Annotated in this window: 85 protein-coding genes, 4 tRNA genes and 1 other annotated feature (1 of these 90 running past the window's edge); of the genes, 15 read left to right on the top strand and 74 right to left on the bottom strand. The window is 39.2% G+C overall.

All coding sequences use genetic code 11. From position 1 onward, the window contains the following. Positions 1–140 precede the first annotated feature (140 nt). Together EFT72_RS10235 and EFT72_RS10230 are read right to left on the bottom strand one after the other, a co-directional pair. Positions 141–1,187 (bottom strand): bifunctional glycosyltransferase family 2/GtrA family protein, encoded by a 1,047-nt coding sequence (locus EFT72_RS10235; RefSeq protein WP_124066824.1) that lies wholly within the window; start codon positions 1,185–1,187, stop codon positions 141–143. A gap of 110 nt (positions 1,188–1,297) precedes the next feature. Continuing rightward, the gene (locus EFT72_RS10230) at positions 1,298–3,376 is read right to left on the bottom strand and encodes a methyl-accepting chemotaxis protein (RefSeq protein ID WP_124066823.1); all 2,079 of its coding nucleotides are present in this window, start codon (positions 3,374–3,376) and stop codon (positions 1,298–1,300) included. Positions 3,377–3,690: 314 nt separating this feature from the next. On the opposite strand from EFT72_RS10230, the gene EFT72_RS10225 reads away from it, so the two are divergent. Then, on the top strand, positions 3,691–4,002 hold the full coding sequence (locus EFT72_RS10225; RefSeq protein WP_124066822.1) for a helix-turn-helix transcriptional regulator: 312 nt from the start codon (positions 3,691–3,693) through the stop codon (positions 4,000–4,002). Between the two features lie 57 nt (positions 4,003–4,059). Here the strand turns inward: EFT72_RS10225 and EFT72_RS19270 are convergent, their stop codons facing one another. The 10 genes from EFT72_RS19270 to EFT72_RS10180 form a co-directional block, all read right to left on the bottom strand. Beyond that, on the bottom strand, positions 4,060–4,230 hold the full coding sequence (locus EFT72_RS19270; RefSeq protein ID WP_164473130.1) for a hypothetical protein: 171 nt from the start codon (positions 4,228–4,230) through the stop codon (positions 4,060–4,062). 70 nt (positions 4,231–4,300) lie between these two features. Continuing rightward, positions 4,301–4,867, bottom strand: a complete 567-nt coding sequence (locus EFT72_RS10220) for a hypothetical protein (protein ID WP_124066821.1) — start codon at positions 4,865–4,867, stop codon at positions 4,301–4,303. 27 nt (positions 4,868–4,894) lie between these two features. Next, positions 4,895–5,359: a hypothetical protein gene (locus EFT72_RS10215; protein ID WP_124066820.1), complete on the bottom strand. Its 465-nt coding sequence runs from the start codon at positions 5,357–5,359 to the stop codon at positions 4,895–4,897. 239 nt (positions 5,360–5,598) lie between these two features. Next, positions 5,599–6,174 (bottom strand): accessory gene regulator B family protein, encoded by a 576-nt coding sequence (locus tag EFT72_RS10210; protein WP_124066819.1) that lies wholly within the window; start codon positions 6,172–6,174, stop codon positions 5,599–5,601. Continuing rightward, positions 6,174–6,335: a cyclic lactone autoinducer peptide gene (locus EFT72_RS10205; RefSeq protein ID WP_243109990.1), complete on the bottom strand. Its 162-nt coding sequence runs from the start codon at positions 6,333–6,335 to the stop codon at positions 6,174–6,176. Before EFT72_RS10205 ends, EFT72_RS10210 begins: the two co-directional genes overlap by 1 nt. Positions 6,336–6,403: 68 nt before the next feature. Beyond that, positions 6,404–7,699, bottom strand: coding sequence for a sensor histidine kinase (locus EFT72_RS10200; RefSeq protein ID WP_164473129.1), 1,296 nt, complete (start codon positions 7,697–7,699; stop codon positions 6,404–6,406). 46 nt (positions 7,700–7,745) lie between these two features. Then, positions 7,746–8,534: a LytTR family DNA-binding domain-containing protein gene (locus EFT72_RS10195; RefSeq protein WP_124066817.1), complete on the bottom strand. Its 789-nt coding sequence runs from the start codon at positions 8,532–8,534 to the stop codon at positions 7,746–7,748. 131 nt (positions 8,535–8,665) lie between these two features. Beyond that, on the bottom strand, positions 8,666–10,411 hold the full coding sequence (locus tag EFT72_RS10190) for an ABC transporter ATP-binding protein (protein WP_124066816.1): 1,746 nt from the start codon (positions 10,409–10,411) through the stop codon (positions 8,666–8,668). After that, complete coding sequence (locus tag EFT72_RS10185; protein ID WP_124066815.1) at positions 10,408–12,141, bottom strand: ABC transporter ATP-binding protein; 1,734 nt, start codon at positions 12,139–12,141, stop codon at positions 10,408–10,410. The genes EFT72_RS10190 and EFT72_RS10185 overlap by 4 nt, the downstream gene beginning before the upstream one ends. Before the next feature lie 45 nt (positions 12,142–12,186). Continuing rightward, positions 12,187–13,077, bottom strand: coding sequence for a radical SAM protein (locus tag EFT72_RS10180; RefSeq protein WP_124066814.1), 891 nt, complete (start codon positions 13,075–13,077; stop codon positions 12,187–12,189). Between the two features lie 139 nt (positions 13,078–13,216). Here EFT72_RS10180 and EFT72_RS10175 point away from each other — a divergent pair, with 139 nt between their 5' ends. Then, entirely contained in the window at positions 13,217–14,041 is an 825-nt protein-coding gene (locus tag EFT72_RS10175; protein ID WP_124066813.1) for a YihY/virulence factor BrkB family protein, read from the top strand. 43 nt (positions 14,042–14,084) lie between these two features. Here the strand turns inward: EFT72_RS10175 and EFT72_RS10170 are convergent, their stop codons facing one another. The 4 genes from EFT72_RS10170 to EFT72_RS10155 all read right to left on the bottom strand — a co-directional run bounded on the left by EFT72_RS10170 (position 14,085) and on the right by EFT72_RS10155 (position 17,541). After that, the gene (locus tag EFT72_RS10170; protein ID WP_124066812.1) at positions 14,085–15,581 is read right to left on the bottom strand and encodes a carboxypeptidase M32; all 1,497 of its coding nucleotides are present in this window, start codon (positions 15,579–15,581) and stop codon (positions 14,085–14,087) included. 74 nt (positions 15,582–15,655) lie between these two features. Continuing rightward, a complete protein-coding gene (locus EFT72_RS10165) occupies positions 15,656–16,735 on the bottom strand; it encodes a 5'-3' exonuclease H3TH domain-containing protein (RefSeq protein WP_124066811.1) in 1,080 nt (359 codons plus the stop codon). A 27-nt stretch (positions 16,736–16,762) separates the two neighbouring features. After that, the gene (locus tag EFT72_RS10160) at positions 16,763–16,996 is read right to left on the bottom strand and encodes a hypothetical protein (protein WP_124066810.1); all 234 of its coding nucleotides are present in this window, start codon (positions 16,994–16,996) and stop codon (positions 16,763–16,765) included. 44 nt (positions 16,997–17,040) lie between these two features. Beyond that, positions 17,041–17,541 carry a macro domain-containing protein gene (locus tag EFT72_RS10155; protein ID WP_124066809.1) on the bottom strand — a complete coding sequence of 167 codons (501 nt, stop codon included), beginning with the start codon at positions 17,539–17,541 and terminating at the stop codon, positions 17,041–17,043. A 176-nt stretch (positions 17,542–17,717) separates the two neighbouring features. Here EFT72_RS10155 and EFT72_RS10150 point away from each other — a divergent pair, with 176 nt between their 5' ends. Beyond that, positions 17,718–18,539: a chemotaxis protein CheW gene (locus EFT72_RS10150; protein WP_124066808.1), complete on the top strand. Its 822-nt coding sequence runs from the start codon at positions 17,718–17,720 to the stop codon at positions 18,537–18,539. 90 nt (positions 18,540–18,629) lie between these two features. Here the strand turns inward: EFT72_RS10150 and EFT72_RS10145 are convergent, their stop codons facing one another. From EFT72_RS10145 to ruvA, 7 genes are all read right to left on the bottom strand, one after another. Then, positions 18,630–19,082 carry an NUDIX hydrolase gene (locus EFT72_RS10145; protein WP_124066807.1) on the bottom strand — a complete coding sequence of 151 codons (453 nt, stop codon included), beginning with the start codon at positions 19,080–19,082 and terminating at the stop codon, positions 18,630–18,632. A gap of 133 nt (positions 19,083–19,215) precedes the next feature. After that, positions 19,216–20,655, bottom strand: a complete 1,440-nt coding sequence (locus EFT72_RS10140) for a penicillin-binding transpeptidase domain-containing protein (protein WP_124066806.1) — start codon at positions 20,653–20,655, stop codon at positions 19,216–19,218. Further along, entirely contained in the window at positions 20,642–21,970 is a 1,329-nt protein-coding gene (locus EFT72_RS10135; RefSeq protein WP_124066805.1) for an FtsW/RodA/SpoVE family cell cycle protein, read from the bottom strand. The genes EFT72_RS10140 and EFT72_RS10135 overlap by 14 nt, the downstream gene beginning before the upstream one ends. Positions 21,971–21,977: 7 nt before the next feature. Beyond that, a complete protein-coding gene (locus tag EFT72_RS10130; RefSeq protein ID WP_124066804.1) occupies positions 21,978–24,158 on the bottom strand; it encodes a U32 family peptidase in 2,181 nt (726 codons plus the stop codon). A gap of 62 nt (positions 24,159–24,220) precedes the next feature. Next, positions 24,221–24,589: a cell division protein ZapA gene (locus EFT72_RS10125; RefSeq protein WP_124066803.1), complete on the bottom strand. Its 369-nt coding sequence runs from the start codon at positions 24,587–24,589 to the stop codon at positions 24,221–24,223. 82 nt (positions 24,590–24,671) lie between these two features. Then, positions 24,672–25,670 (bottom strand): Holliday junction branch migration DNA helicase RuvB, encoded by a 999-nt coding sequence (ruvB, locus tag EFT72_RS10120; RefSeq protein WP_124066802.1) that lies wholly within the window; start codon positions 25,668–25,670, stop codon positions 24,672–24,674. Positions 25,671–25,690: 20 nt separating this feature from the next. Then, positions 25,691–26,299 (bottom strand): Holliday junction branch migration protein RuvA, encoded by a 609-nt coding sequence (gene ruvA / locus EFT72_RS10115; protein WP_124066801.1) that lies wholly within the window; start codon positions 26,297–26,299, stop codon positions 25,691–25,693. 163 nt (positions 26,300–26,462) lie between these two features. Between ruvA and EFT72_RS10110 the strand changes: the two genes are divergently transcribed. Beyond that, on the top strand, positions 26,463–27,557 hold the full coding sequence (locus EFT72_RS10110; protein WP_124066800.1) for a ribonuclease H-like domain-containing protein: 1,095 nt from the start codon (positions 26,463–26,465) through the stop codon (positions 27,555–27,557). A gap of 14 nt (positions 27,558–27,571) precedes the next feature. Here EFT72_RS10110 and EFT72_RS10105 read toward each other — a convergent pair whose 3' ends face one another. Together EFT72_RS10105 and EFT72_RS10100 are read right to left on the bottom strand one after the other, a co-directional pair. Then, on the bottom strand, positions 27,572–28,411 hold the full coding sequence (locus EFT72_RS10105; RefSeq protein ID WP_243109989.1) for an AraC family transcriptional regulator: 840 nt from the start codon (positions 28,409–28,411) through the stop codon (positions 27,572–27,574). A 33-nt stretch (positions 28,412–28,444) separates the two neighbouring features. After that, the gene (locus tag EFT72_RS10100; protein WP_124066799.1) at positions 28,445–28,993 is read right to left on the bottom strand and encodes a DUF5662 family protein; all 549 of its coding nucleotides are present in this window, start codon (positions 28,991–28,993) and stop codon (positions 28,445–28,447) included. A gap of 212 nt (positions 28,994–29,205) precedes the next feature. Between EFT72_RS10100 and EFT72_RS10095 the strand changes: the two genes are divergently transcribed. After that, positions 29,206–29,403, top strand: coding sequence for a cold shock domain-containing protein (locus EFT72_RS10095; RefSeq protein WP_124066798.1), 198 nt, complete (start codon positions 29,206–29,208; stop codon positions 29,401–29,403). A gap of 140 nt (positions 29,404–29,543) precedes the next feature. Here EFT72_RS10095 and hslO read toward each other — a convergent pair whose 3' ends face one another. The 9 genes from hslO to EFT72_RS10050 all read right to left on the bottom strand — a co-directional run bounded on the left by hslO (position 29,544) and on the right by EFT72_RS10050 (position 39,250). After that, a complete protein-coding gene (gene hslO, locus EFT72_RS10090; RefSeq protein WP_124066797.1) occupies positions 29,544–30,425 on the bottom strand; it encodes an Hsp33 family molecular chaperone HslO in 882 nt (293 codons plus the stop codon). After that, positions 30,418–31,185, bottom strand: coding sequence for a class I SAM-dependent methyltransferase (locus EFT72_RS10085; protein WP_124066796.1), 768 nt, complete (start codon positions 31,183–31,185; stop codon positions 30,418–30,420). Before EFT72_RS10085 ends, hslO begins: the two co-directional genes overlap by 8 nt. Positions 31,186–31,287: 102 nt before the next feature. Next, complete coding sequence (locus EFT72_RS10080; RefSeq protein ID WP_124066795.1) at positions 31,288–31,797, bottom strand: SEC-C metal-binding domain-containing protein; 510 nt, start codon at positions 31,795–31,797, stop codon at positions 31,288–31,290. 160 nt (positions 31,798–31,957) lie between these two features. Continuing rightward, a complete protein-coding gene (locus EFT72_RS10075; RefSeq protein WP_124066794.1) occupies positions 31,958–33,265 on the bottom strand; it encodes a TRAP transporter large permease in 1,308 nt (435 codons plus the stop codon). Then, positions 33,262–33,765 (bottom strand): TRAP transporter small permease, encoded by a 504-nt coding sequence (locus EFT72_RS10070; RefSeq protein WP_124066793.1) that lies wholly within the window; start codon positions 33,763–33,765, stop codon positions 33,262–33,264. Before EFT72_RS10070 ends, EFT72_RS10075 begins: the two co-directional genes overlap by 4 nt. A 1-nt stretch (position 33,766) precedes the next feature. After that, positions 33,767–34,789: a TRAP transporter substrate-binding protein gene (locus EFT72_RS10065; RefSeq protein ID WP_124066792.1), complete on the bottom strand. Its 1,023-nt coding sequence runs from the start codon at positions 34,787–34,789 to the stop codon at positions 33,767–33,769. A gap of 213 nt (positions 34,790–35,002) precedes the next feature. Then, positions 35,003–35,803 (bottom strand): response regulator, encoded by an 801-nt coding sequence (locus EFT72_RS10060; RefSeq protein WP_124066791.1) that lies wholly within the window; start codon positions 35,801–35,803, stop codon positions 35,003–35,005. Positions 35,804–35,816: 13 nt separating this feature from the next. Further along, the gene (locus EFT72_RS10055) at positions 35,817–37,283 is read right to left on the bottom strand and encodes a histidine kinase (RefSeq protein ID WP_124066790.1); all 1,467 of its coding nucleotides are present in this window, start codon (positions 37,281–37,283) and stop codon (positions 35,817–35,819) included. Positions 37,284–37,570: 287 nt separating this feature from the next. After that, positions 37,571–39,250: a S8 family peptidase gene (locus tag EFT72_RS10050; RefSeq protein WP_124066789.1), complete on the bottom strand. Its 1,680-nt coding sequence runs from the start codon at positions 39,248–39,250 to the stop codon at positions 37,571–37,573. A gap of 165 nt (positions 39,251–39,415) precedes the next feature. Between EFT72_RS10050 and EFT72_RS10045 the strand changes: the two genes are divergently transcribed. Further along, the gene (locus tag EFT72_RS10045) at positions 39,416–41,110 is read left to right on the top strand and encodes a S8 family peptidase (RefSeq protein ID WP_124066788.1); all 1,695 of its coding nucleotides are present in this window, start codon (positions 39,416–39,418) and stop codon (positions 41,108–41,110) included. Positions 41,111–41,120: 10 nt separating this feature from the next. Here the strand turns inward: EFT72_RS10045 and mscL are convergent, their stop codons facing one another. Then, on the bottom strand, positions 41,121–41,588 hold the full coding sequence (mscL, locus tag EFT72_RS10040) for a large conductance mechanosensitive channel protein MscL (RefSeq protein WP_243109991.1): 468 nt from the start codon (positions 41,586–41,588) through the stop codon (positions 41,121–41,123). Between the two features lie 109 nt (positions 41,589–41,697). After that, the gene (locus EFT72_RS10035; protein WP_124066786.1) at positions 41,698–42,279 is read right to left on the bottom strand and encodes a thymidine kinase; all 582 of its coding nucleotides are present in this window, start codon (positions 42,277–42,279) and stop codon (positions 41,698–41,700) included. A 452-nt stretch (positions 42,280–42,731) separates the two neighbouring features. On the opposite strand from EFT72_RS10035, the gene EFT72_RS10030 reads away from it, so the two are divergent. Continuing rightward, positions 42,732–43,955 (top strand): 6-phosphofructokinase, encoded by a 1,224-nt coding sequence (locus EFT72_RS10030; RefSeq protein ID WP_124066785.1) that lies wholly within the window; start codon positions 42,732–42,734, stop codon positions 43,953–43,955. Between the two features lie 172 nt (positions 43,956–44,127). Next, positions 44,128–45,789, top strand: coding sequence for a diguanylate cyclase (locus EFT72_RS10025; protein ID WP_124066784.1), 1,662 nt, complete (start codon positions 44,128–44,130; stop codon positions 45,787–45,789). 49 nt (positions 45,790–45,838) lie between these two features. Here EFT72_RS10025 and EFT72_RS10020 read toward each other — a convergent pair. Continuing rightward, positions 45,839–45,922: transfer RNA gene (locus EFT72_RS10020), tRNA-Leu, on the bottom strand. 47 nt (positions 45,923–45,969) lie between these two features. Then, positions 45,970–46,053: transfer RNA gene (locus EFT72_RS10015), tRNA-Leu, on the bottom strand. A 158-nt stretch (positions 46,054–46,211) separates the two neighbouring features. Here EFT72_RS10015 and EFT72_RS10010 point away from each other — a divergent pair. Beyond that, positions 46,212–46,295 (top strand) — tRNA-Leu (locus tag EFT72_RS10010). A 60-nt stretch (positions 46,296–46,355) separates the two neighbouring features. Continuing rightward, positions 46,356–46,428 (top strand) — tRNA-Asn (locus EFT72_RS10005). A 238-nt stretch (positions 46,429–46,666) separates the two neighbouring features. Here the strand turns inward: EFT72_RS10005 and EFT72_RS10000 are convergent. Further along, the gene (locus EFT72_RS10000; RefSeq protein ID WP_124066783.1) at positions 46,667–46,852 is read right to left on the bottom strand and encodes a hypothetical protein; all 186 of its coding nucleotides are present in this window, start codon (positions 46,850–46,852) and stop codon (positions 46,667–46,669) included. A gap of 597 nt (positions 46,853–47,449) precedes the next feature. Here EFT72_RS10000 and EFT72_RS09995 point away from each other — a divergent pair. Both EFT72_RS09995 and EFT72_RS09990 read left to right on the top strand, forming a co-directional pair. Then, positions 47,450–47,680: a hypothetical protein gene (locus EFT72_RS09995; RefSeq protein ID WP_124066782.1), complete on the top strand. Its 231-nt coding sequence runs from the start codon at positions 47,450–47,452 to the stop codon at positions 47,678–47,680. Further along, positions 47,661–47,972, top strand: a complete 312-nt coding sequence (locus tag EFT72_RS09990; RefSeq protein WP_124066781.1) for a YbjQ family protein — start codon at positions 47,661–47,663, stop codon at positions 47,970–47,972. The genes EFT72_RS09995 and EFT72_RS09990 overlap by 20 nt, the downstream gene beginning before the upstream one ends. 100 nt (positions 47,973–48,072) lie before the next feature. Here EFT72_RS09990 and rplT read toward each other — a convergent pair whose 3' ends face one another. The 10 genes from rplT to EFT72_RS09940 form a co-directional block, all read right to left on the bottom strand. Further along, positions 48,073–48,429 (bottom strand): 50S ribosomal protein L20, encoded by a 357-nt coding sequence (gene rplT, locus EFT72_RS09985; RefSeq protein WP_124066780.1) that lies wholly within the window; start codon positions 48,427–48,429, stop codon positions 48,073–48,075. Between the two features lie 29 nt (positions 48,430–48,458). Then, positions 48,459–48,656 carry a 50S ribosomal protein L35 gene (gene rpmI / locus EFT72_RS09980; protein ID WP_124066779.1) on the bottom strand — a complete coding sequence of 66 codons (198 nt, stop codon included), beginning with the start codon at positions 48,654–48,656 and terminating at the stop codon, positions 48,459–48,461. Between the two features lie 27 nt (positions 48,657–48,683). Further along, positions 48,684–49,178: a translation initiation factor IF-3 gene (gene infC / locus EFT72_RS09975; RefSeq protein ID WP_124066778.1), complete on the bottom strand. Its 495-nt coding sequence runs from the start codon at positions 49,176–49,178 to the stop codon at positions 48,684–48,686. A gap of 330 nt (positions 49,179–49,508) precedes the next feature. Then, positions 49,509–49,823, bottom strand: a complete 315-nt coding sequence (locus EFT72_RS09970; RefSeq protein ID WP_124066777.1) for a DUF1540 domain-containing protein — start codon at positions 49,821–49,823, stop codon at positions 49,509–49,511. Between the two features lie 107 nt (positions 49,824–49,930). Beyond that, positions 49,931–51,892, bottom strand: a complete 1,962-nt coding sequence (gene thrS / locus EFT72_RS09965; RefSeq protein WP_124066776.1) for a threonine--tRNA ligase — start codon at positions 51,890–51,892, stop codon at positions 49,931–49,933. Positions 51,893–52,231: 339 nt separating this feature from the next. Then, entirely contained in the window at positions 52,232–53,140 is a 909-nt protein-coding gene (locus EFT72_RS09960; RefSeq protein ID WP_124066775.1) for an AEC family transporter, read from the bottom strand. Positions 53,141–53,213: 73 nt separating this feature from the next. Next, positions 53,214–54,284 (bottom strand): branched-chain amino acid aminotransferase, encoded by a 1,071-nt coding sequence (locus EFT72_RS09955; RefSeq protein WP_124066774.1) that lies wholly within the window; start codon positions 54,282–54,284, stop codon positions 53,214–53,216. Between the two features lie 138 nt (positions 54,285–54,422). Beyond that, complete coding sequence (locus EFT72_RS09950; protein ID WP_124066773.1) at positions 54,423–55,790, bottom strand: MATE family efflux transporter; 1,368 nt, start codon at positions 55,788–55,790, stop codon at positions 54,423–54,425. Positions 55,791–55,865: 75 nt separating this feature from the next. Beyond that, positions 55,866–56,297, bottom strand: a complete 432-nt coding sequence (locus tag EFT72_RS09945) for a PPC domain-containing DNA-binding protein (protein ID WP_124066772.1) — start codon at positions 56,295–56,297, stop codon at positions 55,866–55,868. 44 nt (positions 56,298–56,341) lie between these two features. Beyond that, the gene (locus EFT72_RS09940) at positions 56,342–57,010 is read right to left on the bottom strand and encodes a YoaK family protein (RefSeq protein ID WP_124066771.1); all 669 of its coding nucleotides are present in this window, start codon (positions 57,008–57,010) and stop codon (positions 56,342–56,344) included. Between the two features lie 214 nt (positions 57,011–57,224). Here EFT72_RS09940 and EFT72_RS09935 point away from each other — a divergent pair, with 214 nt between their 5' ends. After that, the gene (locus EFT72_RS09935; RefSeq protein ID WP_124066770.1) at positions 57,225–58,601 is read left to right on the top strand and encodes an MATE family efflux transporter; all 1,377 of its coding nucleotides are present in this window, start codon (positions 57,225–57,227) and stop codon (positions 58,599–58,601) included. A 49-nt stretch (positions 58,602–58,650) separates the two neighbouring features. Here EFT72_RS09935 and nrdG read toward each other — a convergent pair whose 3' ends face one another. From nrdG to coaBC, 18 genes are all read right to left on the bottom strand, one after another. After that, a complete protein-coding gene (nrdG, locus tag EFT72_RS09930) occupies positions 58,651–59,169 on the bottom strand; it encodes an anaerobic ribonucleoside-triphosphate reductase activating protein (RefSeq protein ID WP_124066769.1) in 519 nt (172 codons plus the stop codon). Between the two features lie 11 nt (positions 59,170–59,180). Further along, positions 59,181–61,307 carry an anaerobic ribonucleoside-triphosphate reductase gene (gene nrdD / locus EFT72_RS09925; protein ID WP_347561871.1) on the bottom strand — a complete coding sequence of 709 codons (2,127 nt, stop codon included), beginning with the start codon at positions 61,305–61,307 and terminating at the stop codon, positions 59,181–59,183. A 117-nt stretch (positions 61,308–61,424) separates the two neighbouring features. Then, positions 61,425–64,583: an SNF2 helicase associated domain-containing protein gene (locus EFT72_RS09920; RefSeq protein ID WP_124066767.1), complete on the bottom strand. Its 3,159-nt coding sequence runs from the start codon at positions 64,581–64,583 to the stop codon at positions 61,425–61,427. Between the two features lie 23 nt (positions 64,584–64,606). Further along, positions 64,607–66,376 (bottom strand): arginine--tRNA ligase, encoded by a 1,770-nt coding sequence (gene argS / locus EFT72_RS09915; RefSeq protein WP_124066766.1) that lies wholly within the window; start codon positions 66,374–66,376, stop codon positions 64,607–64,609. A gap of 130 nt (positions 66,377–66,506) precedes the next feature. Next, positions 66,507–67,064: an elongation factor P gene (efp, locus tag EFT72_RS09910; RefSeq protein WP_124066765.1), complete on the bottom strand. Its 558-nt coding sequence runs from the start codon at positions 67,062–67,064 to the stop codon at positions 66,507–66,509. Between the two features lie 108 nt (positions 67,065–67,172). After that, positions 67,173–67,601, bottom strand: coding sequence for a type II 3-dehydroquinate dehydratase (gene aroQ, locus EFT72_RS09905; RefSeq protein WP_124066764.1), 429 nt, complete (start codon positions 67,599–67,601; stop codon positions 67,173–67,175). A 122-nt stretch (positions 67,602–67,723) separates the two neighbouring features. Continuing rightward, positions 67,724–68,224: a YqeG family HAD IIIA-type phosphatase gene (locus tag EFT72_RS09900; protein ID WP_124066763.1), complete on the bottom strand. Its 501-nt coding sequence runs from the start codon at positions 68,222–68,224 to the stop codon at positions 67,724–67,726. 7 nt (positions 68,225–68,231) lie between these two features. Continuing rightward, positions 68,232–68,684, bottom strand: coding sequence for a transcriptional regulator NrdR (gene nrdR / locus EFT72_RS09895; protein WP_124066762.1), 453 nt, complete (start codon positions 68,682–68,684; stop codon positions 68,232–68,234). An 86-nt stretch (positions 68,685–68,770) separates the two neighbouring features. Then, complete coding sequence (locus tag EFT72_RS09890) at positions 68,771–69,031, bottom strand: YlmC/YmxH family sporulation protein (RefSeq protein WP_124066761.1); 261 nt, start codon at positions 69,029–69,031, stop codon at positions 68,771–68,773. Positions 69,032–69,079: 48 nt separating this feature from the next. After that, on the bottom strand, positions 69,080–69,907 hold the full coding sequence (locus tag EFT72_RS09885) for a DUF975 family protein (RefSeq protein WP_124066760.1): 828 nt from the start codon (positions 69,905–69,907) through the stop codon (positions 69,080–69,082). Beyond that, positions 69,904–70,287, bottom strand: coding sequence for a DUF4190 domain-containing protein (locus EFT72_RS09880; RefSeq protein ID WP_124066759.1), 384 nt, complete (start codon positions 70,285–70,287; stop codon positions 69,904–69,906). The genes EFT72_RS09885 and EFT72_RS09880 overlap by 4 nt, the downstream gene beginning before the upstream one ends. Positions 70,288–70,416: 129 nt before the next feature. Next, entirely contained in the window at positions 70,417–71,313 is an 897-nt protein-coding gene (locus EFT72_RS09875; RefSeq protein ID WP_124066758.1) for a MetQ/NlpA family ABC transporter substrate-binding protein, read from the bottom strand. 45 nt (positions 71,314–71,358) lie between these two features. Beyond that, positions 71,359–72,024, bottom strand: a complete 666-nt coding sequence (locus EFT72_RS09870; protein WP_124066757.1) for a methionine ABC transporter permease — start codon at positions 72,022–72,024, stop codon at positions 71,359–71,361. After that, positions 72,014–73,036 carry an ATP-binding cassette domain-containing protein gene (locus EFT72_RS09865; RefSeq protein ID WP_124066756.1) on the bottom strand — a complete coding sequence of 341 codons (1,023 nt, stop codon included), beginning with the start codon at positions 73,034–73,036 and terminating at the stop codon, positions 72,014–72,016. The genes EFT72_RS09870 and EFT72_RS09865 overlap by 11 nt, the downstream gene beginning before the upstream one ends. 386 nt (positions 73,037–73,422) lie before the next feature. Further along, entirely contained in the window at positions 73,423–74,826 is a 1,404-nt protein-coding gene (pepV, locus tag EFT72_RS09860) for a dipeptidase PepV (RefSeq protein ID WP_124066755.1), read from the bottom strand. Between the two features lie 15 nt (positions 74,827–74,841). Continuing rightward, positions 74,842–75,294, bottom strand: coding sequence for a GatB/YqeY domain-containing protein (locus EFT72_RS09855; protein ID WP_124066754.1), 453 nt, complete (start codon positions 75,292–75,294; stop codon positions 74,842–74,844). Positions 75,295–75,344: 50 nt separating this feature from the next. After that, positions 75,345–76,934, bottom strand: coding sequence for a peptide chain release factor 3 (locus EFT72_RS09850; RefSeq protein WP_124066753.1), 1,590 nt, complete (start codon positions 76,932–76,934; stop codon positions 75,345–75,347). A gap of 87 nt (positions 76,935–77,021) precedes the next feature. Beyond that, positions 77,022–78,227 carry a bifunctional phosphopantothenoylcysteine decarboxylase/phosphopantothenate--cysteine ligase CoaBC gene (gene coaBC / locus EFT72_RS09845; RefSeq protein ID WP_124066752.1) on the bottom strand — a complete coding sequence of 402 codons (1,206 nt, stop codon included), beginning with the start codon at positions 78,225–78,227 and terminating at the stop codon, positions 77,022–77,024. Positions 78,228–78,311: 84 nt separating this feature from the next. On the opposite strand from coaBC, the gene EFT72_RS09840 reads away from it, so the two are divergent. Together EFT72_RS09840 and sigG are read left to right on the top strand one after the other, a co-directional pair. Beyond that, positions 78,312–79,082: a type III pantothenate kinase gene (locus EFT72_RS09840; protein WP_124066751.1), complete on the top strand. Its 771-nt coding sequence runs from the start codon at positions 78,312–78,314 to the stop codon at positions 79,080–79,082. Positions 79,083–79,188: 106 nt separating this feature from the next. Continuing rightward, positions 79,189–79,965, top strand: a complete 777-nt coding sequence (gene sigG, locus EFT72_RS09835; protein WP_124066750.1) for an RNA polymerase sporulation sigma factor SigG — start codon at positions 79,189–79,191, stop codon at positions 79,963–79,965. Between the two features lie 67 nt (positions 79,966–80,032). Here sigG and EFT72_RS09830 read toward each other — a convergent pair whose 3' ends face one another. The 7 genes from EFT72_RS09830 to EFT72_RS09800 all read right to left on the bottom strand — a co-directional run. Beyond that, positions 80,033–80,113, bottom strand: a complete 81-nt coding sequence (locus EFT72_RS09830) for a DUF3298 domain-containing protein (RefSeq protein WP_347561870.1) — start codon at positions 80,111–80,113, stop codon at positions 80,033–80,035. 19 nt (positions 80,114–80,132) lie between these two features. After that, positions 80,133–80,873: an RNA polymerase sporulation sigma factor SigE gene (gene sigE, locus EFT72_RS09825; RefSeq protein ID WP_124066749.1), complete on the bottom strand. Its 741-nt coding sequence runs from the start codon at positions 80,871–80,873 to the stop codon at positions 80,133–80,135. Positions 80,874–80,902: 29 nt separating this feature from the next. Then, complete coding sequence (locus tag EFT72_RS09820) at positions 80,903–81,796, bottom strand: sigma-E processing peptidase SpoIIGA (RefSeq protein ID WP_124066748.1); 894 nt, start codon at positions 81,794–81,796, stop codon at positions 80,903–80,905. Positions 81,797–82,032: 236 nt separating this feature from the next. Then, complete coding sequence (locus EFT72_RS09815) at positions 82,033–84,672, bottom strand: valine--tRNA ligase (protein WP_124066747.1); 2,640 nt, start codon at positions 84,670–84,672, stop codon at positions 82,033–82,035. Positions 84,673–84,772: 100 nt separating this feature from the next. Continuing rightward, positions 84,773–84,990: a binding site (T-box leader), on the bottom strand. A gap of 38 nt (positions 84,991–85,028) precedes the next feature. Next, the gene (locus tag EFT72_RS09810; RefSeq protein WP_124066746.1) at positions 85,029–85,844 is read right to left on the bottom strand and encodes a hypothetical protein; all 816 of its coding nucleotides are present in this window, start codon (positions 85,842–85,844) and stop codon (positions 85,029–85,031) included. Beyond that, positions 85,841–87,064, bottom strand: coding sequence for a DUF5716 family protein (locus tag EFT72_RS09805; RefSeq protein ID WP_124066745.1), 1,224 nt, complete (start codon positions 87,062–87,064; stop codon positions 85,841–85,843). Before EFT72_RS09805 ends, EFT72_RS09810 begins: the two co-directional genes overlap by 4 nt. 16 nt (positions 87,065–87,080) lie before the next feature. Continuing rightward, positions 87,081–88,888 carry the 3' portion of a DUF5717 family protein gene (locus tag EFT72_RS09800; protein WP_124066744.1) on the bottom strand. Its footprint extends 1,765 nt past the window's final position, so only the last 1,808 of its 3,573 coding nucleotides appear in the window; its start codon lies beyond the right edge, outside the window; the stop codon is at positions 87,081–87,083.

Raw genomic sequence — 88,888 nt, 5'->3', positions numbered from 1 at the left:
TTTACAAGCAGGTAACTGTAGTTTTATTAAAGTTACCCAAAAACTAATAGTACCTAGTTAAATCAAGCACCAGAAAACTGGTGCTTATGTTAAAACTTTTTCGGGACATTTTCAAAAACGGTTGACAGGAATATTTTTATTTAATGCTTTTTCTTAAAAACCATCCGCTTCTGAAGTAGAAAGCTCAAAAAAAACAAAAACAGTTCCACCATCGCTTTTGCAGTCATGCCATGGAAGCCTTTTTCTTCCACCAACCAGACTAAAATCACCGTGTTGACACACAAAAGTGAAAGGGCCAATATTGCATAACGGAATCCCGTCTGGAACAATCCTCCCTGATGGCGAAATACAAAACGCTTATTTAAATAAAAATTCATAGAGGCACTGACGACCCGAGCGGTAATATTACTAACTATTTCTGCAGATGGAATCCCTTGCAGCGTGGTTACAGAAAGCACAATTCCATAAAGAATATAGTCCAGACAGAAACTTATTAAAGATGAGGAAGCAAATCGAAACATATTTCTGTATATACGAATCGAATCCTGAATGATCCGAAAATGAGAGGAGGCATTTCCATCTAGATATATCGTCTGAATGGGAACTTCCACTATCTCAACCCCCTCTTCCACGCACTGAAACAGAACATTTGTTTCATATTCGTACCGATCTCCTGGTACTGAAAGCAAAACAGGAATCAAACTGGTATGAAACGCCCGCAAACCCGTCTGGGTATCTTTTAATCCCTTTCCCGAAATCAAACGGAATGTTACTTTTGTAAATTGATTGCCAATCCTGCTTCTTAATGGGAGCTTACCTGTAAAATTGCGAATTCCTAATAAAAGTGCCGATTTATTTTCAAATATTTTATCCAAAAGTAGTAAAATATCCTCCGCAACATGTTGTCCATCTGCATCCGCTAGGACAATTCCACCTTCTTCCCCATCTTTCTGGATAAAATTCAGTGCAGTTTTAATCGCTTTTCCTTTTCCATAATTCTTATCATGAGTTAAAATCCGCGCATAATCCTCTGCTTTTCTAAATACGGAATCCGATTCTTTGCTGCTTCCGTCATTTACTACAATAAGCCTTGCCGCAGACTTCTCATTCAGTTCCTGAAGCAAGGCTATCATCCGATCATCTGGTTCATACGCAGGTATCACAATTGTATGGTTCCTTGCCGTCATTATACACTCTCCCAGTCTTTTGTGTTCCCACTCTATACCTTGAGTTTTGACGGCAATTTACAAACCTATACTGCGTATGCTTTTAATCTGTTAAAATAAGAGTCCTGTTGTCATTCCTTAAGTTTAAATCCAGATACAACTGATTTCAACTCTTCTGCAATGCATTCCTGCTTTTCAGACATTTTAGACATGTCCTGAACAACAACGTAAGCTTCTTCTATGGTTGAAAGCACCATATTGCTATTGCCCGCTGTTGTCTGTACGGATTCGGAGACGTTTTGAATCGCGTCACGAACCTCCTGCATAATCTGACTGATGTTCCCTGCCATCTCGGCTACCTCATTGGATATCCCCTCGATATTTACCGCATCTTTTCCATATTGCTGACTCACATCCACAAACTTATTATAATCAGGTGTAACCGTATCCTTCAAGAAATGAACCATGGATTTGGATCCATTCATCATCATAGCAAATGCCGTCTGGACTTGTGTAATCGTGTCTTCTATCTGTTTAACGATTTCAGAAGTATCTTTTGCAAGTCTCCCGATTTCTCTTGCAACCACAGCAAACCCTCTGCCCTGCTCTCCAGCCCTGACCGCTTCAATCGACGCGTTTAGTGAAAGCAAATTAATTTGAGATGCCATATTAGATATAAGCTTTGCCATATCCCCAATTCTTTCCACTACCTTGGCATTCTCCACTGCTAATTCTAATTCTCGCTCCCTTTCCCCTGAAATCGACAAGGCATTTTCATAGGCCTCTCTGCTGTCCTTTTCAATGATGGTGGCCCGTTGCATAATCTCTCCTGCCATTTTACTGCTTTTATCCGTCTCTCCTGCTAATACACTTACCGAACTGTTGACTTCCGTCATAGAAGCATTTAATTCCTCGGAGGCTGCGCTGGAAGACATCATTGCTTTATCTACATCAGACATGTACTGTTTTACTTCACGAAACTGCTTTAATAAATCACTGGATATGGTATTCACATGTTCACTCGCGTCGTTAATGCCAACCGCATGATCCGAAATCTGTTCAATGACTTCTTTATTACTCTCAAACATATGATTTAGGGAGCCACTCATCTGCCCTAATTCGTCTTTTCCTTTGGAGTTTAAAGGACTGATTGTAAAATCGCCCTCTGCTAAGGCCCCAGCAAACCGTCCAACTTTCTTAAGTCCAGAAACGATATACGCCACTTGCAGCAATACAGATAAGATACATAAGACCAAAGCAATCGCACTTACCATTATTAACTTATTATTCAATTCCATGATGGGTTTATCTAGTTCTGACTGAGGCATCTGGATCATAATAATCCATCCTACTCCAGGTATGGAATTGTAATATAAATTATAGGTTTCATTTTCTTCTACGTAGGAAGTATTTCCCTTTGTAGTGGCGACCATGGTTTTTGCCGCTTCTGCAAGAGTAACGTTCTCATCTTGCGTTAGATTCTCCGCATTGTTAATCTTATTATTATCTTTACCACTTAGATATACCCCCTGTGCTGAAATCAGAGCTGCCGTACCATTCTCCCCTACTTTTATGGTGTCAATCAATTCATCAATATCATTTAGCTGCATATCGACAGTCACTGCACCTATAAACTGATTATTCTTATCATAAATAGGTGCGGTACAAGATGCCATCATCATGTTTAAAGTGGGATCAAAATATGGATCTGTAATGACCGCCTCTTTGATTCCACCTGAAGCGATCTTATAATATTCCTGATTAAAATAGTCGTAAGTCGAATTGCTGTATTCATAGGACAGTTTTGTTGTCTCTCCATCTCTATACCAATATGGACCCATATATTTTTGCTGATCGTCAAACACATTGGGTTCAAACCAGATGCCACTTCCTAGAATCAAGTCATTTTCGGATATAATTTTCTTAATGGTTTCCCCATATGTATCAATATCTGTTGTTTGATAAGAAGCCCCTATCATATCAGAAATATTTGTTGCCGTCGTTTCTATCCCGTCTAGATAATTACTGATACTGTTACCGTTTGCTTTTAATTCTGACTGCATGGAAGAATTGCTTAATTGCTCAATCAATTCTCGGCTCGTCGATTCGCTTATCTTTGCAAGCAAAACCAAAGCCAATACTACAACAGGCAGTATACCAAGAAGCATCTTAAAACCAATGCTCCTTATTCCGATTCTTCTTTTTTTCATAATTTTCTCTCCTGTACTTGGGTATTTTAACCTAAAAATTTCCTCTTAGGAGTTAATATTCTGCTGAATGGATTGTTAAAAGATAAATAGATGTGATTATTATAACAGGATTCTAATTTTCTATTGCATTTTTAATCATGTGCATTTAAACTGAACATTGGTAACCCTTCCATTCCTCCACACTCTAAAGCATCCTATTAACATTTTAACTAATTATACTATTACAACTCAGATTATGCAATATCAGGATTTTGAATCAATTAATTATGCGTTGTAGAATGAAAAAGATAACATAGTACAAGAGGTGACAAAATATGGATCAGGACTATATTAATAAAAGAATTACAGAATTGCGTAAAAAGAAAGGAGTTACAGAACATAAGATGAGTCTCCAACTGGGACGCAGCAGAAGTTATATGCAGAGTATATCAAGCGGAAGAAGTCTGCCTTCTATGTCTGAGTTTCTTTCCATTTGTGAATATCTAAATGTTAGCCCAGGTGATTTCTTTGATGATGGCAACTCAAATCCGCCATTAATCAGCGACACCATTGATAAGCTCAAAACACTACCAGACAACGATTTGTTATTAATTCTTACAATGATAAATCGTATGCATTCTGAATAATTGTATTCCTCTGCTGTTTGGCAGCAATCACTAAAGATACGCTGCCAAACACCCCATTCAATCCTTTGACTCACTTTTTTCCGTATGTTTCACTTGTATGTCCCCTGTCACAGTTCCCATATCCGGAATTGCACCCAGTATTCTTCCATTTAATTCGTCCAGGTTTCCATTTGTGATCATTCCGCAGAAATATCCATACAATTCCTGATACGAATGCTTTTCTTTCATTCTTTTATTCCTACCTTTTCCATATTTTCTCCCATTCTTATTGTATTTTAATCGTACAATTTTTGCCTTTTTATTTATTATCGCGAATTAAAATGCTCTTTCTTATCTGCTCGATACATTGAACCCAGTTTGTACGTTCTTTAAATGGGCAGTTAAACATACCCATTAAAAGTTTTGTCCCCATTGGATAAATCGTCAACATATTATATAGATTTTCATCTAATGCATTGCTCACAAATTCCATCCAAGCAAAAGGAACCGGTTCCTCAAGTTCAGAACCGGTCTCCAGACATACGCTCATAGGCTGAAATCTTTTTAATACCTGATAGAAATCATCAATAACTGCTTCCAGCTGTTCTTTACCGATTTCTTTGTCTACTAGATTAAACGTAAAATTAACTGTACCATCCTCATTGGTTTTTATAATTTCGGGTCTCTGCTCTGAGAAATACTTTTTTCTGGCTTCTTCATGTTTCATATCCCGGAACGTAATCGGTAGAAAGATTTCTACTTCATGGTGAAAAAGATTGGTTTTGCAGAAACGAAGTAGTTCACTTCCTACATAAATACCAGTTTCAATGCTAGTGTGTCGACTGACACGCTCTATATTATTAGAGTTTTTATTATTATTGTACATTGCAATTTTCCTCTCTATTCCATCTTGTCAATTATCATCCACCGTAATCAATGTTGTAGAATCCATACTTTCATAAACCTTAACCCAATTGGGATTATCCGCATAAAAACCCACTTCTTTTTCCACGGCATCAGAAGAATTCGACATAAACATAAGAAGCAGAATGATCATCTCTACTACAAACAGGATTCTTCTTATAAACATCTTTTTTTTAGGAGGTTTCTGTGTCGGCTTGTATGTGAACCTTGGAATCAATACGAGTTTTTCTTTTAGAATCTTGCACTTAACAATTCCAGAGTCTCGTGCTACCAAATCAAACAAAAAATTCTGATTTTCAATTAAATACCGGGAATTATTCCAAAAATGAAGACTCCCATACATAATATCTGTTTCCAGCTCATAACTTTTTATTTCTTCAGTTCCATTTTCTTTTCGTATACAGCAATTGGCTCGGTATTGATAATAGCTTTCGTTGTGTCTTTTTGTCCGCACGTTATAGTCTTCCTTTCATTCTGAAAACTCAAAAATTCTTGTACTTACATTTTACAATGTTATAAAACAAATTCAACACAAGTGCCAAAATTATACACGTTAAGTTCCAAAATTAGCACGAAAGTTTATTAACATTCATATTTGACTCCTTCTAAATGATTTGAAAATACCAGTTTTATTATAATATAAAAATAGGGCTACAGATAATTCTGCAACCCTACACAATAATTAGTTTACTCTTATTCATTGTGATTCTTAAACACGCCATAAACCAACATAAGGGACAGTAAGATATGGCTGATGGCTATTACCACACTTACTCTTGGATAAACATAATATAAGCCCCCTAAAATAACCGTTTCTATCAGCCAGATTTGTCTGCTCTTTTTACGATAACGAATCGTCTCAGCTTCATCTAGTGGTTTATTCTTATCTGGAGCCGGAGCAAAGAAATAAATCAGCACTCCAGATATAGCAACTCCCACTGGAGGCAAATACAGAGCCAATCCACCTGTTATGTAATGTTCCAGCAAGCAAACAACGAGTACCAACAATGCAGAGACTACGGTACAGCCTCCATTGGTTCTTGCATGATACCCCCCACAATATGATCTCAGGGGAATATAGCTAATAAGAAATACAAAAACAGGAATCGGGGCTTTTAGGACAATGGCGATGATCACTGCAATCAAAACATTAACTAACTGATTGATCAACACCTCATAGGCATACAAATACAGAGGCCGCTGCTCATTGGATAAAATGTTTTTCTCAATCTGCCAACTGACTATATGTTGGGATAACCGTTGAATCATTAAAACTTCCTAAGGCTCTTAGCTTCTTCCGGAACCTCTGGTTGATGATGAGCCCACATACAAGCAACATTAATCGTGTATGCAGCCATAGCCAGTGCACATACATTCATCATATTCACCATTGACAGTTTCCCCTTTACTACCTCAAACAGTTTCTTCATAAGATTATCACTCCTTTTTTTTTTCATCATATACCTAAAAATTACAAATTTCAAGTAAAGTGCCAAAATTATACACGTTGAGTGCCAAAATTTGCATTTTGTTTTTCAGAATAGGTAGAAATCGTTAGCGTAGTGGTAAATAAATCTGATCTTTCTTCTAAATTTAGAGTCCCTCCGTACTTTTCTGCCAGGTTCGTTACAATCCCAATCCCCAAACCATGGGATTGGGAAACCTCTTTTGTTGAAAGGCGACGATTTCCATCTTTCTTTGCTAAAATCGCATAACTATTTTTGATATGGAAAATCAAAAAATAATTGGTTCCCATAAAAAGTTTGACATCCACTTTCCGATTCTCCGGTTTGCATTTTACAGCTCCTTCCACAGCATTGTCTAAAAGGTTCCCAAACATTGAAATCATATCAGCATCATTAATAAAATCAAGGTTTAAGTTTTTTTCTATAAAGAGAGAGAACTCAACACCAATATCTTTCGCCTTTGTTACTCGTTCGGATAAGATTGCATTAAATACAGGATGAGAACTATATAATATGCTACTCGTTTCTTCTTGGATTTTTCCTTTTAATTCATCAATGATTGAAACGATCTTTTTATTATCATCGTTCAATGCCAAAAAACGAAAGCTATTAAAATAGGAGTTAATATCATGAATAAAGCAACGATATCGATCATTGATTTTCAATATATTCTGAAAGTGTTCATTCTCCATGTCCCGCTTCATTGAATATAGTTCCGCATATTTCACTTTGTTCATTACATCCGTATATTTTTCTAGTATGATAAAAATAGCAATATTAGTAAAAAACAATAGAAAAGCACCACTACACATGAGAATCTGCAGGATTTTGGAAGAAGGAAAATCTAAATACAAAAAATTAATAGAAATAAACATGGAAAATATAGGTACGATCAATAAATACCATGAAAAATTATTATTATTACTTATTTTTATTTTTTTAGTATATTTCTCACTATAGATCAAAAGCAAAAAGCCTACAATATATTCAATTAATAAAAAGTAAACCCCTCCAGAAGTAAACCATGGTGGAATATAAAAGGGAAGAATATTTGATAGCAAGCGATATAAAATTTCAAAAGATACTTCTTTCCCTGCTGCAAATATGACATAAAAGATTAGAGTATATGCAATACCGTTGGATAAAGAAATATCAAAAACTAAGACAACGTAAAAATAATAAATCACTGGGATTGTAATTAAATTTAGCCATGTCAGTCCTATACTATTTTCCAAAAAGACTGCCAGGGTTATTATTACAGTACAAGTTATCGTTATTTTAACGCCACGTTTCTTCTTAAATATAGCACTAAAAAACCGATACAGCATATAGATATCCGCACAGCAGAACAGCAAACGACTAACCGAAAACAACTCATTTCCCATCATAATTTCCATCCCTATATTTTGATAACATAAATTCTTCCTTCAACAGATTAAACTCCTGCGCCTTACTTCGTGCAATTTGAAAAATAATGTCTACATCCTTTAATTTTAGCACTTTGCTGGTGCAGTAAATTAAATATTTGAAATTTATTACATAGCTGTCATGTGGATATCCAAATCCATATTCCTTCAGTTTCTCGTATATATTCTCCAATTTATCCGGAATCCGAATGTCGGGGATCACACCGCATTCATCTAATTTCACGCCATAGATTCTTAACGCATTTTCTGAAATATGAACTCTGGTATTCTTCTTATATTTTTCAATATAAACAATGTCATCCGCTCTAAGAAACAACCTGTCTCTGTTCATATTCGCAGTCAGAAGCGGTGCCTGTCCAAATTCAACCATTTTTTCAAGAGAATCCTTTATGTATCGATCCATTACTACATCCGTCATATTTTTCATAATATAACGGTAAGGCTGTACCTCAAAACTCCTAGGGGATGGTTCTGCAAAACCTGTATAAAAAACTAGTATTACATTACTATCTACTTCTCTGATCCGAATGGCTGTTTCTTCTCCATCAAGTCCATTCATCTGAACATCTAAAAATATGATTGAAAATCTGATATTCTTTAATGCCGTTAGAAGATTCATTCCAGACTCATATTCATGAATTCGAATCTTTTCCGTTTCGGGCATATTCCTCTCAATCCGCTCAGTTAACCGCTTCCTGTCTAATGGGTTGTCATCGCAAATAGCAACTTCAAACATTAATTTTACCGCCTTTTATAAAGTCCTTTTCCTTAAAGTATCGAACTTTTTACACCTTTTCTTAATAGGTCCTTAAGAAAAGGCGCTTTGTATTTGATTTTGTACTTATAAATATCTTTTATATAACACTATTATACCGCAAACTGGCTATTATACAAGCTTGTATAAAAACCATTCTTCAAAAGCAGATCTTCATGTGTTCCCTGCTCTATAATGTGTCCATCCCTCATCACAAGAATTACATCTGCCTCCTTTATGGTAGATAGACGGTGAGCCACTATAAAGCTGGTTCTGCCCTCCATTAATTTCGCAAATGCTTTCTGAATTTTAATTTCCGTTCTAGTATCAATCGAAGAAGTTGCTTCATCAAGGATCAGCATGGGGGGAAGACAAAGCATAACTCTTGCAATGCAAAGAAGTTGTTTCTGTCCCTGAGATAAGTTACCTCCATCTTCTGTTATCACCGTATTGTAACCATTTGGCATCCGTTTGATAAAGCTGTGTGCATGCGCTTCTTTCGCCGCTACAATGATCTCTTCTCTGGTCGCATCTGGTTTTCCATATCCAATATTCTCCGCAATCGTTCCAGATTTCAGCCAAGTTTCTTGTAATACCATACCATAGCCCATTCTAAGGCTTTGTCTGGTGATATGCCGTATATCGGTTCCATCCACCGAAATCGTTCCTGAATTCACATCGTAAAAACGCATCAATAAATTGATAACTGTACTTTTCCCGCAGCCTGTAGGACCAACAATTGCAACTCGCTGTCCCTGACTAACTTTTAAATTCATATCCTCAATCAAAGAAACTTCTGGATTATAGGAAAAATACACCTGATCCAAATGGATCTGTCCCTTTGCATCCTCAAGTCTTAATGCATCTTTCTCATCCGTTTTTTCTTCCTTTTCGTCAATTAGTTCAAAAACACGTGCTGCAGAAGCCAGAGCATTCTGAAGTTCTGTAATCACTCCAGATATTTCATTAAATGGTTTGGTATACTGATTGGCATAACTTAAAAAACTGGTTAACTGACCTACGGTTAAGAATCCCTTAATTGCTGCAAACGCACCTGCAATTCCTACACAAGCATAAACAAGACTATTGACAAACCGTGTGGCAGGATTGGTAATGGATGAAAAGAAAGTTGCTTTTAGCCCCCATACGCGTAACGTCTCATTGATTTGCTCAAAGTTCTCCTGTGCCTCCTTTTCATGTCCAAAAGCCTGCACCACTTTCTGGTTCCCAAGCATTTCTTCGATCAAAGAGGTGAGTTCCCCTCTTGTTTTTGATTGCATCTGGAACATACGATACGTTCGCTTTGCGATAAAACTTGCCACCAACAAAGAGATTGGAGTTACCAAAACGACCACGGTCCCAATCAAAGGATTAATAAGAAACATAAAAAACAAAGTTCCAAAAATTGTCAAAACACCAGTAAACAACTGTGTAAACCCCATTAACAGACCATCAGAGAATTGATCAATATCTGCAATAATTCTGCTTATCATGTCTCCATGTCCATGGGAGTCCAAATACTTTAAGGGCAGAAACTCCAGCTTATTAAATGCCTGTGTTCTTATATCTTTTACCACACGGTAAGTAATGTTATTATTAATATGACTCATCAGCCATTGAGCCAAACTAGTAATAGCAATCACGCAACCAATCTGAATTAGCACATTTCGCATCCCTTTAAAATTCACATTGCCTGGACCAACGATGCAATCAATCCCACGACCGATCAAAATAGGAACATACAACGTAAAAATAACGCTAACAGCGGCACACAAAAGCGATGCTATTACGCCCCATTTATAGCGTCCAATGCAAGTAATGATTCTTTTGACCGTAGATTTATGTTGTGATGCCCTCATCCCTGCACCTCCTTTTCTGATAACTGTGACAGACAGATTTCCCGATAAACGTCACAAGAATCCAATAATTCTGTATGAGTCCCGCAGCCTGCCATCTGACCATCTTCTAAAACAACAATCCGGTCAGCGTGTCTGATGGTGGAAGCTCTCTGAGTTACAATAAATACGGTCATATCCCTGGTACCTTCTTTGATTGCCTTCCTAAGTTTTGCGTCGGTTGCAAAATCCAAAGCAGAAGCACTATCATCCATAATAAGAATCTTAGGATTTTTTACAAGAGCCCGGGCAATGGTAAGTCTTTGTCTTTGACCGCCTGACAGGTTCTTTCCTCCTGCCTGAATCATAAAGTCCAACCCTTCTCCTTTTTCCTCAACAAGCTCTCTAGCCTGAGCAATGGTAAGAGCCTGATAAATTTCTTCATCTGAGGCGTCTTTTTTTCCCCATTTTATGTTCTCCTTTATACTGCCCTTAAAAAGCACCGCTCTTTGAGGAATTATTCCTATCTGTTCTCTTAGCTGTTTTATTGGATAGTCCCTTACATCTGTTCCGCTGATTTTAATAAAACCTTCTGTCACGTCGTAAAAACGAGGAATCAAGTTAACAAACGTCGATTTCCCAGATCCAGTTCCACCAATAATACCGATTGTCTCCCCTCGCATGGCTTTAAAAGAAATATCAGTTAATGCAGCTGCTTTGGCCCCGTGATAGAAGAAATTCATGTGCTCAAACTCCACCTTAGGTGCTTTCTGATCTTCCACTGCCTGAGCATTTACGTTCTCAACAATCTCAGACTTCCGGTTAAACACCGAGCCAATCCGGTTTGCACATGCCAGAGCCTTAGATATTGTAATAATTAAATTAGCTAGCTTGATCAATTCCACCAGAATCTGGGACATATAATTGACAAGCGCTACCAACTGCCCTTGTGTAATCTTATCTGTTTGAACCAAATCTGCACCATTATGGATCAATGCAATGATTCCCAGGTTAATGATCACATAAGTAAGTGGATTCATCAATGCCGACACCTTGCCAACAAACACCTGGAGTTTAACCAGAGAACCATTTTCGTTGTCAAATCGGTTTATTTCATCTCCCTGACGATTGAAAGCACGGATCACACGGACACCGCTTAAATTCTCTCTCGCTGCCAGAAGAACCCGGTCTAACTGTTTTTGTACTTTTTTGTACAACGGCATACTGATATACATAATACCAAATACCACAATCGATAGAACCGGTATGGTTACAGCAAATATAAACGCCGCCCTGGCATTTATGGTAAACGCCATGATCATGGCTCCAAATACCACAAACGGAGACCGAAGAAACAGCCGCAAGAACAAATTTACGCCCGACTGAACCTGATTGGCATCGCTGGTAATTCGAGTAATTAATGTTGAAGTCCCTATGGTATCAATCTCCCGATAAGAGAGACTGTTGATATGAGAAAACAGATCATATCTTAAAGATGTTCCAAACCCAGTAGCAGCTTTCGCCGCAAAAAACTGAGCGGTGATGGAACAGGTCAATCCCACGATACCAAGGAGTACCAGCAAGCCACCCATTCGTAAGATATAAGTAAAATCTTGCGTCTTGATCCCTACATCAATCACTTTTGCCATAACCAATGGCACCATCAATTCAAAACTAGCCTCCATCAGCTTAAACAATGGACCGAGAATACTCTCCAATTTGTAATCCTTTAAGTACTTGAGGAGCTTTTTCATCCCTTTTTTCCTCCGCATAAAATACATTTATTGTATTGATACTCTTCAATCAAACAAACTTAACTGAGTGACTTTATATCTTTTTTTATAACTGTGGATAATGTCATCCATTCGATACAGGATTTGATAACGTTCGCATTCCTGTGCAAATACCTGCCATAGTTTTTTAGCGCGCAGACTTGTACACTGATAGCGATTTCCATAAACTTTTATATACTCTGTTACAAGGTCCTGTTCTGGAAACTGTTCCTTTAAACGGTCAAAATACCATTCTCTCTGATTATTCCTAAGAGTCATTCCAAAGGCTGGGTAGATAAAGTTCGCACCCGCGTGATGAGCCTCTTTAATCACGGAGCGAATATTATCCTCATTGTCTTCCAAAAAAGGCAATACTGGCATAAGAAGAATTCCGGCAAATATACCATTTTCCCTCAGACGCCCAATTGTTTCCAAACGGGCAGAGGGGAGGGATACGTGAGGTTCTATGTGGGAGGCCAGTTTATCATCAGCAGTTGTTACTGTTATCTTACATAGAACTGGTGACCGCTCCATAATTCCCATTAACACATCAATATCTCTCTTTAAAAGATCACTTTTCGTTGCAATCGCTACACCAAAACCATAGGCCTCAATCAACTCCAATGCATGTCTGGTCATTTTTAGATCCCGTTCCAGTGGATTATAGGGATCACTCATGGAACCAGTACCGATCACCCCTGTTTTCACTTTTCTTCTAAGTTCATCCCGAATTATTTGCAAGGCTTCTTCTTTTACCCGTATGGTATCGAAGCGATCAATCCGGTAACAGTCAGAGCGACTGTCACAGTAGATACAGCCATGGCTGCACCCCTTGTAAATGTTCATATTATAATCAATTCCAAACCATTTGGTATCTTTTGTTTTTGTCACAATGGTCTTTGCAGGAATATACTCCATATCTCACTATCCTTTCTAATTTCACCTTATTTATATTGTATGAAATGGAATCTGGAAACAAAATAGGGATCCCTTGATATTTTTTTTGTCTCATGCTAATATTCTAATATAAAATGAATAGAAAGGGCATAGGAAAATTATGATACGTTTTCTGTTATGCTGCAAGCACCTTTACGAAAAATACACCAAAGATGAAATGACAGTTTATGCAGCACAGGCCTCATTTTTCTCTATTATAGCGGCTTTTCCTTTTATTATGCTGCTGCTGGCTTTGATCCAATGTATCCCCTCTCTTACAAAAGCAAACCTTTTACAGCTTTTGGTAAACGTAATTCCAAGTTCTCTGAAGATAGACAGCATCATTGTGACGGTTATTGATGATCTATACACCAACTCACCGGCAGCCGTATTGTCTGTTACCGCTATCGCTGCTGTCTGGTCTTCTTCTAAAGGTATGTTGAGCATAGAACGAGGGTTAAACCGGGTATATGGACAGCAAAAAAAGCGAAGCTACCTTATGACCAGACTAGTATGCGCCGGATATACCGTTGTATTTATGATTATATGCATTCTATCCCTTGTATTACTCGTTTTGGGTAGTTCCATCCAGACGTTTATGAACCATCATTTTCCATTCCTTGCAGAGGTGACCCGGTATGTAATCAGTTTCCGAACCATGCTGCTGTTTATTTTGACCATCTGTTTTGCCGTACTTTACACATTCGTACCAGAAAAAAAGCAGGAATTTACCAAACAACTCCCAGGGTCTATCTTTTGTACCTTTGGCTGGATCATTTTTTCCTCCGTATTTTCCATCTATTTTAGCAACTTCAGTAATTTCTCCGTTATGTATGGAAGTCTTACTGCTATTGTTTTATTGATGCTCTGGCTCTATGCCTGTATCTGTATCTTGTTTTTCGGTGCAGAGATCAATGCCCTTTTATCTGGGGATTGTAAATTATAATCAAAAACCAGGGTCAGTAACGAACGTAACCCTGGTTTTCGCATTAGGACAACCGGTAAATCTTCCGATACTTGTCTTTTAAATACTCAATAAAGTAGTCTGGTGTAAAGTCTTCTCCAGTTATGTCTTTGATGATCTCACGACTCGTCTTCGTCTTACCGTATTGGTGGATATGTTCTCTTAAATACTCCCGGATCACATCAATTCTTCCACTTTTTAAAAGTTCATCAAAATCCATTTCTTTTTTCATATGCTCATAAATTTGTGCGCCAAAGGCATTCCCCAGTGCATAGAAAGGAAAATATCCCAACAATCCCTGTGACCAATGAATGTCCTGCAAAACTCCTTCGGAAGCCTTCTCCGGACGAATGCCCAAATATTCTTCGTATTTATCTGCCCACATTTTCGGAAGTTCTTTTAGATCTACATCTTCCTCTATCATCATCTTCTCAATTTCGTACCTTATCATAATATGAAGACTGTAAGTAAGCTCATCCGCCTCCGTCCGAATAAAACCAGGTTCCACTTTATTGATTGCCTCTACAAATTGTTCCCGCTCAACTTCCCTTAGTTTATCCGGATACAATTCCAACAATTTATCATAAAGTGGAACCCAAAAATTAGGATTCCGCCCCATAATGTTCTCAAAGAAACGGGACTGAGATTCATGCATACCCATAGAGGTTCCTTGTCCTACCGGAGTCTGAGTAATCTCGTCAGATATCCCTAATTCATAAATCCCATGTCCAGATTCATGGATCACAGAAAACATGGAACTATCCATCTTTTCGTGATAGCTAGTGGTTATCCGGACATCGTGATTGTGAAGATTGTCTGTAAATGGATGTTCGCTTACTGCCAATACTCCTCTTTTAAAATCAAATCCTACATATTTAGCCAAATAGTGTGCCATTTCTTTTTGCTTATCAATGGGATATCCACCTGTCAGGAAGGTATTGTCAATTTCTTTTCCATGTTCTTTTATCTCTTTTAAAAGAGGTACAATCTCTTCTTTTAATTTCTGAAAGAATTCATCCAGTAGCTCTGTATTAAATCCTTTTTCATATTCATCCAGAAGAACGTCGTAAAGCTTTTGTCCTTCTTTTTTTCGGTAAGATGCAATTTTCTTTTTGTAATCAATTACTTTTTTTAATGTTGGTGCAAAGGAATCAAAGTCCTCGTTCTGTTTTGCCCTTGACCAGACGCTGGCGCCTTCCGCTATGAGCTTCGCATTCTCTCTGTATTCATTTTGCGGAATGCATACAAGATCTTCTCTTTCCTCTTTTGCTCCATTTACAATTGCTCTTTGTATTGCAGTTAAGTCTTTATCTTTCTCGCACGCAGTAATTGCCTCTCCTAATTCATCTCCAGTCATCCATTTGTAGAATTCTTCTGACAAAGCCCCTACAACGTTTGCCGTATAAGATCCAGCTTCTTCTGGAGCAAGTGTTTCATTGTCCCAGCCAAATAAGACAAGCGCAGTCTTAAGTGCCATGGTTTTTTCTAACACAGAGGATAATACTTCATAAGTTTCACTCATAATATCTCTCTCCTTTCACGAATTCAGATACACTCTGTAAGATTGTCTCCAAACCCATTTAAAAAATACTTATATTATTCATTCCCCGTTCCAAAAATTGATGCTTCTTTGATGTCAAGGCGTTTGAGCCATTCTTTTATTTTATCCTGACGATAGGAGTCTGCATGAAAATCCTCCAGGCTTAATGAAATGGGGATATCTGTTTTCATTGTAGCCAGTTCCTTCGAAAGAAGTGCTGCCTCTTCCCCGCATAATTCCCCTTCGCCTTTTTTTGTCAGTGCTTTAAAAGGAGATCGGGTAATTCCTAGTTCCTTCTTCCAAAATTCCTGTAGTTCTTTTAAGCGTTTCTTGTCATCTTCCACTTCATGAATGGCCCGGTATATTTCTTCCACGGTACCATATTCACCAAGAAGCAGGGGCGCTGCGCTGCTTACCCCTTTTACTCCAGGGATATTATCGGAGGTATCCCCCTGAATCCCTTTTAAATCCACAATCTGCTCCGGCTTTACACCTTCTTCATGATATACCGTGTCAGAAGTGAACTCGAACACCTTTTCCGGAAGGTTTAAATCTTCCTTTTTTAGCCCATAAATTGAATAGTACTTCTTGTAAAGATCATCTGCCTTTTCCTGACGGGTCTGTACCATCCAGGCCCTGACATCATACACATCACTCACAAGCTGTAGATAATCATGATCCTTGGTATACAGTATAATAGGAATTTCATTTCTAAATTTCATTACCAGACTACCTGCATAATCATCTGCTTCAAAGCGATCACAAAAAAGAACCTGAAACCCTGCCTCTTCAAGAATAGTTTCTATCAGCACAAATTGTGTTTTTAAAGGTTCCGGGGTTGCCCCTCTGGTTCCTTTGTACTCCTGATAAAGTTCTCTTCGAAAAGTGTCTCTGGTCTTATCAAATACGAATGCAATATGATCGGGCTGTTGCTTTTTCATAAGCGATACTACCATCTTAAGCATACCGAAAATTGCATTGGTATAGGTTCCATCCTTTGCATGTAGTATCTTATCGTAATGACTTTGTTTCTCCTCATCCGTTTTCGCGTACATGATTTCTCTTGGCAAAACCGCATAGTAGCAGGTGGAGAGCATGGAAGAACCATCAACGATTACAAATTTTCTCTCTGACATGTATTACTCCATTCTTTCTATATAAAATCAATTAAAATAATTCTGAAGTTCCATTTCATTCTTTGTACCAAGACGTTTCATAATTTCTCTTCGTTCCTGGCCAGATAATTTTTTCCAAAGTTTCTGAACACGTGGATCCTCAAACCCCACATAAGGCAATCCATTCTGCTCACATTCGTAGGAAGACATGTAATGATTGAGTGCACTCCATTCCACATAAAAAGCTGTGATACTTCGGCTTAAAGAATTTACTTTCGCCATACGTTTACCTCCCAGATAAATAATACTGACTTAAGTTTCTAGAACTATGATTCATCGGTCTCGTTCTTCCAGATCTGTACTTCGCCCTCATATCCCTGAAAAATCGTTTCTATGATAGACTTAACGATCTTCCAGTCTCCTCCACCGTATCCGCATCCAATCTTATAAGGGATTGCGACTTTTTCTTTTTTGTTCCGTACTTCTACAAAATCAAGGATTTCGTTTAACGCTTTTTCCAAGGCCCTGTAGTCTGTGTAAACTCCGTCCTTTCCGTAATCATCCTGCCCAAATAAATTTGCAATCAAAAACCAGCGATCTCCCTTTTCAACTGGTTGGGCAGATACTTTTCCGAGCAGTTCAAAAGTGTTTCCCCCCGCCTGTTCCTGCCACTGTTTTGTAATGATTTTATATGTTTTTTCCACTTCTGGGAACATCTTTTTAACTTGTCCCGCAATTCCGCGGCCAAATACACCCTTACAATTTACCTGATGACAGATAATGTCTGCATCAGAAGTAAAGATATCTCCGTCATAATAGTTAAGCATATTTTTTCCTCCAAGCTGATTAAATCAGATATTCAGAGTCATTATACCCTGAATTTTAAGTTATTCATAGTCTTATATAAAAGATTTCATTCATGTTTTTTAAAAAATCCGTTGAAGTATCAAGCGAATGGACTTATAATTAATCATAAATATACAAAAGGGAAGGTACATACAGAATGGAAAACGGAATCAAATATCCCTATATTCTATTTAAAATTGCAGATTCCACTTATTGCATCAACAGCAAACACATAGCAACTATCGTTCAATTACCAGAATATAGTGAGATCCCTTCTTCTCCTGATAATGTTACTGGGATGTTCAAATATCGGGATCGTGTTATTCAGATGTTGGATTTGCGTATCACACTTGGTCTAAAGCCCATATCAGAGGAATGCAAAGAGTTTGAACAGATGATCGACGCCAGAAAACAAGATCATATCCAATGGGTGAAGGAACTGGAACGTTTTATCAACGAAGGTGGAAGTTTTAATCTTGCAAAAGATCCCCACCAGTGTGCACTTGGTAAGTGGTATGACAGTTTCACCACAGACAACGCAGCCGTTATTCATCATTTAAAAAAGATAGAAGAACCACACTGTAAACTTCACAAAGCTGCAGAAGAAGCTGAGATGTGCATGAAAAATTGTAAAGAATGTCAAAGGGAAGAATGTTTGTTTGTTATACTGAGTAAAGTAAAAAACGAGTCTATGCCAACCATCCTCAAACTCCTTGATCAGACAAAGGAACTGTTTCAATCAACTCTTTTTAAAGAGATGGTTCTAATCCTCGATGACACAAACTGGGGAATCGTTGTTGATGAGATCCTTGCAGTGGAAGATCTTAACATTCTTTCCTATCGGGAAAAAGAACCGATCGTTGAGCACTGCTCCTATATCAACCGGGTTATGGAGCGCGAAAAAGAAAAAGGGTTAATCTTTGAATTAAACATTGACAACCTGTCAGCGAAGCTGTTAGATCTAGAATCTTATATATAGATCCTATTTCGTACTGCAAAGAGCCGGAACGTTTGAGAAAACGGTTCCGGCTCTTTACGATCAACCAGGGTCGTTCCCTGACTTTGTGTCTCAGAAATACTTTTTACTGCCCCAAAGACTACTCTTCTTTAAATCCAGATATTCATTATAAGCCTTTTCTAATATCTGTTTTTCATTGGAAAACTTAAGAAGATGATACGCTTCATGGAACTTGTAATATCCTGAATCGATAAAATATTCTTCCCGTTGTGGTTTACTGTAATAGCTGTCGGCCATCATTAGATACCAGTGTACATCCTTTTCCACCATATCCTGGGGCGTATTAAAAGAGTACTGGCTCTTACCAATGTACTTGATAATGGACGCACTAACTCCGGTTTCCTCTTTAACTTCTCGGAGTGCCGTCTCTTTATACTCTTCACCCGCTTCTACTGTTCCCTTTGGCAAAACCCAACCTTCATATTTGTTTTTATAATTCTTATATAAAACCAGAATTTTACCTCGAAAAATAACCACACCGCCACAACTCGTTGCTTCAATCATTGCAATTCCTCCAGAGTGAAACCGTTTTTCCCGCAGGATTCCGATTTTGGTGTGTCTCATAGACTGGCTTTAGTATACCTCTTTTTTTTCGCTTATGCAAGTACTCAATCTCCAAAAGCTCACATGAAAATCCTTAATATTTGGTAAAATATAGATCAAAGAGTGACCTTGCAATCGGCGCCGCAGTCTGTCCGCCAGAGCCTCCTTCTTCCACGATTACACTGATCACAACCTTCGGATGTTCGGCAGGAGCAAATCCTACAAACCAAGCATGAGTCTCCTTCTTTTTATCAAATTCTGCAGAACCAGTCTTACCTGCTGCCGTATACACATCGGTTCTAAGACGGGAACCTGTTCCTTCCAAAACAACTGCTTTCATCAATTCGGTTAAACCACCAGATTCCTGTGCAGTCATTAAATTTCCATAGGATCTTGGTACATTTTTTTTAATTACATCCCCACCAACATTTTCCACGTGATCAATGAAATACGGATTCATCAATGTCCCTCCATTGGCAATCGCAGCTGTAATCATTGCGTTATGAATGGGCGTAATTTGTGTCCGTCCTTGTCCGATGCTCGTCTGTAGAATCGACCAGGTATCGGCTCCGGGTTTCATGACATAAGTACTTTTGCTGTATGGAAGCTCCAGATTAAGTTCAGAGTTAAATAACAATCCATCTGTTGTGTTTTTTAGCTGACCTAAGTCCAGATTGAGCCCCAGATTTGCAAAGGCTCCGTTGCAGGAATTTGCAAAAGCCAGTGTTAAATTCTGATGGCCGTGAACCGTATCATGATAACATTTTATGCTATACTCTCCATTTTGGTAAACTCCGCTACAGTCAAATGTATATTCCTTATAATGTTCTGGATTTTCTCTCATTGATTCCAATGCTGTTACAATTTTGAAAGTAGAACCAGGAGGATAGAGCCCCTGAGTTGCTCGGTTTAATAACTGGCCGGTCGTATTGTCCTTAGAAACCAATTGGTCCCAGTCTGACAACAAGGTATTGGGGTTATAATCTGGTTTAGAAACCATGGCCAGTATCTTTCCGGTATCCGGTTCCATAACAATTACCGCACCCTTTCGATTCCCTAATGCGTCATAAGCAGTTTTTTGAAGATCTAAATCTAACGTTGTCACCACACGGTCACCTGGATTCTTTTTACCAGATAACTCATTGATAATTTGTACAATTCCATTGACATGACTAGATAGCAGATAGAAATTTGCCAAAGACTCAAGTCCCGTTTTCCCATTTGCCGAATAACCGACAACATGTGCAAACAGAGAATCATATGGATAAACCCTAATTTCTTTTCCTTCCTCATTGACTTGAGTCTGCGCGAGAACATTACCATCATTGCTTACGATCTCTCCCCGTATTACACGGTCTGCAAAACGATCCAGCCTGGAATTATAGGAATTATTAATTACGCGATTGCTATCCACGAATAAAAAATACGAAAAATATCCACCAAGTCCCAAAAAAAGCACTACCATTAAATAAGTAAGAATTAGAATGTGTCGATTTGCTTTCGATTTCGAACTGGATATTTTATTCACATTCATAACGATCTTCTTCCTCTTCCTTCCGTTTCAATATAAAAAGGCCCTGAACGATACCAAAAGTTATTAAAGTACTTAAAATCGAACTTCCTCCATAGCTGACCAGTGGAAGCGTGACTCCTGTGGATGGAATAAATTTAATCACTCCACCAATATTTAAAAATACCTGTAATCCATAAATAATAGCAAGACCAAACGCAATCAGCTTATAAAACATTGCCTGCATCTTCCCTGCAATTATAACAAACTGTAAAAATAATCCCACAAAAAGAAGCAGAATACAAAGTGCATAAATTCCTCCAAGCTCTTCTGCAATTGCAGAAAATATAAAATCTTTTTCCACAACTGGGATTTTACCTGGCATCCCCCTGTATAGTCCCATACCAAACCAGCCCCCTGTACCAATGGCAAATAAAGACTGTGTAACCTGGTATCCTTTTCCCGCTATGTCAGACCAGGGATTTAACCATGCAGTTACTCTTGTTCTTACGTGATAAAAGATCTTATATGCGAAAAATGATCCCAATGCTCCCATACTAACTCCGCCCACCAGATACCTCCACTGTTCAGTTGCAACAAACAGCATGAACACATAAGTGACAAAAAATATAAGAGCACTTCCCAAGTCTTTTGAGAATACCAGAATTAGAACATGCAGTGCCGATATTCCACTTACGGTCAGTACCGTTTTCCTGTTTGTGGATCGGTAGAACATGGAACTGATAAAAAACACATAACTGATTTTTACAAATTCCATGGGTTGGAAGGAAAATCCATAGGCATTTAACGACAATTGCGCTCCATAGCTGCTCGTTCCTATCAGAAATACAAGGAATAGAAGAATCATTCCTCCGATGCCATAGACCCATGGGATTTTGCTAAACTGCCATACTCTGTCAATGATGAAAGGGATCAACCAAGTCACCAGTGTCGCTGCTACAACAATCACAAACTGCTTCAATGCCCTGTCAAACGAAAGCCTGGACAACATAATGAAACCAATCGATAACAACATACATTGATTGTTAATCAGCAATCCGGACCGATATCGGTAAAACAATCGGTATAAGAATAGATATCCAACAAAGAAAGAAACCTGCACCACGTAAAAAGACAGGATTTTTTCATCTTTCGTTTCGATCCATAGAATCAGATAAGCAAGTAATTGGTTTAAAAGCATAAAGATATTCTGACGTTTTAACAATCGATCCTTTTTAATTTCGTCTTTGAATGAAAAATAGCGAAAGTTTAAATATGTGTAGAAAGCCATGAACAGAATCATAAAATACCTGGAGACATCGCTAATTATATTAATCATACACCACCTACTCTATCCCGCGTTTAAAATGACCTCTTGTAAATTCTTTATAAGGCAGAACTATATTGTTTCCTCGTATCAGTTCATCGGCAAAGCTAGTGATAACCGCGTCTGTCTGCATGGGGTCCTCGATCGTAAACTGCAGTCTTACGGAGGCTGGAGATAATCGATCGATCTCCTTTTTTTGTCCATGAAGAGACAATGGATCCGTATTATAAATCGAATTATAACAGAATAAACAATGGTTTTTCGCAGGGAACTCCTTCCCAATGCGGTCTTTTATCATCATAATCACTGGTTTTTTATCACACTGAACCGTACCCTCATGTAGACACTGTGCCGTTACCATCATCGGAAGACGTCCATATATCAAGAGTTCACCGGGCTTACTAAGTTTTTCCAGTTCATGGTTGTTTAATTCCACTGGCCAGGTAATCTCATCCGCCCCCAGTGTAAGAAGCGTATCTTGTGCCTGTGCATTCATTCCATAGATCCCAAAATCAAATACGTTCACTCCTTCTATTCCGTTCTTTTCTAGAAAATCGATTTCCTCCAAAGATCGGATCAAAAAGCCATCAAATCTAGCATTTTTAAGCGTATCGTTCTGCATTTCAAAAAATCGTTCCGCATGAGTTCGGAATATATGAGGCAGAGTAAGCATACATTCTTTGCCATTCTTATGGCACTCTTCTCCATATGATTTCCATTGCTTTGGATTAAAATGTGCGGCATCCAGATAGATCCGCTGCACATCTGGGTTCTTTACAACTGCAGAGAAACAATCTGGACGTTCCAAAGAAACGGTTATCTTTCGATGTGTCAATTTGTTCTTCACCGCATTGCTTTTCCTTACATTAAAATCAGCCCGATCTTGTCCTTTTCTATGATAGTCAGAAAGAATTGCTTCCTCAAGTTGTAGAAATCCCTGTCTTCTTAACTCATTTAATGCTTGTACTGGCAGGAAACCCTCCCCCACAATTTCAATCGTTAAGGTTTCAAAATAAAATGAGGTATTGCCTGTTTTCGATAGTTGCTTTCTCACTTTTTCTTCCGTCATGGGTTGATTTTGTGCCGTCTGTATCTCTTCTCCTAAAACCGTGATCTGATGTCCCATGGCCAGAAGTGTAAATACTGCCTTTTCTCCCACTTTAAAAATAACATTCCCACATACCGGCTCTTTTAACTGATTTTCCACGAAATTTTTATCCAGATAATCAAAAAGTGGCTGATTTGCTTCACGAAACGATGGTTTTTCCTTCCAGACCACCATATCTCTGCCATTGTGCTTATTATAATATCCTTCTGTCTGGCCTCCGCGGTCAAATAAATCCAGCAAAACTTTACGATCCTTTTCTTCCACCCGATATCCATCTTTGCCGTCAGTAAGATAACGATCCGTATATTTTCGGTAGATGTCCACCACACCGGCTGTGTATCTTGGGCTTTTCATTCTTCCTTCTATCTTCATGGAATAGACTCCAGATTCAATGATATCAGGAATCAGATCCAGTGTGCAAAGATCTTTAAGACTTAAACAATACCGTTCGTCCTTTTTACCAATCGTTTTACCAGCCTGTCTTCCTTCAAATGGAAGTCGGCAAGTCTGTGCGCACCGTCCTCGGTTTCCGCTTCTGCCACCAATCAAACTGCTAAAAAGGCACTGGCCAGAATAGCAATAACAGAGTGCACCATGGACAAAGCTCTCAATTTCTACATCCACTTCATCCCGGATCTTTTCAATCTCCTTTAAAGAAAGTTCTCTCGCAGTCACGATCCGGTCTGCACCCAGATCTTTTAATATACGCGCCCCATGTGCACCCGTTATCGTCATCTGGGTACTTGCATGGATGGGAAGGTCCGGAAACTCATTCCTTATTAGTGAAAATGCGCCTAAATCCTGAACAATCACTGCATCTAGTCCTTGTCTATAATAGGGATATAGGTAATCATATAATTGGTTTATTTCCGTTTCCTTCATCAATGTATTCACGGTCAGATACAGTTTTTTTCCATGAAGATGAACGTAATCAATTGCCTCTAGTAGCTTGTCCTCTAAGGGATTGTCTGCAAAAGCTCTGGCACCAAATCGACTACCTCCGATATAAATTGCATCCGCACCTGCAGCAACCGCTGCTTTCATACTTTCAAATGATCCTGCCGGAGCAAGAATTTCAACTGATTTTTTCACATATGCCTCCTGATTTTAAAAGAGGGGACGTCATGGCGCACCATGATCTATCCCCTCTTTGATTACTCTTTGTTATGAGTATTTCCAAAACTTTTCAACTCCGCCAGTTCGTTTTTTACAGCTTCAAACTTCATCTGGGTCGCTACAAGCTCGTGCTTTAAGCTGTAGGTTTCCTTCTCCATATCCGTCTTTTGCTGTTCCAATATAGCGATTTGCTCTCTGACCTTGAAATAATCATCTGCCATATTTAACTCTATCATAACATTCTGGTACTCGGCACTTTGCTTGGAAAATCCTTCCTGCCGTTTTAAAGTGAGGATCATCTCATTGATGTAGCTTGCCAGCCGCTGAATATAACCTTCTTCTTCTTTTCCACCTAATGTATATATTTTTCCATCAATCAAAACTTCAGTGTAGTTTTTGGAATCCATGTTGTTCTCTCCTGTTATCATTTGCTCTTACTTTACTATATCACACTTTTCATCGTTAGAAAAGTTCTAAAATTCAGGCAGTTTACGATTCCAAGGAAATCCCAAGATGATGGTACGCTCGTTCCGTTGCCAGCCGTCCTCTAGAGGTTCGGTTTATAAATCCATTCATTAGAAGATAAGGTTCGTATACATCCTCTAGTGTTCCTGCATCCTCGCCCAGAGCCGCAGCCAGTGTGTCCAATCCTACCGGACCTCCTGCAAATTTTTCTATGATTGTAATTAAGATAGCACGGTCATTATGATCCAGCCCAAACTTATCTACATCTAAGATATCCAGTGCAAAGTCTGCCACTTCTTTCGTTATGATTCCCTCATATTTTACTTCAGCAAAATCCCGGACCCTCTTTAACAGACGGTTTGCCAGTCTGGGAGTTCCTCTGGATCGTTTGGCAATCTCCTCCGCACCTTCTTCTTCGATGCCAACCTTTAACACACCCGCCGATCGGCATACAATGATCTTTAATTCCTCAGGCGTGTAAAATTCTAATTTTTGTACGACTCCAAACCGGTCTCTTAGCGGAGCTGTCAAAAGCCCGGCTCTTGTGGTGGCCCCTACCAGGGTGAATTTAGGCAGGTCAAGTCGGATGGATCTTGCAGCCGATTCCTTCCCAAGCATGATATCAATCGCAAAATCCTCCATAGCTGGATACAATACTTCCTCCACCTGACGATTTAAGCGGTGAATCTCATCGACAAACAGAACATCTCCCTCCTGGAGATTATTTAAGATAGCCGCCATCTCGCCTGGCTTTTCGACGGCCGGTCCAGAAGTCACTTTTAGATTGACTCCCATCTCATTGGCGATAATTCCAGACAACGTAGTCTTACCAAGACCTGGAGGACCATAAAACAAAACATGATCCAACGATTCTCCTCTGCCCTTGGCTGCATCAATATATACTTTTAGATTAGTCCGAATCTTCTCCTGACCAATGTATTCATCAAGACATGTGGGCCTTAAATTCGGCTCAATTTTTTTATCCTCTTCTGTTACATCTGTGGTTATTATTCTACGTTCCATTTAACCTTACCCTATTATTTCTATATGAATGCCAGATACTTTAAAGATGTTTTTAGTACGTCTTCCACGGTCATGGATTCCGTCATCTCCACCTGGCGCACCGCACGACTTGCTTCTGCAGAAGAATAGCCAAGAGCTATCAATGCATCAATGGCTTCTCCTGTTATGCCCTCTGAAACTGACTTACTATTGTTCTCCTGCGCAATGGATTCTGGCAGTAATTCTTCCAGATCAATCTTGTCCTTTAGATCCAGAATGATTCTCTGAGCTGTCTTAGCCCCTACTCCCGGCGCTTTGGAAATCCCTTTGGCATCCCCTGTAACAATGGCTTTTCTAAGCTCATCTGGCTCCAAAGCAGATAATATCCCCAATGCTCCTTTCGGACCAATCCCATTCACACGGATCAACTGTTTAAACATCTTCAAATCCTGACGGTCTAAAAAACCATATAGACACATAGCATCTTCTCTTACTTGAAAATAAGTAAACAGCTTAACCTCAGTCCCCACACCAGGAAGCTTAGTAAGAACCGTTAAGGGAACGAAAATCTCCAGTCCCAAATTCCCATGATCAATCACAATCGAATCCTTATCAATTTCGGCCAATGGCCCCTTTACGAAAGAAATCACTCTGCCTTACTCCTTTTTATCTTCCTTCTATATTTCTTTGGAATTTATCATAGCATACCCCCTGTTCTTATGCAAGCAGATCATCGAACAAATATTCTGGTAGTCGTTGACGAACCTTTCCCGTTCGACTATAATATAACGGTAAGAAAGGACGAAATCACATATGATTACCCTATCAAAGACAATTGAATTTGAAGAAACCTATCCAGTCGAACGGCTGGGAAGCAAAGAAGACCTACTCTTTTTTGACATAGAGACCACCGGATTTTCCGGTCAATACTCAACCCTTTACTTAATTGGTTGTACCTATTACAGGGAGGGCAACTGGAAACTGGTCCAGTGGTTCGCAGATACTCTAGAAGCTGAAGTGGAAGTTTTAAAAACTTTTTTCGATTTTTTAAAAAATTATAAAAAAGTCATACATTTTAATGGGGATGGCTTTGATATCCCCTATCTATTGAAGCGTTGTCTAATTCACAACCTTCCTTATGATTTTTCTCAAGTGGAAAGTCTGGATATTTACAAAAAGATACGCCCGTACCGTGGACTTTTAGGTCTTTCAAGCTTAAAGCAAAAATCCATTGAGGCTTTTTTAAAAATAGAACGAAAGGATTTATATTCTGGGGGGCAGTTAATCGAAGTCTACAAAGATTATCTTATGTCAAAAGATGAATTTCTGTTTGATCTTCTGATCTTACATAATGAGGATGATTTAAAAGGAATGCCCCTGATTCTTCCTATATTAAATTACCCAGATTTTTTGGAACACGATTTTACGCTGAATCACCATGAAGTTTCCAATCAAATAGATCTGTTTGGGCGAAAGCACCCTTTCTTGAAGCTGACATTAACAAACGGATATTCTGTTCCCGTTGAATTTTCAAAATCGAATTCTCTTGTTCTTTTAGAGGCCAGAGATGATACAATGACCATAACCATCGATCTCTATGAGGGCGAATTAAAGTATTTTTATCCAGATTATAAAAATTATTATTATCTGATTTATGAAGATAAAGCCATTCACAAAAGTGTGGCAGAATATGTAGATAGGAATGCCCGAAAAAAAGCAACCGCCAAAAATTGTTACACCAGACAGAGCGGATGCTATCTTCCTCAGTTTACTCCTTTGTGGTCCCCTAATCTTCAGAAAGAATATAAAGATAAGATTACTTATATCTTATATGATCCTGATTTATTAAAGGAGCGGGAAACATTCCTTCTGTATATCAAACATCTAATCAATCATCTGTGCCGATAGAATAAAATGTGGATTTAAACGATTCCCTGCATTTTTCGAAACACTCTGGGGGAAACTCCTTTTATCTTTTTAAAGGCATCCCCAAAGTAGTTTCCATCTGTAAATCCGCATTCAACGGCTATCTCCGTGATGGATTTGCGTGTATTTAACAATAGCTGAGCGGATTCTCGAATGCGAATGTTCGTCAAATATTCTTTATATCCAAATCCAGTAACCGTCTTGAATTTTCTGGAAAAATAAGCTGGACTCATATGGATCCGGTCTGCCACTTCTTCTAATGTAATTTGAGAATAATAGTTGTGGTAGATATATTCTGCCGCTTCTTCAATTGCTTTTTCTGTTACCTCTAATTTCACTGGTATTGGCTTCACATCTTGACTCCTAGAAAGAAGAACTAACATTTCATATAAATAATTACGTTTCATAAGATAAGAATACCCATCCTGATCCGCATTTTCATATTCCATCTTCTGAATTAGCTCTTCTATATAAGCTCGCCTTCCTTCTGGAAGAGATACCTTTGAATTCCGGAAAATATAAGCCGTATTTTCTGGGCCACTCAACCGTAACATAGAATCAAGATATTCCCGATCAAAGCTTAACGTGACCCTTTCATTCACCTGACTGGAATAGCTAGTCGTCCGGTGAATTTCTCCTGGGGAAATAAGGATTGTATCTCCCGGTTCTATATAATATAAGGTGTGATTGATAAATATCTTACAACGACCAGAAACCAGATAAAACAATTCATAATAAGGGTGCCAATGACTTTGTGCCATATTAAATTCAAACGATCGCTTTGTCCTGCTGATTACAAATTCCATCTTATTTTTTGCTCCTGCCATAGCTACCATATTTTTTTGTTCCAATGCGAATGCGATTTACTCTTAACAATAATCCCCTTTTTTCAGAAGTCTTCTGATAGACTGAAATGTTTTTACTTCCCCTTCATTTTTTAACATCAAAAGCAATTTCTCCAACAACGCTTCTGTCTCAGGTGCAATCACCATAAAAGCCTTTCCCTGTTCATAATAGTCCCAGGGAGAAGAATCTGTATAGTCTTTCCCTTTGTATGTTTTGGAAGCAGCAATCCGATCCATAACCATCTCAATCACATATTTTAACGGCATCTTATGACCAATCAGCCCTTTCTCTGGATTCGTAGAAAAATCAATCCAGTATTCGCAGTGGTGTTTATTTCTTCCTTTATGATGTAACCAGGCTTTTGAATACCCCTTTTCTTCAATCTCAGCAGCATTGGGGCTTCTGTCTCCTTGATAATAGAATACACCAGGAAAGAACTCTTCTGGACTGTATTTTGACATATCATGAAGCAAACCCTGTTTGATTAACCCCACGCGAAAGCAATTTTTCATTACTCTGATTTTATGTTCATTAATCGTATAGATATGCCCCCATAGATTTCTCAATTTCATCTTATATTCCTTCCTGACCCTCTAGGAATCTTTCCCCATTTTACCATAATCTGCTCTGAATTTACCACACATTTTTCTTTCTATTATTTTTAATAATTTCTTCTTTTTTTATGCTTAAAAATGTTTGACACCTTATGTATTTTATGCTATTCTTAGGGAAGTTACAGATAGCCTGTAACAGTACAATTTTATTTTGTTTTGGAGGTATCATAATGAAAGGTACAGTTAAGTGGTTTAACAACCAAAAGGGTTACGGATTTCTTTCCGACGAACAGGGTAACGATGTTTTCGTACACTACTCAGGTCTTATGATGGACGGTTTTAAGTCTTTAGAAGAAGGCGCAGCTGTAGAGTTTGATGTAGTAGACGGAGCGAAAGGCCCACAGGCTACAAACGTTACCAAATTATAATCATTGACTTATCAGTGTACCTTTTTTCAATATAAAGGAAGAAGTTATATTGTTTCACATGATTACGATTAGAGCCATCCTAGGATGGCTCTTTTTGATCGGAAAAGGGAGTTCACCAAATTGCATTGCCACGATTCACCCTATTTCTTTGCTTCTTCATACAGTACTTTTAAATCTTCCACTGTAAATTCATAATTCTTGCTGCAGAAATGGCAATTGACTTCAATGGATTCTCCGTCAGCTATCATCTCTTCTAATTCTTTTCTACCAATGCTAACCAATGCTTTTTCCACTCTTTTTTTGTCACAATTGCAGAAAAATCTGGTTGATGACTGCTCCATGAATTCCAGACCAAAATCACCTAAAATATGGGTCAGTATCATCTCTGGAGTATTTCCTTCATCCAACAATGTAGTGATTGACGTAATCTCACCTAATTTTTTCTCCAGCTTCTCGATTATCTCTTCCGAAGCACCTGGTAACAACTGTATGATAAAGCCGCCTGCCTGTTTTACCGTATTGTTCTTATTCATCAGCACTCCAAGCGCTACGGAAGAAGGAGTCTGTTCCGATGTGGCATAATAATAAGTCAGATCCTCTGCGATCTCACCACCTACCAAAATGGTTTGTCCAATGTAAGGTTCTTTCAAACCAATATCTTTGATTACGCTTAAAACGCCTTCTCCTACAGCACCACCAACATCCAGTTTGCCTGCTGCGCTGGGAGGAAGCATCACCTCTGGATTAAAGACGTAACCTTTTACATCCCCCTTGGAATCTGCAGTTACTGTCAATCCCTTCATGGGACCACTTCCTTGAATCTTGATGGTAAGAAGATCTTGTGATCCCTTCATCATAATCCCCATCATACTTCCAGCCGTTAAAAGTCTGCCTAAAGCTGCAGTTGCCACTGGGCTAGTATTATGAGCTTGTCTTGCCTGTTCCACCAATTCTTTGGTTGTCGCAGCAAATGCACGTATTTGATGGTTTCCTGCTGTCGCTCTTACAATATAATCAGACATCCTTATACTCCTTTCCATGTTCCCTTGCTATCATATAGATCCTCTCACTGTCTTCCTTTACCGGATCTTTGGTAAACGCCTCATACGCAGTAACAAATTCCATGCCTGCTTCTTTTATCGCAGACAAAATCTCATCAATTGTGTATGCTTTCTGGTAATGATTCTCTGAATATTTCCGATATAAGTTATGTTCCTCCTGAATAAACAAAGACAGATCATATTCATTCAGCCGGGTCTTCTTATCATAAAAATTTTCCCAGATAAAACTGCATGCCTCCCGATCCTCTGCTATGGTGGATTCACCCATAACCGTATCATATTTATATATGGTATTTAAATCAAAAATAAATACTCCACCAGGATCTAGATAATTGTTGACCAGACGAAAAACTTCCACTAGTTCATCATATTCTATAATATAGTTCATACAGTCACAAATACTCAAAACTCCACGTACAGTTCCATAGAGTTCAAACGATCTCATGTCTTGCTTCAGATAAAGAATATCCTTACCAGATTCCGCCCTCTTATCCATAGCAATCTGCAGCATATCCTCTGAATTATCCACGCCAATCATATCATATCCTGCATCTGCCAGTAATTCGGTCAGGCTACCAGTGCCACATCCCAGGTCAAGGACCAGTCCATCCTTAATCCCGCAATCGTGTAACAGGTCAGCCACATAACTGCACCAGTCTTTATAAGGGATATTATCCATAAACAGATCATAGACTTCTGCAAAATTTGTATATGCCTCCACTTGCGTTCCCTTTCTGCCTAAAACAATTCTATTTCTTTGCGCTTTTTAAAAAGAAAACAGGTAGCCCATAAGAGGTACCTGTTTTCCTGACTTCTGTTTTGATTACAGGTTGCGTCCACAGCATTTTTTATACTTCTTGCCGCTGCCACAAGGACACGGATCATTCCTTCCAACCTTTGTTTCTTTTACAATGGTACCGGATGCTTTCTGCTTCTTAAAGAGTTCTTTTCTCTTCTCTTGTGTCAGAATACTATCCCACTGGGGAAGTTCATACAGCCATTCAGCCTTAGCCTCTACCATATTATAATAGAGTTTTTCCGGATCAATTTCGATTTTAACCACAGTCGTCTCATCCATCGTCTCGATCGGATTTTCATAACCGTTTAAACTCTCATTGATTCCGTCTAAAAAACCAGTCATCGTCTGAACATCTGTGCCATATCTCTTGGCTAGTTCTTCTATGGTACCTTCCACCACTTCTTCTGATTTTGTAAGAATATGCTCATAGATCCCTTTTTCTACTGAAAAATATGCGGACCACAATGATTCTTTCCCGTTCTCATCTAACTCATCTCCATAAGCTAGATTTCTCCAATTTTCTAAAATAGTCATGTCTAAAACCATCCTTTTATCTGTTCATTCTTGTATTACTCCATCAAACAGTATATAACATATTGATAAATATTGCAAAATGTTTTTTGTTATTATGACTTTAAGCCTCCTTCCACCGGTATATATTCTTGAGAAAGAGGCACTTGACAAATCGCTTATATTATACGTAACCTAGAAGTCCCGGCAGCCATAACGACAGGGCAGGAATATAAGATACTAGAATTAACACTACGAAAATAGCTGCAAAATATAAAAGCAGGGGTTGAATTACGTTCTCAATCTTGGTTTTCCCCACCTTTACGCCTACAAATAGAGTTGTCCCTACAGGAGGTGTTATGGTACCAATACATAGATTGAAAATCATCATAACACCAAAGTGAATGGTATTCATACCCAATGTTTGACAAATCGGCAAAAATATCGGAGTAAAGATTAGACACGCTGGTGTCATATCCATAAAGGTACCCACTAGAAGCAATAAAATATTGATTATAAATAAGATTACATATCGGTTGTTGCTAATACTTAACATTGCATCAGATATAGCACTTGGAATTCCAGTAAATGCCATGACCCAGCTCATGATACTAGATACGCCGATCAGGAAAATAATAATCCCTGTCATCTGAGCACTTTCTAAAAACAACTTTGGAAGCTCTGATAATTTTAATGACTTATAAAAAAACAGAGATAAAATAAGGCTGTATACAACGGAAACTACACTTCCCTCTGTGGCTGTAAAGATCCCACAGATGATTCCTCCAATTACAATTACAATCATAAGAAGACAGGGAATCGCCTGTAAAAATATCTTAACCTTTTCCCGTGCAGAATAGCATTCCGCACTCTGATAGCCTTTTTTCTTTGCAAGGAAAAATATAACGATCATACAAGCGAGTCCCCATAAAATACCTGGGATATAGCCTGCCATAAAAAGTGCCGCAACAGAGGTTCCTCCACTTACCAAAGAATAGGTAATCATAACATTACTTGGAGGAATCATTAGTCCGGTTGGTGCTGTTGCAATATTGGCAGCTGCAGAGAAGTCACGGTCGTACCCCTCCTCTTCCTCGATGGGTCCAATGATCGATCCCATTGCAGAAGCTGCTGCAGTTCCTGAACCAGAGATTGCACCAAACAGCATATTTGCAACTGCATTGGTGTGTGCAAGTCCTCCTGGAATTCTCCCAGTAAACAGCTTAGCAAAGTAAATGAGTCGAATGGCGATACCGCCTTTATTCATAATATTTCCTGCCAAGATAAAGAATGGGATGGCAAGAAGACTAAACACCGAGATACCAGAAAAAATCCTCTGTGCTCCGGTTAGTACAGATGCACCTGTATTTAAAACTGGTAAAATTGCACATATGGATGAGACCGCCAGTGCGACAGCCACCGGCACGCCTGCAACCAACATAATTAATAAAAGTACAAATATGATCAATCCGCAAAACACAGGAATACTCATACCGTTTCCTCCTTTTTCTTGCTAAAATCTGTATGCAGAATATCAATCGCATTCATCACACTAAATATCATAATAAGTAACCCTGATGCCGGAACTGCTGCATAAATATAACCCATAGGAATCCGCAAAGACGCAGTTGTTTGAATCATTGTCAATTTAGTAATTGCAAGTCCGCCATATACCATAACGACTCCTGCAAACACAAATGCCAGGATTTCAATGCAAAATTCCAGATATTTTTTTGGTGTCCCAGTTATTTTATCTGCAATATATCCGATACGCATATGATCTTTTTGACCAAATACATAGGCAGATGCAAACAAGGACATCCAGGTAAAGGTATAGGTCAGCAGTTCTTCTGATATGGTACTTGGTCTGTTGAAAAAATATCTTGTTACGATCTGATACGTTCCAATTAATGTCATCGCTGCAAAAAGAAAGATAATAACGACACCTAACACTTTCATGATCCCAGCTTTCAGATTCTGAATTGCCATCATATTATTGTCCTCCCTTTGCTTTCTCGTTCATTTCTTGAATGTGTTTATACAAATCAACAATTTTCAGATTTTTCTTAAGCATGTCTTCATGAAGAGGAAGTACCTTTTCTTTAAACGGCTCTATATCAACGTCAATGAATTCTACTCCCATGTCATTTTTCGCTGTTTTCTTTGCTTCTTCTATGCTTTTATCCCATTCAGACATTTCTACTTTTGTAGACAGTTTTGCAGCATCTATAAATACTTGATATTCTTGTGGGCTTAATCCATTAAGGAACTTCAAATTAGCAACCAGCATATCTGGCACCATTTGGTGTTTATTGTAAGAGTAATACTTTGCGACTTCCCCATGCTTATTATTGGTTAATGCAAGCTCATTGTTTTCCGCTCCATCAATCACCCCCTGTTGGATTGCAGTATAAACTTCACCAAATCCCATTGGTGCTGCTGCTGCTCCAAACGCATTAACCATCGATACACTAGCAGGGCTTTGCTGAACTCTGATCTTCATCCCTGTCAGATCATCCGGTGTGCGAATTGGGGTTTTGGCATAAAAATTTCTGGTTCCAGCGTTATACCAGGTAACAACCCGAAACCCAGCCTCATCCGTAGATGCATAGATGGATTGCATGTAGTCCGTATCCTGCATCACGGATTGGTAGACCTCTTCTGAATTAAAAAGATAAGGCATACTAAATATTTCGTAAACACCAGCAAAGGTTTCTAAATTAGCCGTTCCAGCAACCACAAAATCGATGGCTCCTGTCTGTGTTAATTCTATTGCCTTCTGAGCTGATCCAAGAATTTCATTGGGAAAAATCTGTACCTCGTATTTATCTCCCAGATTTTCCTCCACATACTGTTTAAATGCAAGTAAGCCCAAATGCTCTGGATGGGTCTCCGACTGTGCATGTGCAATGCGAATAATTCGTTTTCCAGATGTTACAGAACCACAACCAGCAAGACTGGCTACAAGAGCAGCTGTCAATATGCCTACTGCTAATTTTTTTAAGAATTTCTTCATACAATTCCTTTCCTTCCCACCTGTACCTGCCTAAAAAGCAAAAAAATAAGCCCCAGGTATACATAATCGATTCATTAAGGTTTGGCGATATCCTTAATACTTTCTCAATTATATAACTTGAAGCTTTCATTTGTACCGTAAATCTTTGTCCTCTAAGAAGAATATTTTAACATCCCAATGGTTGCTTTCGACAATTTGCATAAATTATATGTGCTATTTTTGTGCACTTTTACAGTCTCTGAATTCCGAGGGCAGCATACCCGTAATTCGCTTGAACACCTTGGCAAAGTAATTGGAATCAAAATATCCCACCTGGCTGCTGACGTCTTTTACACTTGCCTTTTTATTCATCAAAAGCTTTTTTGCCTCTCGAATCCGTACCTTTGTCAAGTAAGATGTGAAATTTTGATCAAAACACTGTTTAAACAATTTGCAAAAATACGCATCCGAGTAATGCAGCATCTGGGCTGCATCTTGCATCGAAATCTCTTCCATATAATGTTTCATAATATAATCTCGTATGGTTTCGGCCACTTCTTTTTTCGAATCCCCTCCAGAAAAATCATCTGGATCCATATCTAAGTTCCATTTGGAATCCGTTTGGAGATTTGCCGATCCCTTTCCAATGAACAAAATCCGGCTATCAACCAATCGCATGGCTTCTTCCATAACAGATAGCAGTTCTTCTTCATCACAGGGTTTTAGCAGATAATCCAAAGCCCGGACTACAATGGCTCTCTTGGCATAAGAGAATTCATCATATGCCGTTAAAAATATGATCACGCAGTCCGCACTCAACATGCGAATTTGCTCCGCTGCCTCTACTCCATTTAACTCTGGCATCGCAATATCTAATATAACAATTTGGTTTCTTTCCTCCTCAAATCGCGTAAATGCCTCCGCCCCATTGGCAGCTTCACTGATTGTAATGTTGTCACCAAAGTGTTTTTTTAGTTTTCTAGCCAAAGCCATTCGTTCAATTTGTTCATCATCTGCTAACAAAATGTGATACATCGTATTCTCCCTGTCATGTTCTATGGTTACTTGGGGTAAAAGCAAGTTGTACGGCTGTCCCTTTACCAGAACTGCTATAAAGAAAAACATCTCCATCCGAATACATCCCATGAACTCTCCGATAGATATTCCCGACTCCGATTCCTGTGTTTTTTTCATCCCTGTATTTTAATGATTCCAAGATTTTCTTTCGTTTCTCTTCTGGGATTCCTACTCCAGTATCTGCAACAGAAATCCATAGTCTTCCATCTCTTATCCAAGAACGGATCAGGATTATCCCCCCTTTGCAGGTAGACGACAACCCATGCATTACCGCATTCTCCACCAGCGGTTGCAGAGAAAATGATGGGATTAGAATGTCTAGTGTTTCTGGATCGCAATCCGTTTTATAACGGATCCTCTGGCCAAAACGCATCTGCTGTAAATACATATAGTCACGCACTACCTTTAATTCACGTTCCAGCGGCATAACGGAATCCGTTGATTTTAAATTATAGCGAAACAGGCTGCTAAGTGCGGATATCATCTTTTCCGTAGTTTCTGCATCTTCTATCTGCGCTGTACTGGAGATCATATTCAAAGTATTAAAGAGAAAATGAGGGTTGATCTGGTTTTTCAGCATTTGCAGACGCACCTGCTCTAACTGCTTTTCCATGGCATGTCTCTCTGTTAATGCATTGATATAACCTTTCGTTGATGACTTCATTCTAGCGAACGCAGTCACCAGTTTCGCGATCTCATCTTCTCCCTCTCCTTCTGTTATTATATCTTTCCCTGAAAAATCATTCTGTCCAATTTTAACGGAATCCTTGGCCAGTTCTATCACCGGTCTTATAATACTTTTATGAACCGATTGTTTTAGCAATCGAACAAAAAGTAAAGAAAGCGCGCCCAAAATCAAGCTTACCACAGGCAAGATTACCAATAGATATCTTTCTTTTTCATACCTTTCATTTCCACTTTTCACCGTCATCTGCTCTAGCTGACCTGCGTAAGTAGTAAGATAACCCTGAAGTCGGTATATGGTGTAAAGTTTTTTTGTATCGGATTGATCCTTCGTTGACACAAATAAATAATTATCCCGGTATTGCGAATAATTTTTATACAAATTGCGAATGGACCAAACCTTTGCATACCGGTATCTTCCAATTTTCTTGTAATCATAAGAGAGTTCCTCGATGGATTTTTTTGTATCTTTGCATGCAGCCTCATAAGAAATATAACTTTCTTTTGTCTGCTCTCTTATGTAGGATGCAAATGTATTTTTTTCATTCTCAATCGCCGACCACAAGGCCAAACTCTGGGAATTGCTTTTTAACACGGAACTGAATCCTCTCATTCCATATCCAGCGACAAGTAAACTAGCAGTGATCGATAATAGAATGACCGATGCTCCACTAACTGCAATATAGTTCATTTTTGTTTGCAGGGACAATTTTGACCAGAATGAAAACAGCTTTCTCTTTTTCTTTTCTTTCATTCCCTTCGCCTTTCAAAATACATGATATCAATGGACATTTTAAGACAGAGTATACCAGTTTATTTCAAACTTTTCAAGCCGTAGCTCCAACACATTGAAATACACCGCACCTTATATTGAATCGATGACAAAAAAAGCCCTGTCTGCGACGCCTTTGCCGCAAACAGGGCTTTTTAAAAGGGGAGGATAAGTATTCACTTATCTTTGGTATAATTCTATTATGGCCTATATCAGGCAAAGTATTCAAAGAAATAAAAATAAATTATTTTTTAATTAAATTCCAACATTTATATATTCGTAAGACGTTCAAATAGACGGTTAACTTCAATCTGTCCATATCCCCATATGTTATTTGGATAGGTATTGTTACTGCTTCGCTGCGCCCCACGAATAAGCAGACGATTGATATCATTCCCTGTAATATTGGTATAATTCCCTCTTGCAACGGACCATTCAAAGACCATTGCTATCACTCCTGCTGCCTGTGCTGCAGCGGCTCCGCAACCGGTTATGGTTCCATATTGGTTTCCTGGAAGTGCACAAGTGATCTGATACCCAGGTGCCGCAACATCCGGTTTCACATAACCAGTTCTTGTATAGCCTCTCCCTGATTCCGTAAGGATACTTCCACTAATCTGATTATATGCGGTAACCGTAAGTGGACTGGTCGCATTGCCTGGAGACGTAATGGTGGTATCTGGATTGGAATTTAAGAAAAAAGTATTCTCTGAAATAATATCTCCAGAAGGCAGCCACGTATGGAAGGAAAACGGTTCCTGATCCAGATTTTTTAATTGAATTGTCCAAATCCCAGGCAGCGGGTTCTGAAACCGCATTAAAATCATTGGGTCACCGGTCTCTTCTTCAAATATATAATTATTAATATATACAACGCCTTCATTAAATACAAAGAAAAATCGTCTACAGTCTCCAAAAGCTGGAAAAACTTCCCCTGTGGTCTCTTTGTTTGGAGTCGTAATTTCTATGGATAGTCTTGCCGGTGCAAAAGGCCAAAGTTCTATGGCAAAAAGTTTATCATTTTCTCCCACCCGTAATTCAAAACTGTTTGAATAAGGCCCCTCCGTTGTATTATTAAAGTAATGACGTCGTTTATTTGCCTCATTTCCAGCGGAGATTGAGACACCTATCATAGGTTGTTGGCTAAGAAAATTAGTAAAATAACTCGTTGCACCTCTTCCGTCATGGCTTGACTGATTTGTTCCCATTGCAATACAGATCGCAATGGGTCGGTTTAATTGCTGGGCAATGGTCGTTACGTAGCTCAAGCCAATAATTAAGTCCGATTCCTGGTAGCATAAAACGTTCTCAGGAACAAAGAATATTTTCTTTAAATTTTCTTTTGCAGGCTTTAATTTTACGATTAAAAGGTCTGCTTCGGGAACAACACCAGAAAATGCTTGACTTATGTTCGGCTTTCCAGCCATGACGCTTGCAATTGCAGTCCCATGCCCATTGGTATCAACTGACGGAACAACCGATAAGGGATCTTCGGATTTTAGTGCCATATTAATATATTCTCTTGTATATTCAGTTCCATATGTAAATCCTTCAGGCGGTTCCCCATCTTGGATTGTCTGATCCCATAGGGATAGGATTCTAGTGCTTCCATCGTTATATAAAAATGCCGGATGCTGGTAATCAATTCCGGTGTCAATTACTGCCACTAACACGCCTCTTCCAAACAATGCCAAAAAAGGATTGCTTTGCACCGTTATAATTCCAGATCTCTCTAAACTCAAAGTTGCACTCAAGGTCAACAATGATGGAAATGCATTATAAGAATAAGTACCTAAATCACATGGATTCACCGAAGAATTAGGAACCGGAATATGAGCCAGAGAATTTCTCAGATCCATAAAGGTTATGTTATCTCCTGTATTGTAAGCCGATTCCATAACGTTACTGATAATAATATCATAATAATTATCGTCTATAATTTTTTGCATGATCGGCCTCCCTAATTATAACAGATTACACATATGATATATAGTATGCAAAAACTTTTCATTATGAATCATAAAATTATACATTCCAAAGGAGTACTCATATAAATTGTTTACAAGAATACTATGTATCATAGAACTGTCGGAGTACCAAGAGGGGAATCTATTATGATGAAAATACTAAACAATGATTATTATGATCTCTTCATTCAGAATCTGTTAATTCCAACCAATCATGCTGGTGATGATATCACTCCGCTAACCGACCACCAGTCCTTACTTCACGTATCAAAAAAAAATATGGATCGCTGCGATCTTGGATTCAATCAATACCATCTATTTCCGACTTTGTATACATTAAATTCTGAGCTAGGCTATGAAATCGATTCCAAACCACAACCAATGAAATATGCACAAACTGATGATAACCAGACATTAAACTTATATGGACAGGGCGTGATCATCGGTATTGTTGATACGGGGATCGACTATCGGCATCCAGTTTTTCTAAACAATGATAAGACCACTAGAATTCTTTCCATTTGGGACCAAACCAATCAGGAAGGAACTCCTCCCAAAGGATTTACTTTTGGCAGTGAATACACAAAGGCTGCGATCAATCAATCTCTTGTATTTCATGACCCTCTATCCATGGTACCGGTCACTGACACAAATGGACATGGAACAGCGATTGCAAGTATTATTGCGGGAAGCCAACAAACGACACCCGTTTTTCGTGGTGTTGTTCCCAATGCAAATATTGCAGTTGTTAAATTAAAAGAGGCCAAGCAGAATCTCAAAGATGTGTTTTGCATTCCAGAAGATAAATTATGTTTTCAGGAAAGCGATATCATCCTTGGGGTCCGTTATTTAACCCAATTAGCAAAAAAACTAAAGCGCCCGATTGTATTATGTATCGCCTTAGGAAGCAGCCAGGGAGATCATGATGGCAGAGGCATTTTAAGTAATTACTTAAATGAGTTGGTACAGTTGCCAGATATCGGTATTTCTGTCTCTGCTGGAAATGAAGGCAACAATAACAGACATTATTACAATCAAACCCTATATCCTCCATTCATCCATGAGTTTCAACTAAGGGTAGGATTGGAGGAGACCATGTTTTCCATGGAGATCTGGCCCAATATACCAAGCAGACTCTCCATCCAAATCATTAATCCCAATCAAGAAATCATTTCCCGAATCGAACCATCGTTTGATGATTGCATAAAAAAACAATTTCAATTAAGCGAAGGGATTGTATGGATTAATAACATGGCATTTGAACGAGGAAGTGGGAATCAGTTAATCCTACTACGGTTTGTATCTCCCACTCCAGGCATCTGGCAATTTCGGTTAATAAGCTCAGATAATTCCTTTTTCTCCTTTAATGCATGGTTGCCTTCCCAGAATTTAATAACGGATGGTACTTACTTTTTACGCCCTGATCCAAATACAACCATTACCGCTCCTGGCAATACCAGACGCATTCTGACTGTATCCGCCTACAAGGAACAAACGGAACAGATTGTACTTGAATCCAGCCGCGGTTATACAAGAACCGATCTGGTTAAGCCAGATCTTGCCGCTCCTGGCTACCTCATCCCATGTGCAATTCCTGATAACAAATATGGTACATTGACCGGAACCGGAGCTGCAGCTGCTTATGCAGCTGGTGTCATTGCCATTGTTTTTGAATGGACTCAGGGGAAAGGAAATTTCACTTACATCACAGGAGAACAAATCAATCAAATGCTAGTTAGAACCGCCATGCGCAGTGTTGAATACCGTTATCCCAATAACATATGGGGATACGGCATTATCAACTACCATTTTCTACTTAGACGCCTATCTGAATTATTGTAGTTTATAACCTTTATCCGGATGTCTGATTGTTAGAATCTAACTGGCTTGTGCAATAGGGACAGCGTTTTGCATTGGTGCTGATCTTTTTATAGCAGTAGGGACAACTTTTTTCTGAGGGGACAGTTAATTGTCCCGTTTTCGTCCCATTTAGTACGTTAATCGCTTTGATCATGAAAAATATTACAATCGCCATAATTAAAAAATTAATCACAGACGTAAGAAACAAGCCATAAGCAAATACCGGTCCAAATGCTTGTGCTTCTGCCAAAGAACGAACCGACTCTCCTTCCTGCGGATGATAAAGAAGAATAAAGTGATTTGTAAAATCAACTCCTCCAGTGAAAACGCCTAGCAATGGAGCTATCACATCCTGTACCAATGATTTTATAATGGTTTGAAATGCAGAACCAATAATTACACCAACTGCCAAGTCAACTACATTTCCACGAAGTACAAACTCTTTAAATTCTTTCAATATTCCCTTCTTTTTTCTTTTCCCCATACGAATTCCTCTCTTTGTGTTTCTTTTAAATCCTGTTTTCATTAAGATGAGTCATTCTCCGTTAAATTATACCAGCTACTCCTGATCAATCCACTGTTTCATCTGGTTTTACTTTTCCTTCTTTATAGTGTTTCCTGCACAGAGACACATAATTATCATTGGCTCCTAAAAAAATCTGTTCCCCATCCCTCAAAATTTGTCCTTTTTCATCGATTCGTGCATTCATGTTTGCCTTTTTTCCACACCAGCATACAGTTTTTAACTCTGTAATATCATCTGCCAGCTCCATCAATCGTCTGGATCCAGGGAATAGATGAGAAGCAAAATCGGTACGAAGTCCATAACACAAAACCGGGATTTTATAATCATCAACAATAGATGCCAACAGATCAATATCTGATTCTTGTAGAAATTGAACCTCATCTACAATAATAGCATCGTACCCTCTTACCGTTCTCTCATCGTAATTTTGTAATTCCGACCACAAAATACACTCGGCTTGAATTCCCAATCTGGATTTGACCATATTTTGACCATCTCTGGTTTCTATATCAGGTTTTACAAGTAATACACGTTTTCCCTTCTCTAAAAAGTTGTATCTCGTCATAAGCGCATTTGCTGTTTTAGAACTTCCCATGGCTCCGAATCTAAAATATAACTTAGCCATATTTTCCTCCTTTTTTCTTCCCTATTTATTTCAAAGATTAAACTCCTCTACTATACTATAAAAACCAACACTTTTCTATATCTCACATAAAATAATGAATCGGTAAATTCACAAAGTTTTCACAAGCCGTACAAAAAAAGTTTACATCCTCTCCAAAGTTTTTTCACATCTTATTACTATACTTAAATTATAAGCAAGAACAACTCCAAACTTGTTTAGTAAAACTTTTTTTCATAACTTGCCGGTGAAACCCACATTTCACCGGCTCCTCCCTTTTCTGGCCCTTTTTTCCTTATATTACCATGCCTATCTTCTCACCTATTTTCCTGATGTTTTTTGATTTGTATGTCGTTTTTTGTCGTTTTTGTGCCCTTTTCCATTGCAAAGATGATCGTTCTATTATAGAATAGGGAAAGTGCTTCTGGCACATGTAAATTTGGAGGAAACGATACATGAAGAAAAATGCAATCGTAGGGCAGTCAGGTGGTCCTACTGCAGTAATCAATGCAAGCCTTTACGGCATTATAAAAGAAGGAATGGCTCACGAAGAGATCGACCAGGTTTATGGTATGATCAACGGCATCGAAGGCTTCATGTCTGGTCATTATATTAATTTAACCAAAGAATTAACATTAGAAGAACTTGAAATTCTAAAATTAACGCCTTCTGCCTATCTTGGTTCATGCCGATATAAACTTCCCGATGATTTAACATCACCTTTTTATTCGGCACTTTTTGAGAAATTCAGAGAAAGTAACATTGGATATTTTTTCTATATTGGTGGAAATGATTCTATGGATACAGTGAGCAAGTTGTCCCGTTATGCCGCTAGTAATGGTTCGGACATCCGCTTTATCGGAATTCCAAAAACCATTGATAACGACTTAGTACTTACCGATCACACCCCTGGATTTGGCAGTGCTGCAAAATACGTTGCCAATACAGTTCGTGAAATCGTTTTAGATTCTTCTGTCTATCAGCAAAAATCAGTTACTATAGTCGAATTGATGGGACGTCATGCCGGTTGGTTAACTGCTTCTAGCTCCCTTGCCCGAAAATATGAAGGGGACAATCCCCTACTTATTTACTTACCAGAGACAAGCTTTGATTTTGAACAGTTTACCTCCGATGTGGAAACTGCTCTCTCAAAAACAAATTCTGTCATTATCTGTATATCAGAAGGACTTTCTGACGCACGTGGTAAATTTATCTGCGAGTATGCAGATGAAGCCCAGTTGGATACTTTTGGGCACAAGATGCTGACAGGAAGCGGTAAAATCCTGGAAAACTTTGTGCGAAATCATTTCGGTGTCAAGGCTCGTTCCATTGAACTGAATGTGAATCAGCGTTGCAGTGGTATGATGACTTCTGCCACTGATATTACCGAATCCATAGAGGCTGGTAAAGAAGGTATAAAAGCTGCTTTGAACGGAATAACAGGTATGATGATCGCTTTTAAGCGCATCTGCAATTCCCCTTATCAAATGGAATGTATCTGTGTGGATGTCAATCAAGTCTGTAATCAAGAGAAACTATTTCCTTCTGAGTGGATCAGCAAGCACGGTACTGATGTTACTTTAGAATTCGAAACCTATGCACTGCCCCTCATTCAGGGAGAATTGGAACGCAAGATGGATAAGGGAAGACCCGTCTATCTCTATCGGGACAGGTTTTAATCTCTCAAAACCCCAAAAAGTTCTTACTTCCATTCACGGTCTCGTGATTGGAAGTAAGACTTTTTTTTTCCTATATCTCACAGGAGGTAATTATAGTCATACTTTCGACTCCCATTTCATATAATCTAATTAGAGTCTATTTTTTCGAAAGCACTTATGGGAGAAAATAACAATGAACGGAGAATATTTTTTAGATCGCATTCCATGCGGCATATTAAAGATCAAGGACGATGAAGCTTTTACCATTTTAACTTTCAACCAAATGGTGGAAACATGGTTTCAGTCGCCGTTTTCCATGTCGGATCTGGTCTACGAGGAGGATTATCCCTCGTTTCGAGATGAATTGCGCCAACAACTTACAACCTTTGAATCCCCCTTTCAATTGGGATTCAAAACAACAAACGCTGAAAATCCCATGTTTATCTCCATGGAAATAAACTATGCACCAGAAGAGGGAATTCTGTACTGTTCCATGACAGATGTTACTTCTTATAAGAAATACCAGCAGGAATTAAGAGTCCGTGAGGAACAATACCGCTTGGCAAGCCAGCATTCCGGATGTCTTATCAGCATCTATGACATTTCATCAAGAACTATATCTTCTTCACCAGAATTCACCCGGATTTTCCCTTCCTCGTATACGCTCCCCATTTCACCTGAATTTCTAATTGAACATGATATTGTACATAAAGAGAGTATTGTTGACTTTTTAGATTTTTATCAGAACATGGAGCAGGGAATTCCAGAAGGCGAATGCATTGTAAGATTGAAAACGGGGTCAGGAAATTATCATTGGTTTTCAAAGCATTACACTCTCTTATGTAGGGAAGATCAAAAGCCCTTACGGAGCATTATTTCTTATCAGGATATTACAGATCAGTATGAGAAAGAACTTGCTTACCAGAGATGGATGGAATACATGCGGGAACAGAAAAAAAATTGTATCGGCTATTATGAATACAATCTAAAGTTTGACCTTTTTGAAGAAATCATTGGCGAGTTAAAGCAGGAAATACCTGACTATGCTGTCCGTTCTTTTTCTGACATTATGGCTTACATTGCTAAGAAAGAGATCTATGAAGAAGACCGGGAACGATTTCTTAAATTTTTCCATAAAAATCAGATGCTTTATCATTATTACAGGGGCGACCGATCTCTTAAATTGGAACACCGTCGTTTAAAAAAAGATGGAAGCATTTATTGGGTTCAGAGTATGGTTCAAATCGTCTGTGATCCATACACGGATGCCATCAAGGCCTTTATACTGATTAAAGATATTGATGCATCAAAACGGGAGGCACTTACTTTACGGGAACTTTCGGAACAGGATTCTTTAACTGGACTGCTGAACCGGGCCGCTGCTATCCGTACCATTCGTCACGCTTTCCATGAAAGCAATGGGCATCACATTCTTATTATGTTGGATATTGATCGTTTCAAACAACTAAACGATAACTACGGGCACCAATTTGGTGACAAAGCACTTCACTGTGCAGCATCAAGACTAAAATCTGCTCTAAGAAGAGAGGATATCTTTGGACGTCTCGGAGGGGATGAATTTATAATTTTACTAAAAGATGTCTCTTATAGCATGGATCTGTATGCCCGTTTGGAAAATTTATGTAGTTTAATTGGAAGCGCCTTAGAACCGGAAGCCCATATTTCAGGAAGTCTTGGAACGGCTGTTTACCCGGAAGACGGAAAGACATTTGAAGAACTTTATGAAAAGGCAGATATTGCACTATATCATGCAAAGAAACACGGACGTAACCAATATGTCGTTTATGAGTCCGGCATGAGTATGGCAAAGAGCGAAAAAGATTTTTCTAAATAAAACAAGGTTTTCACAATCATACAACTGTGAAAACCTTGTTTTCCAATAATGCGGGAGATGGGACTTGAACCCACACGATCATACAACCACAAGATCCTTAGTCTTGCCTGTCTGCCAATTCCAGCACTCCCGCATTCGCTAAATAGGAAACCTATACAAATATAAATATGTAAGGTTACGTGCAGAAGAAGGGACTTGAACCCTCAAGGTATTGCTACCACACGGACCTGAACCGTGCGCGTCTGCCAATTCCGCCACTTCTGCAATTCGTCATCTTCTTTCGCGACAACAATAGCTATTATAGTATACAAGCACATATATGTCAATAAAAATTTACGATAAAATGGAAAAAGTTTTTTTGTGTATACTTTTCAAAAAACATTGACAATTATTATTAAAAATGGTAAGATAAACGTCGTTGTGCGGGAGTGCTGGAATTGGCAGACAGGCAAGACTAAGGATCTTGTGAGTGTATGCTCGTGTGGGTTCAAGTCCCATCTCCCGCATTTATTTCTATCTTTTTCCTATTGACATATCTTTATTTATGAGTATAATAGATTTTATATTCCTTGATAGCTCAGTTGGTAGAGCAAACGGCTGTTAACCGTTGGGTCGTAGGTTCGAGTCCTACTCGGGGAGTTTTCGTATAAGCACATAGAGCGTGTGCTTTTTTTGTGGATATTCAATCCACACATGAAACAGATGTGTTCTCCCATGAGTAAGAAGAACACATCTGTTTTTCTATTTTAAGCATAATTTTCTGGATACATACATAATATGAAATGTACATACCTGTCAGGGTGGTACAGAGGTGCCAATGCACCAGAATAATTAGAGTGGAAGCCTCAATCTCCTGTAGGCTTCCACTCCACTTTCTTTAGCGGCAGCCACAGTCATCATTATTGTAGTAATCATCACATACCTCGTTGTCATTATAACCATACCATCTGCACGAATTATACCCATCACGATATCCTTCCCAGTAAGCTCTGCGTCTCTCTTCTTCGCAATGGTCGTATCCATTGCCACAGCTATTATTACATGTTCCCCAAAAACAACACATATCTAACACCCCTTCTATTTAATTATATAGTATTATATGGGACAAAATAGCAAGTTGTGATTTCTATCTCTTTTCCATTAACTGCTCAAAAAAAACATCATATACTGGTAGTAACTTACTAGGAAAGGAAATAAACCTATGCCCCCATTTATACCAAATAATCCACCACCACAAAGGTCTGGAGCCCAAACTAATTCTATGCCTACCACCGCTCCTCCCCTCACAACGCCTCAAAAGCCATCCCAGGCTCGTGCAGGTACAAGGTCCGTCAATCCAAATTCTATTCGCAACTGCATGGGACGATTCACTTACATCTGGATGCGTAATGGTCAGGAATTCTGGTTTTTCCCAATACAAATATGGCGTGACAGCGTAGCCGGCTTTCGATGGGACCGAAGATTTGGCTGGACTTATACAGGAATATCATTAAATCAGATTGATATGTTTACTTGTTCCTGATAACATTGGTTCTTCGTATAAAAGTTAAACAACATACAAATTATTTATTTTAATGGCTTTCCAAATTTCTTTTTATATTGTATAATGTTATTTATATAACTCAATTGTTAACTTTAGGTAAGATTGTGAGGGATTGTGATGAAGTCGCATACAAAAAAGTTAATTGCACCTATTATAATCACCTTTATTATGGTTCTGTTATTCATAAGTTCGGCATTTGAGTTTATCTTTACAAGGGGCCTACCGATATGGGCAACCATCATCGGCTGTCTGATCCAATTGTTCTTAGCAATCATCAGCATATACACGCTGATAGAACGAATGAAAGAAATAAGGAGTGGAGAAGAAGATGATCTTAGTAAATACTGATTACATTACAGGCAAAGAATTGGAAATGCTAGATTTAGTAAAGGGAAGTACCATTCAGTCAAAAAATATTGGACGTGATATTACACAGAGTTTTAAAACAATTGTTGGCGGAGAACTAAAATCATACACATTAATGATGAACGAAGCTAGAGCTCTTGCTACAAAACGTATGGTTGCAGAAGCAGAATCTCTAAACGCAGATGCAGTGGTTAATATCCGATACGCCTCCTCTGCTGTTATGCAAGGAGCGGCGGAAGTTATTGCATATGGTACGGCAGTAAAATTCAAATAAACACAAAACCCTGTTGGCGATCCAAAGAAGCCAACAGGGTTTTTCTTGAGGGTACCAAAAAACCCCGCAAACACATAGGTTTCGGGGTTTCACGATATAATTAAGCCACTTTAGATTTTATGAGATCAGCTAACTTTGCAAATCCTTCTGCATCATTAACTGCCATATCTGCAAGGACTTTTCTATTTAAATCAATTCCAGCCAATTTCATACCATGCATAAACACACTGTAAGATACACCATTAATACGTGCAGCTGCATTAATACGTGCAATCCATAACTGTCTGAACTGTCTTTTTCTTTCTTTTCTACCTGCATATGAGCTAGTTAACGCTCTCATAACGGACTGTTTTGCAACTCTATACTGTTTGGAACGAGCGCCTCTATAGCCCTTAGCCATCTTTAATACTCTATTGTGTCTCTTCTTAGCGTTCATACCGCCTTTTATTCTTGCCATCGGTTTTTCCTCCTTCTTAACTTAAAATCTTATAAATATGGTAGAATTTTTTTCATTACTTTTGCATTGGTTGCGTCAGTAACAATATCTTTTCTAAGGTTTCTTTTTCTCTTAGCAGATTTCTTAGTTAAGATGTGAGATTTGTAAGCTTTATTTCTTACAAGCTTTCCTGTTCCTGTAACTTTGAAACGTTTTGCTGCTGATCTGCTTGTTTTTAATTTAGGCATTGTATTTTCCTCCTTGATAATGTTCTATTAGCGTTTTGCGGTTAAAAACATAACCATGCTTCTTCCTTCCACTTTGGATGGCTTGTCAATGGTTGCGATATCGGCTAAATCCTTTGCGAAATTATCCAGAATATATCTTGACTTTGACATATGCGCCATCTCACGACCTCTAAAACGTAAGGTAACCTTAACTTTATCTCCCTTTTCGAGGAACTTCCTTGCGGCGCCCATCTTTGTGTTCAAATCATTTGTATCAATATTAGGAGATAAACGAACTTCTTTCAATTCGATTACCTTCTGTTTCTTTTTAGCTTCTTTTTCTTTTCTTGCCAGTTCATATCGATATTTTCCATAATCAATGATCTTACAAACAGGTGGCTTTGCTGTTGGAGCAATCTTCACCAAGTCAAGCTCCGCTTCTTTTGCCATCTGCAATGCATCTTTTGAAGATATAATCCCCAATTTCTCACCATTTTCGCCGATTAACAGAATCTCTTTATCTCTGATCTGTTCATTAATCATTAAATCGCTAATTGTCGTGCACCTCCATAAAATTGTGTGTGTTGGCCGGAATCACATTACTGCCCTAAGGCACAAAAAAAGTAGATAGACAAACGCTATCCACCACCAAAGTCTCTACACAGTACACCTACGCATAAAAGGCTATGAACCAGGGTCACTTGCTCGTGCCATGGTGAGGCGGATACCTACTTTCCTGTCTGTTGCTTCCACAACACTAATTATAATACTATATATTCCCCTAATTGTCAATTATTTTTTTACTTTTTAGATCAATAGTAAGGGAGCAAAGATACACCAACAATCACCGGCATATCTTTGCTCGCTTTTCCGTTATCTGGTTTTAAATGAGGTACACTCGGTATGTCCTGCTTCATTGGCACCATCGCCTGCAATGCCGATGTGCTCTGCAGAACAATGACGCCCCTCATTGTAAACGCAGTTAACTGCCTCACAATCAACTTCCAACCTGCTTTCTGGAGTTTTGAATAAGTTATGAAAAGAACCATCCTTATTTTCATCAAAACTGCCACAACAGGTTTCATACGTGTCTTTTGCTTGGGACCCTTCTACAATAATCGCAGCTTTACAACAATAATTGTCTGAATTATGCAGACAGTTCGTTACATTACAGTCTAATTTTGTCATGACCCATTGCCTCCTGAAGTTCTTATTGAGTTTACGTTTTTCGAAAATAGTATGTGCAACGGGTCATAATAATATTCTTTTTAAGTTCAAACAAAGTTGATCTCAAACTATTTTTTTGTTTCTTCTACTTCAATTTCTTTAATTTCTTTTGTACGAATTTCGGAACAGATGTCTTCAATAAATGTCTCTAAAGGACGTTGCCCCTCATCTCCATGAAAACGGCTGCGAACGGAAATAACTCCTTCTTCCTCTTCTTTTTGGCCAACCACCAGCATATAAGGAAGTTTCGACAAACGCGCTTCTCTGATTTTATAACCGATTTTCTCTGCACGTTCATCCACCGTTGCAAGGATACCATTCTGTTTTAATTTTCCAACTACTTTTCCAGCATACTCATGGTATTTTTCGGAAATCGGCAATACACGAACCTGTTCCGGACATAACCAAGTAGGGAAGGCTCCTTCATATTTCTCGATCAACCAGGCCAGCGTTCTCTCATAGCATCCCAAAGAAGTTCTATGGATAATATAAGGACGTTTTTTGGAACCATCTTTATCAACAAAGTTCATATCAAATCGCTCTGCCAAGAACATATCCAACTGTATGGTGATCATAGTATCTTCTTTTCCATATACATTCTTCGCCTGTATGTCAAGCTTTGGTCCATAGAATGCTGCCTCACCGGCTACTTCAGTATATTCAATCCCGATATGATCAAGTATCTTTCGCATCATACCTTCTACTTCGTCCCACATCTGAGGATTTCCCATATATTTTTCAGAGTGCTGCGGATCCCATTTTGACATCTGATAAGTTACATCTCCATCTAGCCCCAATGTTGTCAAACAGTATTTAGCAAGATCCACACAGCCTTTAAATTCTTCTTCAATCTGATCTGGGCGGACGATTAAGTGACCTTCTGAAATGGTAAACTGGCGGACGCGGGTTAATCCATGCATCTCTCCAGAGTCCTCATTCCGAAACAAAGTGGAGGTCTCTCCATATCGACAAGGCAAATCACGATAAGACTTTTGGCTCTGCTTATATACATAATACTGGAATGGGCAGGTCATCGGTCGAAGTGCAAACACTTCCTCGTCGCTTTCTTCGTCACCTAGTACAAACATTCCTTCTTTATAATGATCCCAGTGATCGGAAATAACATAGAGGTCTTTTTTCGCCATTAAAGGAGTTTTCGTCCTCATATACCCCCGTCTTTCTTCCTCATCTTCTATCCAGCGTTGTAATGTCTGAACAATCTTTGCCCCCTTAGGCATCAGTAAAGGAAGTCCCTGGCCAATGACATCAACCGTTGAAAAAATTTCAAGTTCACGCCCTAGCTTATTGTGGTCACGGTTTTTAATATTTGCCAGGTATTCCAGATATTCGTTTAATTCATCTTTCTTTGCAAATGCAGTTCCATATACTCGAGTCAGCATTGCGTTCTTCTCACTGCCTCTCCAATAAGCACCAGAAGATGAAGTAAGTTTAAATGCCTTAATTGGTTTTGTACTCATAAGATGAGGACCAGCGCAAAGATCTGTAAAGTCTCCTTGACGATAGAAAGAAATCTCCGCATCCACAGGTAGATCCTGAATCAGCTCTACCTTATAAGGTTCTCCTTTTTCCTCCATAAACTTAATTGCTTCTTCTCTTGGAAGGGAGAAACGTTCGATTTTTATACCTTCTTTTATAATCTTTTTCATCTCAGCTTCAATTTTGTCCAGATCTTCTCTTGAAAAAGAAGGAATGTCAAAATCATAATAATATCCATTTTCAATGGAAGGACCAATGGCCAGTTTTGCCTCTGGATATAGCCTCTTAACTGCCTGTGCCAAAATATGGCTGGCGGTATGACGGTAAGCGGAAAGCCCCGCTGGGTCATTCACCGTTAAAATGTTTAATTCACAGTCGTTGCTTACTTCGGTTCTTAAATCTACTACGGTTCCATCTATCTCTCCTGCGCAGGCATTTCTTGCCAGACCTTCGCTGATATCTGCAGCAATATCTATTACTGCCATTGCCTGTTCATATTCTTTAACTGATCCATCTTTTAATGTAACTTTCATCTTTCTATCTCCTTTACAACATGAAATTTCAGAATAAAAAAAGCCCCTTTCCATACGTTTCCATATAGAAAGGGACGATTCAACCAAGATCGCGGTTCCACCCTTATTGAGTGAACGTCACAGACGTTCAGACCACTTATTTTGATGATAACGGAATCACCGTTCCCGATTAAGGACGCTCCAAGCTGGTCTTCTCATAACATTCCGGTAAAGCACTTCCACCCTATGTGCTTCTCTCTATACCTTCCTGAAATAATACTGGTCTTGTCATTGCTTTTTCAATATTCCTTCTGTCCTTAAATTATAGCACGGATCATACGTTTGTCAAGTATCCGATTTCTATAATAATATAATAAGTGCTGCGGTAATTGCTATAATACTAATGATTATGGATAGTGAATTCACCGCACTCGCTAATTCTACATCTCCATTTAAAGCTCCAGTAAAAGCCGGTGCTACCGACGCAATAGGTCCTAACGATACAATGGCAAGTGTCTGCCTGACTTCCACACCAAAGGGTGTCAGAAAATAAAACCCTACTGCCATCAGACCTGCAATTAGATATCTTACACCAAGTATTTTTAAGATTTTATCAAGTTTTTCTTTCTCCATTCGTATCTCAAAACCGATACCGAGCATCAAAAGAGCAAGAAATGCATTGGCACCTCCAGCCGTATCCGCGAAGCTGATTATGACCATAGGAAGCTTAAAATCAAATATGGTAAGAAGTGTCATAATAACATACGTATCAAAGGGAACCGAAGAAAACAACTTTCTCATCATTTTTAAAATAGAAGGCTTATCCTCACCTATCACCATGCCAGCAAGAGAATAAGTCAATCCGGTACACATCACTGAATTACCAGCATCAAATAGACTGGTTGCAGCAAAGCCTATGGGACTTAAAAAACTCTGCACAAACGGCATCGTAAAATTACCTATGTTATAACCAGACATATTTAGCATGGCAAACGCTTTCGATTCCTTGCTACCGGAACCATTCATGAAATAACCGACAACAATTGTAACTAAATTGCAAGCAATCCCTATCACGCACATCGTTAACAGAGAATAATCCATCGTTATCCTGCTGAAATTGGATATAATCGCAGCCGGAAGAGTTATCCTGATTACGATACGTGAAATCAGATAAAAATCCTTTGCATGAAAAAAACCTGTCCGCTTGAACAGGTACCCCATGATAATAATTGCAACGAATGCAACCGCTTTCGTCAGTACTTCCGCCATATACAGCTCCTTTATCCATCCAGCACCGAACAATAGAATCCGGCGGATAAACCGCCAGATCTATATGATGTACTTAATTAACGGTCATACTCCAACCTCGGGGACCAGCCACTTTGCCAAGTTGAATACCGGTGATGGTGTCATATAATTTTTGTGTAAGATCTCCGATCTTTCCGTTGCCAATGGACATACGATCCTCTTCGTAACGGAGTTCACCTACGGGTGATATAACCGCTGCCGTACCAGTTCCAAAGCACTCTTCTAAGGCACCAGTGCGAGCCGCCTCTACCACCTCATCGACGGATATAATCCGTTCTTCAACTGGAACATTCCACTCTTTGCAAAGTGCAATAACAGAATCTCTGGTAACGCCTGGGAGTATGCTCCCATTCAATTGCGGTGTTATAACGGTACCATTGATTTGAAAAAATATATTCATGGCCCCAACTTCTTCAATGTATTTACGGAAAACTCCATCTAGCCACAACACCTGAGAATACCCTTCCTCATGAGCCTTCACCTGAGATGCCAAAGATGCTACATAATTTCCACCTGTCTTTGCTTCCCCAATTCCACCTTTTACAGCCCTTACAAATTCATCTTCAATCCAGATTTTAACCGGATTCAAACCACTTGCATAGTAAGCACCTACTGGAGACAGAATTATCATGAATTTATACGTATGGGAGGGTCTTACCCCCAAAAATGGATCCGTTGCGATTACAAAAGGTCTGATATAAAGAGAAGTTCCCGGTTTCATGGGAATCCAGTCTTGATCAACTAAAACCAACTGTTTTAATGCTTCTAAAAATAAATCCTCGGGTATATCAGGAATGCAAAGTCTACGGTTGCTTCGATTGGCACGTTCTATGTTCTTATCCGGACGGAATAATAAAATTCTTCCATCCTCCGTTTTATAAGCTTTTAAGCCCTCAAACATCTCCTGTCCATAATGAAACACCATCGCTGAGGGTTCCAGATCCAGCTTATGATATGGCACAATTCGGGGATCATACCAGCCTTTCCCTTTTTCATAATCCACCTCAAACATATGGTCAGTAAATATCGTACCAAATGTCAATGGATTTTCTTTGCCTGGTTTTTCGTTCGGGCTAGTCGTTTTCTCGATTCTAATTGTCTGCATTCTATCCTCTTCCTTTCCCATACCGCCATAACTGTCAGTTTTTTAATTTGTTTATCATTATCTTCCAAAATACACCAACTGTCAAGAATTTTTCATCCAATTCACCTACCTATTCGAAATCCGAACCATAACCTCTGGTTATTTCTCTTTCCTCTTTTCACTCAGTTCAGGCCATACCGTGACCAACATGGTTATAAAGCAGGCACTTCCGCCAACTAGATTAGAGACTGGTTCAGCCATCAATACCCCAGCCGTACCATTGCCCAATATTTGCGGAATAAAGAGAATCAAGGGAATTACAATAACAACTTTACGGAATATCGAAAAGAACACAGCCCTTTTGGCTTTTCCAAGTCCTACAAATATAGACTGTCCGGCAAACTGAAGAGACATAAAAAAGAATCCGAAGTAGTAAATCCGAAGGGATGGAACGCCTGCCCGGATTAGTTCTGGTTCTTTATTGAAGATTCTGATAAAAAATTCCGGAAATCCGTGTACCAATCCCCACATCGCCGTGGTGTATAAGATTGCTACGATTGAAACAAACTTAATCGCTTTTTTTACACGTTTATATTCACCTGCTCCATAATTAAAGCCAATAACCGGCTGGCAACTGTTGGTAATTCCACTTACCGGCATAGAAATCACTTCCCTGACCGAATTAATCACAGTCATAATTCCAACATACAAATCTCCTCCGTAATGCTGCAAGGATGAATTATACATAATCTGAACCAAACTATTTGTGATTGCCATAGTAAACCCAGACATTCCAAGTGCCACAATGCGTTTCACCCGCTCTGTCTGCAACCGAAAGCAGGAAATTTTCAACCTCAGTATGGCTTTTTTACCGGTTAAAAACCGAACAATCCAGAGTGCTGAAAAAAACTGTGAGAGGATCGTGGCAAGCGCTGCCCCCTGTACCCCCATACCCAACATAAAAATAAATACAGGATCTAAAATAATATTAAAAATTGCACCCAGCAAAACAGTCATCATTCCTATGGTACCAAACCCCTGAGAATTGATAAAGCTGTTCATACCAAGACCAATCATAACAAAAACACTACCCAATAAATAGATACTGATATACTGGTTTGCATATGGATACGTCATATCACTGGCACCAAATAAATAGAGCATGGGCCTTTTAAATATTAGTCCAAGCGCAGTAAGTAAAAGACCGAAAAGCAACAAAAGAACAAAAGAATTCCCCATGATTTTTTCTGCTTCCCCGTCATTGCCCCGTCCTCTTTCAATCGAACATAAAGGTGCGCCTCCCATTCCAAATAAATTAGCAAATGCAATTACCATAGATATGATCGGCAAACATAAACCAATACCAGTAAGTGCCAATGTAGCGTGTTCTGGTATTCTCCCTATGTAAATTCGGTCAATAATGTTGTAAAGCACATTGATGAGCTGAGCCAATGTCATGGGAAGTGCGAGTTTTAATATATTTCCAATTACACTGCCCTTGGAAAAATCGTTTTTAGTTTCTGCCATTTTCTTACTACCTTTCCAACTGTTTTCCAAGCTGGTCATCGTTGTTCCATTTGAAACCAATGAGTCGTGCTGCTATCATTGCTCATCAAATTGGAATAAATTCAAACCTATGGTCTTATCTTCTCTTCGTTTTACCTTCCCCTGGATCTCTGTTACAATCAGTTCTCCAGTGGCGCTAATTACAGCTTGTCCCAAATGTCCACCGTAGCACTCACCCGTGCGGGGATTCCCAATCACCATATGCAGATGAAGGTAAGGAGCTTCGTCTTTTCTCGTAATGCTGCCCGTCAGGGAAGCAATCTCATAAAGTCCTTCGTATTCCCTACTGTAGTATTGTTTGTTTTCAGTATCAAACACCCCCAACTGCGCTGTGCCAACCGCTCCAAGACCCGTTATGGAAGCCAATGTGATTGCTTCATCCTTACAAAGTTTGTTTAAACATGTAAGAATCTCCTCCCCCGGATCAAGACGTACCACAAAAGTATGATCAAATTTTCTATATTCCATTTCAATCCTCCTGTTTTAACTTTATCTTATCGTTACAGTTTCCATCATTTTTGATCCTCACACACTTTTTCCTCACATGCCTGAATAAACATAATGCAAAAAACGACCATCAAAAGTGTACAAGAAACCCATATGGTTTTTTCTTTTAGATAAGGAGTCAAAAAACTTCCTACCGCTGCTCCCATAGCGAATATAGTAATGACACCATAATAACGCATGCTTTTTTCTAGAAATGATACATCCTTTGTATGGAAAAAACGGTAGAGCATTTCTGTCGCACTCCTTAAATTACCTATGCACATCGTACTGGCAAAGGCACTTCCCTTCACTTTCCGGAATGCTTCTACCTGCATAGCACAAACAAATGATACCAATGAATTGGCCTCGATTTGAAAAGAAACCGGCATAAATCCTACCAGAAACAACAAAATGATTTCAATCATCACCACAATCTGCCGCCAGTGAATCCATTGATGTTCCTTATAAATCTCCCTAATCTTTTCCGAAATAAAAATACCAGCACCAAACGCAAGTACCGGCAGGAAATAGCGTAAGGCATTCCGCCAGTTTTGGTTCATTAGATTATGAGTCAACATAATGATATTACCTGTCTGAGCATTGGCATATACTCCTCCTCGATAATAATAGGTATATGCATCTTGAAGTCCCCCCGATAGTGTCAGAAAGAACACAGTAACCATTGCTTCAGACATCTGCCCTTGAGTATTCTTTGGTATAATTAAAATCACCGCCTTTCAGAGAAATAATATAACATAAATCAAGCCGATTGAAAAGGATACCAGAGAGATAAATCACAAATAATCTGTAGTATTTCCAAAATCAATCATATTATTGGTAGATTTTCATCCTTATTTGCTTTATGCTTATTCATACATTAGAATTTATATTTAATAAAGGAGATATACGATGTCAACCAAAGCTAATTTATCCGGTCAGGATAAAGCATTCCGAGATTTTGCTTTAAATGGTGCAATATGGAAAGTCGTTTTGTATGTAGGAACGCCTCTGGCCCTGTACCAAAGTTTAAACCAGCTTTTCAAAATATTTGATGCCATAATGGCTGCTTATATAAGTGCAAATTCCGTTTCCGCTGTTGCCTATTTGTCCCAAATAAGTCTTATGCTATCTGCTCTAGGGGGAGGCCTTGCAATCGGGTCCAGCCTAAAGATCAGTGAGGCTTATGGAGCTGGAGATTTTGAGCTGGTAAAAAAACGAGTGAGCACTTTATTCGCTATGTGTGCGATATTAGGCGCATTTATCCTGCTAATTCTCATACCTGAGGCACCACAATTTCTTCGTCTGGCAAAAACTCCTGAAAAATTCATTGCAGAAGGAACCCAGTTTTTCCGACTGGAGCTTGTAGGTATGGTCATCAGTTTTTTTAACAACGTATACATAGCCATCGAACGAGCAAGAGGAAATTCAAAAAGAATTCTTTATTTAAATTTTTTTGTAATTTCCCTTAAGCTGTCCTTGACTGCATTGTTTGTTTACGGGCTGAAATCTGGAATTAACATGATTTCAATTGCAACCATTCTGTCACAATCCATGATTCTTATCGCTGCAATTATTAATCTAAACCAAAAAGATAATGCATTTGGATTTTCCCTCAAAAGCATTCAATTGACCCCATCTGTAACAAGACCCATGCTCCTTCTTTCGATACCTGTCATGATAGAAAAAGCTGCTTTTTCTTTTGGAAAAGTCATTATTAATTCCATGAGTACCATCTATGGTGCACTTACTGTAGGAGCCTTAGGGATTTCCAACAACATCGGTGGAATTACAACGATGCCACAGAATGGTTTTCAAGAAGGGGGCTCTGCAGTCATCAGCCAAAACATGGGAGCCGGCAAACCAAAACGAGCCTTACAAGCTTTTTACTGCATCCTCTTGATCAATATAATCATAGGTGCAGCCCTTATGTCCTTTTCTCTTATTTTTTTAAAGCAAATTACAAATCTTTATGCTGGAAACGATCCCCAGTTTGGGAACATGATCGCAACCATTTATCACTATGAAGCTTATGGTGCCATTCCACTTGGAATTAATGCTTCGGTTATGGCACTGCTTTATGGATTTGGCAAAACAAAACTTACATTAACCATTAATTTTTTCCGAGTTTTTGTATTTCGAATCCCTGTCCTATGGGCACTGCAAAATTATACCAGTTGCGGTTTCATTAGTATGGGAATCGTTATGGCTGTAAGCAACATCGCTACTGGCCTCTTTTCCCTTACCATCGGTTTGATTGAAATAAAAAATGCTAGTCTCTATGAATAGAACACGGGGAGTGTTACAGACCGAATTTCGGTTGCAGCACTCCCTGTTTTCATTCCCACAGTATTGTCTTCCCTGCTTTCAGGGATTGGGGAACCTTTATAATCTCCTGGTTTGTTGATCCTTTAAACCGAAGGTTTAAGTCCTTTTTATCTACCTCAAATTTTCCGTCTATCAAAACATCAATATAAGATAATATCTCTCTCGTCTCCGGAATTTCATTCCACATAGTACCAAGAATTTCCACCTCAAAATCGTATCCAGTATAGCACCAAATGGTCTTATCCGGATATTGTTCCTTCACCCTTTTTAGCAGGGGAAGAATTCCCTTCTGATTTCTAGGATGCATAGGTTCTCCTCCTAGCAGACTCAAACCAGAAATATAATTGTGGTCTAAATATGTAAGAATCTGATCTTCAGTTTCCTCTGTGTATTCTTTTCCGTAACAAAAATCCCATGCTTCTGCGTTAAAACATTCATCACAATAATGGGTACAACCGCTGACAAACAAAGAAACCCGTACCCCTGGACCATTGGCAACATCTGCTGGTTTGATGGTAGCATAATTCATTCTGATACCTCCTACAGATGAAGAACTCTGGACTTGATTTCTTTGGTTTTTCCCGTATTCCAGAAATTCTCACCCAAGTATCCACAGGTTCTTCTGGTAACATTCATCCGGTTCTTATCCTTGTTATGACACTGCGGACATTCCCATTCCATATCATCGTTTATAATGATCTCTCCGTCAAATCCACACGCCTGACAATAATCGGACTTTGTATTAAATTCTGCATACTGAATGTTATCGTAGATGAATTTTACCACTTCTTCCATCGCTTCTAAGTTATGCTTCATATTAGGAACTTCTACGTATGAGATCGCACCACCGGAAGAAATCTCCTGGAATTTGCTTTCAAAGTTAAATTTACTAAAAGCGTCAATGTTCTCCCTTACATCCACATGATAGGAATTTGTGTAATAGCCTTTGTCTGTAACATCTTCAATGTTGCCAAAACGTTCCCTGTCTATTTTCGCAAACCGATAACAGAGAGACTCTGCAGGTGTTCCATATAATCCAAAGCCAAGACCAGTCTCTTTTTTCCAACGTTCTACCGCTTCACTCATATGATTCATAATACGAAGTGCAAACGCTTCTCCTTCTGGTTTTGTATGGCTGATTCCTTTCATCAGTTTCGTGGTTTCATAAAGACCGATGTAACCAAGTGAAATCGTAGAATACCCATTCTTAAGAAGAGGATCAATCGTTTCTCCTTTTTTTAGTCTGGCGATGGCACCATACTGCCAATGAATGGGGCTAACATCTGAAAGAGTTCCTTCCAGAGACTTATGTCTGCAAATCAAAGCCTCATAACATAATTCTAACCGCTCATCAAGAATCTTCCAGAACGTCTCTTCATCCTTTTTGGCAAGAATTCCGATCTGAGGCAGATTTAAACTGACAACACCCTGATTAAATCTTCCTTCAAACTTGTAATTCCCCTCCTCATCTTTCCATGTGGATAAGAAACTGCGGCAGCCCATACAACTAAACACATTTCCTTCGTAATTTTCCCGCATCTTTTTGGCAGAAATATAATCCGGATACATCCGTTTCGAAGAACATTTGACTGCAAGTTTTGTAATCGAATCATATCTTCCGCCTTTTAAGCAGTTGTTCTCATCAAGCACATAAATAAGCTTTGGAAATGCTGGAGTCACATAGACACCTGCCTCGTTCTTAATTCCTTCCAGTCTCTGACGTAAAATTTCTTCTACAATCAAGGCATTTTCCTCAATATATTCATCCTGTTCATCCAAAAACAAAAACAACGTAACAAACGGAGCTTGACCATTGGTCGTCATCAGTGTGTTGATCTGATACTGAATGGTCTGAACTCCTGATTTCAACTCGTCACGCAGACGAATGGAAGCCATCTTTTTTACCACTGCATCTGAAACTTCATTTTCGAACTCTTCCTGGATCTGTTTATAAAACTTTTGACTGCTTTTTCTTAAATACTTTCCCAGATGGCGAATGTCAACTGACTGACCTCCGTACTGGTTGCTGGCTACCGCTGCAATGATCTGTGTCATAACGGTACATGCGACTTGAAAACTCTTTGGACTTTCGATCATTTTTTCATTCATAACCGTGCCATTGTCTAACATATCTCCGATATTAATCAGACAACAGTTAAAAATTGGCTGTACGAAGTAATCTGCATCATGAAAATGGATTGCCCCCAATTCATGGGCAAGTGAAATATGTTCTGGTATCAACATTCTCTTTGTTAAATCCCTGGAAACCTCTCCAGCAATATAATCTCTCTGCGTCGAAGCCAGTATTGTATTTTTATTAGAGTTTTCTTCTGCAAGCTCTTTATTCTCGTTCTTAATTAATTTCAGTATAGACTCATCCGTGGTGTTTGCTTTCCGAAGCAATGCTCTCTGGTAACGGTATATGATATACTTTTTGGAAAGGGCGTACTTATTATGGTTAACAAGTCCACTCTCAATCATATCCTGAATGGATTCCACATTGATTACGTCTTCCTTGCGTTCCTCTACCTCATCGAGTATGACATTGATGATATCCTCGCCCACCTGCTCAGAATATCCCACTTCGGCATTGGCTTTTAAAATAGCTTTTACGATCTTATCTCTGTCATACTCCACAATTCTTCCGTCACGTTTTTGAACTTTAATCATTCTTGTCACCTTAACCTATTCTATATTTTGTATCTCGTATAACAAAAACACTACATATAGTGCTTTTATCATTATACACCACCCACGGAAAATGTAAAGAGTATTTTTTACACCCTATCTATTTTGTTCATCCAAAAGTCCCAGCAAATCATCTCGTGTCAAGTGACTAAAGGAGATGGTTCCCTCTGTTATAATCTGTTCAGCCAAATCTTTTTTAGACTCCTGCAGCTTTAATATATTATCTTCAATGGTCCCTTTGGTAATCAGTTTAAAAACGGTTACTTGTTTATCTTGTCCAATTCTGTAGGCACGGTCCGTGGCCTGATTTTGAGCGGCAACATTCCACCATGGATCAAAATGAATGACCATATCTGCAGCTGTTAAATTCAGCCCAGTACCACCCGCTTTTAACGAGATCAAAAAGAGAGGGATGTCATCATTTTTATACGACTGGACCATATGAAGCCGTTCTTCTTTCGGTGTAGCACCATTTAACATGTAATAAGGGATCTTCTCTTTTTTTAGTCTCTCGCCTATAATACTTAACATAGAGGTAAACTGGGAGAACAATAAAATTTTGTGTCCTCCCTCCACTCCATTCTTAATTAGGTCAAGGCAGGTTTCCAGTTTTGCGGATTGTCCAAGATAATTGCTATAACATAAGTGAGGATCACAGCAAATCTGCCTTAGTTTGGTCAATTCAGCAAGAATCTGAATCGTTTCCTTTCCACGAGATTCTCCCATATGTTCTAGTTCTTCTTTTAATCGAAACGCGTTGGCCATATACAATTCTTTCTGTTCTTTATCAAAAGCGGAGTAAAGGACAGTTTCCATCTTATCCGGCAGTTCTTTCAGTACATCCTTTTTCAACCTTCTTAAAATAAACGGGCCAATCAACCGGTGAAGGCTTGCAAGTACAGTCGGCTCTTTTTCCTTAACAATGGGAAGTTCATACTCCTTTTTAAACTTCCTGTAAGGAAATAAAAAGCCTGGCATCAGGTAATCAAATATACTCCAAAGTTCGGATAGCCTATTTTCAATTGGAGTACCAGTCAGTGCAAACCGACAATCAGCCTGAATGGTCTTTACTGCCTTTGCACTCTGTGTAGATGCATTTTTAATATACTGGGCTTCGTCAATGATCTCAAAACGAAATCTTATACTTTTATATCGGTCAATATCCCGTTTTACTAAATCATAAGATGTAATTAATACATCTGCATGATCTGAATTTTTAAGCTGCTCTTCTCTTTCTGCAGCTGTACCCGTAATCGTTTTAACCTTCAGGGAAGGTGCAAAGATTAAAACTTCATTCTCCCAGTTATAAACCAAAGAAGCTGGACATACAATCAAGGATGTGCTGGTTTTCTTTTTTTCTGCTTCATCAAGGAGGAGGGCAATCACCTGTATGGTTTTACCAAGTCCCATATCGTCTGCAAGAATTCCTCCAAATCCGTATTGGTCAAGTGTTTTCAGCCATCGGAATCCAGTTTTCTGATATCCCCTAAGAACCGAACGAAGAGACTCTGGAATTTCGAATTCACTGTCCTCTATGGATTTCATTCCTCGAACCATAGCCTTATAAATCTGGTCCCGATAGAATGTGACCCCACTCTCTTCCTTCAATAATCCGTCCAGGTAAACAGCCCTGTATTTTGGCAGACTAAACTGTTTCTTTTCAATGTCTATTTCATCAATGCCCATGCTGTGAATTAGATTTTCCACGGCAATCAGTCCTTGGTGATTCAAATTAATAAATGTTCCGTTTTTTAATCTGTAATATTTTTTCTTCTGTCTATATCCTTTTAACAGTTTAGAAAAATCCGATCCAGACAATCCTTCTGTATCCACATCAAGTTCCAGCCAGTTACCGGTACTTCTGACTCCAATTGATATTCTTGGCGGAGGGAGAACTTTTAGTTTCTGGAAAGCTTCCGAATAAAAGACCTCTCCCAGTGCCATAAATTCCTGCATTCCTTCCGTTAGCAGTCGATAAACCGCACCTTCATCCTCTTTGATGACTGGACAATCTGATTCATATTCTCTATACTTAAAATACTTAGCAATCAACTGACTGATGCGGAATTCTCCCGGAACATCTCTGCATATAGTACGTGGGACGTTCTCATCTGCAATTGGAGGAAAGGAATACGCTCCATAAGTTAGGGTTGGCCGCAATATAATCTCATCTGGATCTGTGATATCAAATTCAAACCGAGCCGTTAGCTCTTCTGGTTTGTATCCATCTAAATCCAGATCCCCGGAGTCAATGTTGCAAAAAGCCGCTATTTTCTTTAGCACCCGTTCGTAGAAAAGAGGCATATCTTTTTTACTGATTTCAGTCTCATAGCTGCTTCCATACCCATTCATCATTTGTGTGAGAAATACTCCCAGTGTCTCACTATAAGCCTCATTACAACAATGCAGGCACTGATTATCCGTGAGATAAATATGATGTACCCCTTCAAAAAACAGAATGCCCTTGTCAATGGATACCGACACTCCAGCAGCTCCTTTTCTTCTTATGGCAACTTCCAAATCTGGATTCTCAGCTGTAATAAGAAGCCTTTGCTTTCTACCTTTATAATCCTCAAAATCGATATTCTGTCCTTGTGTGATCAGAAAAAAACGGTCTCTGGCTGCTTTTGTTAAACTCAAGTAGCGAAGAACCGGTCTAGGAGAATAAGCACTTTTACTCATATGTTCATATTGCTCACAGGTGATATGAATCATCTCAAGTAAAAATTCCAGTAATGGCTGACTCTGCTTATCAAACGCAGAACGATTATGATGAAATGCCAGATTTTTGCCGTACTCTACATAGGTTCCATTTTCTACCGCATCTGCAAGTGCTGCGAGATCCCTTACAAGATAGAGACGTTCTCTCCCAAGCTTTGCCTCCAGTTTCACGTCTTTACGGGTAAGCAAAACGGTGATGGATAGTCTAATCTGTTCTTTTTGCTTTTCTCCCATAATTTGAGCGACTTCACGGTTGGTATACTCCCGTATCATCGCCCTTGCCTCGGTTGATGTGGTCACAGGCATGCCCTGGTTATCGGCTTCTTTCACCTGATGAGCCTTTAACAATTCTTTTACGTGAGGACACATCCCCCGGTAAGAGTTCCCCTGGTTGCAGGAACAAGAGTAGTCATATACTTGACTACCCTTGAGAAAAAGACTCGTTTGATATTGTTGCCCCTGATCCTCGACCAGAGCTTTGACGCCTGACTCACCTTTCCAAAAGGTATTTGTCGTCATCTGTGTTACTCTCATAACTCCTCACATTCATTTCCCATTTACATTCGTTCCGGTGCCTCAAGTCCCAGCACACCGATACAGGTTTCAAGTACTTCCTTTGTTAATCGAATCAGACCGACCCATGAGGCCTGCTGCCTCTTATCTTCTTCGGAAATAATCTTTGTATCGTGATAAAACCGGTTAAATCCATTGGCAAGTTCATATATATACTGGCACAACTTATGTGGAGCCAGTTCTTGAAAGGAAGTTTCCATCATCTCATTGTATCTGGACAGCAAAAGCATCAATTCTTTTTCCGCACTTGTTTTTGCTGTAAGAATTTTTTCTTCTCCCACATACTTCTCTTCAAGCGTCTGATATTTTGAAAGAATGGATTTAATTCTTACAATGGTATACAGAATATATGGCCCCGTATTCCCTTCAAACGATACAAAACGATCCATATCAAATACATAATCCTTGGATGCCTGATTCGAAAGATCTCCATATTTTAAGGCGGCTATTCCAACCAGCTTTGAGGTATTTCTTGCTTCTTCTTCTGTCACGGTCCGATTCTCTACAATCTTCTCGTATGCTGCCTGATTGATATCAGAGATCAAAGTTTCCAAACGCATAACTCCACCATCTCTTGTCTTAAACGGCTTCCCGTCTTTTCCGTTCATGGTTCCAAAACACAAATGAGACATTTTCCTGTCTTCCGGAACATAGCCTGCTTTTTTTGCTACCCGAAAAACCTGAACGAAATGAAGCTCCTGCCTCTTATCCGTAATATAGATATACCAGTCTGGTTTTATCTCTTTCTCCCGATCTAATATTGTACCCAGATCTGAGGTGGAATAAAGAGCAGCACCATCTGATTTTCTTATGATACACGGTGGAAGTTCTTTGGAATCTCCTTCCTGTGCAATGTCTACCACAAGTGCTCCCTGGCTTTCATATGCCAATCCTTTTTCTTCCAAATCCTTTATCAGCTCCGGTATGAAGGGTTCTGCATCGCTTTCCCCTTTCCATAAATCAAAGGTGACATTTAAATTGCCATAGTTCTTTTTCAAATCAGAAACAGAAACTTCCATGATGTGCTTCCAGACAGCACGATAAGGCTTGAAACCATTCTGCAGTCTTAATGTTGCCTCATGCGCCCGTTTATTAAATGTCTCATCTTCTTTGGATTTTTTACTTGCCGCAGGATAAATCTCCTCCAATTCACTGATTGTAAATGGAGCCTCCTTTGGATAATCGCCTTCATAGGATGGGTCAAAATAAGGAAGATCCGGTTTTCTGTCCTTTAGTTCCTCAATAATTAACCCCATCTGAAGACCCCAATCACCTAAATGGACATCTCCAATCACTTTATGTCCTAAATAACGACCCATTCTTTTAATGCTTTCCCCAATGATGGCAGAACGCAGATGTCCTACATGTAGTGGTTTTGCTACGTTAGCACCACCAAAATCTACGACAATCGTGTGTGCTCTCTCTGCCTTTTCACATCCACACTGATCCTCTTTTGCCATGCCGTTCATATAATCAGACAGATACTCTGCATTTAATCTCAGATTAATAAACCCAGGCATAACTGCATCAACTGTTGAAAACACATCATTTTCGTTTAATTTTTCCACCACTTCCGATGCAATATCAAACGGTTTCTTTTTATACGCCTTCGCTGCAGCCATGGCTCCGTTGCACTGGTACTCGCAAAGATCCGGGCGATTAGATAAAGTAACCTTTGCAAAGGTTTCATCATATCCACAAATTGTAAAAGCTGTCTTCATCTCTGCCGTAATTAAATCAAGAATCTTCTTCATCGGTTTCCGGTCTCCTTTTACTCCAGATATTTCTAAACTAAATACTAATTATATTACAATTGAATCAAAAAATCAAACGAATCATTAGAGAAAGAAAAAAGACCGGCTATCCGGTCCTTCTTTCCTTCGATTAAACTCTGGACAGGTATTCACCTGTACGTGTATCAATCTTAATCTTGTCCCCTTGATCAACGAATAAAGGAACATATACGATTGCTCCGGTTTCAACCGTAGCCGGTTTCGTCGCACCCTGAGATGTATCTCCCTTAAATCCTGGTTCTGTATCAGTTATCACCAGCTCCACAAATAATGGAGGTTCGATAGAGTATACGTTCCCATTGTAAGAACAAACCTTAACAATCTCATTCTCTTTCACAAACTTTAATGCATCTCCAATTACGTCAGGTGCTAATGCTACCTGCTCATAAGTATTCATATCCATAAAGTTATGAAGATCTCCGTCGGCATACAGATACTGCATGTCAAATCTTTCGATTCTAGCCTGTGGGAACTTCTCTGTCGGGCGGAATGTGCGCTCTGTAACACCACCGTTTAGCACATCTTTTATCTTAGTCCTGACGAACGCCGCACCCTTTCCAGGTTTAACGTGCTGGAACTCCATAATCTGATATACAGTACCATCAACCTCCATTGTGATACCGTTTCTAAAATCACCCGCTGATATCATAAATGATATTCCTCCTTGAAATTCTGTTCTTAATCTTTTCTATTTTATACTAAAATAAATGCATTTTCAACCATTATTTGCAAATTAGTCCTTACTCTTCGGTTAAATCTACTTTCCTGTGAGATAATCCATGGCAAGAAAGTAGCCTTTTAAGCCTAAACCAACCACTTGACCTGTGCAAACAGGAGCCGTGACGGAATTATGGCGGAATTCTTCCCGTTTATGCACATTAGAGATGTGAACTTCGATTTTAGGAATCTCTACAGATCCCAACGCATCTCGCACAGCATAACTATAATGGGTAAAAGCACCCGGATTAATGATTATCCCTTCTGTGCCATTATGATGTGCTTCCTGAATTTTATCAATCAGACCACCTTCATAATTACTTTGAAACACCTCTATTTGATGACCTTCCTGTTTGGCTTTTTTAAGCAGCTGGTCCACCAGTGACTTATAGTCTTCCGTTCCATAGATTCCTTTTTCTCGTATCCCCAGAAAATTGATATTCGGTCCATTGATTACCAATAATTTCATAATCTGTTTCCGCCTTTCCTGTCAAAGTGTAAATTTGCTATTGACCGACTTGTCCAGATCATAACTTTAGTATGCCCATAACAAGATTCTTTACCCATATTGTCATTCATTTGATCTGTAATTTAGTTTCTTTTTTTTCGGTAAAAATAAAGTACCAACCCTTCTAAATAGCGTTTGAGAACGATCTGAATCTCTTCCTTCGGGTGAATCGGTTTTACTAAAACACTATAGATTCCAGTTCTTTTGGCTCCATATACATCTGTAAACAGCTGATCCCCTATAAATACCGTATTGGAGGGATTGGTTCCCATCAGATTCATGGCTTTTCGATACCCTTTTTTCCCTGGCTTGTTTCCATTATAAATATACTTTAAACTACCTGCATCCAGGGCAAAAGAAGAAACACGTGGTTCCTTATTGTTGGATAGAAGGCAGGTTTCCATACCAAGGTTATGGAGACGAACAAACAACTTCTTTGCCCTGTCATCTGGTGGTGCTCCATGAGGTGCTAAGGTATTATCAACATCAAAAATGATACCCCTGATTCCTTTTTGGTAAAATTCCTCAAAGGGTATTTCATACGCGGACTCCACGTCTTCGTCTGGATAAAATAATCGAAACATAATTCTCCTACTTCTTTAATAATTTTCCTAATTCTTCCATAAAAGTATTTACATCTTTAAATTCTCGGTATACAGAAGCAAATCGGACATAAGCTACTTCATCCACATCCTGCAGTTTCTGCATTACCAGTTCACCAATCACTGTACTTTCTACTTCTTTCTCTTCCCGGTTAAAAACCTGGGTTTCTACCTCATCAACCATGGAATCTATCTGTTGGGATGAAACGGGACGCTTATGGCAAGAATGTAAAACACCAGATTCTATCTTAGAACGGTCATAAACTTCTCTGGAATTATCTTTCTTTATTACCATGAGAGGCATGGTCTCCAACTTCTCATAAGTAGTAAAACGCTTTCCGCACTTTTCACATTGTCTGCGGCGCCGGATCGAACTATTGTCTTCTGCCGGTCTGGAATCTATGACCTTTGTATCTGCTTCGTTGCAAAATGGACATTTCACGCCTCGGAACCTCCTGTCTTACGGATTGTAACTAATTTTATGTATATCATAACTTACAATCCCAAGATTCGCAAGTCAATAATGGATTAAATCCCACATTTTTCCGTCGCCTTATCCAAATCCACATTTACAAGAATAATATCCGGTCCTACCTGCCTGATATCACAAAAAGGAATTATATACTCCCTCTCCCGAACTAAAAAACCACAAAAACAACCAGGTCCGGGTACAATGATGGCAAGTAGACAGCCAGTATCCATGTCAAAATCCACGTCACCGACATAACCGAGGCGTCTGCAGTCACAGATATTAATCACTTCTTTTTGCTTGAGATCACAAATGCGCATAGTTACACCTCCTATAGTGTATTCTATGCGCACATAATTCCCGTGACACTACTCTGTTACAGAATAATTGGCTTGCATTTCTTCATAGGTTTGACCCTCAAAACCGGAGGATACCGACGTCAGTTCTGGTTTCAAATCCTGATAAAATTCTACAAGGGTTGCCCGAATATAAGGGAAAATCCATAGAAACCCAATATAAAACGAAGCATATCCAAGTAAAATCATCCCCATAAAACTCAAAGAAATATAAAACAACCGCCCCTTATTCCCTTTCATTATCTCGATGCTCTCCTTGATACAAGAAACGATCTTTTTATCTGGAGAGTCAAGCATAACGAAAAAACTTTGGGATAAATAAAGAGATGTAAGAATTGTCCCAACCGCCATAAGTATGTATGTAGCAATCAGCATCACAATCATAACTGGTATAAAATCAGTAATCACGCACACCACTAGTACCACCAGATACGGAATCACCCATAAAAATGATATCACAGCGACAAGAGCATAAAGGCCTAAAAACTTAAGTGGTTTATTCTTAAAACCATAGAATAAATCATTCAGCTTTGCTTTGTTCCCAGAACTTATATTCATATATATTTTTAAAATTCCAGGTGAAAAAATCCCCATAACAACAACTAGTAAAAGGGTGAAAAATATTGAAAATAAAATGATCATTAACATTTCTGATCCCATGGGTACTTCTAGAGAAAGATGATCTCCTATTAAGCTAAGCACAATTACACCTAAAAATAGAAACATATAGAATGCAAATATCACACCGCCTATAATAAATTCTACACCGATACACAAACCATAATTACCTTTAAGATTTCGTTTCGCACGTTTTTTCAACTCACCTGACGAGCTTTTCATTCGTATATACCTCCAATGTGACGGACTAAGGAAAGAAAAATGGCTGCAAAAATAACCACGATTACAAGGGCAAATGCAATAATTGATGTGATTAGTCCTGCTTTTGCATATTTATCAAAGCGCCCCTCTGTTCTGGATAACAGAGCAAACAAAATACCAAGACTTCCAAAGATTAAACCACCGTAACAACAACAGGAAGTAACAATACCTATGATTCCCATGACAAGAGAAGCAAGTGCCATATTATTCTGTGTTTCTTGTGGCTGTTCATATGTATGTTTGTTATATTCAGGTTCAACCAAAGGAAGCGGATCCGGTTGGTTCTCCTCCATCTGGTTATTTTCTATCTGGTTATTTTCTATCTGGTTATTTTCATCCATAATTAATTAACTCCTTTTTCATAATGTAACCATTATACAATAGTTCGTCTTGATTGTAAATTTAAGTTTTTGATTTAGAACAAAAAACAGGACAAAAGTAAAAAACACTTTTGTCCTGATATTAATCATTTAGAAAGAAGGAACTACAGAACCCTCATAGGTTTCTTCCATATAAGTTTTAACTGTGTCACTCGTCAAAGCCTCTACAAGAACTTTGGTCTTCTCGCTTGTCTCTTCTCCTTTGCGAACTGCAATGATATTGCTATAACGAGCCGCCGCTGTAGACTTTGCGTCTTCAACTGCCAATGCGTCGGATACTTTCAAACCAGCTTCAATGGCATAATTTCCATTAATAACTGCAATATCTACATCTCCTAGAGAACGGGGAAGCTGTGCTGCCTCAACTTCTGTAATCTTAAAGTTTTCATCATTTTTTATAATATCATTTTTTGTTGCATTTAGCTCTACTCCATCTTTTAATTCAATCAATCCATTGTCCGCTAGAAGTAAAAGTGCTCTTGCTTCATTGGACACATCATTGGGAACTGCAATCTGTGCCCCTTCTTTTAAATCAGCCAAAGATTTGCTTTTTCCAGCATAAATTCCAAATGGCTCATAATGAATGGAAGCTGCACTCACCAGATCCGTTCCTTTTTCTTCATTAAACTGATCTAAATATGGCTGATGCTGAAAATAGTTAGCATCTAAATCTCCCGAATCCAGCGCGAGATTTGGCTGTACATAATCAGTGTACTCTTTAATTACCAAATCATATCCTTTTTCTTTTAATACTTCTTTTGCTGCCTTTAAGATCTCTGCATGAGGAGAGGGAGATGCTCCCACAACGATCGTTTCTAAATCGCCTGTTTCCTCTGCTTTGGTCTCTGTCTTTTCGTCAGCAGCCGTTGTCGTTTCTTCCTCTTCCTGTTTCGCTGTTTTCACAGGTGTTTCTTTCGCGCCTGAGCAAGCCGTCAGGGAACCTGCCAAAAGAAGAGCGGCCAGAATAACATAATTCGTTTTTTTCATAATTTATTCCTCCTTCATATTTATATAATATGGCAATCGCCAATACTACCGAATTCTTTTATCACTGATTTTGGATAATTTCATACCGGATTCTTGTATAATCTGGAAGATAATCACCAGAATTGCTACTGTGACAAACATCATGTTCATCTGATACCGATAGTAACCATATTTAATCGCAATATCACCCAATCCACCGCCACCAACAAAACCTGCCATAGCCGAATAAGCCAAAATAGTGGTAACCGATAACGCTCCTCCTACTAAAAGAGAAGGTTTTGCTTCTGGCAAAAGAACTTTCCATATAATTTGAAGAGTCGAAGCTCCCATGGATTTTGCTGCTTCAATCACCCCTGCATCCACTTCCTTAAAGGAAGATTCCACCACCCGAGCTACATAAGGGAAAGAAGCAATCACGAGCGGCGGAATGACTGCAGTTGCTCCTAGCGTGGTACCAACGATTGCTCTGGTGATTGGAAGTACCATGATAAGTAAAATAATAAAGGGAACAGACCGAAGAAGGTTTATAATCAAACCTAGAATTCGTTGAAACCAAGGAACCGGATAAATCCCATCCTTATCCATCACAATCAACATAATTCCCAAGGGGATACCAATTAAGTAGGCAAATAGGGAGGATGCAAATGTCATATACAAAGACTCCCAGATTCCTGTCTTTAACATTTCGATCGTAGCTGCATCAAAGGTCATAATCCTTCACCTCCTCAAAAGTAATTTTTGCTGTTTTCAAATAATTCAGAACACGATTTTGATCCATCTCTTCCTCCGGAAGCTGTATTACCATCTGTCCTAATGCAGTCCCATTAATATCTCTTGTCTCTGCGTGCATAATATTAACCGGAACCTTACAGGCTAAAATCAGATTAGAGAGAACGGGTTCAGAAGAAGAACGTCCATCAAAGGAAATCCGGATTCGCTTAGAACCCCCGAAACGAATTGCCTGTTCCCCTGCCTCTCCTAATATAAGCTGTCTTCCAATTCTGGATTTGGGCTCTGAAAAGATATCAGCAACATTCCCGGCTTCTGCGATATGACTCTGATCAATGATAGCCACACGATCACAAATGGATTCAATTACAGACATCTCATGAGTGATGATTACTACAGTTACACCCATGTTTTTGTTGATTTCTTTTAAAAGTGCTAATATAGACTTCGTAGTATTCGGGTCCAGGGCACTGGTTGCTTCATCACAAAGAAGGATTTTGGGATTGCTCGCCAATGCTCTGGCTATGGCAACTCTCTGCTTCTGACCTCCTGATAACTGGGACGGATATGCTTTCGCCCTATCCTCTAATCCTACCAACTCTAAGAGTTCCGTCGCTCTTTTAATGGCCTTATCCTTCGAAATATTTGCAATTTCCAATGGAAAACAAACATTTTGGATTACATTTCTCTGCGCTAAAAGATTAAACTGTTGGAAGATCATCCCCATAGACCGTCTTGCCAACCTCCGTCGACGAGATGTCATATCCGTAAGGCTTTGATTTTCAAACAATACTTTTCCTGATGTAGGAACTTCCAGATAATTAATACAACGAACTAATGTACTTTTACCGGCTCCACTCAAACCGATGATCCCGAATATCTCACCTTTTTCAATGGAAAGATTAATATCATCCAAAGCTGTAATCGGGCCATTAGAAGTCAAAAACTCTTTCCCCAGTCCAACCAGCTGAATAATTGGTTCTGCTGTCTGCATGTGTCTGTTTCCTTTCTTTTAAGTACATGAAAGAATCCCCTATAGGGATTTATCACTTTACCAAAAAAGCCGCAAGCCCTGTACAGACTTGCGACTTAATAATCTCCGCAAATTGCCGTTCCCAGCGAACTCATATCACAAACCTTACAAATGAATTTCTTTATGGTGTTTTTACATACTTTAACATGCAGCACATCATCCGACACATGCCATATCTGCAATCCATATTTATCTTATTCATCTGCATCGTATTCGATTGGTTCATGGCAACTGACTCCTCCCCTGATTCCTACAGAAAAAGTAGGAATCACTTTGTTAGGCGTATTTTAAGCTTTCTGCACCTTTTTGTCAATCGTTTTTTGATTTAATTTGCCAGACAAACATCATTATGAACAAAGATCCACAATTACCTGAGCAAAAATCTTTGCACTTATAATCAGTTCATCGATTACCGCATACTCATCCGCTCCGTGCATACGATTATCTGTTTCCGGCATGGACGCTCCAAACGCAACTCCATTTTTCAGATCATGAACATAGGTTCCTCCGCCCATGGACACACATTCTCCTTTTCTGCCAGTATAGGTTTCATATGCAGCCAAAAGCGTATGAACAAACTGAGACTCTCCATCTACATGATGAGGTGCTCTCATAGAATCATTGGTTAAAGTAAATCCTTGTTCCATCATGTTCTTTCTTACTGTTTCCAGCACGTTCTCCTTTGTTGCACAAATAGGACAGCGGCTGTCAAACGTTCCCTCAAGAGAGGACTCCGTTACTTCCAGTAAGCTAAATGCCAGCGTTAATTCTCCTGAAACCTCATCACTCATGGCGATCCCAAGCGCTTTTCCTCTTGTATCACCGTGAGGAATCAAGGTAAGAAGTTTCCGCAATGTTGCCACCTGTTCACACTCTGCCAAGGGTAATTTCGTTAAAAAGACCAGTAAACCGGTCAATGCATTGTTCCCTTCCTCCGGTAAAGAGGCATGAGCCCCTTCTCCGATGGCCGTTATCGTAGCATTTTCTCCCTTAGTTTCCAGTTCGAACCGGATACCAGTTTCTTTTTCGCAATCTGAAGCGGCTTTTCTTAGCGCAGTCTCTTCCACACCTGCAACCACAGCACTTACCTTACCAGGCACAACATTAACCTTGACTCCAGCTTTTAAACTTACCAGTCTTGGCATTGCCGTAGATGGCGCATAGGATGCCGTAAAATGGCCATTTAATCCACCTTTTTCCGTATTCACTACTGGAAACGAACCGTCAGGAGAAAAGGTCATAGGAGCTTCTTTTTCAACGGCATAATAATGTTCGATATCGGAACTTCCACATTCTTCATCTGTTCCAAGAATCAAACGAATGTTTTTTGATAACGGTATTTTTAATTCTTTGACTGCCCTCATGGCATAAAGACCTGCCACTGCTGGTCCTTTATCATCCGAAGTCCCCCTGCCGAATAACTTATTATCTTTCACCACTGGTTCAAAGGGGGTTGTCACCTTCCAGCCTTCTCCTGCAGGAACCACATCAAGATGTGCCAGAATATCAAGCTGATGGGGCTTATCGTTGATATCCACAGTCCCTACATAGTTATCATAATTGGTAATGGAGAATCCATAAGATTCAGCCATTGAAAGAGCTTCTTGTAACGCTTCAAAGGCTCCTGGCCCAAAAGGCATCCCCTCTTTATAAGGCATCTTCTCACTATTGATTCTGCATAGCGTACAGATATCTTCAATCATCTCTTGCTTATGCGCATCGATATATTCTTCAATTTCCTTCTTATACATAAATCATTCCCCCTTTTATTTCATCATGCTCGCTAGTATCTCGTTTACCACCTTACCATCTGCTTTTCCTTTTACTTTTGGCATAAGTACTTTCATGATTTTCCCTTTGTCAGACGGGGACGGAATCTCAATTCCCAACTCAAAAAGAACTGAATCTATAACTGCTTTAATCTCCGCTACGCCCATATCCTCTGGAGCAAATTCTTTATAAACAGAGATTCGAAATGCTGCTTCCTCTCGGATTTCCGTACGATCTTCTGGTGCCTGATCATGCGTCTCTTGCGTTTGTCTGATCTCTTTTTTTACGACTGCATTGGCTTCTTCTTCTGTAATTGGAGTATGGTCCTTCTTGTCGATTTCGAAATTTTTAAGAGCCGAAAGAAGCATGGATAACGCCTCTTTTTTAGGCTTGTCTTTCGCCTTCATTGCCACTACCATCGCCTGTCTTACTTCATCAATCTTACTCATAGTCTGCTGCCTCCTTTTCATTTTCCATCCCTTACTATGACTTGTGAATTTTAATTGTGTCCAAATTCAGAAAGCCTTAGTTCTGGGTTACGTTCCAACACCATGTTAATACTCCAGCTATTGACGAATAAAAGCAATGGACTGTCTTTTAAATCCTTGATACGCTTCATATCCGAAGTTCCCTGGATTTTTTTTACATCAATTTCATCTTTATTTTCTACCCAACGAATGTATTCATAAGGGAGTTTTTCAAGCTTTACTTCTACGTTGTATTCATTCTCCAAACGATATGTGAGTACTTCGAACTGCAGTTCACCGACTACTCCCACAATAATTTCTTCCATTCCTGTGTTAAATTCCTGGAAAATCTGAATGGCACCTTCCTGTGCAATCTGATTGACTCCTTTTAAAAACTGCTTCCGTTTCATGGTGTCCATCTGTCTAACTCTGGCAAAATGCTCCGGTGCAAACGTTGGGATTCCTTCGTATTCAAACCTATCATTGGATTTACAAAGGGTATCTCCAATGGAAAATATACCAGGATCGAACACACCAATAATATCCCCCGCATACGCAGTTTCTACTATCTTACGATCCTGAGCCATCATCTGCTGAGGTTGGGAAAGCCGAAGTTTTTTCCCTCCCTGTACATGAAAGACTTCCATGCCAGCATCAAATCTGCCGGAAACAATCCTCATAAAGGCAATTCGATCTCTGTGGGCTTTGTTCATGTTTGCCTGTATCTTAAAGACAAAAGCAGAGAAGTTTTCTTCAAAAGGATCCACAACTCCTGTTGTAGTCAATCTTGGCAAAGGAGAAGTCGTCATCTGAAGAAAATGCTGTAAAAATGTCTCAACACCAAAATTAGTCAGTGCCGAGCCAAAAAATACGGGAGAAAGCTCACCCTTGTTAACACGATCCATATCCATCTCATCACTGGCACCATCTAAAAGTTCAATTTCCTCTATCAACTGTCTATGTTGACTTTCACCGATCATTTCATCCACCTGCTTATCTCCAAGCTGAACTTCCAATGATTCTACTTCTTTCTGTCCATTCATGGTGGCACGATAAGTTGTTATGGTTTCTCTATGCCGGTCATACACGCCTTTAAAGTCTCTCCCGCATCCAATAGGCCAATTCACCGGACAAGTACGGATTCCTAAGACATCTTCAATCTCATCCATCAACTCAAACGGATCTTTTGCCTCTCGATCCATCTTGTTAATAAATGTAAAAATAGGAATATGCCGCATTACACATACCTTAAAAAGCTTGATGGTCTGTGCCTCCACACCCCTAGAACCGTCGATCACCATAACAGCCGAATCCGCAGCCATTAAAGTACGGTACGTATCCTCCGAGAAATCTTGATGTCCCGGTGTGTCCAGGATATTAATGCAGTATCCGTCATAATTAAACTGTAAAACAGAAGAGGTTACGGAAATTCCCCTCTCCTTTTCAATCTCCATCCAGTCAGATACTGCATGCTTTGCTGCTTTTCTGCCTTTGACCGAACCTGCCAGATTGATTGCACCTCCATAGAGAAGAAATTTCTCTGTCAATGTCGTTTTACCGGCATCTGGATGGGAAATAATGGCAAATGTTCTTCTCTTTTTTATTTCGTCCGCTATATTCACAAAAATAGTTCCTCCAATTATACGTCTAGATCTTGTCTATTGTAGTATGATTTTAACCATTCGTCAAGATTCTATCTACTATAACGGTCATTGGGATGACTTAGATTTTAAAGAAAATATTTCTTTTAGTAAATAGTGAGCCACTTCTTCTTTCGTCATTTTTTCAAGAGATGTTTCTTTTTCCCTTGTAATTATAGTGACAACATTGGTATCTGTCCCAAATCCAGCACCCTGAACTTTTAAATTATTCGCCACCATCATATCAATATGTTTCTTATCCAACTTTCCTCTGGAGTTTTCCAACATGTTCTGGGTTTCCATTGAAAAACCGCACAAAAATAATCCCGGTTTTCTGTGTTCTCCCAGCCATTTCAGTATATCATCTGTGCGCTCTAGTTCTAGCGTCAAATCCCCTTCTTTTTTCTTGTTCTTTTCTGTACTAACCTGTTTGGGCCGATAATCTGCTACCGCCGCAGCTTTGATCACGGCATCCTGATCCAAAGCATGTTCTGTTACAGCTTCAAACATTTCTTTTGCACTTTCCACTCTTAACACCTTAACAAATAAAGGGGTTGGCACCTCTGTTTTTCCCGTAACGAGTGTTACCTCAGCACCTCGTAACGATGCGGCTCTGGCAATGGCATATCCCATCTTACCAGTGGAATGATTTGTAAGAAAACGCACTGGATCAATGGCTTCTCTGGTAGGACCTGCAGTGACCAAAATCTTTTTTCCAATCAGATCTTTCCCATAGGCTGCTTCTCGTTCAATGTATGAATAAAGTGTCTCTGGCTCTGGCATCTTTCCTGCCCCAGTGTCTCCACATGCCAGATACCCAAACGCTGGATCGATCACTTCCATCCCATAAGACTGACAAATCTTAATGTTATCTTGTACAATGGGGTTGTTGTACATATTGGTATTCATGGCCGGTGCAATGAACTTTTTGCACTTACATGCAAGTACAGTTGTTGTGAGCATATCATCCGCTAGTCCATGAGCAAGTTTGGCAATCACATTGGCACTGGCTGGTGCCACCATAACCAAGTCTGCGGTCTTTGCGACAGATACATGTTCCACGTTAAATTGAAAATTCCGGTCAAAGGTATCCACAAGACACTTGTTTCCGGTCAATGTTTCAAAGGTGATGGGATTAATAAAATTGGCAGCATTTCTAGTCATGAGTACTTGTACATGGCAGCCTTTTTTCACTAGCATGCTGGCTAGTCCAGCAATCTTATAAGCAGCAATGCTTCCGGTAACTCCTAAAATAATATTTTTTCCTTTTAGCATAAACGCCTCCCGTTGTTTTTCCTTGTAAAATATGATATTCTACAGTATAGCATAAGAAAAAAAGGTTGGAAAGGAGTTCCCTCTATGATTTTAGCGATCGACGTCGGAAACAGCCACATCATCATTGGAGGCATTGACAATTCCAGAACTTACTTTGTAGAACGGGTAGCCACTGATCACACAAAGACAGAATTTGAATATGCCGTCAATATTAAGAATGTGATGGAGATCCATCAGCTGCCCATTCCTTTTATTGAGGGAGCGATTGTCTCATCCGTAGTTCCTCCACTTACCGATATTCTTATTTCGGCAGTGAAAAAATCAACAAAAATCACACCCATGCTGGTAGGTTCCGGTATGAAAACAGGTTTAAACATTAAAATGGACAATCCAAAATCAGTGGGCAGTGATTTAATTGTGAATGCCGTTGCAGCTATAAAAGAATATACGGCTCCTATCATCGTTATCTATATGGGAACTGCCACCACAATCTCCGTGATTGATCAAAAAGGAGATTATATTGGTGGTATTATTTTTCCAGGGCTTCGGGTTTCCTTGGACTCACTAAGCAGCCAGGCCGCTCAGCTTCCACTCATCGGTTTAGACAAACCAGAACAAATAATTGGTAAAAATACGAATGATTGTATGAAAAACGGGATTCTTTATGGGAATGCCGCAATGATAGATGGTATCATTGACCAGATGGAGAAAGAATTAAACGCAAAAGCAAGTTTGATTGCTACTGGTGAATTGACCGCCTCTGTACTACCACTCTGTACACATAAAATTCGTTACGATGATACCCTTTTATTAAAAGGCCTGCTGATTTTATACGAAAAAAACAGGAAAATTTAAACCGACCAAAAACTGGAAATAAATTTTATTTCCGGTATCGTATAAAAGCCCTCGAATGAGTACATCATTTCTTTATGAGCTAAAAAAATGATGCGGAGGGAAAGATATGTCTGGATACAAAGTAGAGATTTGTGGCGTCAATACTTCCAAACTGCCTCTTCTGAGCAATGAAGAGAAGGAAGTCCTGTTCAAACGGATTTTAAATGGGGATAAAAAAGCCAGAGAAGATTACATCAAGGGAAACTTAAGACTGGTTCTCAGCGTCATACAACGTTTTACAGGCAGTAGTGAAAACGTGGACGATTTGTTTCAAATTGGCTGCATTGGTCTTATTAAAGCCATCGATAATTTTGATATTACGCAAAACGTCCGGTTCTCCACCTATGCAGTACCCATGATACTTGGGGAAGTTCGGCGTTATCTTAGGGATAACAATTCTATTCGCGTCAGCCGATCTCTGCGTGACACTGCTTACAAAGCCATATATGCCAAAGAAAATTTAATGAAGCGGAACTTAAAAGAGCCAACGCTTATGGAAATCTCTGATGAAATCGGGGTCAGCAAGGAAGCTATAACCTATGCACTCGATGCCATACAAAGCCCTGTGAGTTTATACGAACCAGTCTATTCGGATGGCGGCGATCCTCTCTTTGTCATGGACCAAATTAGTGACAAGAAAAATTTGGAAGAGAATTGGGTTGAAGATATTTCCTTAAATGAAGCCATGTGCAGACTTCCTGAACGGGAACGCCATATCATTGATATGAGGTTTTTCGAAGGAAAAACCCAGACGGAAGTCGCAGATGAGATTCATATCAGCCAGGCGCAAGTCAGTCGTCTGGAAAAGAATGCATTAAAAACAATGAAGAGTTATCTCTCATAGGAATCATTCTACCAGATATATCCATAACATAAGCCCACCTTTTACAAGGCAGGCTTAGCTTACATAATTAGAATTCTGTGACAGACTTTGGTATTGTAAATTCCACTGTCCCCATGTATCCAGGTGCTGCTTCATATTCATCAAACACAATAACAAGCTCCCCGTATTTATTCGAACCGCACTATCTCTTTTTTCAGTCGTTTCATGATTTTCTTTTCCAGTCTTGATATGTAAGACTGTGAGATTCCCAATAGATCAGCTACTTCTTTTTGGGTCATCTCCTCTCCATCTACATCAGTCAGACCAAAACGAAGTTCCACAATTTTTCGTTCTCTAGGATTTAGATGGCTGATTGCTGTATTTAAAAGATTCCGTTCCACCTCAGTTTCCAAGTCTTTATAAATCACATCTTCATCAGTACCAAGAATATCTGATAAAAGAAGTTCATTCCCATCCCAGTCTACATTTAGCGGTTCATCAATAGAAACTTCCATTTTGGTCTTATTATTTCGTCTAAGATACATAAGAATCTCATTCTCAATGCACCGGGAAGCATACGTTGCCAATTTAATGTTTTTCTCCGGATTAAACGTATTAATGGCTTTGATTAGCCCAATGGTTCCAATGGATATTAAATCTTCTACCCCAACGCTGGTATTATCAAACTTTTTTGCAATATATACTACAAGCCGAAGATTGTGCTCAATCAATTCAGACTTTGCGTTCTGGTCATCATCCCCTCCCAGCAAAGCTATTGTCTGTGCTTCTCTTACGCTGTCAAGTGGTGGTGGCAGTATATCTGCCCCTCCGATGTAATGGACCTCCCCCTGAGACGGCATCATCAGCGTTCTAAATGTCGGAATTGCCTTAAACTGAAAACGATTTGGTACGGATACTTTTATAATCATGTCGATCCTCTCTCCTTTACATCATAGATTCATTCCTCATGCAACAACATCTGATATTCTCCTTTTCCGGATAACGTCTTTTTACAGACAGCAATCAGAGGTTTTTTAATTACTTTCACTACATCCCCTTGCCGAATTTCCATCTCATCAAGAAAGATGCCTGGCATCATGCCACTGGTTTTTCCTACACTTCCAAAGGGGATATAAATAACTTCTGACACACTTTCACAAAGCTCCTTAACCGCCTCATAAGTCACAACATGGACGGGTTTGCGGCTTACCGGTTCATACAAACGGTTTCCTGTATCAAGAAGAGCAGTCACCTTTTTTTCCTTTCCTTTATAATGCATTGTGACTTCGTAAAAATTACTCTTTTCTTTCATCATTGGAAGAATCCACCTCAAAAGGGCTCGGATTCCAAAGTATGTACCTGCCGCAAGAAAAATCAACCGGTAAAAAGGAATCGCTCCCTGACCATTTCCCCTAAGAATTTGTTCTATATAATAACCAGCCTTCGTATGTTGGTATAGGGCAGACATGATTCCCCCTATTACCAGTGCAGAAAGATAAAGAGCAGATACCGCTTTCCCGATCTCCTTCGGTTTTTTTAAGTTGAAGGCAGTTATCACCATTAGAATACTTATCACAAAATAGGTCATTATCATTTCCACAATTTGGGGAAATATGGGAAATGCAGTGACAATAACAGCCCACACCGCTCCCAAAGCTGATCCCAGAATAATCCTCCACCGGATCATAGGATACTTCATTCCACGTCTTACGATAGACAATATGAATAAATCCATGATAAAGTTGACCAAGAACAATACATCTATGTACAGGTTTATTTCCGTTGCTGCATTCACCTCCTGCCCTGTACGAACATTATATCTAGTATTCCTTTCAGAATTTGTCAAAACCATGAGGTTAATTCCTGTTTTTCATCGTCTTTTTCCATCCTGCTATGTCAGATTTCGACATGAAAGATCAGGCTTTATCTACTCATTTTTCCATTTTATTTTAAGGTAAAAAAAAGAAACAAAAAAAAAGAGAGCTTCCCCCACCCAGTTAATAGCAAAAAACAGCCAAACACGGATTTTTACCGTGTTCGACTGTTTTTTCTGTTCCATTTAAATTGTCGATGATCCAACCCATTCACTTAAGAAAGCTGGTTTAATCGTTCCTTTACTTGTTCCATCATCTGAGTATACTTCTCAAGCTTTTCTTTCTCTTCCTCAATTTTAGACTGAGGTGCTTTGCTTACAAACTTTTCATTGGTTAACATCCCTCTAACTCTTAAAAGTTCTTTTTCCAGACGTTCTTCTTCTTTTTTTAGACGTTCCATCTCCTTTTCGATATCAACCAGTTCAGCAAATGGCATATAAATCACAGCCTGATGGATGACAGCCGAAACTGCATCGTCTGATATTCCACTTTTATCGCTCTGTAAATAAACATCACTTGCATAACCCAACATAGAAAAGAATACCTTACTTCTTTCAAAAACAGAAAGTATATCCTGATTTTCAGAGACCACATAGACCTTGGCCTTTTTGCTTGGAGGTACATTCATGGAAGTACGGACATTCCGAATTCCCCTTACCGCTTCTTTAATGGTCTCCACCGCGGATTCCTCTGATTCAAAATTCCAATCTTCCCGGTATTGGGGCCAATTAGAAATCATAATGGATTCTTCTTCATCCTGCAGATTGCAGAAGATTTCCTCTGTTAAAAACGGCATGTAAGGGTGAAGTAATTTTAATGATTGAATCAGAACTGTCTTTAAGGTCCAAATAGCCGCCGCTCTCGTGACATCTTCTTCGTTCCAAAGTCTTGGTTTCACCATCTCAATATACCAGTCACAGAATTCTTCCCATATAAAGTCATAGATCTTCTGCAATGCAATTCCAAGCTCATACTTATCTAAGTTTTCTGTCACTTCTTTTATTAAATGATTTCCCTTTGAAAGGATCCACCGGTCCGCAATGGTAAGTTCAGATAGTTCTACCATAGCTTCTGGTACTTTTTCAATATTCATCATGATAAAACGAGACGCATTCCAAACTTTATTGGCAAAATTCCTGCTAGCTTCCACCCGTTCCCAATAAAAGCGCATATCATTGCCTGGTGCGTTCCCTGTAATTAGTGTCATCCGGAGTGCATCTGCACCGTATTTATCAATTACTTCCAATGGGTCAATTCCATTTCCAAGTGATTTACTCATTTTTCTTCCTTCGGAATCTCGAACAAGTCCGTGTATTAGTGCCGTATGAAACGGAAGCTTCCCAGTCTGTTCAATTCCAGAAAATACCATTCGAATTACCCAGAAAAATATAATATCATATCCAGTCACTAAAACATCCGTAGGATAGAAGTAATTATAATCTTCTGTTTCTTCCGGCCACCCTAATGTTGAGAAAGGCCAGAGTGCAGATGAGAACCAAGTATCAAGGGTGTCTTCATCTTGTTCAATCGTTGTCCCTTTGCAATGCGGGCATACATCCGGAGTGTCTTTTGATACAATAATTTCATGACAATCCTTGCAATAATAAGCCGGAATACGGTGTCCCCACCACAACTGTCTGGAAATACACCAGTCACGAATGTTCTCTAACCAGTGAAGATAAATTTTATCAAAACGTTCTGGTATAAATTTTAATTCCCCGCTTTTTAATGCTTCAATGGCAGGTTTCGCCATCTCTTCCATCTTTACAAACCACTGCTGCTTTACCATAGGCTCTACCGTAGTTTTACAGCGATCATGGATTCCAACCGCATGGTCATGAGGAACTACTTTAACCAAAAGCCCTAAGTCATCTAAATCCTTAACCATCGCTTTTCTTGCTTCGTAGCGATCCATTCCATGATATTTGCTGCCAGGTAAACAGATTGTAGCATCATCGTTCATAATAATGAGTTCTTCCAGATTGTGTCTTTTTCCTACCTCAAAGTCATTTGGGTCATGGGCAGGGGTAATTTTTACACATCCGGTTCCAAATTCTTTATCTACATAAGAATCTGCAATTACAGGAATCTCCCGATCTGTCAGTGGAAGTTTCAGACTTTTCCCGATCAAGTCTTTGTAACGCATATCTTCCGGATTAACTGCAACTGCCGTATCTCCAAGCAGAGTCTCTGGTCTGGTGGTTGCGATCTCTACATATCTGCCATCTTCCCCTGCAATGGGATATTTAATATGCCAGAAAAATCCATTTTGATCTTCATGATCAACTTCTGCATCTGAAATCGAAGTCTGGCATACCGGACACCAGTTGACGATCCGGGATCCTTTGTAAATATATCCTTTTTCATAGAGCTTTATAAACACTTCCTGAACCGCCTTTGAACAGCCCTCATCCATGGTGAAACGTTCTCTATCCCAATCCGCAGAAGAACCGATTCGGTGCAACTGGTTTACAATTTTGCCTCCATACTCTTTCTTCCAATCCCAGCATTTTTCCAAGAAGCCATCCCTGCCTAACTCTTCTTTGTCTATTCCAAGCTTCTTTAAACTATCGACCACTTTCACTTCCGTTGCTATGGCTGCATGATCCGTACCAGGCTGCCACAGGGTTTCAAATCCTTGCATTCTCTTGTAACGCACCAAAATATCCTGCATCGTATTATCAAGGGCATGTCCCATGTGAAGATGTCCTGTTATATTAGGGGGAGGCATAATAATGGTAAATGGCTTTTTATCAGGATTTGGTTTTGCATGGAAATATTTTTTATCCAACCACTTTTGATAAAGTTTTCCTTCGATCCCGGAAGGATCATAAGTCTTTTCTAACTCTTTCATATTTATCTCCTTTATTGGGTAATTATATATGGTTTTTGGCAGAGGGCTAGCAGCATGTGAATCCTGCACGAGATAAAAAAAGCCCCCTGCATCCTGGGATGCAAAGGGCGAATTAACGCGGTACCACCTTTTTTCAATGACAGCTGCTGTCATATCTCTTGGGGCTTTTAACGCTGCCAGGCGTGAAAACTTACTACTCATTCAGTTTCCCAGTTCCGAAGCTACCTTCCACCTATAACTACCTTAATCGCCTTTCAGCCATTGGACGATTTTCTCTTTCAGGGCTATAAACGTACTCCTCTTCATCTCTACCTTTTTCTTATACTTAGTAATGATAGTGGCTTTTGTTTGTTTTGTCAAGACATTATATTACGATATTCTTGTTTCCATTTCTGAATCAGTTCTCCTGCCCCTTCCAAACGTCGGATGGAGTCTTTTTGAAACAGTTCGTCTAGTTTTTTTAGACTTTCTGCCTTTTGAGCCATCCCTTCTGCCTTTTCCCTCTCTATTTCACATTCCTGCTTTAGCGCTTCCGTCATTAAAGAAGTCACACAGTCCTTTGGTTTAAGAGAAGGACTCCATTGAAGCAGATGATAGATTCGTTTCAATACTTCTTGGTTTTTAACAAGTTCAAAGGATTTAATAAAAGAACGATATGCTTTTTCCATCATAAACAATCTGCCATAGCAAGCCCCAAGATTATTGTAGACTTTAGCCATAAAAGCAGCTTCTCCATGATTTCCCTTTTTAAGTTCTAATATCTTTTGATATTCATATACCGCTTTCCCATATTGTCTGCCTTCGAATAAAAAATCCCCTTTTTCCTTCAAATAGTTTGCCTCTGTCATATGCTTATATGACACCAGCTTTTGGCGAAACTGATTGATCTCTGTTCCACGATAATAATCACACTCTTGAAGAATCGTAACAAGGAGCTCCTCATCCTCTTCTTCACTTTGCTGCATATTCACTAGTTTTGCTGCAAGGTGTGTCATATCTAAGTCAGCCTGGATGAAATCAATCAGACGCTGATTCACAAACTGGTTTCGAACCAAAAGGGGATTGTGATAGATCACGTAACATAATTCCTGAGAAGAAAAAATCCGTACTCCCAGTTCTTCAAAATAAAATGGATGGTTCACCGGTTCTTGCCGGCAGAGAATTAGACTCATAACATAACCTCTTGTTTGATCACCATATCCGTAGCCGGAAACAGTTCACCAAATCCCTTATCTTTTACCACTACTGCCATCGTATTTTCGTCTAAAAACCCAAAACTGATTCCAATTTTCGTAGTTCTTGGAGGTCTCTCAGGAAATTTCTCCAGTTGAATTTTTACCAAACGTTTTTTCTTTGGATCGATCGGAGTTACCACAAATTCTACATAATCCTGGTTGTCCACAATTAAATCTACACTGCTTTTTGCTTCATACCAGTTATCTCCCGCAGATACTACTAAAAGTTCACTCTCCCGTTCCTTATGAAGTACCCGCATGGATACCGTAGAGTGTAACCGTCCCTTGCAGATAAAGGTGTAGGGATAAGCGGTCTTTTCCCTTAGATAGTCCATTCCTCGATAAGCAGCACCTCTCGCAAATAAAACCTGTTCTATATAAACCTTTCTTTTGGAGCAGAGAAACTTCATGGAATCCTTTGCCCACTCATGGTTGGAAAATCCCTTACCAGTTAAAAACACAGAAGAAAACAACTTGTTTAAACACAACCGTTCCCCACAGGATTTTAATATCTTATCCCCTAACTTTTCACCAGATGCAGTTTTTAGTATGTCTAAATTAAAGCTCTCTTCCAAAGCCTTATCTTCTGCAATGACCATCGTCTTTCTTAACCCTCTTTGTACTTTCATTTCATGATAATGAAATGAGTCCTCTGATAAATCAAACACACTTACCTGATTGGCCCATACCTCTTTTTTCTGGCTTAACACATAATATACAAATCCTTCTGTATGGCTGATGACGTGAACCCGTTCCCTTGATATTCCAAGAAAATCTGCACAATACATCAATGCATCCATAATCTTTGTATCTACTTTTTGCATGGTTACGACCAGTTGTTTCACTTCCTGACTAAAGAACTCTTCCATTGGAAGTTTTAATATCATTTTCAAGTAAATCTTTAACAGTTCAAGGCCTTCGTATTTGATTCCACCAAGAGTGGCAGTTCCATCTTTTTTGACCATCTTTATCAACTTATCTACAATAATTCCTTCCCCTACCAGGGTATAGGCATAAGCCTCTTCTCCTACATACCATGCATCCTCATCTTTTTTTCGGCAGATTGCCGTTGGAATGTTCCAGGTTTTTTCCCTGTCATAGCAGCATATATGAGTATAGGCATCACATAGATCAAGCCCTATTATCAGTCCGTCCATCGATAGCCCCCTTATCTTACATTCGTGGAAATAATTCATCTGCAACAGCATTTTTTTTCATATACTCCTGCATTCGTAATTTAAGCCCCGTCTCATCCTTTATATTTAGGGCAAGACTCATATCATTTAGGCATGCATACCTGCTGTCAAATCCTTTTTTTATCTCTCCCACATCACAGCTTACACTGTCAGATTTTTTGACAATCCATTTTTCATCGATCCATTCCTTTACCCGGTATTCCATGATCTCACCTTCAAATAAAATCTGCTGTCTGACAAATACTCCCTGATACATCCGGGGCATGTCTTCCTGGTGAAATGTTTCTTCGTCGGGCAGAATCCGTATCTCAAGTTCTATTTTGGAATCTTTGCTGGAACTATATTCAATCAAAGCTTTATCCATAATGTCTTCCGGCATGGGAAAATATTTTAAAAATACTTTAAAATACGGAAACCGTAAATCTTCTTCCAGCAACAAACGGATCATATTCTGACACAATATCTTCTGTTCTTCCTTAAGATCCGCAAGCATGGAATAATACCTGGTGAGCGCAAGAAGATAGATCGTTGGAAGACGTCCAATTTGAGAAGAGTTTTGAATAACTTGCTCCAGATAATCAAAGGTTTTCTCCTCTGGCTCTTTTTCTTCCATAAAGTATTCGGTACACTTAATGGCAAAATAAGCTTTCACGATCGTATCACTTGCCTTTTTGCGGCTGCGATACCGTTGAAATACCTGATCTAGTTTCTCCATCGATCCTGAAAACATCATCTGAGCAGTTAAGCGTTCTTCCAGATCGTAGGTTTCTACGTGATCCGATATTGCCTTGCGTAAAATTATGTACATCTGATCACTAAGTCCATTATAATATTCACAAAGATAATCTATAAATGCGCAGTCGTGTCTGTCCTGCAGAAAAAGGCGATAGACAAGATGAAGTAAAAGAGTATCTTCTTCGAACAGTTTCTCCCGGATCATTTTAAAACACAGCTTATAAAGGCTTTCATCCGAAACCCCTTCCTGACCAAATTCCCGGATCATTTCCAGAGCTTCTTCCATATAGTCGTTTCGAATTAAAATTTCACAAACTCCTATTCGTTCTTGTTTTGAAAGAACTTTTTTATCAAGTTCCAACAAATATTCTACACCCTCACTGTTCTCTTTTAAGGAAACCGTATTTATTTTATAATATTCAATGACTCTGGACAACAAAAGCCTTTGATAGAAAGGTCTAAGTTTAGGGTCTTTTAGAGTCCTTTCAAGAATTTTCACTTCTTCCTCTTGAGTGACACCCTGGGAAATAACTTTTTCACATGCACGCAGTCGAAGCATCGAGTGTTCCGGATACAGTTCAAAACATCGTTCTTCCAATTCTGGCTGATTCAGTACCCGCTCTTTCTTATAGGGGACATTACCATATCGATTCCCGAATGCATCCTGAAACAGTAAGATACTATGTTCCGAAAACAAAGGTACATAGGCAACTCCGTCTAGAAGAAGAAAGGCATCTTCCTCTATCAGTTCTTCATAGCAGACGATAACATATTTCATCTTCTTATTGCTGCAATCCACCCGATAGGAACGCAGAATAGAGGGAAGAACCTTCGCCATAGGCAGATCAATCACATCCTTAAAAACCATTCTTTCATAAATTGCCGCCAAAAGGTTATTGATTCTCGATTCAAACAATTGCTCGGTGGCAAATTTTTCAATGGTTCTTTCATAGGCCTGATACAACGGATCTCCTGGCTCTAAGTAAACTAAAACATTCTTATACAATACGCTTCTGCTATATGTATCCAGTTCATTGCCCCCGTAGGAAA

Source organism: Clostridium sp. E02, from assembly GCF_003833015.1.
In the GTDB taxonomy this organism is placed as follows: Bacteria; Bacillota; Clostridia; order Lachnospirales; family Lachnospiraceae; genus Lacrimispora.
Note: the sequence above shows the minus strand (reverse complement) of the source record. Positions and strands in the feature narration are given on the sequence as shown.

Excerpts from the sequence above, each read along its gene's own strand:
- EFT72_RS10235 (WP_124066824.1), bottom strand. The coding sequence starts at position 1,187 with ATGACGGCAAGGAACCATACAATTGTGATACCTGCGTATGAACCAGAT.
- EFT72_RS10230 (WP_124066823.1), bottom strand. The coding sequence starts at position 3,376 with ATGAAAAAAAGAAGAATCGGAATAAGGAGCATTGGTTTTAAGATGCTT.
- EFT72_RS10225 (WP_124066822.1), top strand. The coding sequence starts at position 3,691 with ATGGATCAGGACTATATTAATAAAAGAATTACAGAATTGCGTAAAAAG.
- EFT72_RS19270 (WP_164473130.1), bottom strand. The coding sequence starts at position 4,230 with ATGAAAGAAAAGCATTCGTATCAGGAATTGTATGGATATTTCTGCGGA.
- EFT72_RS10220 (WP_124066821.1), bottom strand. The coding sequence starts at position 4,867 with ATGTACAATAATAATAAAAACTCTAATAATATAGAGCGTGTCAGTCGA.
- EFT72_RS10210 (WP_124066819.1), bottom strand. The coding sequence starts at position 6,174 with ATGATTCAACGGTTATCCCAACATATAGTCAGTTGGCAGATTGAGAAA.
- EFT72_RS10205 (WP_243109990.1), bottom strand. The coding sequence starts at position 6,335 with ATGAAGAAACTGTTTGAGGTAGTAAAGGGGAAACTGTCAATGGTGAAT.
- EFT72_RS10200 (WP_164473129.1), bottom strand. The coding sequence starts at position 7,699 with ATGCTGTATCGGTTTTTTAGTGCTATATTTAAGAAGAAACGTGGCGTT.
- EFT72_RS10195 (WP_124066817.1), bottom strand. The coding sequence starts at position 8,534 with ATGTTTGAAGTTGCTATTTGCGATGACAACCCATTAGACAGGAAGCGG.
- EFT72_RS10190 (WP_124066816.1), bottom strand. The coding sequence starts at position 10,411 with ATGAGGGCATCACAACATAAATCTACGGTCAAAAGAATCATTACTTGC.
- EFT72_RS10185 (WP_124066815.1), bottom strand. The coding sequence starts at position 12,141 with ATGAAAAAGCTCCTCAAGTACTTAAAGGATTACAAATTGGAGAGTATT.
- EFT72_RS10180 (WP_124066814.1), bottom strand. The coding sequence starts at position 13,077 with ATGGAGTATATTCCTGCAAAGACCATTGTGACAAAAACAAAAGATACC.
- EFT72_RS10175 (WP_124066813.1), top strand. The coding sequence starts at position 13,217 with ATGATACGTTTTCTGTTATGCTGCAAGCACCTTTACGAAAAATACACC.
- EFT72_RS10170 (WP_124066812.1), bottom strand. The coding sequence starts at position 15,581 with ATGAGTGAAACTTATGAAGTATTATCCTCTGTGTTAGAAAAAACCATG.
- EFT72_RS10165 (WP_124066811.1), bottom strand. The coding sequence starts at position 16,735 with ATGTCAGAGAGAAAATTTGTAATCGTTGATGGTTCTTCCATGCTCTCC.
- EFT72_RS10160 (WP_124066810.1), bottom strand. The coding sequence starts at position 16,996 with ATGGCGAAAGTAAATTCTTTAAGCCGAAGTATCACAGCTTTTTATGTG.
- EFT72_RS10155 (WP_124066809.1), bottom strand. The coding sequence starts at position 17,541 with ATGCTTAACTATTATGACGGAGATATCTTTACTTCTGATGCAGACATT.
- EFT72_RS10150 (WP_124066808.1), top strand. The coding sequence starts at position 17,718 with ATGGAAAACGGAATCAAATATCCCTATATTCTATTTAAAATTGCAGAT.
- EFT72_RS10145 (WP_124066807.1), bottom strand. The coding sequence starts at position 19,082 with ATGATTGAAGCAACGAGTTGTGGCGGTGTGGTTATTTTTCGAGGTAAA.
- EFT72_RS10140 (WP_124066806.1), bottom strand. The coding sequence starts at position 20,655 with ATGAATGTGAATAAAATATCCAGTTCGAAATCGAAAGCAAATCGACAC.
- EFT72_RS10135 (WP_124066805.1), bottom strand. The coding sequence starts at position 21,970 with ATGATTAATATAATTAGCGATGTCTCCAGGTATTTTATGATTCTGTTC.
- EFT72_RS10125 (WP_124066803.1), bottom strand. The coding sequence starts at position 24,589 with ATGGATTCCAAAAACTACACTGAAGTTTTGATTGATGGAAAAATATAT.
- ruvB (WP_124066802.1), bottom strand. The coding sequence starts at position 25,670 with ATGGAACGTAGAATAATAACCACAGATGTAACAGAAGAGGATAAAAAA.
- EFT72_RS10110 (WP_124066800.1), top strand. The coding sequence starts at position 26,463 with ATGATTACCCTATCAAAGACAATTGAATTTGAAGAAACCTATCCAGTC.
- EFT72_RS10105 (WP_243109989.1), bottom strand. The coding sequence starts at position 28,411 with ATGGTAGCTATGGCAGGAGCAAAAAATAAGATGGAATTTGTAATCAGC.
- EFT72_RS10100 (WP_124066799.1), bottom strand. The coding sequence starts at position 28,993 with ATGAAATTGAGAAATCTATGGGGGCATATCTATACGATTAATGAACAT.
- EFT72_RS10095 (WP_124066798.1), top strand. The coding sequence starts at position 29,206 with ATGAAAGGTACAGTTAAGTGGTTTAACAACCAAAAGGGTTACGGATTT.
- hslO (WP_124066797.1), bottom strand. The coding sequence starts at position 30,425 with ATGTCTGATTATATTGTAAGAGCGACAGCAGGAAACCATCAAATACGT.
- EFT72_RS10080 (WP_124066795.1), bottom strand. The coding sequence starts at position 31,797 with ATGACTATTTTAGAAAATTGGAGAAATCTAGCTTATGGAGATGAGTTA.
- EFT72_RS10075 (WP_124066794.1), bottom strand. The coding sequence starts at position 33,265 with ATGAGTATTCCTGTGTTTTGCGGATTGATCATATTTGTACTTTTATTA.
- EFT72_RS10070 (WP_124066793.1), bottom strand. The coding sequence starts at position 33,765 with ATGATGGCAATTCAGAATCTGAAAGCTGGGATCATGAAAGTGTTAGGT.
- EFT72_RS10065 (WP_124066792.1), bottom strand. The coding sequence starts at position 34,789 with ATGAAGAAATTCTTAAAAAAATTAGCAGTAGGCATATTGACAGCTGCT.
- EFT72_RS10060 (WP_124066791.1), bottom strand. The coding sequence starts at position 35,803 with ATGTATCACATTTTGTTAGCAGATGATGAACAAATTGAACGAATGGCT.
- EFT72_RS10055 (WP_124066790.1), bottom strand. The coding sequence starts at position 37,283 with ATGAAAGAAAAGAAAAAGAGAAAGCTGTTTTCATTCTGGTCAAAATTG.
- EFT72_RS10050 (WP_124066789.1), bottom strand. The coding sequence starts at position 39,250 with ATGCAAAAAATTATAGACGATAATTATTATGATATTATTATCAGTAAC.
- EFT72_RS10045 (WP_124066788.1), top strand. The coding sequence starts at position 39,416 with ATGATGAAAATACTAAACAATGATTATTATGATCTCTTCATTCAGAAT.
- EFT72_RS10035 (WP_124066786.1), bottom strand. The coding sequence starts at position 42,279 with ATGGCTAAGTTATATTTTAGATTCGGAGCCATGGGAAGTTCTAAAACA.
- EFT72_RS10030 (WP_124066785.1), top strand. The coding sequence starts at position 42,732 with ATGAAGAAAAATGCAATCGTAGGGCAGTCAGGTGGTCCTACTGCAGTA.
- EFT72_RS10025 (WP_124066784.1), top strand. The coding sequence starts at position 44,128 with ATGAACGGAGAATATTTTTTAGATCGCATTCCATGCGGCATATTAAAG.
- EFT72_RS10000 (WP_124066783.1), bottom strand. The coding sequence starts at position 46,852 with ATGTGTTGTTTTTGGGGAACATGTAATAATAGCTGTGGCAATGGATAC.
- EFT72_RS09995 (WP_124066782.1), top strand. The coding sequence starts at position 47,450 with ATGAAGTCGCATACAAAAAAGTTAATTGCACCTATTATAATCACCTTT.
- EFT72_RS09990 (WP_124066781.1), top strand. The coding sequence starts at position 47,661 with ATGATCTTAGTAAATACTGATTACATTACAGGCAAAGAATTGGAAATG.
- rplT (WP_124066780.1), bottom strand. The coding sequence starts at position 48,429 with ATGGCAAGAATAAAAGGCGGTATGAACGCTAAGAAGAGACACAATAGA.
- rpmI (WP_124066779.1), bottom strand. The coding sequence starts at position 48,656 with ATGCCTAAATTAAAAACAAGCAGATCAGCAGCAAAACGTTTCAAAGTT.
- infC (WP_124066778.1), bottom strand. The coding sequence starts at position 49,178 with ATGATTAATGAACAGATCAGAGATAAAGAGATTCTGTTAATCGGCGAA.
- EFT72_RS09970 (WP_124066777.1), bottom strand. The coding sequence starts at position 49,823 with ATGACAAAATTAGACTGTAATGTAACGAACTGTCTGCATAATTCAGAC.
- thrS (WP_124066776.1), bottom strand. The coding sequence starts at position 51,892 with ATGAAAGTTACATTAAAAGATGGATCAGTTAAAGAATATGAACAGGCA.
- EFT72_RS09960 (WP_124066775.1), bottom strand. The coding sequence starts at position 53,140 with ATGGCGGAAGTACTGACGAAAGCGGTTGCATTCGTTGCAATTATTATC.
- EFT72_RS09955 (WP_124066774.1), bottom strand. The coding sequence starts at position 54,284 with ATGCAGACAATTAGAATCGAGAAAACGACTAGCCCGAACGAAAAACCA.
- EFT72_RS09950 (WP_124066773.1), bottom strand. The coding sequence starts at position 55,790 with ATGGCAGAAACTAAAAACGATTTTTCCAAGGGCAGTGTAATTGGAAAT.
- EFT72_RS09945 (WP_124066772.1), bottom strand. The coding sequence starts at position 56,297 with ATGGAATATAGAAAATTTGATCATACTTTTGTGGTACGTCTTGATCCG.
- EFT72_RS09940 (WP_124066771.1), bottom strand. The coding sequence starts at position 57,010 with ATGTCTGAAGCAATGGTTACTGTGTTCTTTCTGACACTATCGGGGGGA.
- EFT72_RS09935 (WP_124066770.1), top strand. The coding sequence starts at position 57,225 with ATGTCAACCAAAGCTAATTTATCCGGTCAGGATAAAGCATTCCGAGAT.
- nrdG (WP_124066769.1), bottom strand. The coding sequence starts at position 59,169 with ATGAATTATGCTACCATCAAACCAGCAGATGTTGCCAATGGTCCAGGG.
- EFT72_RS09920 (WP_124066767.1), bottom strand. The coding sequence starts at position 64,583 with ATGAGAGTAACACAGATGACGACAAATACCTTTTGGAAAGGTGAGTCA.
- argS (WP_124066766.1), bottom strand. The coding sequence starts at position 66,376 with ATGAAGAAGATTCTTGATTTAATTACGGCAGAGATGAAGACAGCTTTT.
- efp (WP_124066765.1), bottom strand. The coding sequence starts at position 67,064 with ATGATATCAGCGGGTGATTTTAGAAACGGTATCACAATGGAGGTTGAT.
- aroQ (WP_124066764.1), bottom strand. The coding sequence starts at position 67,601 with ATGAAATTATTGGTAATCAATGGACCGAATATCAATTTTCTGGGGATA.
- EFT72_RS09900 (WP_124066763.1), bottom strand. The coding sequence starts at position 68,224 with ATGTTTCGATTATTTTATCCAGACGAAGACGTGGAGTCCGCGTATGAA.
- EFT72_RS09890 (WP_124066761.1), bottom strand. The coding sequence starts at position 69,031 with ATGCGCATTTGTGATCTCAAGCAAAAAGAAGTGATTAATATCTGTGAC.
- EFT72_RS09885 (WP_124066760.1), bottom strand. The coding sequence starts at position 69,907 with ATGAAAAGCTCGTCAGGTGAGTTGAAAAAACGTGCGAAACGAAATCTT.
- EFT72_RS09880 (WP_124066759.1), bottom strand. The coding sequence starts at position 70,287 with ATGGATGAAAATAACCAGATAGAAAATAACCAGATAGAAAATAACCAG.
- EFT72_RS09875 (WP_124066758.1), bottom strand. The coding sequence starts at position 71,313 with ATGAAAAAAACGAATTATGTTATTCTGGCCGCTCTTCTTTTGGCAGGT.
- EFT72_RS09870 (WP_124066757.1), bottom strand. The coding sequence starts at position 72,024 with ATGACCTTTGATGCAGCTACGATCGAAATGTTAAAGACAGGAATCTGG.
- EFT72_RS09865 (WP_124066756.1), bottom strand. The coding sequence starts at position 73,036 with ATGCAGACAGCAGAACCAATTATTCAGCTGGTTGGACTGGGGAAAGAG.
- pepV (WP_124066755.1), bottom strand. The coding sequence starts at position 74,826 with ATGTATAAGAAGGAAATTGAAGAATATATCGATGCGCATAAGCAAGAG.
- EFT72_RS09855 (WP_124066754.1), bottom strand. The coding sequence starts at position 75,294 with ATGAGTAAGATTGATGAAGTAAGACAGGCGATGGTAGTGGCAATGAAG.
- coaBC (WP_124066752.1), bottom strand. The coding sequence starts at position 78,227 with ATGCTAAAAGGAAAAAATATTATTTTAGGAGTTACCGGAAGCATTGCT.
- EFT72_RS09840 (WP_124066751.1), top strand. The coding sequence starts at position 78,312 with ATGATTTTAGCGATCGACGTCGGAAACAGCCACATCATCATTGGAGGC.
- sigG (WP_124066750.1), top strand. The coding sequence starts at position 79,189 with ATGTCTGGATACAAAGTAGAGATTTGTGGCGTCAATACTTCCAAACTG.
- sigE (WP_124066749.1), bottom strand. The coding sequence starts at position 80,873 with ATGATTATAAAAGTATCCGTACCAAATCGTTTTCAGTTTAAGGCAATT.
- EFT72_RS09820 (WP_124066748.1), bottom strand. The coding sequence starts at position 81,796 with ATGGTTTTGACAAATTCTGAAAGGAATACTAGATATAATGTTCGTACA.
- EFT72_RS09815 (WP_124066747.1), bottom strand. The coding sequence starts at position 84,672 with ATGAAAGAGTTAGAAAAGACTTATGATCCTTCCGGGATCGAAGGAAAA.
- EFT72_RS09810 (WP_124066746.1), bottom strand. The coding sequence starts at position 85,844 with ATGAGTCTAATTCTCTGCCGGCAAGAACCGGTGAACCATCCATTTTAT.
- EFT72_RS09805 (WP_124066745.1), bottom strand. The coding sequence starts at position 87,064 with ATGGACGGACTGATAATAGGGCTTGATCTATGTGATGCCTATACTCAT.